The 115,343-nt window shown below is 71.4% G+C and carries 98 protein-coding genes and 2 pseudogenes (2 of these 100 only partly in view); 41 read left to right on the top strand and 59 right to left on the bottom strand.

From position 1 onward, the window contains the following. The 5 genes from CLT71_RS01585 to CLT71_RS01570 form a co-directional block, all read right to left on the bottom strand. Nucleotides 1-1,487, bottom strand: partial view of an aldehyde dehydrogenase (NADP(+)) gene (locus CLT71_RS01585; protein ID WP_486482980.1) — the 5' portion only. The gene continues 31 nt to the left of window position 1, outside the view; 1,487 of the gene's 1,518 nt are visible here — the first part of the coding sequence; it begins with the start codon at nucleotides 1,485-1,487; the stop codon falls past the left edge of the window. 26 nt (nucleotides 1,488-1,513) lie between these two features. Then, the gene (locus CLT71_RS36310) at nucleotides 1,514-2,176 is read right to left on the bottom strand and encodes a TlpA disulfide reductase family protein (RefSeq protein ID WP_143743329.1); all 663 of its coding nucleotides are present in this window, start codon (nucleotides 2,174-2,176) and stop codon (nucleotides 1,514-1,516) included. Further along, nucleotides 2,173-2,613, bottom strand: coding sequence for a hypothetical protein (locus CLT71_RS36305; protein WP_143743328.1), 441 nt, complete (start codon nucleotides 2,611-2,613; stop codon nucleotides 2,173-2,175). Before CLT71_RS36305 ends, CLT71_RS36310 begins: the two co-directional genes overlap by 4 nt. An 83-nt stretch (nucleotides 2,614-2,696) precedes the next feature. Next, nucleotides 2,697-4,727 (bottom strand): M6 family metalloprotease domain-containing protein, encoded by a 2,031-nt coding sequence (locus CLT71_RS01575; protein ID WP_101365511.1) that lies wholly within the window; start codon nucleotides 4,725-4,727, stop codon nucleotides 2,697-2,699. A gap of 270 nt (nucleotides 4,728-4,997) precedes the next feature. Beyond that, nucleotides 4,998-5,318 carry a proline racemase family protein gene (locus CLT71_RS01570; protein WP_101371045.1) on the bottom strand — a complete coding sequence of 107 codons (321 nt, stop codon included), beginning with the start codon at nucleotides 5,316-5,318 and terminating at the stop codon, nucleotides 4,998-5,000. A 3-nt stretch (nucleotides 5,319-5,321) separates the two neighbouring features. Between CLT71_RS01570 and CLT71_RS01565 the strand changes: the two genes are divergently transcribed. Continuing rightward, nucleotides 5,322-6,104: a helix-turn-helix domain-containing protein gene (locus tag CLT71_RS01565; RefSeq protein ID WP_143743327.1), complete on the top strand. Its 783-nt coding sequence runs from the start codon at nucleotides 5,322-5,324 to the stop codon at nucleotides 6,102-6,104. Here the strand turns inward: CLT71_RS01565 and CLT71_RS01560 are convergent. The 5 genes from CLT71_RS01560 to CLT71_RS01540 all read right to left on the bottom strand — a co-directional run bounded on the left by CLT71_RS01560 (nucleotide 6,076) and on the right by CLT71_RS01540 (nucleotide 10,764). Next, on the bottom strand, nucleotides 6,076-6,849 hold the full coding sequence (locus CLT71_RS01560) for a histone deacetylase (RefSeq protein WP_199187472.1): 774 nt from the start codon (nucleotides 6,847-6,849) through the stop codon (nucleotides 6,076-6,078). The two genes, CLT71_RS01565 and CLT71_RS01560, sit on opposite strands and share 29 nt — an antisense overlap. Before the next feature lie 65 nt (nucleotides 6,850-6,914). Then, the gene (locus CLT71_RS01555; RefSeq protein ID WP_101365509.1) at nucleotides 6,915-7,865 is read right to left on the bottom strand and encodes an iron-siderophore ABC transporter substrate-binding protein; all 951 of its coding nucleotides are present in this window, start codon (nucleotides 7,863-7,865) and stop codon (nucleotides 6,915-6,917) included. Beyond that, a complete protein-coding gene (locus CLT71_RS01550) occupies nucleotides 7,847-8,662 on the bottom strand; it encodes an ABC transporter ATP-binding protein (RefSeq protein WP_101365508.1) in 816 nt (271 codons plus the stop codon). Before CLT71_RS01550 ends, CLT71_RS01555 begins: the two co-directional genes overlap by 19 nt. After that, a complete protein-coding gene (locus tag CLT71_RS01545; protein WP_486482979.1) occupies nucleotides 8,663-9,721 on the bottom strand; it encodes a FecCD family ABC transporter permease in 1,059 nt (352 codons plus the stop codon). Further along, entirely contained in the window at nucleotides 9,718-10,764 is a 1,047-nt protein-coding gene (locus CLT71_RS01540) for an iron ABC transporter permease (protein WP_101371043.1), read from the bottom strand. Before CLT71_RS01540 ends, CLT71_RS01545 begins: the two co-directional genes overlap by 4 nt. Before the next feature lie 212 nt (nucleotides 10,765-10,976). Here CLT71_RS01540 and CLT71_RS01535 point away from each other — a divergent pair, with 212 nt between their 5' ends. The 3 genes from CLT71_RS01535 (at nucleotide 10,977) to CLT71_RS01525 (ending at nucleotide 13,952) form a co-directional block, all read left to right on the top strand. Next, entirely contained in the window at nucleotides 10,977-11,567 is a 591-nt protein-coding gene (locus tag CLT71_RS01535) for a TetR/AcrR family transcriptional regulator (RefSeq protein WP_101365507.1), read from the top strand. Between the two features lie 28 nt (nucleotides 11,568-11,595). Next, the gene (locus CLT71_RS01530) at nucleotides 11,596-12,747 is read left to right on the top strand and encodes an alpha/beta fold hydrolase (protein WP_101365506.1); all 1,152 of its coding nucleotides are present in this window, start codon (nucleotides 11,596-11,598) and stop codon (nucleotides 12,745-12,747) included. 77 nt (nucleotides 12,748-12,824) lie between these two features. Beyond that, nucleotides 12,825-13,952, top strand: a complete 1,128-nt coding sequence (locus tag CLT71_RS01525) for an esterase-like activity of phytase family protein (protein WP_486482978.1) — start codon at nucleotides 12,825-12,827, stop codon at nucleotides 13,950-13,952. A gap of 37 nt (nucleotides 13,953-13,989) precedes the next feature. On the opposite strand, the gene CLT71_RS01520 is transcribed toward CLT71_RS01525, so the two are convergent. The 3 genes from CLT71_RS01520 to CLT71_RS01510 all read right to left on the bottom strand — a co-directional run bounded on the left by CLT71_RS01520 (nucleotide 13,990) and on the right by CLT71_RS01510 (nucleotide 18,546). Continuing rightward, the gene (locus CLT71_RS01520) at nucleotides 13,990-14,961 is read right to left on the bottom strand and encodes a hypothetical protein (protein WP_143743326.1); all 972 of its coding nucleotides are present in this window, start codon (nucleotides 14,959-14,961) and stop codon (nucleotides 13,990-13,992) included. A gap of 105 nt (nucleotides 14,962-15,066) precedes the next feature. Continuing rightward, nucleotides 15,067-15,525 (bottom strand): peptide-methionine (R)-S-oxide reductase MsrB, encoded by a 459-nt coding sequence (msrB, locus tag CLT71_RS01515; protein ID WP_101365504.1) that lies wholly within the window; start codon nucleotides 15,523-15,525, stop codon nucleotides 15,067-15,069. A 99-nt stretch (nucleotides 15,526-15,624) separates the two neighbouring features. Next, nucleotides 15,625-18,546, bottom strand: coding sequence for an AfsR/SARP family transcriptional regulator (locus CLT71_RS01510; RefSeq protein WP_486482977.1), 2,922 nt, complete (start codon nucleotides 18,544-18,546; stop codon nucleotides 15,625-15,627). Between the two features lie 263 nt (nucleotides 18,547-18,809). Between CLT71_RS01510 and CLT71_RS01505 the strand changes: the two genes are divergently transcribed. After that, nucleotides 18,810-19,490 (top strand): TMEM175 family protein, encoded by a 681-nt coding sequence (locus CLT71_RS01505; RefSeq protein ID WP_199187470.1) that lies wholly within the window; start codon nucleotides 18,810-18,812, stop codon nucleotides 19,488-19,490. A gap of 77 nt (nucleotides 19,491-19,567) precedes the next feature. On the opposite strand, the gene CLT71_RS01500 is transcribed toward CLT71_RS01505, so the two are convergent. Next, a complete protein-coding gene (locus CLT71_RS01500; protein ID WP_101365502.1) occupies nucleotides 19,568-19,954 on the bottom strand; it encodes a VOC family protein in 387 nt (128 codons plus the stop codon). A gap of 206 nt (nucleotides 19,955-20,160) precedes the next feature. Between CLT71_RS01500 and CLT71_RS01495 the strand changes: the two genes are divergently transcribed. Beyond that, nucleotides 20,161-20,670 (top strand): hypothetical protein, encoded by a 510-nt coding sequence (locus tag CLT71_RS01495; protein WP_101365501.1) that lies wholly within the window; start codon nucleotides 20,161-20,163, stop codon nucleotides 20,668-20,670. Between the two features lie 49 nt (nucleotides 20,671-20,719). On the opposite strand, the gene CLT71_RS01490 is transcribed toward CLT71_RS01495, so the two are convergent. The 4 genes from CLT71_RS01490 to CLT71_RS01475 all read right to left on the bottom strand — a co-directional run bounded on the left by CLT71_RS01490 (nucleotide 20,720) and on the right by CLT71_RS01475 (nucleotide 26,799). Next, a complete protein-coding gene (locus tag CLT71_RS01490) occupies nucleotides 20,720-23,023 on the bottom strand; it encodes an ABC transporter ATP-binding protein (RefSeq protein WP_101365500.1) in 2,304 nt (767 codons plus the stop codon). A gap of 13 nt (nucleotides 23,024-23,036) precedes the next feature. After that, the gene (locus CLT71_RS01485) at nucleotides 23,037-23,960 is read right to left on the bottom strand and encodes an ABC transporter permease (protein WP_486482976.1); all 924 of its coding nucleotides are present in this window, start codon (nucleotides 23,958-23,960) and stop codon (nucleotides 23,037-23,039) included. Continuing rightward, the gene (locus CLT71_RS01480) at nucleotides 23,957-24,916 is read right to left on the bottom strand and encodes an ABC transporter permease (protein WP_101365499.1); all 960 of its coding nucleotides are present in this window, start codon (nucleotides 24,914-24,916) and stop codon (nucleotides 23,957-23,959) included. The genes CLT71_RS01485 and CLT71_RS01480 overlap by 4 nt, the downstream gene beginning before the upstream one ends. 80 nt (nucleotides 24,917-24,996) lie before the next feature. After that, nucleotides 24,997-26,799, bottom strand: coding sequence for a peptide ABC transporter substrate-binding protein (locus CLT71_RS01475; protein WP_101365498.1), 1,803 nt, complete (start codon nucleotides 26,797-26,799; stop codon nucleotides 24,997-24,999). 284 nt (nucleotides 26,800-27,083) lie between these two features. On the opposite strand from CLT71_RS01475, the gene CLT71_RS01470 reads away from it, so the two are divergent. The 13 genes and pseudogenes from CLT71_RS01470 (at nucleotide 27,084) to CLT71_RS01410 (ending at nucleotide 42,751) form a co-directional block, all read left to right on the top strand. Further along, nucleotides 27,084-28,232 carry an ROK family transcriptional regulator gene (locus CLT71_RS01470; protein WP_101365497.1) on the top strand — a complete coding sequence of 383 codons (1,149 nt, stop codon included), beginning with the start codon at nucleotides 27,084-27,086 and terminating at the stop codon, nucleotides 28,230-28,232. Nucleotides 28,233-28,244: 12 nt separating this feature from the next. Continuing rightward, nucleotides 28,245-29,714, top strand: a complete 1,470-nt coding sequence (locus CLT71_RS01465; protein ID WP_101365496.1) for a M81 family metallopeptidase — start codon at nucleotides 28,245-28,247, stop codon at nucleotides 29,712-29,714. Continuing rightward, nucleotides 29,714-30,721, top strand: coding sequence for an ROK family protein (locus CLT71_RS01460; RefSeq protein WP_486483642.1), 1,008 nt, complete (start codon nucleotides 29,714-29,716; stop codon nucleotides 30,719-30,721). Before CLT71_RS01465 ends, CLT71_RS01460 begins: the two co-directional genes overlap by 1 nt. A 193-nt stretch (nucleotides 30,722-30,914) precedes the next feature. Beyond that, on the top strand, nucleotides 30,915-31,730 hold the full coding sequence (locus tag CLT71_RS01455; RefSeq protein ID WP_486482975.1) for an SAM-dependent methyltransferase: 816 nt from the start codon (nucleotides 30,915-30,917) through the stop codon (nucleotides 31,728-31,730). A gap of 97 nt (nucleotides 31,731-31,827) precedes the next feature. Then, complete coding sequence (locus CLT71_RS01450) at nucleotides 31,828-33,033, top strand: hypothetical protein (RefSeq protein ID WP_101365495.1); 1,206 nt, start codon at nucleotides 31,828-31,830, stop codon at nucleotides 33,031-33,033. 207 nt (nucleotides 33,034-33,240) lie between these two features. Further along, nucleotides 33,241-34,485 (top strand): cupin domain-containing protein, encoded by a 1,245-nt coding sequence (locus tag CLT71_RS01445; RefSeq protein ID WP_101365494.1) that lies wholly within the window; start codon nucleotides 33,241-33,243, stop codon nucleotides 34,483-34,485. Between the two features lie 177 nt (nucleotides 34,486-34,662). Then, a complete protein-coding gene (locus tag CLT71_RS01440; RefSeq protein ID WP_101365493.1) occupies nucleotides 34,663-35,664 on the top strand; it encodes a 2-dehydropantoate 2-reductase in 1,002 nt (333 codons plus the stop codon). Nucleotides 35,665-35,956: 292 nt separating this feature from the next. Next, nucleotides 35,957-37,681 carry a glyoxylate carboligase gene (gcl, locus tag CLT71_RS01435; RefSeq protein ID WP_101365492.1) on the top strand — a complete coding sequence of 575 codons (1,725 nt, stop codon included), beginning with the start codon at nucleotides 35,957-35,959 and terminating at the stop codon, nucleotides 37,679-37,681. A 346-nt stretch (nucleotides 37,682-38,027) separates the two neighbouring features. Further along, on the top strand, nucleotides 38,028-38,789 hold the full coding sequence (locus tag CLT71_RS01430) for a GntR family transcriptional regulator (RefSeq protein ID WP_101365491.1): 762 nt from the start codon (nucleotides 38,028-38,030) through the stop codon (nucleotides 38,787-38,789). A gap of 398 nt (nucleotides 38,790-39,187) precedes the next feature. Further along, complete coding sequence (locus CLT71_RS01425; RefSeq protein WP_101365490.1) at nucleotides 39,188-40,486, top strand: protein NO VEIN domain-containing protein; 1,299 nt, start codon at nucleotides 39,188-39,190, stop codon at nucleotides 40,484-40,486. Between the two features lie 253 nt (nucleotides 40,487-40,739). Then, nucleotides 40,740-41,491: pseudogene (locus CLT71_RS01420) on the top strand (DddA-like double-stranded DNA deaminase toxin). Then, nucleotides 41,488-41,919 carry an Imm1 family immunity protein gene (locus tag CLT71_RS01415; protein ID WP_101365489.1) on the top strand — a complete coding sequence of 144 codons (432 nt, stop codon included), beginning with the start codon at nucleotides 41,488-41,490 and terminating at the stop codon, nucleotides 41,917-41,919. The pseudogene CLT71_RS01420 and the gene CLT71_RS01415 overlap by 4 nt, the downstream one beginning before the upstream one ends. 157 nt (nucleotides 41,920-42,076) lie before the next feature. Continuing rightward, entirely contained in the window at nucleotides 42,077-42,751 is a 675-nt protein-coding gene (locus tag CLT71_RS01410) for an SMI1/KNR4 family protein (protein WP_101365488.1), read from the top strand. 92 nt (nucleotides 42,752-42,843) lie between these two features. Here the strand turns inward: CLT71_RS01410 and CLT71_RS01405 are convergent, their stop codons facing one another. Beyond that, complete coding sequence (locus CLT71_RS01405; RefSeq protein ID WP_101365487.1) at nucleotides 42,844-44,205, bottom strand: NAD-dependent succinate-semialdehyde dehydrogenase; 1,362 nt, start codon at nucleotides 44,203-44,205, stop codon at nucleotides 42,844-42,846. Between the two features lie 271 nt (nucleotides 44,206-44,476). After that, nucleotides 44,477-46,210, bottom strand: coding sequence for an oxalyl-CoA decarboxylase (oxc, locus tag CLT71_RS01400; protein ID WP_101365486.1), 1,734 nt, complete (start codon nucleotides 46,208-46,210; stop codon nucleotides 44,477-44,479). Between the two features lie 642 nt (nucleotides 46,211-46,852). Between oxc and CLT71_RS01395 the strand changes: the two genes are divergently transcribed. After that, a complete protein-coding gene (locus CLT71_RS01395) occupies nucleotides 46,853-47,062 on the top strand; it encodes a hypothetical protein (protein WP_101365485.1) in 210 nt (69 codons plus the stop codon). A gap of 7 nt (nucleotides 47,063-47,069) precedes the next feature. Here CLT71_RS01395 and CLT71_RS01390 read toward each other — a convergent pair whose 3' ends face one another. From CLT71_RS01390 to frc, 5 genes are all read right to left on the bottom strand, one after another. Beyond that, nucleotides 47,070-48,092: a TerC family protein gene (locus tag CLT71_RS01390; RefSeq protein WP_101365484.1), complete on the bottom strand. Its 1,023-nt coding sequence runs from the start codon at nucleotides 48,090-48,092 to the stop codon at nucleotides 47,070-47,072. After that, nucleotides 48,089-48,667, bottom strand: a complete 579-nt coding sequence (locus CLT71_RS01385; RefSeq protein ID WP_101365483.1) for a hypothetical protein — start codon at nucleotides 48,665-48,667, stop codon at nucleotides 48,089-48,091. The genes CLT71_RS01390 and CLT71_RS01385 overlap by 4 nt, the downstream gene beginning before the upstream one ends. Before the next feature lie 40 nt (nucleotides 48,668-48,707). Then, a complete protein-coding gene (locus CLT71_RS01380) occupies nucleotides 48,708-50,261 on the bottom strand; it encodes an Nramp family divalent metal transporter (protein WP_199187469.1) in 1,554 nt (517 codons plus the stop codon). A 148-nt stretch (nucleotides 50,262-50,409) separates the two neighbouring features. After that, complete coding sequence (locus CLT71_RS01375; RefSeq protein ID WP_101365482.1) at nucleotides 50,410-52,575, bottom strand: acetate--CoA ligase family protein; 2,166 nt, start codon at nucleotides 52,573-52,575, stop codon at nucleotides 50,410-50,412. Nucleotides 52,576-52,701: 126 nt separating this feature from the next. Continuing rightward, a complete protein-coding gene (gene frc / locus CLT71_RS01370) occupies nucleotides 52,702-53,931 on the bottom strand; it encodes a formyl-CoA transferase (protein ID WP_101365481.1) in 1,230 nt (409 codons plus the stop codon). A gap of 386 nt (nucleotides 53,932-54,317) precedes the next feature. On the opposite strand from frc, the gene sucC reads away from it, so the two are divergent. After that, the gene (gene sucC, locus CLT71_RS01365; protein ID WP_101365480.1) at nucleotides 54,318-55,496 is read left to right on the top strand and encodes an ADP-forming succinate--CoA ligase subunit beta; all 1,179 of its coding nucleotides are present in this window, start codon (nucleotides 54,318-54,320) and stop codon (nucleotides 55,494-55,496) included. A gap of 5 nt (nucleotides 55,497-55,501) precedes the next feature. Continuing rightward, nucleotides 55,502-56,377 carry a succinate--CoA ligase subunit alpha gene (gene sucD / locus CLT71_RS01360; protein WP_101365479.1) on the top strand — a complete coding sequence of 292 codons (876 nt, stop codon included), beginning with the start codon at nucleotides 55,502-55,504 and terminating at the stop codon, nucleotides 56,375-56,377. 27 nt (nucleotides 56,378-56,404) lie between these two features. On the opposite strand, the gene fdhD is transcribed toward sucD, so the two are convergent. Further along, entirely contained in the window at nucleotides 56,405-57,271 is an 867-nt protein-coding gene (gene fdhD / locus CLT71_RS01355) for a formate dehydrogenase accessory sulfurtransferase FdhD (protein WP_101365478.1), read from the bottom strand. Between the two features lie 92 nt (nucleotides 57,272-57,363). Next, entirely contained in the window at nucleotides 57,364-58,737 is a 1,374-nt protein-coding gene (locus CLT71_RS01350; protein WP_101365477.1) for an OFA family MFS transporter, read from the bottom strand. A gap of 190 nt (nucleotides 58,738-58,927) precedes the next feature. Between CLT71_RS01350 and CLT71_RS01345 the strand changes: the two genes are divergently transcribed. Next, entirely contained in the window at nucleotides 58,928-60,151 is a 1,224-nt protein-coding gene (locus CLT71_RS01345; RefSeq protein WP_199187468.1) for a molybdopterin molybdotransferase MoeA, read from the top strand. A 148-nt stretch (nucleotides 60,152-60,299) separates the two neighbouring features. Next, entirely contained in the window at nucleotides 60,300-60,722 is a 423-nt protein-coding gene (locus CLT71_RS01340; RefSeq protein ID WP_199187467.1) for a VOC family protein, read from the top strand. A gap of 6 nt (nucleotides 60,723-60,728) precedes the next feature. Here the strand turns inward: CLT71_RS01340 and CLT71_RS01335 are convergent, their stop codons facing one another. The 3 genes from CLT71_RS01335 to CLT71_RS01325 are packed head-to-tail and all read right to left on the bottom strand — an operon-like array spanning nucleotide 60,729 to nucleotide 63,659. Next, nucleotides 60,729-61,898 (bottom strand): glycerate kinase family protein, encoded by a 1,170-nt coding sequence (locus CLT71_RS01335; protein ID WP_199187466.1) that lies wholly within the window; start codon nucleotides 61,896-61,898, stop codon nucleotides 60,729-60,731. A gap of 23 nt (nucleotides 61,899-61,921) precedes the next feature. Continuing rightward, the gene (locus CLT71_RS01330; RefSeq protein WP_101365475.1) at nucleotides 61,922-62,806 is read right to left on the bottom strand and encodes a 2-hydroxy-3-oxopropionate reductase; all 885 of its coding nucleotides are present in this window, start codon (nucleotides 62,804-62,806) and stop codon (nucleotides 61,922-61,924) included. Between the two features lies 1 nt (nucleotide 62,807). After that, nucleotides 62,808-63,659 (bottom strand): hydroxypyruvate isomerase family protein, encoded by an 852-nt coding sequence (locus CLT71_RS01325; RefSeq protein WP_486482974.1) that lies wholly within the window; start codon nucleotides 63,657-63,659, stop codon nucleotides 62,808-62,810. Nucleotides 63,660-63,868: 209 nt separating this feature from the next. Between CLT71_RS01325 and CLT71_RS01320 the strand changes: the two genes are divergently transcribed. Then, the gene (locus tag CLT71_RS01320) at nucleotides 63,869-64,702 is read left to right on the top strand and encodes a class I SAM-dependent methyltransferase (protein WP_486482973.1); all 834 of its coding nucleotides are present in this window, start codon (nucleotides 63,869-63,871) and stop codon (nucleotides 64,700-64,702) included. On the opposite strand, the gene CLT71_RS01315 is transcribed toward CLT71_RS01320, so the two are convergent. From CLT71_RS01315 to CLT71_RS01285, 7 genes are all read right to left on the bottom strand, one after another. Next, nucleotides 64,607-65,143 (bottom strand): hypothetical protein, encoded by a 537-nt coding sequence (locus tag CLT71_RS01315; protein ID WP_101365473.1) that lies wholly within the window; start codon nucleotides 65,141-65,143, stop codon nucleotides 64,607-64,609. The two genes, CLT71_RS01320 and CLT71_RS01315, sit on opposite strands and share 96 nt — an antisense overlap. Before the next feature lie 207 nt (nucleotides 65,144-65,350). Further along, the gene (locus CLT71_RS01310) at nucleotides 65,351-65,572 is read right to left on the bottom strand and encodes a formate dehydrogenase subunit delta (RefSeq protein WP_101365472.1); all 222 of its coding nucleotides are present in this window, start codon (nucleotides 65,570-65,572) and stop codon (nucleotides 65,351-65,353) included. A 1-nt stretch (nucleotide 65,573) separates the two neighbouring features. Then, nucleotides 65,574-68,387, bottom strand: coding sequence for a formate dehydrogenase subunit alpha (gene fdhF, locus CLT71_RS01305; RefSeq protein ID WP_101365471.1), 2,814 nt, complete (start codon nucleotides 68,385-68,387; stop codon nucleotides 65,574-65,576). Further along, nucleotides 68,384-69,967, bottom strand: a complete 1,584-nt coding sequence (locus CLT71_RS01300; RefSeq protein ID WP_101365470.1) for a formate dehydrogenase beta subunit — start codon at nucleotides 69,965-69,967, stop codon at nucleotides 68,384-68,386. The genes fdhF and CLT71_RS01300 overlap by 4 nt, the downstream gene beginning before the upstream one ends. Continuing rightward, nucleotides 69,964-70,440, bottom strand: a complete 477-nt coding sequence (locus CLT71_RS01295; protein ID WP_199187465.1) for a formate dehydrogenase subunit gamma — start codon at nucleotides 70,438-70,440, stop codon at nucleotides 69,964-69,966. The genes CLT71_RS01300 and CLT71_RS01295 overlap by 4 nt, the downstream gene beginning before the upstream one ends. A gap of 147 nt (nucleotides 70,441-70,587) precedes the next feature. Further along, nucleotides 70,588-71,547: a sensor histidine kinase gene (locus CLT71_RS01290; protein ID WP_101365469.1), complete on the bottom strand. Its 960-nt coding sequence runs from the start codon at nucleotides 71,545-71,547 to the stop codon at nucleotides 70,588-70,590. After that, on the bottom strand, nucleotides 71,544-72,383 hold the full coding sequence (locus tag CLT71_RS01285) for an MEDS domain-containing protein (RefSeq protein ID WP_199187464.1): 840 nt from the start codon (nucleotides 72,381-72,383) through the stop codon (nucleotides 71,544-71,546). Before CLT71_RS01285 ends, CLT71_RS01290 begins: the two co-directional genes overlap by 4 nt. 189 nt (nucleotides 72,384-72,572) lie before the next feature. On the opposite strand from CLT71_RS01285, the gene CLT71_RS01280 reads away from it, so the two are divergent. Then, entirely contained in the window at nucleotides 72,573-73,127 is a 555-nt protein-coding gene (locus CLT71_RS01280; protein ID WP_199187463.1) for a Dps family protein, read from the top strand. A 72-nt stretch (nucleotides 73,128-73,199) separates the two neighbouring features. Here the strand turns inward: CLT71_RS01280 and nhaA are convergent, their stop codons facing one another. Then, nucleotides 73,200-75,089: a Na+/H+ antiporter NhaA gene (gene nhaA, locus CLT71_RS01275; RefSeq protein ID WP_101365466.1), complete on the bottom strand. Its 1,890-nt coding sequence runs from the start codon at nucleotides 75,087-75,089 to the stop codon at nucleotides 73,200-73,202. Nucleotides 75,090-75,356: 267 nt separating this feature from the next. Here nhaA and CLT71_RS01270 point away from each other — a divergent pair, with 267 nt between their 5' ends. Further along, nucleotides 75,357-75,479, top strand: a complete 123-nt coding sequence (locus tag CLT71_RS01270; RefSeq protein WP_101365465.1) for a 50S ribosomal protein L36 — start codon at nucleotides 75,357-75,359, stop codon at nucleotides 75,477-75,479. A 149-nt stretch (nucleotides 75,480-75,628) separates the two neighbouring features. Beyond that, nucleotides 75,629-78,004 (top strand): helix-turn-helix domain-containing protein, encoded by a 2,376-nt coding sequence (locus CLT71_RS01265; RefSeq protein ID WP_101365464.1) that lies wholly within the window; start codon nucleotides 75,629-75,631, stop codon nucleotides 78,002-78,004. An 81-nt stretch (nucleotides 78,005-78,085) separates the two neighbouring features. On the opposite strand, the gene CLT71_RS01260 is transcribed toward CLT71_RS01265, so the two are convergent. Continuing rightward, entirely contained in the window at nucleotides 78,086-79,852 is a 1,767-nt protein-coding gene (locus CLT71_RS01260) for a thiamine pyrophosphate-dependent enzyme (protein ID WP_101365463.1), read from the bottom strand. 65 nt (nucleotides 79,853-79,917) lie between these two features. Between CLT71_RS01260 and CLT71_RS36875 the strand changes: the two genes are divergently transcribed. Next, nucleotides 79,918-80,064, top strand: coding sequence for a hypothetical protein (locus tag CLT71_RS36875; protein WP_158242145.1), 147 nt, complete (start codon nucleotides 79,918-79,920; stop codon nucleotides 80,062-80,064). Nucleotides 80,065-80,114: 50 nt separating this feature from the next. After that, a complete protein-coding gene (locus tag CLT71_RS01255) occupies nucleotides 80,115-80,846 on the top strand; it encodes a MerR family transcriptional regulator (RefSeq protein ID WP_199187462.1) in 732 nt (243 codons plus the stop codon). 13 nt (nucleotides 80,847-80,859) lie between these two features. On the opposite strand, the gene CLT71_RS01250 is transcribed toward CLT71_RS01255, so the two are convergent. Further along, a complete protein-coding gene (locus CLT71_RS01250) occupies nucleotides 80,860-81,675 on the bottom strand; it encodes an AraC family transcriptional regulator (protein ID WP_101365462.1) in 816 nt (271 codons plus the stop codon). Between the two features lie 103 nt (nucleotides 81,676-81,778). Between CLT71_RS01250 and CLT71_RS01245 the strand changes: the two genes are divergently transcribed. Next, complete coding sequence (locus CLT71_RS01245) at nucleotides 81,779-82,192, top strand: cupin domain-containing protein (protein WP_101365461.1); 414 nt, start codon at nucleotides 81,779-81,781, stop codon at nucleotides 82,190-82,192. Nucleotides 82,193-82,263: 71 nt separating this feature from the next. Here CLT71_RS01245 and CLT71_RS01240 read toward each other — a convergent pair whose 3' ends face one another. The 4 genes and pseudogenes from CLT71_RS01240 to CLT71_RS01235 all read right to left on the bottom strand — a co-directional run bounded on the left by CLT71_RS01240 (nucleotide 82,264) and on the right by CLT71_RS01235 (nucleotide 83,493). After that, entirely contained in the window at nucleotides 82,264-82,452 is a 189-nt protein-coding gene (locus CLT71_RS01240) for a DUF397 domain-containing protein (RefSeq protein ID WP_101365460.1), read from the bottom strand. Further along, nucleotides 82,442-82,684 (bottom strand): Scr1 family TA system antitoxin-like transcriptional regulator, encoded by a 243-nt coding sequence (locus CLT71_RS37730; RefSeq protein ID WP_486483641.1) that lies wholly within the window; start codon nucleotides 82,682-82,684, stop codon nucleotides 82,442-82,444. The genes CLT71_RS01240 and CLT71_RS37730 overlap by 11 nt, the downstream gene beginning before the upstream one ends. Before the next feature lie 25 nt (nucleotides 82,685-82,709). Beyond that, a pseudogene (locus tag CLT71_RS37725) lies at nucleotides 82,710-82,826 on the bottom strand (Scr1 family TA system antitoxin-like transcriptional regulator); the annotation flags it as partial. Between the two features lie 235 nt (nucleotides 82,827-83,061). Beyond that, on the bottom strand, nucleotides 83,062-83,493 hold the full coding sequence (locus tag CLT71_RS01235; RefSeq protein WP_101365459.1) for an NUDIX domain-containing protein: 432 nt from the start codon (nucleotides 83,491-83,493) through the stop codon (nucleotides 83,062-83,064). Nucleotides 83,494-83,558: 65 nt separating this feature from the next. On the opposite strand from CLT71_RS01235, the gene CLT71_RS01230 reads away from it, so the two are divergent. From CLT71_RS01230 to CLT71_RS01225, 3 genes are all read left to right on the top strand, one after another. Further along, nucleotides 83,559-84,320: a GntR family transcriptional regulator gene (locus CLT71_RS01230; protein WP_101371032.1), complete on the top strand. Its 762-nt coding sequence runs from the start codon at nucleotides 83,559-83,561 to the stop codon at nucleotides 84,318-84,320. Between the two features lie 167 nt (nucleotides 84,321-84,487). Then, on the top strand, nucleotides 84,488-84,637 hold the full coding sequence (locus CLT71_RS36870) for a hypothetical protein (RefSeq protein WP_158242144.1): 150 nt from the start codon (nucleotides 84,488-84,490) through the stop codon (nucleotides 84,635-84,637). After that, complete coding sequence (locus CLT71_RS01225; protein WP_101365458.1) at nucleotides 84,634-85,860, top strand: helix-turn-helix domain-containing protein; 1,227 nt, start codon at nucleotides 84,634-84,636, stop codon at nucleotides 85,858-85,860. Before CLT71_RS36870 ends, CLT71_RS01225 begins: the two co-directional genes overlap by 4 nt. 81 nt (nucleotides 85,861-85,941) lie before the next feature. On the opposite strand, the gene CLT71_RS01220 is transcribed toward CLT71_RS01225, so the two are convergent. The 11 genes from CLT71_RS01220 to CLT71_RS01170 all read right to left on the bottom strand — a co-directional run bounded on the left by CLT71_RS01220 (nucleotide 85,942) and on the right by CLT71_RS01170 (nucleotide 99,212). Then, a complete protein-coding gene (locus CLT71_RS01220) occupies nucleotides 85,942-88,596 on the bottom strand; it encodes a DUF4132 domain-containing protein (RefSeq protein WP_101365457.1) in 2,655 nt (884 codons plus the stop codon). Continuing rightward, nucleotides 88,597-88,908, bottom strand: a complete 312-nt coding sequence (locus tag CLT71_RS01215) for a hypothetical protein (protein ID WP_101371031.1) — start codon at nucleotides 88,906-88,908, stop codon at nucleotides 88,597-88,599. Nucleotides 88,909-89,031: 123 nt separating this feature from the next. After that, nucleotides 89,032-89,535, bottom strand: a complete 504-nt coding sequence (locus CLT71_RS01210) for a hypothetical protein (protein ID WP_143743324.1) — start codon at nucleotides 89,533-89,535, stop codon at nucleotides 89,032-89,034. Between the two features lie 27 nt (nucleotides 89,536-89,562). Beyond that, nucleotides 89,563-89,970 (bottom strand): hypothetical protein, encoded by a 408-nt coding sequence (locus CLT71_RS01205; protein ID WP_143743323.1) that lies wholly within the window; start codon nucleotides 89,968-89,970, stop codon nucleotides 89,563-89,565. Nucleotides 89,971-90,180: 210 nt separating this feature from the next. Beyond that, nucleotides 90,181-90,564 (bottom strand): hypothetical protein, encoded by a 384-nt coding sequence (locus CLT71_RS01200; protein ID WP_143743322.1) that lies wholly within the window; start codon nucleotides 90,562-90,564, stop codon nucleotides 90,181-90,183. A gap of 80 nt (nucleotides 90,565-90,644) precedes the next feature. Continuing rightward, on the bottom strand, nucleotides 90,645-92,039 hold the full coding sequence (locus CLT71_RS01195) for an alpha/beta hydrolase (protein ID WP_143743321.1): 1,395 nt from the start codon (nucleotides 92,037-92,039) through the stop codon (nucleotides 90,645-90,647). Then, nucleotides 92,032-92,886 carry a hypothetical protein gene (locus CLT71_RS01190; protein ID WP_101365452.1) on the bottom strand — a complete coding sequence of 285 codons (855 nt, stop codon included), beginning with the start codon at nucleotides 92,884-92,886 and terminating at the stop codon, nucleotides 92,032-92,034. Before CLT71_RS01190 ends, CLT71_RS01195 begins: the two co-directional genes overlap by 8 nt. After that, nucleotides 92,887-93,360 (bottom strand): hypothetical protein, encoded by a 474-nt coding sequence (locus tag CLT71_RS01185; RefSeq protein ID WP_143743320.1) that lies wholly within the window; start codon nucleotides 93,358-93,360, stop codon nucleotides 92,887-92,889. Between the two features lie 247 nt (nucleotides 93,361-93,607). Beyond that, nucleotides 93,608-96,592 (bottom strand): AAA family ATPase, encoded by a 2,985-nt coding sequence (locus CLT71_RS01180; protein WP_101365450.1) that lies wholly within the window; start codon nucleotides 96,590-96,592, stop codon nucleotides 93,608-93,610. A 359-nt stretch (nucleotides 96,593-96,951) separates the two neighbouring features. Continuing rightward, nucleotides 96,952-97,725, bottom strand: a complete 774-nt coding sequence (locus tag CLT71_RS01175; protein WP_486482972.1) for a hypothetical protein — start codon at nucleotides 97,723-97,725, stop codon at nucleotides 96,952-96,954. 410 nt (nucleotides 97,726-98,135) lie between these two features. Beyond that, nucleotides 98,136-99,212: a toll/interleukin-1 receptor domain-containing protein gene (locus tag CLT71_RS01170; RefSeq protein ID WP_101365449.1), complete on the bottom strand. Its 1,077-nt coding sequence runs from the start codon at nucleotides 99,210-99,212 to the stop codon at nucleotides 98,136-98,138. 255 nt (nucleotides 99,213-99,467) lie between these two features. Here CLT71_RS01170 and CLT71_RS01165 point away from each other — a divergent pair, with 255 nt between their 5' ends. From CLT71_RS01165 to CLT71_RS01140, 6 genes are all read left to right on the top strand, one after another. Further along, nucleotides 99,468-100,046 (top strand): LURP-one-related family protein, encoded by a 579-nt coding sequence (locus tag CLT71_RS01165; RefSeq protein WP_101365448.1) that lies wholly within the window; start codon nucleotides 99,468-99,470, stop codon nucleotides 100,044-100,046. Between the two features lie 248 nt (nucleotides 100,047-100,294). After that, on the top strand, nucleotides 100,295-101,560 hold the full coding sequence (locus CLT71_RS01160) for a fibronectin type III domain-containing protein (protein ID WP_486482971.1): 1,266 nt from the start codon (nucleotides 100,295-100,297) through the stop codon (nucleotides 101,558-101,560). A 330-nt stretch (nucleotides 101,561-101,890) separates the two neighbouring features. Beyond that, nucleotides 101,891-104,449: a fibronectin type III domain-containing protein gene (locus CLT71_RS01155; protein ID WP_486483640.1), complete on the top strand. Its 2,559-nt coding sequence runs from the start codon at nucleotides 101,891-101,893 to the stop codon at nucleotides 104,447-104,449. Between the two features lie 51 nt (nucleotides 104,450-104,500). Beyond that, nucleotides 104,501-105,496: an AAA family ATPase gene (locus CLT71_RS01150; protein ID WP_101365446.1), complete on the top strand. Its 996-nt coding sequence runs from the start codon at nucleotides 104,501-104,503 to the stop codon at nucleotides 105,494-105,496. A 10-nt stretch (nucleotides 105,497-105,506) separates the two neighbouring features. Continuing rightward, nucleotides 105,507-106,661 carry a DUF58 domain-containing protein gene (locus CLT71_RS01145; protein ID WP_101365445.1) on the top strand — a complete coding sequence of 385 codons (1,155 nt, stop codon included), beginning with the start codon at nucleotides 105,507-105,509 and terminating at the stop codon, nucleotides 106,659-106,661. Beyond that, nucleotides 106,637-109,141, top strand: a complete 2,505-nt coding sequence (locus CLT71_RS01140; protein WP_486482970.1) for a transglutaminase TgpA family protein — start codon at nucleotides 106,637-106,639, stop codon at nucleotides 109,139-109,141. Before CLT71_RS01145 ends, CLT71_RS01140 begins: the two co-directional genes overlap by 25 nt. 183 nt (nucleotides 109,142-109,324) lie before the next feature. Here the strand turns inward: CLT71_RS01140 and CLT71_RS01135 are convergent, their stop codons facing one another. Next, the gene (locus tag CLT71_RS01135) at nucleotides 109,325-110,305 is read right to left on the bottom strand and encodes an LLM class F420-dependent oxidoreductase (RefSeq protein WP_101365444.1); all 981 of its coding nucleotides are present in this window, start codon (nucleotides 110,303-110,305) and stop codon (nucleotides 109,325-109,327) included. An 85-nt stretch (nucleotides 110,306-110,390) separates the two neighbouring features. Between CLT71_RS01135 and CLT71_RS01130 the strand changes: the two genes are divergently transcribed. After that, nucleotides 110,391-111,224 (top strand): DUF1028 domain-containing protein, encoded by an 834-nt coding sequence (locus CLT71_RS01130; RefSeq protein WP_101365443.1) that lies wholly within the window; start codon nucleotides 110,391-110,393, stop codon nucleotides 111,222-111,224. A 63-nt stretch (nucleotides 111,225-111,287) separates the two neighbouring features. On the opposite strand, the gene CLT71_RS01125 is transcribed toward CLT71_RS01130, so the two are convergent. The 3 genes from CLT71_RS01125 to CLT71_RS01115 form a co-directional block, all read right to left on the bottom strand. Further along, nucleotides 111,288-111,968: a maleylpyruvate isomerase N-terminal domain-containing protein gene (locus CLT71_RS01125; RefSeq protein ID WP_101365442.1), complete on the bottom strand. Its 681-nt coding sequence runs from the start codon at nucleotides 111,966-111,968 to the stop codon at nucleotides 111,288-111,290. A 9-nt stretch (nucleotides 111,969-111,977) separates the two neighbouring features. Continuing rightward, nucleotides 111,978-112,883 carry a phosphatase PAP2 family protein gene (locus tag CLT71_RS01120; RefSeq protein ID WP_486482969.1) on the bottom strand — a complete coding sequence of 302 codons (906 nt, stop codon included), beginning with the start codon at nucleotides 112,881-112,883 and terminating at the stop codon, nucleotides 111,978-111,980. Nucleotides 112,884-113,345: 462 nt separating this feature from the next. Beyond that, nucleotides 113,346-115,343, bottom strand: the 3' portion of a protein-coding gene (locus CLT71_RS01115) for a glycoside hydrolase family 48 protein (RefSeq protein ID WP_486482968.1). Its footprint extends 900 nt past the window's final position; 1,998 of the gene's 2,898 nt are visible here — the last part of the coding sequence; its start codon lies off the right edge, out of view — the gene reads right to left on this strand; it ends in the stop codon at nucleotides 113,346-113,348.

Here is a 115,343-nt window from a genome sequence, read left to right as displayed (position 1 = left end):
GGAATGCCCAGCGGGTTGGCCGCCCGCAGCGCTGCCGGCAGCAGCTCGTCCGGCATCCCCTGGTAGGCGACGGGACGCAGGAAACGGCGCACCGCGGTGACCCCGACCGAGGTGTGCAGCGAGCCGGTGGTGGCCGGCCATGGGCCGCCGTGCTGCATCGCCCAGGTCACCGCGACTCCGGTCGGCCAGCCGTTCCAGATCACCCGGCCGGCCCGCCGGGCCGTGAGGTCGACCACTCGGGCCGCCACCAGATCGTCGGCGCCCTCGCCGTGCACGGTGGCGGTCAGCGCACCGGGTACGACGGCCAGCGCGGCCAGCAACTCCGCCTCGTCGGCGTACTCGACTAGCAGAGCGGCGGGGCCGAAGCACTCCTCCAGCAGCCGCTCGGCGTGCCGGACGAGGTCACCTGCCGAGACCGCGAGCAGTTGTGCCCCGGCCCGGTATCCGGGCTCGTCGACCGGGGCGGGCGGAACCACCGTCCGTACCCCGGGCACCCCGGCCAGGGCGGCGGCACCCTCCCGGTAGGCGTCGCGGATCCGGGAGTTCAGCAGCGGGCCGAGCGACGCCGCGCCGACCGCCTTGTCGAGTACCCCCTCCAGCTGGTGGCCGGCGGGCAGGAAGAGCAGGCCCGGCTTGGTGCAGAACTGCCCCGAACCGAGGGTGACCGAGCCGACGAACGCCTCCGCGATCGTGTTGCCCCGGGCGGCCAGCGCGGCCGGGGTGACCACTGTCGGGTTCAGCGAGCCGAGTTCGCCGTAGAACGGGATCGGGTCGGGACGGCCGGCGGCGAGGTCGGCCAGTGCCCGCCCACCGGCGGCGGAGCCGGTGAAGGCGCCGGCCGTGATCGCTGGATGGGTGATCAGGGCGCGACCCGCCTCCATTCCGCGGACCACCGCGAAGGTGCCGACCGGGGCACCTCCCTCGGCGAGCGCGTTGGCGACGAGTGCGCCACAGAGGTCGGAGAGTCCAGGGTGGCCTGGATGTGCCTTGACCACCACCGGACAGCCGGCGGCCAGCGCGCTTGCCGTGTCGCCGCCCGGCACCGAGAAGGCGAGTGGGAAGTTCGACGCCGCGTAGACGGCCACCGGGCCGACCGGGACCAGCATCCGGCGCAGGTCCGGTCGGGGCGCCGGCAACGCGTCCGGATCGGGCAGGTCGATCACCGCCTCCAGGAACGACCCTTCCGCCACGGCGTCGGCGAACATCTCCAACTGCACCCGGGTCCGGGTCAGCTCGGTGTGCAGCCGGGCCGTGCCGAGGCCGGTCTCGGCGTCGCCGAGCGCGACGATCTCGTCCCGGGAACCCTCCAGTGCGGTGCCGATCCGGCGCAGCAGGTCCGCGCGGGTGGTCAACGGCAGTGCCGCGTACGCCGGTGCGGCGGCTGCCGCCAGCCGGCAGACCGCGTCCAGTCCGTCGGTACCGGTGTGCGGCACCGGGTCACCGGTCGGCGCGCCGGTGTAGGGGTTCATCGGCTGGTCGGTGTCCATGCCAGTCTCCGTCGGTCCAGTGTGGTTCACGGGGCGAGAACCAGTTTCCGCAACATGCTGTCGAGGGCGGCGGCGTCCACTCCACCGGGCCAGCCCCGCAGCAGCGTGCCGCCTCTGGCGACGACCACCACCGCCGGTGGTTCGCGGACCGCGTACGCCCGCGCGATGCGCTGGTCACCGTCGACCAGTACCGGATATTCCACCCGGTGCCGGCGGAGGTACTCCTGGAGGGCGTCCGGTTCGTCCTCGCCGGCCACCCCGACGAAGACCACCCTGTCACGAAGGTCGCGGGCCAGCTCGCCGAGGGCGTCCTGCCGTTCGGCGCAGGTGTTGCACCAGGAGCTGAAGAAGGTCAGCACCACCGGACGGTCGGCCCACAGCTCCGCCACCTCGAGCGGACTCCCGTCGGTAAGCGTACCCGTGACCTTCGGCGCGCCCGGCAGCCCGGTCGGCGTCGGTCGCAGCGCCAGGTCGCCCGGCACCGGATCGGGCAGCACGGCGGCGCCGCCGGCCACCGGCGGGGCCGGTTCGGGTTTGTCACCGGTGCAGCCGGCGGCGAGCGCCGCGACCGTCACGGCGATCCCGGCCAGCGCGGCCAGGCGTCCCCGGCGCGGCGGAGCAGCTCGGTGCGGCGGAGCAGCTCTGTGCGGCACGGCCACCTCGGGCTCGGCAGGTGTCCGGGCGGTCACGACGGCACCACCGCGACCAGCGCCGGCCCTTCGCTGTCGTCCCTGGTCAGCGGGATCGGCCGGCGGTCGTCGACGATCAGCCGGTACGCGTCCCGGTCGGCCACCGAGACCGGGACGGCGAACTCGCAGAACGTCGGTACACGCTGCACCTCGAGGTCCTCGGGGAAGGTCCGGACCGAGGTGCCGGGCGGCAGTTCGCCCTCGGCCAGCGTCTTCCCGGCACCGTCCACCACCCGGTACACCGCCCTGTTGTGGAAGTGGGTGTACGGCCCGGTGCCGGCACACTCGACACCCTCGGGCCGGATGTTGATGTCCCGGACCAGTACCCGGACGGTCATCGCGGCACGTGGCTCCTCCTCGTCGCCGCAGCCGGCCAGCGGTGCGAGCAGCAGCAGCGGCAGTACCGCCAGCAGGTGACGGTGACGGACCCGCCGCATCGTCCCTCCTCGGATGGTTCCCTGGCGGGGTGCCCGGGAGGTGGCGGGGGGTGCGCCACCTCCCGGGCGTCGTGCCCAGCGGGTCAGGACTTCTGGACGCGGCACTGCTTGGTCACGGTCTTCGTCGGGTCGCTCTCCGAGGTGGCGGTGAGCCTGACCACGCCGGTCTGGGTGGCCGACGGAGTCGCCCCGACCGAGACCCGAACCGTGCTGGACCTGCCGAACCCGGCGGTGGCCAGGGCGTTCGGCAACTCCACCCGCCAGCCCTTGCCGCCCACCGAGGCGGAGAGCCGGTAGACGTCCGACTTGAGGTAGGCCGTCGCGTTCTCCGGGTGGGCCTGACCACCGGCCGCGTAGGCGCCGGTGTTGGTGAGGGTGAACGAGCAGGTGACGCCCCGGTTTGTGGGCCGGGTCGCGGTGGTCACCTCCCCGTTGGACAGCGCCACGCCGTGACTGCTCGGTCCGGCCCCGTCCAGCGACCGCACCGCCACCGTGTACGACAGCACGCCGTCGGCGTCGCGCTTCAGGTCGAGTACGTAGAAGTGCAGCCGGTTGGCCTCGTCGACGTACTCGTACTCGCTGCCCGACCGGGTGCCGGCGTGGAACAGCGCGTCGGAGAGCTGCCGGTAGTCCCCCATGGTGATCTTCTGGGGGGTGCCGTCCGGCTGGTAGAAGTCGATCATGTCGATGTCCTGCGGGTTGGCGTCGATCACCCAGACGAAGGGAGCGCTGTCGGCGTTCTTCGTCTTCGACACCAGCACGCCGCTGTCCGGGGTGAACGAGTCCGCACCCATCCGGTCCACGACCTCGACGGTGTAGTTGTTGAAGTTGCCGCCGTCGCAGAGCGGGTCGGTGCTGGTGTCGCAGGCCGGCGACCGGTCCCGGTTCAGTGCGATGTTGATCCCGGTGAGCCCCTTCGGACCGGCGTCCACCGCCCGGGCGGTCACCGTCGCCACCACCATGCCGGAGGTGGCCAGCGCCTCGCGGCTCAGCCGCAGCAGGTGCTCCTCACCGAGCAGACCGATCTTCATCTTGTCCCGCACGGTGTGCAGCGAACCCATCGAGCCGCCGTTCACAGGTGGGATCTGCCACCTGGTGTGCGGACCGCCGGGCCCGTTGAACGAGCCGCGCGACATCATGCTCCAGATGCCGGTGTACGCCCGCCGCAACGGCGTGCCGTACGGGTTGTTGTAGTTGTCGCCGATGCTCAGCAGGTGGCTCAGTTCGTGCGCGTACACGCCCATGCCGGAGCTCTCGGCCTGGGTCGAGGAGCCGCCACCGGCGTTCGGCCAGATGGTCGAGGCCGCCTTCCAGGAGGTCCACTCGACATACCGGGTACGCGCGTAGTTCGGCAGGTTCGGATCCGGCGGTCCCCAGGCGTCCGGCACGTCCTCCTTGGTCTGGAACATCATCTGGCCGAATTCCTGCCAGGTGGACGACTCGTCCTGCCCGGCGGAGAGGATGAAGACCAACTCGAACGAGTCGGCCACCTCGTCGCCGACCGCCGCCCGCCAGGCGCCCAGCCCGTCGGTGCGGATGTTCTTGGCACACTGCTCGCCGCTGGGGCAGGCGCCCGGGTTGAAGCCGTTGTCGATGCCGTACTGGTAGGACTTCGCCGGCATCTCGTACGGGCCGAAGCCGGTCAGGTCCACCCCGTACCGGCCGTTGGAGTCCTGCATCCAGTACTCGTGCAGGGTGTGGCCCCTGTTCAGCTCGGTCGGCCTGTTGAGGAAGTCGGTGTAGAAGGTCGCCACCTGGTCACGCGGGATGTTCGCCGCCGTCGACTGTGGGTTGCCGAAGACCGTCGACCGGGCCCGCTGGGTGACCACGAACGGCTGGTCCGGATAGTCGAGGGTGACCAGAGCGATCTTGAAGTTGCGGACCGAGCCCGCCACGGTCGGGTCGGCCCAGTTGGTGTTCGGCGGCGTGACGTAGTCGTCCCAGGTCATGCCGTCCGGGTTCTCCCAGGCCTGCGGGTCGAGTACGTCGAACGGGCCGGTACCGCCGGCCGGGTTGCCCGGCGCGGCCGAGGCCGGCGTCGTGGCGACCCCGGCGACAAGCGTCGCCACGAGCGTCGCGGCCAGTGCCGACCGCCAGCTGGACAGTAGCTGCATCCAGTCACCTCTCGTTCGTAAGGAAGGGCCCCTTCATATCGCATTTTGTAGATGCGGGGGCCCTTCCTAACACCTCCGGCGTGAGCTCATGATCATGCTGACGCGAATCTATGCGCCACGGTTCGTGGCGTCACCCTACAGATGTCGGCGGGTGCTCCGACATGTTGCGACACCTGCCGAATCCGGGCCGGGACAGGTGCGGGACGGCCGGTCAGATCCCGGAAGCCCCGGTCAGATCCCGGAAGCCGCAGTCAGATCCGGAAGCCGCAGTCAGATCCGGAAGCCCTCGGGGAACGGGTCCTCCGGGTCGAGCAGGTACTGCGCGGTACCGGTGATCCAGGCCCGGCCGGTCACCGTCGGTACCACCGCCGGCAACTCGCCGACTGTGGTGGTGCCGACCAGCCGGCCGGTGAACCGGGTCCCGATCACCGACTCGTTGACGAACGGCGTCTCCAGACCGAGCAGGCCGCGCGCGTGTCGCTGGGCCATCCGGGCCGAGGTGCCGGTGCCGCACGGTGACCTGTCCACCCAGCCGGGATGGATCACCACCGCGTTGCGGGCGTCGGCGCCGTCGGTGCCGTCCTGCACCACCTTGTGGACAGTCCGGAGATCCGGGCCGAGGCGGTCCGCTCACTGCTCGCCGAGGGCGTGGTCGCGGCCGACGGCCCGGCCAACGCTGTGGTGGCGCAGCTGGTGCCGGCCCGGGGGCAGGTGCTCGACGAGGTGGCCCGGATCGCCCTGGAACAGGTGCTTGTGGCCACCCGCCGCTGGCTCGGCGTACGCGAGGCGCTGCACCTGGTCCGGCACGACCAGGGCGTACTGCTGACCTGCGCTGGTCAGGGTGCCGGCCGCCCGTCCGCCGAGGCGACAGCCAGGCACCTGAGCGAGGCGCTGCACAAGGCGACCCGGAGCCTGCCCTCGGTGTCCCGGGTGGTGGTCGGGATCGGTGAACCCCGTCCCCGGCTGGCCGACGTGGTGCACGCCTACGAGGAGGCGCTCCAGTCGGCCCGGGTGGGTGGTCAGCTTCCCGCGCTGGGCCCGATCGTCTCCTGGTCGAACCTCGGCATCTACCGGATGCTGTCCCGGATGAACGGCCAGCACCTCGACGTCGCGGGCGTGCATCCAGGGCTGGAACGCCTGCTGCGCGACGAGTCCAACCAGGTGCTGCTGGAGACGCTGGAGGCCTACCTCGACCTGGCCGGGAACGCGCACGCCACGGCCGAGCAGCTCCGGCTGCACCGGACCACGCTCTACTACCGGCTGCACCGGGTGGAGCAGCTCGCCGAGACCGACCTCAAGGACGGCAACGAGCGGCTCTGCCTGCACCTGGCGCTGAAACTCGGCCGGCTCACCGGTCACTACCGACCGGCGAACTGAACCTACGGCTGTCGCCCCGGTTGACGTCCTGGCCGCCTCCCCGGGCAGCCGGGCCGCCGGACGGTTCGGTGCCGGAAAGCTTGACGCTGGGCGGCTTGACGCCGGAAAGCTTGACGCCACACGGGTTGGCGCCGGCCAGGTAGTCGGCGATCTGTGCGTCGGTCCAGCCGTGGCTGGCCCGCAGGCCACGGGCGATGGTGGCCAGGTACGCCGGGGCGGGCGGGTTCGGCGGCACGTCCCCGGCCCGCCAGGGTGCGGTGAGGGTGAGCACCGGGTGCCCGTCGAGGATGCCGGCGCAGACCACCGTCTCGTACCGGCCCGGACCGGTACTGGCCCGACCGGCGGCGACCGCGGCGGCGATCAGGTCCAGCGGACCGCTGGGCAGCCGGTGCATCTCCTGCGCAGCGACGTCCGCGAACTGGTCGGCGGTGAGCAGGTACGCCCGAGCGGCCACCACACCGGGCAGTCCCGGGTCGTAGAAGGCCATCCCGCCGGACCAGGTCCGTGATTCGAGGGCGAAGTAGAGGCCGCCGGGAAGCAGCACCGGTCGGTCGTCCCGGGGCGGACTGCCGTCCCGACACCCCGGATGGTCACGCTGACCGCCCACCGGTCGGCCACCACCGAGGTAGCAGCCGAACCGGTCGGCGTCCAGGTTCGACCCGTATGCGGCGTACCAGACCGGGTCGAGGCGGGCCGCCCGGTCGTCGGGACGGCGGACGATCGGCAACGGTTCGCGTCCGGCCATGAGCCATCATCCACCCTCCAACCCCGACCGACCGGCCGGCGGAGTCCCGTTACGCCGTACGCAGGTCAGGCGGCGGGGACGTACTTCTCCAGGTCGTCGAGGATCTTGCCGGCAGCGGTGACACCGATCCCGGTCATCCAGGTCTCGTCGGCAACCACGTACGCCTTGCCGGCCTTGACCGCCGGGAGGTTCTTCCAGAGGCTGCCACCTGTCACCCTCGCCTGCTCGGCGGCGGCCTTCTCGCCGAACGCGGTGACGAAGATGATGTCCCCGTCGACCTCGGAGATCCGTTCCGGGCTCACCTTGTCGAACCGCTTGTCCTCCTTGTTCGCCAGCAGTTGCCGCTCCGGCCGGCCCAGGCCGACGTCACCGAGGACGAGGCCGGAGAAGGACTCCGGGCCGTACACCCGGATCTCGGTGGGCCGGAAGCGGACGATCGAGATCTTCCGGGCGGCGGCGTCGCCGAGCCTGGCACCGAGGTCCCTGGCCCGCTTCTCGTACCCGGCCAGCAGGTCCTTGGCCTCCTGCTCCTTGCCGAGCGCCTTGCCGTCGAGGAGGAAGTTCTCCTTCCAGGTGATCCCGACCCGCTCGGTGAAGACGGTGGGGGCGATCGCGGAGAGCTCGTCGTAGAACTTCTCCTGCCGGAACTTGCTGCCGAGGATCAGGTCCGGCTGGAGCGCGGTGATCGCCTCCAGGTCCGGCTCGGTGAGCAACCCGACCTGCTTGATTCCGGCGACCTTCTCCGCACCGAAGTACGACGGCCAGCCGGCCACCTCGCCGGCCTGGGCGGCACCGACGGGCACCACACCGAGGGAGAGGGCGCTGTCGATCTTGTCGGAGTCGAGTACGACGACCCGCTTCGGCTGCGCCGGCACCTCTGTACTGCCCATCGCGTGGGTGATCGTCCGGGTTTCGGCCCCGGCCTCCTCGCCGACCACGGGATCGCTGCTGGTGCAGCCGGCCAGGCCGGCGCCGAGAGCGGCGACGGTGAGCAGGGTCAGGACTGTGCGGCGCATGTGGAACCTTTCTCCAGGGACAGTGTGCCCAGGGCCGGGACGACAAGTGGCGCCGCGGTCACCGGGCAGGGCACGACGACACAGTCGAGCCCGAAGACGTCGCGGACCAGGTCCGCGGTGAGAATCCGTCGGGGCGGTCCGGCGGCGACCACCGCGCCGTCCCGCATCGCGATCAGATGGTCGGCGTACCGGGCGGCCTGGTTGAGGTCGTGCAGGACGGCGACGACTGTCCGGCCGCGCTCGGTACGCAACCGGTGCAGCAGGTCCAGCACCTCCACCTGGTGGGCCAGGTCGAGGAAGGTGGTCGGCTCGTCGAGCAGCAGCGCCTCGGTGTCCTGGGCCAGCGTCATGGCGATCCAGACCCGCTGCCGCTGCCCGCCGGAGAGGGTGTCGACGGGCCGCTGCGCCAGCGCCTCGACGTCGGCCAGCACCATCGCCTCGCGGACCGCCTCCTCGTCCTCGGGCGACCACTGCCGCCACCACCGCTGGTACGGCTGACGCCCCCGGCCGACCAGGTCGACCACTGTCACCCCCTCCGGCACCAGCGGGCTCTGCGGCAGTACGCCCAGCCGGCGGGCGACCGCCCGGGTCGGCAGGTCCCGGATCGCCGCCCCGTCGAGCAGCACGGTGCCCCGACGCGGGGTGAGCAGCCGGGCCATGGTCCGCAGCAGGGTCGACTTGCCGCAGGCGTTCGGTCCGACGATCACGGTGAAGGCGTCGGAGGGCAGGTCCAGGTCGAGACCGTCGATGACTGTGCGGTCCTCGTAGCCGACCGTCAGATCACGGGTGGAGAGCATCTAGGAGACCTTCCGTCGACCACGGAGCAGCAGGTAGATCAGGTACGGCCCGCCGAGGGCGGCGGTGAGTACCCCGGCCGGAAGCTGGGTAGGGGCGAAGAGCCGCCGGCCGGCGAGGTCGGCGAGGACCACCAGCAGGGCCCCGACCAGGGCGGCGCAGAACAGCGGCGGCCGTTCGGCCCGGACCAGCCGCCGGGCCATCTGCGGTGCGGCCAGCGCCACGAAGTCCACCGCGCCGACCTGGGCGGTGACCATCGCGGCGGCCAGTACCCCGGTGGTGGCCAGGCCGATCCGGCGGGCGACCGGGCGCAGCCCGATCCCCCGGGCGGTGTCGTCGTCGAGTGCGCTGCCGTTGAGCGCCCAGCCGGCCCAGGCCAGCACCGGCAGCAGCACCAGCAGGGTCACCCCGAGGTACGCCGCCTCCTGCCAGCCCTTGCCGGCAAGCGTGCCGACCAGCCAGATCTGCGCCCGGATCCCGTCGATCGGGTCCGCCGAGAGCATCACCACCTCGGTCAGCGCCCGCAGCGCCACCGCGACGGCGACGCCGGCCAGCACGAACCGCTGCGCGGCGAGACCGTGCCGCAGGCCGAGCAGCAGCACCACGACCGCCGCCAGGAGCCCACCGGCGAGCGCGGCGGGGGCGATCAGCGCGGCACTCGCCCCGGTGGTCAGCGCCACGGTGGCGGCGAGTCCCGCCCCCTGGCTGACGCCGATGACGTCGGGACTGGCCAGCGGGTTGCGGGCGACTGTCTGGATCAGCGTGCCGGCGATGCCGAAGACCGCCCCGACCGCCACCGCCAGGACCACCCGGGGCAGCCGCAGTTCGAGGACGACGAGGTCGTAGCGGGTACCGGCGCCGAGCAGCGAGGCGAGCACGTCCTGCGGGGCGACGTACGGGGTGCCGAGGGAGAGCGCCAGCACCACGGCGGCGGCGAGCAGCACGACCAGTACCCCGCCGACGAGCAACGGCCGGTGCCGCACGACCAGCCGGGTGGGACCGAGCCGGAGCAGGGTACGCCCCAGCGGCACCGCCGTCATCGCCTCGCTCCGCCCGGTCACGCCGTCACCACCCGTGCCCGGCGGATCAGCAGGACCAGCAGCGGCGCGCCCAGCAGCGCGGTGACGATGCCGGCCGGCACCTCACCGGGTGGCGCGACGAGCCGACCGATGATGTCGGCGGCGAGCAGCAGTACCGGTCCGAGCAGCGCCGCCACCGCGAGGGTCCAGCGATGGTCGGCGCCGACCAGGGCGCGGGCCAGGTGCGGCACGGCGAGCCCGACGAAGGCGATCGGCCCGGCCGCGGCGACCGCCGCCCCGATCAGGAGTACCGCACCCGCTCCCCCGGTGAGCCGGATCAGCCCGATCCGGTGACCGAGCCCGCGGGCGACGTCGTCGCCGAGCGCGAGCGCGTCGAGGCCACGGGCGGCGTAGAGGGCCAGCAGGACGCCGGCGAGCACGAACGGCGCGACCTGGCCGGCGACGGCCGCGTCCCGGCCGGTAAGCCCTCCGACGACCCAGAAGCGGTACTCCTCGAAGGTGTGGGCGTCGACGGTGAGCAGGGCGATCACCATCGCACCGAGGCTGGCGTCCAGGGCGACACCGACCAGGGCCAGGGTCACCGGGCTGGCACCCTCGCGGGCCTGGTTGGCGATGGCGAAGACGAGCAGGCCGGCGAGGAGGGCGCCGACGACACCGAACCAGACGTACCCGGCCAGGCTGCCGACCCCGAACACCGCGATCGCGAGCACCACGCCGAGGGACGCACCGGCGCTGACCCCGAGGATCCGGGGCTCGGCCAACGGATTGCGGGTGAGTGCCTGGAGCAGCACCCCGGCCAGCGCGAGGGCGGGACCCACCACGAGGCCGAGCAGGGTACGCGGGACGCGCAGTTCCCGGACGATGGTGCTCGCCTCGCCGCCGTCCGGTGCGACAAGCGCGTGCCAGACCTGGGCGGGTGCGAGCGGCTTGCTGCCGAGCGCGAGGCTGGCCAGTACCGTCAGGGCCAGCAGCACGGCCACTGTGCCGGTGACCGCGACGCGCCGGCCGACCCGGCGGCTCGGCCGGGTTCCGGTCGTGCTGACCTCGGCCGCTACCGTCGTCACGATGGTTCTCCGCACCCCTCGAATTAGGTTCGGCTAACCTTACGATCCCCGTCCTGCCGCAGCTAACCGGGATGGCAGATCTCACCTTGGGAGGTCCGTGCGCCGGGTGCGAACCGGCGGACGCGTCGGCACCACCGTGCTGGCCGCCACCCGACCGCCGCCACCCGACCCCGCCCTTGGCAGGATGCGAACGATCGTGCTATCAATGCCCTGTGAGCAAGGGTGCGGCCACCCGACAGGCGGTGCTGGCGGAGGCGACCGAGGTCGCCAGCCGGCTCGGCCTCGGCGGCCTGACGATCGGCTCGCTCGCCGCCCGGCTCGACATGTCCAAGAGCGGTCTGTTCGCACACTTCCGCTCCAAGGAGGCGCTGCACCTGCAGGTCCTCGGCTACGCCCGGGACGTCTTCACCGCCGAGGTGGTCCGCCCCGCGCTGCGCGCCCCCCGGGGTGAGGCCCGGCTCCGCGCCCTCTTCGAGAACTGGCTGGCCGCCGTCAACCTCGCGGCCGGCTGCCTGTTCGTCTCCGCCACCACCGAGTTCGACGACCAGCCGGGCCCGGTCCGGGACCAACTGGTCGCCGACCACAAGGATCTCGCCGACGTCATCGCGCAGATCTTCCGTACCGGGATCGCCGAGGGTCAGTTCGACGAGGCCGCCGATCCGGAACGGTTCGCCCACGACCTGCACAGCGTCATGCTCGGCGCCTTCCACGCACGACGCCTGCTGGGTGACCCGCGCACCGAGACCTGGGCCCGGCAGGCCTTCGAGGCCCTGCTGGACGCCGCCCGACCGAAGTCCGGCTGAACGCACCACACAACCCCGAGGAGCCGTCATGACCAGCCCACACGTCCGCCGCAAAAAAAGCACGATCGTTCGTTCCTTTAGCCGCGCCGCCATAGTCGGCGGTTCGCGGGTCCTCTTCGGCGTCCTCGAACACCTGGCCCCGGCAGCCGGCGGCCGGCTCGCGCTGCGGCTCTGGTGCACCCCGCCCCGGCTGCGCGGCACCGCCCCCACCCTGCCGGCCGGGCCAGGCGGAGCCGCCACCTTCACCGGCCCGTACGACGGCGCACCGTTCACCGTCGAGGTCAACGGCGGTACGGTCACCGGCCGGGCCTGGGGCAGCGGCCCGTACGTCTACCTGGCGCACGGCTGGGGCGGCTCGGCCGGTCAGCTGCACGGCTTCGTACCCGCGCTGGTGGCGGCCGGATACCGGGTGGTCGCCTGGGACGCGCCAAGCCACGGCCGGTCCGGACCGGGCGCGCTCGGCCCGCACCGGAGCACGCTCCCCGAGTTGGCCGACGCGCTGGTGGCGGTCGTCCGGGCCCACGGGCCGGCGCACGCCGTGATCGCCCACTCGCTCGGTGCCACTGCGACAGGGCTCGCCGTTCTCGACGGGCTGCCGGTGGGCCGGCTGGTGATGATCGCGCCGATGGCCGATCCCCTCCCCTACATCCAGGTGTTCCGGCGGGCGCTCGGCATCGGCCCCAGGACCGGTGACGCACTCGTCGCCGGAATGGAGGCACTGGTCGGCCGGCCCGTCACCGACTACGACGTTGGCACCCGAGCCCGCGGGGCCGGTGTGCTGCCACCGTTGCTGATCGTGCACGACCGCAACGACCGCGAGGTGGACCCGGCCGACGCGGCCACCATGGCCACCGCCTGGCCGGGCCGGTTGCATCGCACCACCGGGCTCGGGCACGCACGCATCCTGGGCAACCCCGAGGTCGTACGCCGGGTGGTCGACTTCGTCGCCGAGACCGAGCCGGGGAGCCGGACCACGCCACCGCCGACCGGCCGGACCGGTGAGGCCGGGCGCCGGACCGAGAACGAAGGTGGAACCGAAAACGAAGGTAGGACCGAGAACGGAAGTGGGACCGGAAACGGAAGTGGGCCCCGGGCCGAGCGCCGGGCCGGGAACGAGCCTGGGATCGGCAACGGACGCGGAACCCACGAAACCCTTCCGGTACCGCAGGAGGTGGTGTGATCCGCGGCGGTCCCGCGATGGATTGACCACCGCCGGGTACCGACCCGAAACGTGAAACCCCGTGCCACACTTGCCGGGTGCGGCGCCTGGTGATCATCCTGACTGCGGCGGTACTGGCGCTTCCGGTGGCCGGCGCGGCGGGCGGGGCGGCCACCGCCGGGCAGCCGTCCCGGCAGGTGGCGGCCGGCGGTCACGCCGCCGCACCCGGCTCCGCGGTCTGCACCGTCGACGACGAGCGGCTGACCGAGGTCTCCGGGCTGGCCGCCACCGATGACGGTTACGTGGTGGTCAACGACGGCTCCGATGTGGAGAACCGACGGCGGATCTTCTTCCTCGACCGGGACTGTGCGGTCACCCGCACCGTCCGGTACCCGTCCCGGCCCAGGGACACCGAGGACCTCGTCCGGGCGCCGGACGGCACGATCTGGATCGGCGACATCGGCGACAACGACCGGGTACGCGAGACCGTGGCGCTCTGGAAACTGGCCCCCGGCGCCCGGTCACCGGTACTGCACCGGCTCAGCTATCCGGACGGCGCCCACGACGCGGAGGCGCTGCTGCTCTCCGGCGACGGTACCCCGATCATCGTCACCAAGGACTCCGGCACCCCGGGGCTCTACGCCCCGGCCCGGGACCTGCGGGCCGGGCAGACCACTCCGCTGCGCAGGGTCGGCCAGTTCACCCTGCCCAGGAGCACCACCAGCAACCCGTTCTCGATCTTCGGACGGCAGCTCGTCACCGGCGGCGCGGTCGCCCCGGACGGCAGTCGGGTGGTACTGCGCACCTACGCCGACGCACTGGAGTTCGACGTCACAGGTGGCGACGTGGTCCGCGCCGTCACCGAGGGAACACCCCGGGTCATCCCGCTGCCCGACGAACCGCAGGGCGAGACGGTCACGTACGCCCCGGACGGGACGGCACTGCTGACCCTCTCGGAGAAGGCGGAGGGCGAGTCCGCGGCCGATCCGGTGCTGCTGCGCTATCCACTGCCGGATCGGGAGCCGAAGCCCTCCCCGTCGCCGAGTGTCACCGCCGGGGCGGCCGGCGACGAGACGCGACTCGACCGGGACCGGGCGGCGCAGTCGGGTCAGGACGTGACCGGCCGGTTCGTCGGCGCGGTAGTGCTGACCCTGCTGCTCCTGGTGGCGGTCGGCGCGCTCGCAATCTGGCGGGCCCGCCGCCGGCCGTCCGGCCGAGGTCGATGACCGGCACCCGAGTACGTCGTGGCGGGCGGCGCGAGGGCTACCGGAGCCCCACCGACCGGCGCGCCTTCGTCAACGCCCCCTGCTGCTCGCCCGGGAAGTAGCCCCAGGGCCAGGACGAGGCCCGGTCGCCGCCCCGCTCCAGGTGGGTCCGAGCCCGGTCGCGTACTCCGGCCCTGCTGTAGTAGGCGCCGAACATCTGGTGCGCCACCATCAGCCACGGATGGTCGGCGTAGGCGGCGGCACCGGCGAGGAACCTGTCGGAGGCCGCGTCGACCTCGGTCCGCGCGGCGCGCTTCTTCAACGGGCCGCTCGTCATCACCCGGTACATCCGGGTCGCCACGTTGCCGACCATCCAGCCGTCGACCCAGACCTCGATGTACGCCTGGGGCGCGAGCGACCAGAGCGGGTGCCCGTCCGGCAGGGTGGTACAGCGCTCACGGGTGAACCCGAGCATCTGGTCGGTGCTGCCGTACCACTTGCGACACAGCACGCTCAGCCGCTGGTGGTTGCCGAGGAACGAGTCCGGGGCGAGCGCGAGCAGCCGGTTCCAGACCGCGTGCGGCTCGTCCGGGTGGATCGGGGCCGCCTTGGCGATGCTCTGCATGACGATCCACGGCACCGGATCCTCCGGCGCCAGTTTCGCCGCCAGTCGCAACATGTCGCGGGACTCGCGGGACAACTCCAGCAACCCGCGTACCTGCTGCTCCGACGTGTACCGCAGCTGGGCCGCGCCGCGAGCGGCCCACGCGGCGGCCCGGGTGGCGGACCCGGCCAGCAGCCACCAGTGCGGATCGTCGGCGGCCTGTTCCGCTTCGGCCCGCAGGGTGCGCAGCTGCGTGATCCCGGCGTCGCCGAGCACGTCGACGTAGAGTTCGCGGCGGTCCGGGCCGCCGGCACCCTCGGCCAGGGCCCGGTGTGCGGGGGCCGGGTCACCGGAGGCGAGGGCGTCGACCGCGTGCTGTAACACCGGGTCGGACCAGGCCAGGTTCATGTCGCTGGGCAGTGTCACGGCGGCGGACACTATCAGGTCGGGTCCGCACCCCGCTGGCCGTGACGACCCGCCGGTGCACCGACCCGCTGGTTCGCCGATCCGCCGGTGCACCGTCCCGCCGGGTCAGCCCCGGTCGGCGCCGTCGAAGAGCCGGCGGTACTCGCCGTAGCCCTCGCGTTCGAGGTCGGCCAGCGGCACGAAGCGCAACGAGGCGGAGTTCATGCAGTACCGCAGCCCGCCCCGGTCCCGTGGGCCGTCGTCGAAGAGGTGCCCGAGATGGCTGTCCCCGTGCGCCGACCGCACCTCGGTACGAACCATCCCGAGGCTCGCGTCGTCGATGTGCACCACGTTCGCCGGCTCGATCGGCGCGGTGAAACTCGGCCAGCCGGTACCGCTGTCGTACTTGTCGACGGAGGCGAACAGCGGCTCGCCGGAGACGACGTCGACGTAGATGCCGGGTTCCTTGCTGTCCCAGTAGGCGTTCCGGAACGGCGGTTCCGTTCCGCTCTCCTGGGTGACGTGGTACTGCTGCTCGGACAGCCGGGAAACGGCCTCCGGGTCCTTGCGGTACTCCTTCGACACCACAGATCCTCCTTGCCCGGATCCTGCCCGGACGGGTACGCCGGGCACTGCACCACCACGGAAAGGCGCTGGTCGCGCGGGCGGCGGAGCCGGAGTGTGCTACCCGGCCGTCGGCACCGGAAACACCGGCCGGGCCTGCTCACCACCGGGCCGCCCGTCGGTGCCGATCCCGGTGCCGGCCACCTCGCCCGGGTGGTCGAGCCCGGCGAGCTTGCGCCGCACCTCCCCCGCCTCGATGTGGTCGACCTCGACGAGCACCTCCAGCGCCTGCCGCCAGACGTCGGCTGCGGCGCGCAGGTCACCGAAGGCGTGGTGGGTGTCGCCGAGATGCGACAGGGTGATGCCCTCCAGGTGGCGGTCACCGAGTGCCCGGTAGAGCCGCAGCGCCTGGTCGTAGCAGTGCAGCGACTCGGCCCGGTGGCCCAGGTGGTGGTGTGCCCGGCCCAGGCTCCCCCAGGTGTTCGCCTGGCCGTTCCGGTCGTCGAAGTCCTGGAGCTGGACGAGGGCCTGCTCGCAGTAGGCCAGTGCCGAGGAGTGGTCCTCCAGCAGGGTGAGGTACCAGCCGACGGCGTTGCGCGCCCGCGCCTCCCCGTGCCGGTTGCCGGCCGCCTCGAACAGTGCGAGCCCTCGTCGGGAGTGGTCGAGCGCCTCCGGGAGCCGCCCTCGGCGTTCCCACATCAGCCCCAGGTTCAGGTGCGTGTGGCCCTGCCCGACCCGGTCACCGGCCCGACCGTACAGCTCCAGGGCGTGGCGGAGCTGGGCGTCCGCGTCGTCGAGGCGACCCAACCGGGTGTAGGCCCGGGCGAGGAACCGGTGCGCGACGGCCTCCGCCACCGGGTCGACCAGCCGACGTGCGGCGGTCACCGCGGCACGCTGGGTGGCGACCAGGTCGTACCAGTGGCTGCTGCGGTCCAGGTAGGTGGCGAGGATCCAGCCGAGCTGCCACGTCTGGGTGTCCCGTCCGGTGCCGGCGGCGTACTCGAGGAGGGCAAGCAGCACCGGGCGCTCGGCGGTGAGCCACTCCAGTGCCCGCTGGTGGTCCACCGGACGCTCGGGTGTGACCCCGAGGCGGATCCGGCGGAGCGGGATCGGAGCCGGTTCGGTCCGCAGCAGGGCGTCGGCGGCGTCCCCGCTGTGCAGGTAGTGGTCGAGCAGCCGGTCGACGGCAGCCCGGCGTCGCCGCTCCGAGTCGACCTGCTCGGCCACCTCTGCCGCGTACGCGCGCACCAGGTCGTGTGCGGCGTACCGGCCGTTGGACCGCTGTCCGACCAGGTTGGACCGGGTCAGTTCGGCAAGCGTCTCGCGGGTCTCGGCCGGCGGCCGGCCGGCCAGACTCGCCGAGGCGGCGGCCGAGATATCCGGCCCGGGATGCAGGCCGAGCAGCCGGAACAGTCGCGCGGCAGCGGGGCTCAGCGAACGGTACGACCAGGAGAAGACGGCCCGCAGGTCGGTGGTCGGGTCGCCGGTGCTCAGCGCGTCCAGCCGGCCGGCACCCCGGCGCAACTGGCCGGCCAGCTCGCCGAGGGCGAGGTTCGGGCTGGTGGCGACCCGGGCGGCGACGATCGCCAGCGCCAGCGGCAACCCGGCACACCTGGCCAGGATCTCGGTCACCGCCTGCGGTTCGTCGGCGGTCCGGGTCCCGCCGATCCGCCGCAGCAGCAGTTCCCGGGCCTCCCGGGCCGGCAGCGGGTCGACCGGGACCGGCCCGGCGCCCTCGATGGCTACCAGGTCCGCCAGCCGGGCCCGGCTGGTGACCACGGCCAGGCAGCCGGAACCTCCGGGCAGCAGCGGCCGGACCTGGGCGGCGTCCCGGGCGTTGTCCAGCAGCACGAGCATCCGCCGGTGGAACATCTGGCTGCGGTAGAGCGCGGCCTGGGCGTCCAGTTCGGTCGGAATCCGCTCGGCGGGCACGCCCAGCGCGTCGAGGAGCTGCCGTACCGCCTCGGCCGGACCGACCGCCGGACCGGCGGGGTCGAAACCGCGCAGGTTGACGTAGAGCTGGCCGTCCGGGAATCGGTGCGCCACCTGGTGTGCCCAGTGCACCGCCAGGCTCGTCTTGCCGACCCCGGCCGTGCCGGAGACCACGGCGATCACCGTCGCGACCGGTCCGGGCGGTCGGGTCGACCGGTCCAGCAGTCCGTCGAGCCGGGCCAGCTCGGCCGTCCGGCCGGTGAACTCGGTCAGGTCCGCCGGAAGCTGCGCCGGCCTGGGTGCGCTGCGGGCCGCCGTCAGGGTCACCGTCTCCGGCCGGGCCGGCCGGACGGCCGGCCCCTCGTCGTGCAGCAGCTCGGCGTGCGCCGCCGCCAGCGCCGGCCCGGGGGCCACGCCGAGGTCGTCGGCGAGCCGCTGGCGCACCTCGTGGTACGCGGCGAACGCCTGCCCCCGGCGCCCGGCCGCGTGGTACGCCCGGATCAGCCGCGCGTGCGCCGCCTCGTCCAGTGGCGCGGCGACCGCCGCCTCCGCGAGGATCGGCAGCCCTTCGGCGGCCCGACCGGCGGCGATCATCACCTCGCCGTACCTGCCGAGTGCCGCCTGCCGCTCCCCGGCGAGTGCGACCACCTTCGGATGGCTCGCCAGGGTGGGTACGTCGGCAAGCGGCGCACCGTGCCACAGCGCCAGTGCCTCGCCGAGCAGTTCCGCCGCCGTGTCGAGCTGCCCACGCCGCTGCGCTGCGGTGGCCGCCCCGATCCGCTGGCGGAACCGGGTGACGTCCAGCCCGCTGTCGGGCAGGTGCAGCGCGTAGCCGTCGCCGACGAGTCGCAACACGGTGCCCTGGTCCCGGGGTCGCCGCTCCGGTTCGAGCAGCCGGCGCAGGTGCTTGACGTGGGTCTGGATGACGTTCGCCGCGCTGGTCGGCGGTTCCCGGTCGTACCAGAGTCCGCTCATGAGCTCGGCCCGTTGCAGCGGTTTCCCGCCGGCCAGCGCCAGCAGGCCGAGCACCACACGTCGAGCTGCGGGCCCCAGGTCGAGCGGTTCGCCGTCGCGCCAGGCCCGCACCGGACCGAGCAGCTGAATCCGCACGAGCGCCCCCCGCCGTCCGTCCATCAGCCGCCGCGCACGGACGATCCGGTGCGGCGGCCACTGCCGTCGAACTTAGATCAGCGTCGGTTGATGTGCCTATCGGACCAACGGCCGTTTCCGGGCATGCTCGAAAATGTCGCCCGGGGTACCGGGTCCCGTCTCCGCCGGTTCGTCCGGAGCCGTCCCGTACCGGACCGGCTGCCCGGGGTGCACGGGGCGCGGCGGTGGCGATTACCGGTACCGCTGCCGGGTAGCCGGTCGCCGTGGGTGGGCCGACCAAGGAGATCGGGGAGCAGGAGGAGACCGACCGCGCCGAGGGCTTCAGTGACGGCGTACTCGCGATCGTCATCACCCTGCTGGTGCTCGACCTGCGGGTGCCGGAGGTCGAGCCGGGTGGGTTGCTTCCCGGGCTGTTGGACCAGTGGCCCAGCTACGCGGCGTACGTGGCGTCGTACCTGTACATCGCAGTCGTCTGGCTGAACCACAAGGCCACGTTCCGCCGGATCCGCCGGGCCGATCGCGGGCTGCACTGGATGAACCTGCTCGTCCTGTTCACCACCGCACTGCTGCCGTTCCCGACCGCCGTGCTCTCCCGGGCGCTACAGGAGCACAACGTCGCCGACCAGCGCGTCGCCGCAGCCCTGTACGCGCTTGTCGGTGCGCTGCTCTCCGCGAGCTGGCTGGCGTTCTACCACTATCTGGCCACCCACCGGTACCTGCTGGTCGACGGGGTCGACGAACGGTTCTTTCCCAGTGAACGGCTCCGGGCCCTGGTCGGGCTGGTGCTGTACGCCGTGGGCGGCCTGCTCGGCGTCCTGGTCACGCCGCTGGCCGGCCTGGTGATCTTCATCCTCCTGCCGCCGTTCTACGGCGTCACCAGTTCCGGCCTCTACAGCGCGCCGCTGATGTCGAGGCGGCGCTCCCGGGGCGGCGCCGGGAGCTGACCGGCGATCGAGCCGCCGAGGGTACGGGTGGTGGCTCGCCGACCGGGGTCGACGAGCCACCACCGGTTGGGCAATGGTTACTGTCCGGCGCCGTTCCAGTCGACGAGTTGCACGATCACCCCGTTGGGGTCGCGCACCTGGAAGGCCCGCTCACCCCACTCCTCGTCGGTGAGCGGCATGGTGATCGTCACGCCCTCGGCCTGGAGGCGGGCGAGTTCGCCCTCCAGGTCGTCGACGACGAAGGCCAGGATCAGCCCTCGGGCGTGGTCGTCACGCTGGTCGGCCGGCAGCGTCGGCAGGCCCTGGCGCAGGAAGATGACGTTCATCCCGGCGTCGTCCCTGGTCAGCGACGCGAAGCCGTCGGCGGCCATCGTCTCGTGGAACCCGAAGTGCTCGATGAGGAAACGGCTGGAGGCGACGACGTCCGCCACGTTCAGCGAGACGGCGGAGGAGGTGATTTTCACAAGCGGCTCCCTGAGGATCGATTAACTCCTTACATCGTACACTATACGGAGTACAGTTATTCCCCTCGAGCCGGGCGGGGCGGCCGACACACCCCGCCCCCAGGCGGGCGGTTCGCACACCTGTCGGGTAATTTCAGTTGCTGGCCGTCGCCCGCCGAGGAGCGCTGGCGCCAGGCGGCCCCGCCCGGACAGGAGATAGCGCAGGCATGGGTAAGCGGACGGTTCACGTCTCGGACTTCAGTGGCAAGGTGGTCTCCTCCGCCGACGAGGTGGTCCGGATCGTGGTGCTGGACCACCCCGACCTGGTCGCCGGGCCGGTGCAGCTGGAGGCCGAGCCGACCGAGGTCGAGAGCATCGACGACGCCGCACTCGACGTCGCGGTCGTGGAGATCCACGACGGCCGGCCGGGCGAGGCTCCCCGCCGGGTGGTGCTCACCGCCAGCGAGTTCGACGCGCTCGCCACCGACGTGCCGATGGCCCAGCTCCTGCGGACCGCCGAACGGGTACGCCCGGCCAAGGCGAGCCGGGAACGGGTCGACTACACCACCCTGGAGCACGCCGGCAGGCCGCACCGGGGCCGGGTCACCGAGGAAGAGGCGCGGTTGGTGCGCGAGCACCTCGACGAGGTGAACAAGCGGCTCGCCGACGAGGGGATCCGGCAGATCGACCCCGCCGACCCCGAGCACGCCGCCCGGTACGGCTTCCCCACCGACTGAGCGGACACCGACTGACCGGCTCCCGACCGGCCGGACTCCTCCGGTACGGCTATCCGGCCGCGCCGGCCCGGGTGGCGGCGGCACTCGACTCCGGGCGAAGCGGGAAGTGGCACGCCACCCGGTGTACGTCGCCGGCCAGCGGCGGCTCCGTCTGGCAGATCTCGGCCGCGATCGGGCAGCGGGTACGGAACCGGCAGCCGGTCGGCGGGTTCAACGCGCTCGGCAGCTCGCCCCGGATCGTCACGCTCTCCCGGTCCGCCGCGGCGGCATCGGGGCGGGCGGACGGGACCGCGTCGATCAGCGCCTGGGTGTACGGGTGCCGGGCGGACCGGACCACGTCGTGCGCCGGCCCCACCTCGACCAGCTTGCCCAGGTACATCACCCCGATCCGGTCCGACATGTAGTCGACGACGGAGAGGTCGTGGCTGATGAAGACGTACGCCAGGCCGAGTTCGCGTTGCAGGTCCCGCATCAGGTTGAGCACCTGCGCCTGGATCGACACGTCGAGCGCGCTGACCGGCTCGTCCCCGACGATCAGCCGGGGTTGCAGGGCCAGCGACCGGGCCAGCCCGATGCGCTGCAACTGACCGCCGGAGAACTCGTGCGGATAGCGTTCCAGTACCCGCCGGGAGAGCCCGACCTGGTCGAGCAGGGTGGCGATCCGGGCGCGCCGGGCCGCACCGTCGGCCACCTGTTGGATCTCCAGCGGCTCGGCCAGGATCGCGTCGACCCGCATCCGGGGGTTCATCGCCGCGTAGCTGTCCTGGAACATCAACTGGACCTGCCGGTGCATCCGGCGGCGTTCCCGGCGGTCCAGGCTCGCGATGTCGGTACCGTCAAGCACGATCTGCCCCGCGGTCGGCCGCTCCAGCCCGACCACCAGCCGACCCACGGTCGACTTGCCACACCCGGACTCGCCCACCAGGCCGAAGGTCTCGCCGGGATGGACCTCCAGCGACACCCCGGCGACCGCGCTCACCTGGCCGGCGGCCCGGCGCAGCAGCCCGCCGCCGTTCGCCGGATAGTCCTTGACCAGCTCGCGGACCGACAGGATCGGTTCCGCGCCGACCGGCCGGGCCGGCACCGCGACCCGTTCGGATCGGCTCGCGGACGCCGGCTCCACGACGACTGCGGCCTCCGGTCCGGCTGAAGCCGTGGCATCCGGTCCGGCTGGAGCCGAGGCGGCCGGTCCGGCTGGAGCCGAGGCGGCCGGTCCGGCTGGAGCCGTGGCGGCCGGTCCGGCTGGAGCCGTGGCGGCCGGTTCGGACACCGGCGGGGTGGGTGGCTCGGCCCGGTCCGGGTGCCGGTCGACCGCCGGTGCGGCGGTCGGGACGACTGTCGGCGTGGAGACCGGGTGCAGGCAGGCGTACTGGTGCCGGCCGGTGGTCAGGGCGACCTCGGTGTTCCGGCACTCCTGCGTGGCGTGCCGGCAACGGGGTGCGAACCGACAGCCCGCGAGCGGCCGGGACAGGTCCGGCGGCAGGCCGGGGATGCTGTAGAGCCGGGCGTCCGGCTCCCGGGTGGCCGACTCCGGCAGCGCCTCCATCAGCGCCTCGGTGTAGCGGTGCCGGGGTGACCGGAAGAGTTCGCCGGTGGAGGCGGTCTCGACCACCCGGCCGGCGTACATCACCGCGACCCGGTCGGCCCGACCCGCGATCACTCCCAGGTCGTGGGTGACCAGCACGACCGCCATCCCGAACTCTTCCCGCAGGTCGTCGATGAGTTCGAGGATCTGCCGCTGGGTGGTCACGTCGAGCGCGGTGGTCGGCTCGTCCGCGATGAGCAGCCGGGGCGAGCAGACCAGCGCCATCGCGATGGCCACCCGCTGGCGCATCCCGCCGGAGAGTTCGTGCGGATGGTTGTCGACCACCTTGTCCGGGCGGGGCATCCCGACCCGCCGCAGGATGTCGATCGCCTGCTCCCGGGCCTGCGCCCTGCCGACCCCCTGGTGCACCCGCAGCGGCTCGGCGACCTGGGCGCCGATCCGCATCGTCGGGTTGAGCGAGGTCAGCGGATCCTGGAAGACCATGCCCATCCGGACGCCACGGATCCGGCGTACCTCCTGGGGTGGCAGCGACCGCAGGTCGCGGCCCTCGAAGAGGATCTCCCCGCCGACGACCTCGCCACCGGCGGGCAGCAGGCCCATCACCGACAGCGCGGTCATCGTCTTGCCGCTGCCCGACTCGCCCACGATGCCGAGGGTCTCCCCCGGCCGGACCGCCAGGCTGACGTCGTCCAGCGCGTGCACGACGCCGCGCCGCAGCGCGATGTCGGTACGCAGGTGCCGCAGCTCCAGCAGCGGGCCGGACTCCCCGGACGCATCGGCCGGTACGGCGTGGATCGGTGTGCTCATTCCTCTACTCCCGCTAGCGTCGCCGGAGGCGGACCTCGAAGGCGTCCCTCAACCCGTCGCCCATGAAGTTGAAGGCGAGCACGATGAGGATGATGGCGATTCCGGGCGGATACAGCAGCCACCAGTGGCCGCTGTAGGTGTCCGCGAGCCCGTCGGAGAGCATCCCGCCCCAGTTCGCGGCCGGCGGTGGTACGCCGAGGCCGAGAAAGGAGAGGTAGGCGACGTAGAGGATCGCGTCGGCGACCTGGAAGGTGGCGTTCACGATCACCGTGCCGATGGCGTTCGGCACGATGTGCCGGCGTACCGCCCGGCCGCCGGTGCCGCCCATCGCCCGCATCGCCTGGACGTACTCCCGGGAGCGCAGGGTGAGTGCCTCGCCCCGGACCAGCCGGGCCGGGCCGAGCCAGGCGAAGGCGCCGATGATGACGATCAGCATCGGCACGCTCGGCGTGACGATCGCGGCCAGCAGCATGAAGAGGAAGAGCGACGGGATCGACATCATTGCGTCGACCACCCGCATCATCGCGGCGTCCACCCAGCCGCCGACGAAACCGGCGACGGCACCCCAGAGTGTGCCGAGGAAGGTGGCGAGGATCCCCGCCGCCAGCCCGACCACGATCGAGGTCTGCCCGCCGATCATCAGCCGGCCGAGCTGGTCGTAGCCGACCCCGTCGGTACCGAGCGGATGCCCGGCGCCGGGTGGCAGGTGCACCTGGGTGAGGTCGGTGTGCACCTGGTCGGTGTGGTAGAAGATCGGCCCGAGGAAACAGACCCCGGCGAGCAGCACGAAGAGGCCGAGGCCGACCAGGGCCAGCCGGTTCTCGCAGAAGACCGCGACGCCCTGCCGCCAGAGGCCGCGTACCGGGGCGTCGTCGTCGGCGGCCGGCTGCGGTACCCCCACCGGTGGGGTGGCGGCCAGTTCGGTGAGTGTGGTCACGAGGTGCTCCCCCGGAGTCGTACCCGCGGGTCGACCGCGGCGTAGAGCAGGTCGGCGATCAGTGCCCCGAACACCGTCGCCACCGAGATGATCAGGGTGACCCCGAGCAGGATCGGGAAGTCACGCTTGAGTGCCGCCTGCCAGAAGAGCTGTCCCATGCCCGGGAAGTTGAACAGCGACTCCACCACCAGGGCACCGCTGAACAGCGCCGGCAGGTACATCCCGAGCAGCGTGATGACCGGGAAGAGCCCGTTGCGCAGGGTGTGCCGGACCACCACCCGCCGTTCGGAGAGGCCCTTGCTGCGAGCCGTCCGGACGTAGTTCTCGTTGAGGTTGTCCACCATGGACGAGCGGACGTAGCGCGAGTAGACCGCGATGGTGACGATCGCCAGGGTGACGGTGGGCAGCACCAGCCCGGCCGGATCGGCCAGCACCTCGCCGACGGTGAAGCCCTGCGGCGCCTCCGGCGGCAGGACCGGCCAGACCTGCGAGAATCCGATGATCAGCATCAGGCCCATGAAGAAGATCGGGGTGGCGTACGCCAGCAGCGACAGCGAGGTGATGGCGTAGTCGGGCCAGCGGTTGCGGCGTACCGCCTGGATCACTCCGAGCGGGATCGCCACCACGATCGCCAGCAGGGTGGAGAGCAGCGACAGCACCATCGTCTTCGGCAGCCGCTGGGTGATCGCCTCGGTGACCGACTGGTTGAGCTGGAACGAGTAGCCGAGGTCGCCGTGCAGCAGGCGCTGGACGTACATGCCGTACTGCTGGATCCACGGCCGGTCGTAACCCATCTCGTGGTTGAACGCGGCCAACTGCTCCAGCGTCGCCTCCTTGCCCAGCGTCGCCCTGGCCGCACCGCCGGGCAGCAGGTGCAGGAGCAGGAACGCGATCACCGTGACGAGCACGACGACTATGAGAGCCTGGCCCAGGCGCGTGACGAGGTACCGGACCACCTGCGGATCCCTCCCCGGTCGGGGGCTCCGGCGGCACCCGCTGGTGGCACCGCCGGAGCCGGACGGTCAGTGACTGCCGACTACTTCCAGGACCAGTCCTGGAAGTACATGTTGTTCATCGGGTCCTGCGGCTCGACCCCCTGCAACCCGGACCGGTACGCCGAGATCTGGAACACCGGGTTCGGCATCCAGAGCACCGGCAGGTCCCTGGCGAGGAAGTCGTTGTACGCCTTCAGCGCGGTGTCGTCGCCGCTGAACTGGGTCGCCTCGATGAGCTGGTCGGCCTGCGGGTTGCTGTAGCTGCCCAGGTTGACCGGCGCGTCGGTGGCGAAGAGCCGCTCGCCGCTGGCGAAGGCCGGGTAGTACCAGCTGCCCTGGGAGCCGAAGAAGGACATGTCCCACGAGCAGGTCGCCTCGGTCGGCTTGCAGGCCGGGGTGACCGCGACCGAGTCCGGCACCTCCTTGATGGTCAGCTCGATGCCGAGCTTGGCCATCTGCGACTTGATCTCGGCGAACATCTTCGTGGTGGCGGCGAAGCCGCTCTGGCTGGTGACCGTGAAGGCCAGCGGCGTACCGGCGGCGATGCCCTGGCCGCACTGGTTCGCCCCGGCGCCCGGCGTCTGGCAGGTGGTCTGCCCGTCCGGGGTGACCTTCCAACCATGACTCTCCAGCAGTTCCTTCGCTTTGTTCGGGTCGAAGGAGTAGACGCAGCCGTTCTCGGCGGAGTCCGCGGTGCCCGGCTTGAGCGGCACCGGGCCGCAGGTCGGCTCGGCCATGCCGGACCAGATGACCTTGTTGATGGTCGGCTGGTCGATCAGCATCTGCATCGCCTGGCGCAGGTAGTCCTGCTTGAACAGCACGCCCGTCTTCGGGTTGTTGAAGTTGAGCTGGAGGTAGGTGATCGACCAGCCGTACCAGGGCGCGACCCGGTAGTCCCTGGACTCCAGGTACGACCGCTGGGAGAGGTTGGCCGCCGGCACGTAGCCGTAGTCGATCTCACCGGCCCGGAGCACGTTGAACTCGGCGTCGTCGCTGGTGAACGGCCGCAGCACGATCTTCGACAGCTTCGGGGAGTCGGTGCCGGAGTAGTTCGGCTGGGCGGCGAGCACGACCTCGCCGTTCGGGACGTACTTCTCCAGCTTCCAGGGGCCGCTGTTGACCTTCCAGAGGTCGTTCGTGGCGTACGTCTTGGGGTCCTTCGAGGCCGCGATCAGGAAGTCGAAGACCTTCCTGGCCCCCTCCGGGGTCTTGTCCAGGTCGCTCACGCTCGCGGTGGCGGAGTCCTTGTCCCAGACGTGCTGCGGCATCGGGATGATCCGGTTGAGCTGGTTCCCGACGAACCAGGCGGTGTTGTAGACCTCGGTCGTCGTCACCGAGAAGGTCTTGGCGTCCTTGATCGTCCAGGCGGCGATGTTGTCCGGGAAGCCGCCCTTGCGGTAGGACGCCCACTTGTCCTTGTTCGCCGTGACGACGTTCCACCAGAAGTCGATGTCCCGGGTGGTGATCGGCTTGCCGTCGGACCAGGTGTTGTCCTTCAGCGTGATCGTCAGGGTCCTGCCGCCGTCGCTCACCTCGGGCGGATTGGCCAGCGAACGCTCGGCGTCGATGTTGTACTTCGCCGACCCGTCGAGCCGGTACTGGTAGAGCGGCCGGTACTGGGCGTTGCCGAAGATGGCGTTCTCGCCCTGGGTGAAGCCGGGGGCCGAGATGGGCAGGATCCAGTTCGGGGTCCGGAAGGCGACCGTCGCGGTGTCCTTGCCCTGGCTTCCGCCCTTCCCCGACGAACTGCTGTCGCCGCCACAGGCGGCGAGGCCCAACCCGAGGGCGAGCGCACCGGCCACGGCCACGGTGCGGAGTGCGCCGCTATGGAATCTGCTCCTCATGAGTCTCCTCGATCAAAGTGCCCGTGGCCCGCGTCGCCGGGCGCGGTCGGCACCGCGTCCAGGCTGCGCTTCCCGAGCGATCAATGCGGAGAATGTATAGGCGATTAAGTTTCGCGTCAACGAAACTAACCCACTTCCTTCGGAGACTTTCATCAGGATAGGATCAAAGCCGCCGAAGCATCGTCCAGGACCGGTCGACCGCATACCCTTCGCGGTGATCCACGTCCCGTGCCTGGCGGTAGCCGCGAGGAAACCTGGACGTTCCGGCTGGAAGAAGGAGAGGTATGTCGGACCCGTCGATCTCCGCCAACCTGCGCGACCAGACGCTGAGCCTGCTGGCCAGCGGCGAGGCCACCTCCCGGGCCGACCTCGTCGAGGCGTTGCAGGTGGCCCCCTCGACAGTCACCGGGGTGGTACGCCGGCTGCTGGAGGAGGGCGCCATCCTGGAGGAGGGCGTCGGCCGGTCCACCGGCGGGCGACGGCCCCGGATCCTGCGCCTGCGCAATCCCGAGGGCGTCTTCGCGGTCGCCGAACTCGGGGCCCGGCACGCCCGGGTCGGCCTGAGCACACCCAACGGCCGGCTGCTCACCGCCGAGGAGATCGCCATCGACATCGCCGCCGGCCCCGGCGAGGTCTTCGAGGTGGTCGGCGCCGCCTTCACCCGACTGCGCGGCGCGACCGCACCCGGTCAGGCACTGCTCGGCATCGGCGCCGCCATGCCCGGCCCGGTCGAGTTCCCCCGGGGTCGCCTGGTCGGCCCCGCCCGGATGCCCGGCTGGAGCGGCGTCGACGCCCAGGCCGAACTCGGGGCACGCTTCGACGTACCGGTGGTGGTCGACAACGACGCCAAGGCGGCGGCGATCGGCGAGTACGTCACCAGGGGCCGCGACAGCGGCGACATGATCTACGTCAAGGCCGGTACCGGCATCGGCGGTTGCCTGGTCAGCGGCGGTCAGGTGTACCGGGGCGGCCGGGGACTCAGCGGCGACGTCACCCACGTACGGGTGGCCGACAGCGGCGAACGGCAGTGCTCCTGCGGCAGCCGGGGCTGCCTGGAGACCGTCGCCAGCGGCGCCGCGCTCGCCGCCCAACTCGCCGAGCAGGGCCAGCCGATCACCAGTACCCGGGACGTCATCGGGGCTGTCGTCGACGCCGAACCGGCGGCGGTGACGCTGGTACGCCGGGCCGGTGGGCTGCTCGGGGTGGCCCTCTCCGGCCTTGTCAACTTCCTCAACCCCGACGCCGTGGTCATCGGCGGCGCCCTCTCCAGCCTCGACGTCTACGTCGCGGCGGCCCGGGGCATGCTCTACGAGCGCTGCCTGCCGTCGATGACCCAGTCCCTTTCCATCGAGGCCAGCGTCGCCGGCCCGGATGCCGGCCTGGTCGGCCTCGGGCATCTGGTGCGCGCCGTGGCCGACGCCCGACCCGCCTGAGGAGCTCCACCCGTGCACCGTCCCCTGCGGATCGCCATCGGCGGCATCCACATCGAGTCCAGCACCTTCTCGCCGCACCTGAGCACCGCCGACGACTTCGAGGTCACCCGGGGCGACACGCTGCTGGCCCGCTACGCCTGGCTCTCCCCGGCCCAGCCGTGGGCCGCCGACGTCGAGTGGCTGCCGCTGGTGCACGCCCGTGCGCTGCCCGGCGGCGCGGTCGACGCCGCCAGCTACGACGCCTGGACGGCCGAGATCGTCGACGGGCTCGCCCAACTCGGCCCGGTCGACGGGGTACTGCTGGACATCCACGGCGCGATGAGCGTGGTCGGCCGGACCGACGCCGAGGGCGACCTGGTCACCGCCATCCGGTCGGTGATCGGGCCGGAACCGTACGTCTCGGCCGCCATGGACCTGCACGGCAACGTCTCGCCGGTGCTCTTCGCCGGCTGCGACCTGCTCACCTGCTATCGCACCGCGCCGCACGTCGACGTCTGGGAGACCCGGGAGCGGGCCGCCCGCAACCTGGTCGAGGCGCTGCGCCGGGGGCAGCGCCCGCACAAGGCCCTGGTGCACGTGCCGATCCTGCTGCCGGGCGAGATGACCAGCACCCGGGTCGAACCGGCGCGCGGGCTCTACGCCCGGATCCCCGAGATCGAGGCCCGGGACGGGATCGTGGACGCCGCGATCTGGATCGGCTTCGCCTGGGCCGACCAGCCGCGATGCCGGGGCGCGGTGGTGGTCACCGGCACCGACGCCGCCGCCGCGACCGGGGCGGCCCGGGAACTCGGCGAGCACTTCTGGGACGTCCGCGACGAGTTCGCCTTCGTCGCACCGACCGGCAGCATGGACGAGTGCCTCGACACGGCACTGGCCGCCGTCGCGGAGCCGGGGCGGCGCCCGTTCTTCGTCAGCGACTCCGGCGACAACCCCGGGGCCGGTGGCGCCGACGACGTCACCTACGCGCTGGCCCGGATGCTGGCCAGGCCGCAGATCCGGGACGGCGCGGTCCGCGCGGTGTACGCCTCGCTCGTCGACCCGGACGCCGTCGCAGAGCTCGCCGACAAGCCGACCGGCAGCCCGGTGAGCGTCCGGGTCGGCGGCCGGATCGACACCCGGGACCCCGGTCCGGTACGCCTCGACGGCGTACTCGAGGCGGTCGCCGAGGACCCGGACGGTGGGCGGTGCGTCAGCGTACGGGTGGGTGGGCTGAGCGTCTTCGTCACCTCGCGACGGATGCAGTACCGCCAACTCGCCTCGTACGCCCGGCTGGGCGTGCAGGTGCGCGACGTCGACCTGGTGGTGGTGAAGATCGGCTATCTCGAACCGGAGCTGTTCGAGGCGGCCGGGGACTGGCAGCTGGCACTGACGCCGGGCGGGGTCGACCAGGACATCGAGCGGCTGCCCTACCAGCACCTGCTCCGGCCCGTCTTCCCGCTGGACCGCGATTTCGTCGCGGACCTGACCGTGGCGACCCGGTGATCCCGCCAGTCGCCAGCGTCCGGTCCGGCACCTCGCCTCCCGCGCGATCGTCCGACGGTCGCTGCGTCCTCGCCGTCGACGTCGGTGGGACGACCATGAAGGGCGCGGTCTTCGGCGAGCAGGGCCAGCTCCGACACTCGGTGGTGCTGCCGTCCCGGGCCGACGACGATCCGGTCGGCGCGCTCCGGGAGCTGTGCCGACGGCTGCACGACAGCGCTCTCGCCGACGGCGTCGAGCCGGCCGGGATCGGGGTGGTCACCCCCGGCATCGTCGACGAGGCCGCCGGCCTGGTGCGGTACGCCGCCAACATCCGGTTCCGGGACGTGCCGCTGCGGGCGCTGGTCCACGACGACCTGCGGCTGCCGGTGGCGATCGGGCACGACGCGCGGGCGGCCGGCGTCGCCGAGGCGGTGGCCGGGGCCGGCCGGGGACTTGCCAACTTCGTACTGCTGCCGCTCGGCACCGGCATCGCCGCCACCGTGATGCTGCACGGCGAGCCGGTACCGGGTACCGCCTGGTCGGCCGGGGAGGTCGGGCACATGCCGGTACACCCCGGTGGCGAGCCGTGCGGCTGCGGCCAACGCGGTTGCCTGGAGGTGTACGCCTCGGCCGGCGGGCTGGCCCGGCGCTACGCCCGGCTGGGTGGCACCCCCGGGCTGGACAGCCGGGGCATCGCCGCTGCCGCCGCCACCGATCCGCTGGCCCGTTCGGTCTGGGACACCGCCACCCAGGCGTTGGGGATCGCGCTGGCCACCCTGACCCTGACCCTGGATCCGGCCCGGATCGTGCTCGGCGGCGGCCTGGCCGAGGCAGGTGCCCAGCTCTTCGACCCGGTACGCGACGCGCTGCGTTCGGCGCTGGCCTGGCGGACCGCGCCCGAGGTGGTGCCCTCCGCCTTCGGTGCCCAGGCCGCCCAGGTCGGCGCCGCCATCCTGGCTCGCCGGGCGGCCGGGCTGCCGGTGCCGGAGGGCTGGGGACTGCCGGTGCCGGCGACCAGCCCGGGTTGAGTACCGGTCCGACCACGAGGCGGTCGAGCGGACCGAGCAGCGGTGCCGGGGCCCCGTTGGTCGGTGACCCGGCGCCCGGGTCGGATGGTCCATAATCGATCCGGTGCCGGTACGGCGGCACCGCCATCCGCCCCCGGTCGACCACCTCAGCCGCTCCACCGATCCGACCGGTGCCCGACTCCTCGGAGGTGCCGTGAGCGACACGACCGGTCCGGCCGGCAAGCTGGACACGAACGTGGCGCACCCCGCCCGCCGCTACAACTACTGGCTGGGCGGCAAGGACAACTTCGCCGCCGACCGGCTCTCCGGTGACCAGGTGGCCGCCGTCTTCCCGACGGTGAAGCGGGCCGCCCAGGAGAACCGCGGGTTCCTGCGCCGCGCGGTCGGGTTCCTGGCCGGCGAGGCAGGCATCCGGCAGTTCCTCGACATCGGCACCGGGCTGCCGACCGCCGACAACACCCACGAGGTCGCCCAGCGGATCGCACCCGAGTCCCGGGTCGTCTACGTGGACAACGATCCGCTGGTGATGGCTCATGCCCGGGCCCTGCTGACCTCCTCGCCGGAGGGCAGGAGCGCCTACATCGAGCGGGACCTGCGGGAGCCACAGTCGATTCTGGACGCCCCGGAGCTGCGCGGCACCCTCGACCTGAGCCAGCCGGTCGGGCTGACGCTGGTGGCGATCCTGCACTTCGTACGCGACTTCGAGGACCCGTACGGCGTCGTCGCCCGGCTCGTCGCCGCGTTGCCCTCCGGCAGTTACCTGGTGATGTCGCACGGCACCTACGACGGGCTGCCGGTGGAGGCCGTCACGAGGCTGGAGGAGGCGAACGCCGCCACCGGTGGGCGCAGCCGCCCCCGCAGCCGGGAGGAGTTCACCCGGTTCTTCACCGGGCTGGAGCTGGTCGACCCGGGGGTCGTGCCGATCGGGAACTGGCGACCGGCCGCCGACAGCCAGCCGCCGGACCCGGTCGACATCTGCATGTACGGCGCGGTCGCCCGCATCTCCTGAGCACCTCCGGCACCCCACGGTCGCACCGGTCTGAAGAGTTCCTTAAGCCGACGGTCCTGACCCCGGTCGGCCGGGTGCCGGCACCTAGGATTCGGCGGTGCGTACCAGGATCGCCTCCGCGCTGATCACGACGGCGCTGCTGGCCACCGTCGGCCTGGCCGGCTGTGGCTCGGCGCCGGCCGACCAGCCGGCCGGCCCGCAGTGGGCTCCGGCGGCCGCCGGGACGGGTTCGGCGACCCCGCCACCGTCCGGTGCACCCACCGCGTCGGCGACCGCGCGGCCGACCGCCTCGGCCCGGCCGGTACCGGTGCTGCCCCGGCCGGGCAACCCGAAGGGTCGGGCCAGCGTCCCCGCCGAGGCGCGTGCGGAGAACACCGCGAAGCCGACCCGGGTGATCGGCACCGGTACCCCGGCCAGCTGCACCTCCGAGGCGGTGGTGGCGGCGGTCGCCAAGGGCGGCATCATCACCTTCTCCTGCGGCCCCGCCCCGGTGACCATCACGATGAAGGCGACCGCGAAGATCCGGAACTCGACCGGTCCCCGGATCGTGCTCGACGGCGGCGGCCGGGTCACCCTCAGCGGCGGCGGCAAGCGCCGGATCCTCTACATGAACACCTGTGACCAGGCCCAGGGCTGGACCACCTCGCACTGCGACGACCAGGACCACCCCCGGCTCACGGTGCAGAACCTCACCTTCGCCGACGGCAACTCGACAGGTGAGCGCACCGAGGGCGGCGGTGGCGGCGCGATCTTCGTCCGGGGCGGGCGGTTCAAGGTGGTCAACTCGCGGTTCGTCCGCAACCGCTGCGACCAGACCGGCCCGGATCTGGGCGGCGCGGCGATCCGGGTGCTCAGCCAGCACCGGGGCCTGCCGGTGTACGTCGTCAACAGCACCTTCGGCGGTGCCGCCGGACAGGGCGGCACCTGTGCCAACGGGGGTGCCCTGAGCAGCATCGGGGTCTCCTGGGTGGTGCTCAACAGCGTGCTGACGCACAACCGGGCCGTCGGCCGGGGCGCCAACCCGGCCCGGGGCGGTACCCCCGGCGGCGGCAGCGGTGGTGCCATCTACACCGACGGCAACCGGTTCACCGTGACGATCGCCGGCAGCGTGGTGACGGACAACCTCGCCAACGAGGGTGGCGGAGCCGTCTTCTTCGTCAGCAACGACCGGACCGGGACGATGCGGATCGAGAGTTCGACGCTGCGCCGCAATCCCAGCGCCGGATTCGAGACACCGGGGCTGCCCGGCATCTTCTTCCTCGGAGCCCGGAAGCCGACCGTCACCGGCTCCACGCTGCGCTGACGGCTGGCCGCTGGAAGCGACCAAAGTCGGCTCGCGGATTTCCTACCGAGGCTGATCCCCTCGGTTCTGCCCTGTTCTTCGCGAGGAATCGGACATCCTGGAAGCTGCCGACGGCCGGCTCGGTCGCCGGCGCCCTGCCCATGATCGTGACCTTCCGGGTGTTCCGACGCCGGTTCATCCAGGGCATGTCGACGAGCGGACCGAGAGATGACCGAGAACGGCAGCGGCCCGACCGGGGCGGACAGCGGCGCGACCAGGGCGCTGGTCGAGGAAGTGCTGATCGACGGCAACGGGGTGCTGCGGCTCGCACCCGCCTTCGTCGCCCGCGACCTGGTACCGCCCGGCCGGCGGCTCGGACTGGCCGAGGAGGCCTACGACCTCGGTGAGCGGGGTTTCGTCTGCGAGCGCTGGCTCGGCTCGACCACCCGGGCCGACAACCGGATCGGACCGCCCGACGAAGGACTCGGCCACGTGGTGGACCGGAACGGGCGGCCCCGGCTGACGCTGCGGGACGCCGTACGGGCCGCGCCGGCCGCGATCATGGGTACGGAGTACGCGGCGAGCCATCCGGAAGGGCTCGGCCGGCTCGCCAAGCTGCTCGACTACGGGGCGAGGATCCCGTACCACATCCATCCGCCGCGACGCTTCGCCGAGTTGGTCGGGCGGCGCTCGAAGGACGAGGCCTACTACTTTCCCGCCGGGGTGGAGACCGGCCCGCATCCGGAGACGTTCTTCGGGGTACATCCGTGGATCGTCCGGGAGCGGGCGTACGACGTGCTGCTGCCGTACCTGGTCGACTGGGACAGCGATCTGATCCTCCGGCACTCGCGGGCCTACCTCCAGGTCCCCGACGACGGTTTCGGGGTACCGTCCGGGGTGCTGCACGGCCCCGGCACCGCGCTGACCGTGGAGCTACAGGAGGACTCGGACGTCTTCGCGATGTTCCAGGCGCTCAACGCCGGCCGGATCATCTCGAAGGAGCTGCTCTTCAAGGACGTACGCCCACAGGACCGGCAGGCACAGGGCGAGCGGTTCCCGCTCGGGTTCGTCGAGTGGGAACTCAACGGTGATCCGTACTTCTACGAGCACAACCACGTGCCCCCGCGCCCGATCGAGCCGGTGGACGCCGCCGACGACGGCCGGGAGTGGTGGATCTTCTACAACACGTCGAAGTTCAGCGGCAAGAAGCTCGTGGTCCCCCCGGGCCGGACCCACCTGTCGACGGAGCGCGGGGTGTACTCGATCCTCGTCTGGTCGGGCGAGGGCCGGTACTGCGACCACGACGTACGCGGCGGGGACGCCGACCGCGACGAACTGCTCGTCTCGCACGACGTGGCGACCGCGCCGCACCCGGTGCGGAACACCGGCCGGGAGGACCTGGTGGTCTTCAAGTTCTTCGGTCCGGGCATCAACGACGACGCCCCGGTGATCCCCCGGGTCGCGCCGGCCTGACCCGCACGTCGAGGCTGGCGCTGCTCTCCGTCGGCCTCGTCGCGCATCTCGGCGGGGCCAGGCTTGTCAGCAGGAAGCTGGATTGCATACTGTAGTCAGCATAACGCATACGGAAAGGCACGCCGCTGCTGCGTCGCCTCGGCGCCACGCGGACGTCGTACGAGAAGGGAGCAGCCCGTGCGAGTTGCAGTGCTCGGAGCCGGCGCCATCGGCGCGTACGTCGGTGCGTCCCTGTGCCGGGCCGGGGTGGACGTTCAGTTGATCGCCCGCGGCGCACACCTGGCCGCGCTGCGGGCACACGGGGTACGGGTGCACAGCCCCCGGGGAGACTTCGCGGCGCACCCGCACGCCACCGACGACCCGCAGGAGGTCGGCCCGGTGGACTACGTGTTCCTCGGCCTCAAGGCGCATTCCTACGCCTCGGCCGGGCCGCTGCTCGAACCGCTGCTCGGCCCGGAGACCGCCCTCGTCGCAGGGCAGAACGGCATCCCCTGGTGGTATTTCCACAAGCTCGCGGGGCCGTACGAGGGCCAGCGGATCGAGGCCGTCGACCCCGGCGGGGCGACCTCGGCGGTGATGGCCCCGGAGCGGGCGATCGGTTGCGTGGTCTACCCGGCCACGGTGATCGAGTCACCCGGGGTGATCCGGCACCTCGAGGGGACCCGGTTCTCCATCGGGGAGCCGGACGGCACGATCTCGCAGCGGTGCCAGCGGTTCAGCGACGCGATGGTGGCCGGCGGGCTGAAGTGTCCGGTCGAGCCACGGTTGCGCGACGACATCTGGATCAAGTTGATGGGTAACGTGTCGCTGAACCCGATCAGCGCCCTGACCAGGGCAACCATGGCCGAGATCTGCGAGAGCCCGGGGACCCGCCGGGTGGTGGAGCAGATGATGGCGGAGACCCTCGACATCGCCAACCGGGTCGGCAGCAAGCCGGAGATCTCGATAAGCAAACGGGTCGAGGGCGCCCGGCGGGTCGGCCACCACAAGACCTCGATGTTGCAGGACCTCGAGGCGGGCAAGGAGATGGAACTCGACGCGGTCGTCGCCGCCGTGGTGGAGATCGCCGACATCACCGGTGCGCCGGCACCCACGCTGCGCACCATCTACGCCGCGACCGAGCTGCTGGCCAAGACCATCGCCCGGCCGGCGCCGACCCCCACCCCGACGGCGGCCTGACGGGTACGCCGCCCACGACCACCCGCCTACCGGCGAGGCGCTGGGCAGGTATTGCACTGGTTTTGCCGACAGAATACTGTATGCAGACCTCCTGGCGGTCCTTCCGGGCACCGGGATCCGGTGCCGGTCAGCGCAGGGACGCACGGATGCACAGGTCCCCCCGTCCCGACCCGGCGATCCTCCCCGTCCCCACCCGGCGATCTCGCCACCGCACAGGACACCCGACGCCCTGGAGGCTCCGTTGACCCTGATCCACACCCACACCCACGCCCACTTCCCGGAGGTCTGAACCATGGCCAAGATTCCCTGCATGGACGCGGTCGTGTCGGTGCTCGCCTCGGAGGGCGTCGACATCGCCTTCGGCTGCCCCGGCGCCGCGATCCTGCCGCTCTACGCGGCACTGCGGCGCAGCGACATCCGGCACCTGATCGTCCGGCACGAGGAGGGCGCCACCCACATGGCCGACGGCTGGGCCCGGACCAACGGCCGGGTCGGCGTCGCGATCGGCACCTCCGGACCGGCCGGCACCAACATGATCACCGGTCTCTACACCGCACAGGCGGACTCCATCCCGATGGTCTGCATCACCGGCCAGGCGCCGACCGGCAAGCTGCACCAGGAGGCGTTCCAGGCGGTCGACATCGTCGAGATCGCCAAGCCGGTGACGAAGTGGGCGGTGCAGGTCAAGGAGGCGGCCCAGGCGCCCTGGATCTTCCGGGAGGCGTTCCGGATCGCCCGCTCCGGCCGCCCCGGACCGGTACTAATCGACCTGCCGATCGACGTGGCACGGCAGGAAATCGAGTGGGACGCCTCGATCGACGCCCCGCTGCCGGTGGCCCGGGTCGAGCCGCACCCGCCCCGGGTCGAGCGGGCCCTGGACATGCTGCTCGCCGCCGAGCGGCCGCTGATCCTGGCCGGTGGTGGGGTGATCATCGGCGAGGCGAGCGACCTGCTCCGGGAGGTGGCCGAGACGCTGGACATCCCGGTCCAGGTCACCCTGATGGGCAAGGGCGCGATCCCGGAGGACCACGACCTCTTCGCCGGGATGACAGGCATCCAGACCACCCAGCGCTTCGGCAACGCGTCCTTCCTGGAATCCGACCTGGTGCTCGCGCTCGGCGCCCGGTTCGGCGACCGGCACACCGGGGACCTGCCGACCTACCGGGGCGACCGCAAGTTCATCCACGTCGACATCGAGCCGACCCAGCTCGGCAAGGTGTTCGGCCCGGACCTCGGGGTGGTCTCGGACACCGGTGCGTTCCTCGCCGCGCTGCTCGACGCCGTACGCCGCCGGGGGGAGCGACGCGCCCGCGGTGAATGGGTCTCACGGGTCCGCGGCCTGCGCGAGACGTTGCGCCGCCGGGACGACTTCGACGCCGTACCCGTCAAGGCGCCCCGGGTCTTCAAGGAGATCAACGAATTCTTCGGCCCGGACACCTACTTCGTCACCGCGATCGGGCTCTACCAGATCTGGTCAGGACAGTTCCAGCAGGTCTTCAAGCCCCGGCACTACCAGGTCTGCGGTCAGGCCGGCCCGCTGGGTTGGGAGATCCCGGCGGCGATCGGGGTGAAGTCCGCCAGACCCGACGCCGAGGTGGTCGGGGTGGTCGGGGACTACTCGTTCCAGTTCCTGGTCGAGGAGCTCGCCGTCGCCGCGCAGTACAACATCCCCTTCGTACTCGTGATGCTGAACAACGAGTATCTCGGGTTGATCCGGCAGGCGGAGATCGGCTACGACATGAACTACGAGGTCGACATCCACTACGACGAGTACGGCACGGACAACGTCAAAATCATGGAGGCGTACGGCTGCGCCGGCCGGCGGGTACTGCGACCCGACGAGATCGCCGACGCGCTCGCCTGGGCCAGCAAGGAGGCCCGACGGACCAGCCGCCCGGTACTGGTCGAGGTGATGATCGAGCGGGAGGCGAACACCGCACACGGACTCTCCATCGCGCAGGTGAACGAGTTCGAGCCGGTACCGGAGGTGGAGTACCGGGACGCGGTCTCGGGCTGACCGGCCGGATGGTCCGGGCTTCGGGCTCGGTGGTGAGGCGGAGTGGAGCAGGCGCGTCCCGGCCGGTGGTCGGGGCGCGCCTGTCGCAGGGAGAAGTCTGTCGGACGGAGAGACACGGGAAGCCTGCACTGCCGGCGATTCTGGAATCGGAATTCACCTCGGCCGATCCCGCCCGCTACCAGATAACGACGCCTGATTGGTAGTACATGCGGTGCGCCGAGGCGGTCGACACCGCGCGCCGGCACCCGTTGCGCTCCGCACAGTTAAGTGCATCTCGGCTACTGTATGCTATAGCCCACAACAGGGCACGAATGCTTGATCATTTTCTCGCAGCCGGAGGTAGTAAATGACCGAATGGGGGGGCTCGGCCTCACCTGCCGGCGGCAGTGGTGGTCGACGACGGCTCGCCTCGGCCCGTCGCGAGCCACGGGCCGTCCGGCAGCCCCTGGAACGGCCCGCGCCGCTGCGCCAGGCGGTCTACGACGTCATCGCCGAGATGATCATCAACCGTGAGCTGCGCCCCGGCGAGCACCTGGTCGAGAACGAACTCGCGGCACAACTCGGCGTCAGCCGGCAACCGGTCCGGGAGGCACTGCAACGGTTGCAGAGCGAGGGTTGGGTGGACCTGCGCCCGGCACTCGGCGCGTTCGTGCACGTGCCGACCGAGGAGGAGGCCGACCAGCTCCTCGCCACCCGTACCCTGCTGGAGTCGGAGTCGGCCCGGCTGGCGGCCCGGCAGGCAACGCCGGAGCAGATCGAGCGGCTGCGCGAGCTGCAGGCCGCAGGCGAGAAGGCGCTCCAGGACGACGACCAGGTGGAGTTGGTCGACGCGAACGCGGCCCTGCATGCGTACGTGGTGGAGATGTCCGGCAACAAGGTCCTCGCCGAACTGATCGCGATGGTCGACCGGCGGGTCCGGTGGTACTACTCCCCCATCGCCCGGTCCCGGGGCCGGGAGGCCTGGGATGAGCACGCGGAGCTGATCGAGGTGATCGCCAGTCGCAACGGCCGGCGGGCCGGCGAGCTGATGCGCAAGCACACCGAGCGCACCCGGGAGAGCTACCACCAGCGCCGCAAGGAGGCCGCCGAACGGGAAGCGCTGGGCTGACGCCTTCTGGCAGGTCCATCCGCAAACCGCCCGGCTGCCCGTCCGATCCGATCTGCTCCAGTTCGGCCAGTCGGGATCCGGGCGGTCGAACCGTCCATAGGACAGGCACATAGATGGGGCCGGCCTGCGGGCCGGCCCCATCCGCACGTCAGGCCGGCAGCGGTGACCGCCGGATCCTGGAGCGGCCGTGACTCCTGGCGGACTGTACGGGTTCGTGGGCGACGAACGGGTGCGGATGGCTGCCGAGTGATGCGAGGGCGCCCTCGGTCTGCTGCTGCGAGCGGCGCCGGGGCATCCTGATTCTGATAATCGGGAGATCGACTCCATTCCGGACGCCGCCCTGTCGGCTAGCTGACCGGTTCTGGCAGTGGTCGTGGACCGGGCGGCAGGATGCCCGGATGGCCGTGAACTTTCAGCTTTCCCGTGCCCGTGAACTGTCGGCCGGCGATCCGCTCGGGCGCACCTGGGTGGGCTGGCGGGAGACTTCGACGGACGACGAGTTGTGGGAACTCAACCGGGGCCGGTGGGCCCTTGCTGACCGCGTCGACAACGAGCGGTTCGCCACCCTGTCGTTCGACGGCCGTGTTCAGGTGGTCGCGGAGATCAACGGGCGGCATCGCTGCGACGATGACGGCAGAGTGAAGTGGAGGTTGTCCGGCACCGTGCTGCGCCCGGGTGACCCGGTGCACGACGCGTTGAAGGGCAGGCCAATCCCCCGACACCGCAATCCCGTCGGTTACTTCGACACCTCGGACCTGGACAGGCTGTCCGCGGCGCAGCGGGCCGGATTCGCGCGGCGGGAGCCTGTCACGATGGTGGTGACCTGGAACCCGGAGAAGTGGAACCCGGGCGGCACCTGGGCCGACCAGACGTACCCGCGGGAGGTCCGGGCCGTCGCCGACGGCGGCCTGCTGCGCCGGCAGTGGGCCACCGGCGGCCGGACCGGCGGGATCGAGCCGGGCGACCGGGTCTTCTTCCTGCGCCAAGGCGGGGTGTCGCGCGGCATCATCGGCAGTGGCACGACCACCAGCCGCATCTTCAGCGACGACCACTGGGACGACGACCGGGCCGACGGGATCGCCAACTACGTGCTGATCGACTGGGACACGCTCCTGCTGCCGGAGGACGCCTTGCCCCACGAGGTGCTGGTGGACCGCATCCCCGAGGGCGGCATCTGGCGGCCACAGGCCAGCGGCTGGGTGCTACCCCCGGCCGCCGCCGACAAGCTCGAAGCTCTGTGGGCCGAGCACCTGGGCCTCGCCACGCCCCCACCGCCGCGTGGCACGCCCCGACAGGGCTGGCAGATGGACCCGGCCCGCCGAAGGAAGGTAGAGGACGCCGCACAGGCAATGCTCATGGAGCATTTCCGCAAGGACGGCTGGACCGTGCAGGACGTCCGCTTCGGCAACCCCTACGACGCCGTCGCCACCAAGGACGGGCGGACACTCTGGCTGGAGGCCAAGGGCACAGAGACCAGCGGCACCTCCATCATCGTCACCCGCAACGAAGTCGAGTGGGCACAGGCACACCTCGGCGAATGTGTTCTCGGCATCCTCTCCGACGTCACCTTCCTCCCGGACGGCGAGGTCGACGCGTCGAGCGGGACCTTCCGCGTGTTCACCTGGAACCCGAATGGCGGTGCGCTGGCGCCTCGCGCCTACGACTTCACGCCGGACGCGGGTGACCGGTTCAACTGAACGGGCACGGCATGTTCGTGCCTGGTCGAAGACCAACGCTCTGAAACAGCTCAGTGCCGAGGGTCGCCCCGATCGGCATAAGTGGCCGATCCTCGGGCGCTGGCCCGGTAGGACCGGCCAGCGATCTGCGCCGAACGGCAAGAACCGTGGTGCGTCGATCTTCAGCTTGGTGACGGGGTGTTGCAGGGCGTGTTGCGGCATCGACCGGTTGGGTACGCTTCAGCTTCATGTGCTGGGGAGCCGGCCGGTGAGCCTGGCCGAGGTCGCCGCCGGGCTGCGCGCGGTCTTGGACGGCATCGCCCAGACACGGGCACGCACGGCGGCTGGCATCGAGGAGGCCATCCGGGCCCGCGACCAGCTCGCCACTGCGACCGCGTCCAGCCGACACCCGCTTGTCGAACAGGCAATGCAGCACCTCACGGCCACGATCGAGCGCCTGCGTGAGGCCGACCGAGACGCGGCCCTGGCAGCGGCGGCCCTTGCGGCGTACGGCCGCACCGTCGGCATCGGCCTCCCAGCCCCATCCGCACCACGCCCGGCACCTGGGCCGGCCCCGACGCGCCTCGCTGCCCCAGTGCCGTCCTGGATCCGGCAGGCCGGACGGGATCTGCCCAAACGACCGGACGATCAAGGCCCAACCCACGGCCAGGCGTTCGACTCGACCGGGACCCACTGTCGGCCGAGCCCTGGAGGAGCGGACGCAACATCGCATCCACCAGCGACCTGCGTCCGATTCGCGGGTTGAAAGGGTTTCCGTGGACGCTCACCGATCACGTGGAGTCACGAGTTGCCCAGGAGATGCGCCGGCCCGGCGCCCCACGGGAGGTCAGTCTGGTAGTCAACAAAGAGCCCTGCACGGACGACCCGTACGGTTGCGATCGGGTGTTGCGACACATCATCCCGGCGGGTTCGCGTCTCACGGTCTACGTGCGAGATCCGGACGCCCCGGATGGGGTGCGGTTGTTCGGCGAATACGAGGGAACCGGGAAAGGAATCGCGCAGTGAGCTACGTCGTCACGTGGGGTCGGGGTAACCGCCGGCCCGGCTCCACCGTCGCGGAGTTGGACGCCGCCCTCGACGAAGCCGCCGCGTCCGGCGTTCCGCAGGTCGTCGGGATCTACCCGCCGGAGCACCTGGCTGGCGACGCATCACCGTGGGACGAGCCGCTGCCGCCCGCTCTGCAGATCGGCGTCGGCCATCCCGACCGGTCATTTGTGCTCTGGCTCGGCCCCGAAGGCGGGATCGGGGTTGAGGCGGATGCTCCGTCGTGGCCCAGCGGGGCCCCGGACATCGCGTTCGACTACGGCGGCGACGCCGTCTTCGCCGGCCCGACACGAGCCCGGGTCACGCCGGCCACCGCCAGGCAGGCTGCTCGCGAGTTCGTCCGTACCGGCCAACGACCAACCTGCGTCCAGTGGGCAGGTGGACAGTAGATGACCGACGGGACGGTTGTGACGAGGAGCCGTCCTGGTGTGGTTGACGTCATCCCGACCAGGCAGTGCGTCATGAGTGACGTTCGAGTCGCCTGAGCCGGAGGTCGGTGAGCGGCCACGGCGAGGCGGCCGAGGGCGCGTGTGGTGTCATCACCTCGTGCGGTGGAACGAGGCAGCGTATGAGGTCATTGGCGACACCGAGGACCGGGTCGACGTACGTGAGGAGCTGGCCGCGCTCGAACGCTGGATCGGTGGCCCGCTACCGGAGGCCGTCCGTGAGTGGTACCTCCTCGGCGGTGATCAGCGGCTCGCCTCGATCAGCTCGAATCTGATCACCCGGACACGGGACTTCACCAGCCACACGCTCAGTCGCTTTCTGGACAACGGATACCTGTTGCTGGAGACCGACAGCCAGCACGGCTGCCGCTGGGTTGTGCCGGTCTCAGCCCCTTACGGCAATCCCCCGGTCTATCTGATCGACCCGGACGATGACGCCTGTGCGACGCGAAGTCGCTATGCCGTCACGTTCTCCGACTACGTTTTCACAGCCGCTTGGGACGCAACGCTCTGGGCGGGTGAACCGGTTGCCGATTTCGACCACCCCCTTCCGCCCGACGCACTGAGCGCGCTGAAGCTCCGTCTCTCCACGCTCCCGGCCACCGAAGGATGGGCGATGAACCAGAGCTGCGACGCGGTGTACCGGTTCGGAGGAACGGCGAAGGTGGCCGTCGCTGTCGAGGGGAGCACCACTCTGTGGAGCGCGATCGCGGCACAGTCCGCCGCGACACGGGACACCCTCGCCAGGCTGATCGGTGCCACGCCGGATGACTGAGCCCGCGTCGCATGCAACGGAGACTCACACGCCAGACCTGCACCGGCGCGGTCGAGCTGTTGCACGAGGTGCAACAGCGCCTGGTTCACGCCTCACAGCCGGATGGACTTCTTGTTCATGAACTCCTCGATGCCGGCCGCGCCGAGTTCCCGGCCCATCCCGGAGCGCTTGATCCCGCCGAACGGCAGGTCGGCCTGCGATCCACCCGCACTGTTCAGGTACACCATGCCGGACTCGATCTGCTCGGCGACCCGGCGCAACCGCTCGGGATCCGTACCCCAGACGCTGGCGCCGAGCCCGAACGGCGAGTCGTTCGCGATCGCGATCGCCTCCTCGTCGCTCTCCGCGCGGAAGACCAGCACCACCGGGCCGAAGATCTCCTCGTAGTAGGCGTCCATCTCGCGGGTCACGTCGGTGAGCACGGTGGCTTCGAGATAGGCACCGGGTCGGTCGATCCGGCGCCCGCCGGTGCGTAGCGTCGCGCCCTGCTGGACGGCCTTCTCGATCTGGCCCGCCACCTCGTCGGCCGCCGCGACCGACGCCAGCGGCGGCAACTTCGTCGCGGGATCGCCGGGATCGCCCGGTACGAAGGTCTCGGCGACGTGTGCGGTCAGCCGGTCGACGAACTCGTCGTAGATGTCGGCGAGCACGATCATCCGCTTCGGCGAGTTGCACGACTGGCCGCAGTTGCGCATCCGGGCGGTGGCGGTCGCCTTCACCGTCGCGTCCATGTCGGCGGTGTCCAGCAGGATCAACGGGTCGGAGCCGCCCAGCTCCAGGACCACCCGCTTCAGGTTCCTACCGGCCTCGGCGGCCACCGAGATGCCGGCCCGCTCGCTGCCGGTCAGGGAAACCCCCTGGATGCGGGGGTCCGCGAGGATCCGGGGGACCTGCGCGCTGGACGCGAAGATGTTCACGTACACGTCCTCGGGCACCCCGGCGTCGTGCAGGATCCGCTCGATCGCGACCGCCGACCGGGGACAGATCGAGGCGTGCTTCAGCAGGATCGTGTTGCCGAGGACCAGGTTCGGCGCCGCGAACCTGGCGATCTGGTAGCAGGGGAAGTTCCACGGCATGACGCCGAGCAGCGGCCCGATGGGGTTCTTGGTGATGACGGCCCTGCCGCCCCTGATCTGGAGTGGTTCGTCGGCCAGCAGCGCGGGAGCGTTGTCGGCGTAGTACCGGAAGATGTCGACGACGACGCCGATCTCACCGCGACCCTCGTTGATCCGCTTGCCCATCTCCAGCGTCATCGTCGCCGCCAACTCGTCGGCGCGTTCGGCGAACAGGTCCGCCGCCCGGGACACGATGCTGGCCCGCTCGGCGATGGGCCGGCGCCGCCACGACAGGTACCCGTGGTGGACGCGATCGATCGCCGCCAGCACCTCTGCCTCGGTCGCGTTCTCGATCTTCTCGACCAGTTCACCCGTCGCCGGGTCGGTGACTGTGTACATAGGAATCCGGGTCTCCGTTCTCTGCCATGCGGCCCCGAGTGCGCGAAGGCACCGGGCTGAACCGCCGTCACACGTCGAGCGCGGGGTGAGGATCGTCCTCCTCGCCCCGTACCCGCACCACCGCCGGGCCGCGCGACGGCGGCGCGGCGGCGGACGCCAGCCGGTCGGACGCGACCCCGACGGCGCCGGGCAGCGCCCGCGCCGTCGGGTCCGGATCGTCCGACCGGTCGCTGTCCGTCGGCCGCCCGACGGATGCGCCGGTGGCGCGTTCTCACCGCTGGACCGTGATGCCCTTGGGGTTGAGGTGGGCGATGTTGCCGCTCTCGGTGCCGTCGGTCGGGTCGATGACGCAGTCGATCAGCGCGGGCTTGCCCAGCGCCAGCGCCTCGCGCAGCGCGGCGGTGACCTCCGCCGGCGTCGTCGCCCGATAACCCTTTCCGCCGAACGCGGCGATCATGAGATCGTGCCGGGCCCGCAGGGCGGTCGGTGCAGGGTCCCCCGAGGGTGACGCGTCATCGCCCCGGTAGACGCCGCTGTTGTTCAGCACGACGGTGACGACGGGCAGGCCGTAGCGGCAGATCGTCTCCAGCTCCATGCCGCTGAACCCGAACGCGCTGTCCCCCTCGATGGCGACGACCGGGTCTCCGCTCTCGACCGCGGCGGCGATCGCGTACCCCATGCCGATGCCCATCACGCCCCAGGTGCCACTGTCCAGGCGGTGTCGGGGCACCCGCATTCCGATGGTGTTCCGCGCCAGGTCGAGCGCGTTGGCGCCCTCGTTGACGACGTACACCTGCGGGTTGTCCCGCAGGACGTCGCGGATGGCCTGGAGGGCGCCCAGGAACCTCATCGGGTGTGCCGTCTCGGCGGCCTTGAGGCGCTTGGCCATCTTGCCGACGTTCTCCGCGGAGCGGGCCGACAGCTCGTCCCGCCACTGGCTCGGCACGGTGATCCGGTCGGGTCCGGTCCGGTCGATCAGGGCCTGCATCACCGAGCCGACGTCACCGACCAGCGGTGCGGCGATGGGCTGGTTGCTGTCCAGCTCGGTGCTGGCGATGTCGACCTGGATGAACTTGGCGTCGGCGTTCCACTGCGGTGCGTCGCCGTGCCCGAGCAGCCAGTTTAGCCGCGCACCGACGAGCATCACCACGTCGGCCCGGCGGAGCGCCAGTGACCTGGTGCTGGCCACCGACTGCGGGTGGTCGTCCGGCAGCAGGCCCTTCGCCATCGACATCGGCAGGTACGGCACGCCGGTGAGTTCGACGAACTGGCGGATCTGCTCGTCCGCCTGCGCGTACGCCGCGCCCTTGCCGAGCACGACGAGCGGCCGCTCGGCGCTCGCGAGCAGTTCGATCGCGCGGTCCAGGGCGGCGGGTTCGGGCAGCTGACGCGGTGCCGGGTCGACGACCCGCCACAGTGATGCCGCGCCCAGGTCCGCGTCGATCACCTCACCGAGGACCGCGGCCGGGATGTCGAGATAGACCCCGCCCGGCCGTCCGGAGACGGCGGTGCGGATGGCGCGGGCCACGCCGCGGCCGATGTCTTCGGCCCGGTGTACCCGGTATGCCGCCTTGGCGAACTGTCGAGCCGCCGCCAACTGGTCCATCTCCTCGTAGTCGCCCCGTTGCAGGTCGACGAGGTGCCGCTCGCTGGAGCCGGAGATCTGCACCATCGGGAAGCAGTTGACCGTGGCGTTGGCCAGCGCCACCAGCCCGTTGAGGAATCCCGGGGCCGAGACGGTCAGGCAGATTCCCGGCTTCTTCGTCAGGAAGCCGGCCGCCGCCGCCGCGTGTCCGGCGGCGCTCTCGTGCCGGAACCCGATGAAGCGGATGCCGGAGGCCTGTGCCAGGCGGGCCAGGTCGGTGATCGGAATGCCGACGACGCCGTAGATGGCGTCGACCTCGTTCAGCTTGAGCGCGTCGACTACCAGATGGATCCCGTCGGTGAGCTTCTTCGCACTTACCAGGCCGTCGGCTTCTGACTCCCGGAGGGAAGCGATGGTCATGATCAGAGTCCTCCATCATCGTCGTGCGCACGGGAAGCGACGTCCTTCCCCTCGCTGTCCCTCGAAGTGCATACCGTATGGGGTAGGCAATAATCGTGGACCATCTGACAGCGGGGTGTCTAGGGGTGGCAGGTACGTTTTCCGGGCAGGCAGCCTCGTACCGGCGCCGAACTGGCGACCGGGGTACGGCCGGCGACGCGGTGGCTTTGGTCACTGGATCGGTTTTTTGTATACCGCAGCCGGTATCCTGGAACCGTCGAACAAGGACCTGTCGCCGGACAGGACGAGCACCAGAGTTGACGAGCACGAGGGTTTGTGGTGACACGGCACCGGGTAGCTCCACAGAGGAGACTACGACGTACCGTTCACACCACGGCCCGGGCCGCCAGGCTGCGGCCCCGCACGGCCGCCGCGGGCGACCCCCGCCGGTCAGCGATCCGGCGACAGACACATATCCGGCCGCCACGCGACGAGGCGCGGCGGCGAAGATCCGGCGACCCGGGGTGTGCCCGGCCCCACCAGGCACACCCGGGTGTCCTGCCGGACCACCGTCCCGGACGGTGTCAAGCCGCCCGGTCCGGCGCGCACGGTCCCGGGAAGCGTCGTTTCCCGGGAAGACCGACAACCAGGAGTGATGCTGTCATGACCACCTGGCGAACGTTCTCGCGTTCCCTGACCCGACTCTCCGACCGGCTGGCCCTGCCGAGCGGATTCCCGGCCGACGGCCGCTCCCTCGGGCTCGGCCTGGCGGCCGCGCTGGAGAACCAGCGTCGGGCCGCCCGGCCGAGCGACGAGGAGATCGAGCGCTTCCTCCGCGGCTCCGCCACGGACGAAGACCTGATCAAGGTCTGACCACCGGTCAGCCCGCGTCCCGGTCCGCCGTCACGGTGTCGTGGGTGGTGGCCTCGGCCTCCACCCCCTCCGTGGCGGCGGACGGCCGTCGCGCCTCGTCCCGCCGGGACTTCGCCAGGCTCGCCACCGTGGTGACCAGCAGCGTACCGACGATCACCCCGAGCGAGACGGCGATCGGCACCGACGGCGCCCAGGAGATCCCGTCGTGGTGCGCCGCCTCCAGCACCAGCTTGACGCCGATGAAGGCCAGGATGAACGCCAGGCCCTTGCTGAGGTAGACCAGCCGGTCGAGCAGGCCACCGAGCAGGAAGTAGAGCTGCCGCAGCCCCATCAGCGCGAACGTGTTAGCGGTGAAGACCAGGTACGGCTCCTGGGTCAGCCCGAAGATCGCCGGGATCGAGTCGAGCGCGAACAGCAGGTCGGTGGTGCCGATGGCGATCATGACGATCAACATCGGGGTCACCATCCGCCGGCCGTTCACCCGGACGAAGACCGACGCGCCCCGGTACGACTCCGTGGTCGGCAGGATCCGCTTCGCCGTACGGAGGGCGAGGTTCTCGGAGAACTCGTCCTCCTGCTGCGGACCGACCAGCTTGATCGCGGTGTAGATCAGGAACGCGCCGAACAGGTAGAAAAGCCAGTCGAACCGGGCCACCGCCTGGGCGCCCGCCGCGATGAAGGCGCCCCGCATCAGCAGCGCCAGCACGATGCCGATCAGCAGCACCTTCTGCCGGTACTGCACCGGCACCGCGAACCGGCTCATGATGATGATGAAGACGAACAGGTTGTCGACGCTCAGCGAGTACTCGGTGAGCCAGCCGGCGAAGAACTGCCCGCCGTAGCTGACCCCGGCCGTCGCCATCACCAGGAAGCCGAAGGCGATGGCGGCCAGCACGTAGAAGCTCACCCAGGCCACGCACTCCCGGAAGGCCGGCTCACGCGGATTGCGGGCGACCAGGTAGAAGTCGAAGGCGATCATCGCGAGGAAGCCGACGATCGTCACGGCCCATACCCAGACCGGCAGGTTCATAACTCTCCCTTGGCTCGGAACACGTGCGGCCGGACGGCGCTCCGACCGGCGGAGCGGGCCCGCCGACGGCTCTCCCGGGCCCTCCACTGCGCCTCGGCGTGCCGCAGGTAGAAGGCGTACAACCGGTCGGCGGCCGGGTTGCGGTGCCTGATCCGGCGCAGCCAGCCCGGCGCGATCCGCTCGTGCAGCCAACTGAAGCCGATCGCGAAGCCGAGACTGACGATCGCCTGGTAGGCGAGGAAGCCGAGCAGGTCCGGCGGGAGCGCCGGCCGGCCGACGAGCATCAGCCCGACCAGCATCTCGTGCAGCACCCGGGCGACCGGGAACCCGATGAACCAGTAGAGCGCCGCCGGGGCGAAGACGCCCGGTGTGGCGACGCCGGAGCCCAGCAGCAGCCCGAAGCCGCCGCCGAGCAGCACCAACGGCAGGCCGAGGCCGAGGCCGGTGGCCAGGGCCCAGCCGACCGGCTGGCCGGCGAGCAGCGCGAGCCCGGCGGCCGCCACCCCGGCGGTCGCCCCGATGCCGGCTCCCGGCAGGGCGAGCTCACCGAGGTGGCGTACTTTGTCGCCGGTCATGCCCTCTCCCCGTTCCGACCGATCACAGCGCTTCGCCGGCTCATATGACCACACCGAACCGGATCAGACTGTAGATCAACATTCCGAGATAGAACACCGCGCCGAAGCCGATCACGGCGTTCTGCACGATGCCCGGCCGGATCGGCTTGGGCAGCATCCGGTTGTTGACCAGCAGCAGGACGACGCAGTACGCGCCCATCGCGAAGGTGGAGAGGAAGGCCAGTACGTCGAGGATCGCCCCCGGGCCGTCCGCCGGACCGAAGTTCAGGATCAGGATGCCGAACGCGATGACGCCCCAGAGGAACCCGGCGTAGAGCTTCGACACGCTGAACCGCTTCGCCCCGGGTACGAAGTGGTAGGTCATGTCCGCCTGGCCCCGGGAGAACGAGTCGAAGAGGCCGAGCGTGGCGTTGAGACCGATCAGCGCGATGAACCCGAGGAAGACCCCGTGCAGCACCGGCGCACCGGCCGAGGCGAACGCGTCGGCCATCGCGGTCAGCGCCGCCTCCCGCTCACCGTCGCGGATCACGTCCCCGACGCCCGGGTTCTCCCGGACGGCGGTCTGGGCCAGCACCGTGAACGAGATGGTGACGAGCATCGTGACGCCCCAGAAGAGCAGCAGGGCGTCGAAGGTGACCCAGCGCCGCCAGCCCTTCCACTTCTTCATCTCCTCCGGGTTGTCCGTGTCGAACATGAAGCCGCGGGACGGCATCTCCTCCTGCTCGCCCGCGTGCCGCAGGCCACGGATCTTCGGGATGTGCGCGCCCATGCCGGCTCCGGAGTCCCGCAGGTGCAGCGTGTACCACATCTGCTGCATGCCGGACGGGCCGGCGAAGGCGATCGCACCGACGATCACCGGGAACCAGGCCGCCGACATCGCCTCGCTGGGCAGGTATCCGAAGTGGAACATCCCGGCGAGGGTCGTGGTGACGTCGCTCCACTGGCCGACGATCGAGGCGACCACCGAGGTGCCGACCACGAGTACGCCGATCAGGATCCCGAGCAGGCTCTCCAGCAGCGGGTAGATCACCTTTGCCAGGCTGAACACCACACCGACCAGGATCAGCCCGACACAGGCGCTGACGGTCCAGGGTATCCCGGTCACCTCCTCGAAGGCGGCGGCGCCGGTGGAGAGGTGTCCGGGCCAGATGTAGACCAGGATCGCCACGCTGAAGAAGAACCACATCAGTGGTTTGAAGACCCGGGCGGCCCCGAAGAAGATGCTCTCCCCGGTGGCCATCGCGTACCGGGCCATCTCCAGCATCACGAAGGCCTGCAGGGTGACACCGATCAGGAAGAGCCACCGGATCTCCGGCCCGAAGATCAGGACCAGCCGGGGCCACATGTACGACTCGCCCATGCCCACGCCGAGCGCGACGAGGAACACGGTCGGGCCGAGCAGGTGGATCGAGGGCGGAGCCTTCGGCAGTTCCCGGATCGGCATCGGTTCGAGCCGTCCGGCCCGCCACACGCGCTCCTCGGCGGGGGGTGCTGGTGGGGCGGTACCGCCGCGCTGCTCGGGCAACGCGGCGGTACCGGCCGCCGGGGTGGTACTTGTCGGCTGAGTTGGGTAAGGGCTGTTCGAAGCGTCCACGCTGGACCTCCTGGGGACTGTGACGTCGTACGGAGCCGGAGGACGGGCCGGTTCCGACGCTTGTGTCCGTTGACCCTTGGCCGCGGAGCGGGTCGCCGTGTCGCTAGTGGCCCCTCCAACTGCCTGGTCGGGTGGAACTGTGCATTGCTCAGCTGCCGCCCGGTTGGCTGCCGAGCAGACCGGCGGAACGTGCCCACCGGTACTTGGCGCCGAGCACCGCGACCGGCTTCTCCGTGGTGTACGGATAGGCGACGATCCCGTGCCGGTACAGGTGCTCGCTGGCCTCCTCGACCTCGACGTCGCCGGCGAGGGAGGCGACCACCGGCTTGTGGATGCCCTTGGCCCGGAACTCCTCGACCACGTCGACGACCAGCTCGGCGAAGACCATCGGCGGGGTGACGATGGTGTGCCAGTAGCCGAGGATCAGCGAGTGGATCCGGGGGTCGGACAGGCCCAGGGCGATGGTGTTGCGGTAGGTGGCGGGCGGCTCGCCGCCGGTGATGTCCACCGGGTTGCCGGCCGCGCCGAACGGCGGGATGAACCTGCGGAACGCCTCGTCGAGGTCCGGCGGGATCTCCATCAGGGTGAGCTTGTTGTCCACGCAGGCGTCCGAGAGGAGTACCCCGGAACCGCCGGCGCCGGTGATGATGACGACGTTCTCGCCCTGCGGGGTGGGCAGCAGCGGGATGCCCCGGGCGTACTCCAGCAGGTCGTTCAGGCCGGGGGCCCGGATCACACCGTTGGAGCGCAGGATGTCGTCGTAGACCTTGTCGTTGCCGGCCAGCGCGCCGGTGTGCGAGCTGGCCGCCCTGGCGCCCTGGTCGGTGCGGCCCGCCTTGAGCACCACCACCGGCTTGGTCTTCGAGACCCGGCGGGCGGTGTCGGCGAACGAGCGGCCGTCCTTGAGGTCCTCCAGGTGCATGGCGATGAGCTGGGTGTTCGGGTCGGTCTCGAAGAAGGTGAGCAGGTCGTCCTCGTCGATGTCGGCCTTGTTGCCGACCCCGACGATCGCGGAGACGCCCATCCGGGCGGCCCGGCTGAAGCCGAGGATCGCCATCCCGATGCCGCCGCTCTGCGAGGAGAGCGCCACCCCGCCCTTGACGTCGTACGGGGTGCAGAACGTCGCCGAGAGGTTCTCCGGGGTGTAGTAGTAGCCGTAGATGTTCGGCCCGAGGATGCGTACGCCGTGCTCGCGGGCGACCCGGACGACCTCGGCCTGCAACTCGTGGTTGCCGGTCTCACCGAAGCCGGACGGGATGAGGATCGCCCCGGCGACGCCCTTGGCGCCCACCTCGGCCAGCGCCTGCGGCACGAACTTGGCCGGGATGGCGAAGACCGCCACGTCGACCGGCCCGGGCACCTCGGAGATGCTCCGGAACGCCTTGCGATCCAGGATCTCGCTGGCCTTCGGGTTGATCGGGTAGATCTCGCCCTGGTAGCCGCCGTTGACCAGGTTCTTCATCACCGAGTTGCCGATCTTGCCGGCCTCGGCGGAGGCGCCGATCACCGCGACCGAGGCGGGCCGCATGATCCGGTTCATGCTGGCCAGGATCTCCTCGTCGGTGAACCGCTCCGGCTGGGTCGCGGCGGCCGGGTCGACCAGGATCCGCACGTCGACGGCGGTCGCGCCGGAGGCGGTGGCGAGCACCGGGTTGAGGTCCACCTCGGCCAGCTCGGGGAAGTCGGTGACCAGGTGCGACAGTCGTACCACCAGGTCGGCCAGCACCTCCCGGTTGGCCGGCTCGGCGCCGCGTACGCCACGCAGGATCTCGGCGGCGGCGATCCCGTCGATCATCGACAGCGCGGTGTCGGTGTCGGTCGGGGCGAGCCGGAACTGCACGTCCTTGAGCACCTCGACGAGTACGCCGCCGAGGCCGAAGGCGACCACCTTGCCGAAGGTCGGGTCGGTGACCGTACCGACGATGACCTCGTGGCCGGAGTCGAGCTGCTGCTGCACCTGCACTCCGATGATCTTGGCATCCGCCTGGTACGACCGCGCGTTGCCGATGATCGTGTCGTACCCCGAAGCCACCTCCTCGGCGGTGCGCAGCCCCACCAGCACGCCACCGGCCTCGGTCTTGTGCAGGATGTCCGGCGAGACGATCTTCAGCACCACCGGCAGTCCGATCTGTTCGGCAAGCACCACCGCCTCCTCGGCGCTGCCGGCCAGCCCTTCACCCGGCGTGGCGATCCCGTACGCCTCGACCACCAGCCGCCCCTCGGGGGCGGTCAGCGAACTGCGGCCCTCCGTGGCGGCCTGGTCCAGCACCCGCCGCACTGCCTCGCGGTCGTAGCTGCTGTCGTTGGTTGGCATTACGTCGTCTCCTTCAACAACGCCGGTGCCGGCGGGGCCGGCGGGCCGGGGAACGTGCGGGTTCTGGTCGGACGGAACCGCCTGCGGCGGTGTGGTGCCGGACGCCGTCACCGGCGCCCGGCGACCTCAGACGGCGCCGGCGGCGCGCAACTCGCCGACCTGCTCCTCGGTGTAGCCCAGCTCGCCGAGGACCTGGACGGTGTGCTCGCCGAGCAGCGGCGAGCGCTCCACCTCGACGTACGAGTCGGAGAGCTTGATCGGGTTGCCGACGGTCTTGTACGCGCCCCGCGCGGGATGTTCGACCTCGACCACCGAGCCGAGCTGGGCGAGGGTCTCGTCCTCGATCAGCTCCTTCGTCGACAGGATCGGCCCGCACGGGATGTTGTACGCGTTGAGCTTCTCCATGACCTCCTGCTTGGTGTGCCGCTCGGTCCACTCCTCGATCAGCGCGAACGCCTTGTCGAGTTTGGAAAGCCGCACCTGCGGGGTGTTCCAGGCGGGGTCGTCGGCCAGTTCGGGCTTGCCGATCAGCTCGCAGAGCGGCTTCCAGCCCACCGGTTGGATGATCACGTAGATGTAGTCGTTCGGCCCGCCGGGGGCGCAGCGCACCGCCCAGCCGGGCTGGCCGCCGCCGGAGGCGTTGCCGGAGCGCGGCACCTCGTCACCGAAGTTCTCGTTCGGGTACTCCCCCAGCGGGCCGTGCGCCAGCCGTTGCTGGTCACGCAGCTTGACCCGGCAGAGGTTGAGCACCGCGTCCTGCATGGCGACCTGCACCCGCTGGCCCCGCCCGGTGCGGGTCCGCTGGTAGAGTGCGGCGAGGATCCCGGCGACCAGGTGGATGCCGGTGCCGGAGTCGCCGATCTGCGCCCCGGTGGCGGTCGGCGGCCCGTCCTCGAAACCGGTGGTGCTCATCGCCCCGCCCATCGCTTGGGCGATCACCTCGTACGCCTTGAAGTTGGCGTAGCGGCCCGGCCCGAAGCCCTTGATCGAGGCGTAGACCAGACCGGGGTTGATCTCCTGTAGCCGCTCCCACGGGAAGCCGAACCGCTCCACCACGCCGGGGCCGAAGTTCTCCACCAGGATGTCCACTCCGGAGACCAACCGGGTGAAGACCTCCTTGCCCTGCTCGTTCTTCATGTTCAACGTGATGCTGCGCTTGTTGCCGTTGAGCATTGTGAAGTAGAGGCTGTCGACGTCCGGGATGTCGCGCAGCTGGGTGCGGGTGATGTCACCCTGTCCCGGTGCCTCCAACTTGATCACGTCCGCGCCCAGCCACGCCAGGATCTGCGTGGACGAGGGGCCGGACTGCACGTGCGTCATGTCGAGGACCCGTACGCCCTCCAGCGCCTTACCCATACCAACCTCCTGTGCGCGCCCCGCCCGGCAATGCCGGCCGTGGAGCTGATGCCTCGGTTGCCCTGCCGTCGCGGTTGCCGACCGGTGACCCGGTCCTTCCTTGGGATTGCATACCGTATGAGGTAGGCAATATCGTGGCCCATGTAACAGCGGGGTGTCTAGGGGGTAGCGGGACGTTTTCCGCCGAAGTCAGCGAGGCCCAGGCGGTGCGACCCCCGTTCGTCAGCGCGGGCCAGAGCCCGATCCGCTCCCCGGCACCCCGACCCCGGTCCGATCCGCACATCCGGTCCGGTCACCACTCCCCCGTCTCTCCGCCCGCCCGTCCGGCAACCGTCCGGCGGGCCGTCGGAGGCAACCCACCGAAGGTCGAGAAGAAGGGAGGCCCGGTGGACCTGTTGGAGCACCAGGCACAGGAACTCTTCGCCACGCACGGCGTACCGGTCAGCCGGAACAGGGTGGCCAGCACCCCCGACGAGGCGCACGCCGCCGCCAGCGAGATCGGCGGACGCGTGGTGGTCAAGGCACAGGTCAAGACCGGCGGCCGGGGCAAGGCCGGCGGGGTCAGACTGGCCGACGGACCGGACGCGGCCCGGGATGTCGCCGGCCGGATCCTCGGCATGGACATCAAGGGCCACACCGTGCACCGGGTACTGGTCACCGAGGCCAGCGAGATCGCCGACGAGTACTACGTGTCGTTCCTGCTCGACCGGTCCAACCGGTCGTTCCTGGCCCTCGCCTCCGCACAGGGTGGCGTCGAGATCGAGCAGGTGGCGGCGGAGAACCCGGAGGCGCTGGCCCGGGCCCAGGTGGACCCGGGCGACGGCTTCGACCTGGACAGCGCCCGCCGGCTGGCCGCCGCGGCCGGCCTGCCCGACGAGGTACGCGAGGACGTGGCCCGGGTGCTCGTCCGGCTCTGGCACGTCTTCCGGGCGGAGGACGCCACCCTGGTCGAGATCAACCCGCTGGCCCGGCTGGCCGACGGCAGCGTACGCGCCCTGGACGGCAAGGTGACGCTTGACGGGAACGCCCGGTTCCGCCAGCCCGGGCATGCTCGGTACGTCGACATCGGCGCCACCGACCCGTTGGAGGTCAGGGCGGCCGAGAAGGGACTCAACTACGTCAAGTTGGACGGCTCCGTCGGAGTGATCGGAAACGGCGCCGGTCTGGTGATGAGCACCCTCGACGTGGTCGCCTACGCCGGTGAGCGGTACGGCGGCGTCAAGCCGGCCAACTTCCTCGACATCGGCGGCGGCGCCTCGGCCGAGGTGATGGCGAACGGACTGGAGATCATCCTCGGCGATCCCGACGTACGCAGCGTCTTCGTCAACGTCTTCGGCGGGATCACCGCCTGCGACGCGGTCGCCGACGGCATCGTCGCGGCGGTCGGGCTGCTCACCGGCCGGGGCGAGACGATCAGCAAGCCGCTTGTCGTCCGGCTCGACGGCAACAACGCCGCACAGGGGCGGCAGATCCTCACCGAGGCGGCGCTACCGGGCGTACGGCTGGTGGACACGATGGACGGAGCGGCGCGGCTCGCCGCCGAACTCGCCGGCAAGGGGGCGTGACAGCCATGGCAATCTTCCTCACCGAGAAGAGCAGGGTGCTGGTGCAGGGAATCACCGGCACCGAGGGGACCCGGCACACCCGCCGGATGGTCGCGGCCGGCACCAACATCGTCGCCGGGGTCACCCCGGGCAAGGGCGGCCGGGACGTCGACGGCATCCCGGTCTTCGACAACTGCGCCGAGGCGGTCCGGGCGACCGGGGCCGACGTGACAGTGGTCTTCGTCCCGCCCCGGTTCGCCAAGGCGGCCGTACTGGAGGCGGTCGACGCTCGCCTCGACCTGGCCGTGGTGCTCACCGAGGGGATCCCGGTGCACGACACCGCCGAGTTCTGGGCGTACGCGCAGAGCACCGGCAACCGGACCCGGATCATCGGTCCGAACTGCCCGGGGCTGATCAGTCCCGGACAGTCCAACGCCGGGATCATCCCGGCCGACATCACCAAGCGGGGCCGGATCGGCCTGGTCAGCAAGAGCGGCACCCTGACCTACCAGATGATGTACGAGCTGCGCGACTTCGGCTTCTCCACCTGCGTCGGCATCGGCGGCGACCCGATCGTCGGCACCACGCACATCGACTGCCTCCAGGCGTTCGAGGACGATCCCGAGACCGAGGCGATCGTGATGATCGGCGAGATCGGCGGGGACGCGGAGGAGCGTGCGGCGGCGTACATCGCCGAGCACGTCAGCAAGCCGGTTGTCGGCTACGTCGCCGGGTTCACCGCGCCGGAGGGCAAGACGATGGGGCACGCCGGGGCGATCGTCTCCGGCTCGTCGGGTACCGCACTGGCCAAACAGGAGGCGCTGGAGGCGGTCGGCGTACGGGTCGGCCGGACCCCGTCCGAGACCGCCGCCCTGATGCGCGAGACGTTGCTCGCGCGCTGATCCGCGAGCCGGTAAGGAAGGGCCCCTTCATATCGCATTCTGTATATGCGGGGGCCCTTCCTTACACGCTCGGGGGGTCAGGCGGTGGGCGCCGGCGTAGACGTTCATGGAGTTGCCGCGGAGGAAGCCGACCAGGGTGAGGCCGGCGTCATCGGCCAGCTCGGCGGCGAGCGAGGATGGCGCGGAGACCGCGGTCAGCGCCGGGATGCCGGCCATCACCGCCTTCTGCACCAGCTCGAACGAGGCCCGCCCGCTGACCATCAGCACCGTGCCGCGCAGCGGCACCCGGCCGTTGCGCAGTGCCCAGCCGACCACCTTGTCCACCGCGTTGTGCCGGCCGACGTCCTCGCGCAGGCAGTGCAGCCGCCCGTCGGCGGAGAAGAGTGCCGCCGCGTGCAGCCCGCCGGTCCGGTCGAAGACCCGTTGCGCGGCCCGCAGGGTCTGCGGCAGCGCGCTGACCACGTCGGGGTCGAGCCGCAGCGGATCGTCGGCCACCGACCAGGCCGCGACGGTACGCACCGCCTCGAGGCTGGCCTTGCCGCAGAGCCCGCAGGAGGAGGTGGTGTAGAAGTTGCGCTCCAGCGACGGATCCGGCACTGCCACCCCGGCCGCCAGCACCACGTCGACCACGTTGTAGGTGTTCACCCCGTCGGCGGTGGCACCCGCGCAGTAGCGGATCCCGGCGATCTCACCTGTGGCGCGTACCACGCCCTCGCTGACCAGGAAGCCGGCCGCCAGGTCGAAGTCGTCGCCGGGGGTACGCATCGTCACCACCAGGGACCGCCCGTTGACCCGGATCTCCAGTGGCTCCTCGGCCGCCAGCGTGTCCATCGGCTCGCTGACCTCGCCGTCGACGATCCGGACCACCCGACGTCGACTCGTCACCCGTCCCATTTCGCCACCGTCCCATTTCGCCATCCCACCGCTGTCGCAGCCGCCCGGTCGGCCCCGATCCTCGGTGCGGGCCGACCGGACTTTCGTCGGAACTAGAGCTGGTCGGCGCGAAGCGGTGACGGCAGCCGGACCATCGCCAGTCCGGGCTGGCGCATCCAGCGGGTGAGCGCCGCGCCGAACAGCCCCAGCGAACCGGCCACCAGGAACGGCAGTACCGAGTCCGGAGTGGTCACCACCAGCCCGGCGAGCACGATTCCGAGCAGCCCGCCGACCGCCTTGCCGGTGTAGACGATGCCGTAGTTCGGCACCGTGGCGGCGTCGCCGAACCAGTCCCGCACCAGGCTGACCAGCAGCGAGTAGCCGGCTCCGGTACCCGCGCCGGCCAGCGTGGCGAAGCCCACCACGGCGGCCGGGTGGTTGTCGTTGGCCGCCGCGGCGAGCAGGCCGAACTGGGCGATCCCGCCAACCAGCAGGGAGAGGCCCAGGGTGCCGCGTCGGCCGATCCGGGCGGAGAGCGAGCTGGTCACCGCCCGCCCGATCCCGTTCGACGCGGCCAGCGCGCCGATCCCGGCCACCAGGGTCAACACCGGCAACCCCTGGGTGTACGCGGCACCGGCCAGATACGCGATGTCGAACAGCGCCATCGTCGCGGTGAGTACCACCACCACGAACATCAACGGCAGCATGCCGCTGCGTACCGCCGCGCGGGGCGGGTAGGGGCGGGCGGCGGGACGGTTGTGCGGGATGCTGCGGTTGAGCCGCCGGTCGACAGCCCAGCGCTGCGGGTCGATGTGCGCCGGCCACCAGTTGCGGGGCGGCTTGCGCATCAGCACGCCGCAGCCGGCCACCACCACGGAGACGGCGACGGCGGTGCCGGTCAGCACAGTGCCCCGGTTGCCGGTCTCCAGGCCGTAGCCGGCGAGCACGACGAACGGGATGGAGCCGTAGCCGAAGGCCGCACCGACCACCGCCACCCGGCCGGCGACCCGCTCCGGGAACCACTCGGTGACGCAGGCGATGCAGGTCATGTAGACGAGTCCGGCGCCGGCACCGCCGAGCACGGAGTAGCCGAGCAGCACGGTGCCGAGGTCGCTGCGGTGCGCCAGGGTGAGCAGTGCGCCGAGGCAGCAGGCGGCGCCGACCAGCATCGGCACGGCCAGCCGGCCGCCCAGCCGTTGGTACCACCAGCCGGCCAGCGGTGAGCTGGCCGCCTGGCAGGCCACCCAGACCGCGAGTACGGCGAACGCCTGCCACAGGCTCCAGCCGTTCGCCTCGACCAGGGTGGGCAGGGCTGCGCCGTAGCCGTACTGGAACAGGCTGATCGCCAGCATCGCGGCCCAGGGCAGCAGCAGCATCCACGCCCGGGACCGGCCCAGCAGGGCGCGGTCGGTCTCGCCGACCCGGTAACGGCGGCCGTAGAGGTCGCTGACCTCGCGCACCGCCGTGTCGTTGCTGGAGTCCGTCATCTGGTGCCTCCAACTGGCCACTGTATACTGTATGTTGAGTGCACTATTCTCTACCACGGACGTGGAACTGTCCAGGTCGATCCCGCGGACGAGGAGACGGCATGAGCGCGCTTGACGATCCCGAGGCGGCTGACCGACCGACCCGGTCCGCGCGGCGGTGTTCACGGCCGGACGCCGGACGATGAGCCCGGTGGCCTGGCCCGAGGCCCGGCGGTACGCCCGGGGCGCCGCCCGACCCCTCTGCGCCGAGCAACGGCCGCTCCCCGAGTCTGTCGGAGCCGCCCTGGCGGTGCCGCTCGTCGCCCTCTCCCCACTGCCCGGCTACGACTGCGCCGCAATGGACGGGTACGCGGTGGCCGGAGCCGGCCCGTGGCGGCTCACCGGGCGGGTACTCGCCGGAGATCCGGGCATGCCGACCCCGCTGGCCGCCGGAGACGCCGTCGAGATCGGCACCGGTGCCCTGGTCCCGCGCGGCACCGACGCGGTGCTGCCGTACGAGCGGGCCACCCGGACGGGCCGGACGGTGCACGGCGAGATCGAGCCCGGCCGGCACGTACGCCGCCGGGGCGAGGACTGTCCGGTCGGTCAACAGGTGCTGCCCGCCGGTACCGTCGTCAACCCGGTCGTGCTCGGGCTGGCCGCAAGTCTCGGGCACGACACGCTTACCGTGCACCGGCAGCCCCGGGTCGGCATGGTGGTCACCGGAGCCGAGCTGCGTACCGCCGGAATCCCGACCGCCGGGCAGGTCCGGGACGCGATCGGGCCGATGCTGCCGGGGCTGGTCCGGGCAGCCGGAGCCGAGCTGGCCTGGTCCACCCGGATCGCCGACGACGCCTCCGCGCTGGTCGCCGCGTTGCTGCGCTCCGACGCCGACGTGCTGGTGGTCTGCGGAGCCACCTCGGCCGGCGCCGCCGACCACCTGCGCCGGGCCCTGGACACGCTCGCCGCCGAGGTCCCGGTACGCGGCGTCGCCTGCCGACCGGGACATCCGCAACTCCTGGCCAGCCTGCCGGACGGCCGGTTCGTGGTCGGGCTGCCCGGCAATCCCTTCGCGGCCCTGGTCGCCGCGCTGACCCTGCTCTCCCCGTTGCTCGGCCGACTGGCCGGGCGTACCGAACCGGCACCCCTGACCGCGACGCTGGCCGGGCCGGTGGCACCACACGACCGGGACACCAGGCTGGTGCCGGTGGCCCGGGTCGGGTCGGCGGCGCTGCCGGTCGGGCACGACCGTCCCGGCTCGCTCTGGGGGGCCGCCGGGGCGGACGCGCTCGCGGTCGTCCCGCCGCGCTGGGCCGGTACCGAGGTCGAACTGCTTCCGCTGCCCACTGCGGAGAGCGCACCGACCTCGCCGCCGGCACCTGTCACGTGCCGTCCGGTCGTCGCCGCCACCGGGTCCGCACCGGCTACCTCCTGACGCGTCGGCCAAGGAGAAGATCACCGCTGCCGGCGGCTCGTCGAGGCGCCCCGGCCGTCTGTTTCAGGGTCCCGGCCCAGCGGCGGGCGGTTGGTCGAGTCGCTGACGAGGCTCGGCTGCCGGGCGGGGCGTCGGATAGCCTGTCGCGATGACTGCCCGGCCCGCCCGCTTCGGTGGCCGCGCCGACGTGGTCCTGGCGGTGGTGCTGGACTGTGCCGACCTGGCTCGTGCGGCGACGTTCTGGTGCGGCGCACTCGGATACGTCGCCGCACCTCTCACACCCGGCCGTTACCGGCGGCTGCTGCCGGCGAACGGCGACGGCGTGGAGCTGCTCTTGCAGCGGGTTCCGGAGCCCAAGCGGGACAAGAACCGGATGCATCTGGACCTGCGGGTCCCCGACCTGGAGGCAGAGGTGGCCAGGCTGCTCGCGCTCGGCGCCCGCTGCCTGACGGAACGTCCCGTCGAGGAGGACGGCTGGGTCTGGCACGTGCTCGCCGACCCCGACGGCAACGAGTTCTGCGTGCTGCGGCCACCGGCACCCACCAGCGGGCAGCCAGCCACCCCGGAGTGACCCGGCTCAGCGCCGCCGGGCCGGCCCGGACGGGTCCAGCCAGTCGGCGGCCAGCAGCTCCGCGACCTTCTCGACCAGTTCGGCGGCGCGGTGCAAGCAGGCCGCCGGATCCGGTTCGACAGCGGTGAGCGGATAGGCCGCCCGGATGCCGGCGTCCCGCAACTGCTCCGGGCCGACACCGAGCTGACCGGCGACGGCCACGGTGGGCACACCGGCCCGGGCGGCCGCACCGGCCACCCCGACCGGCGCCTTGCCACGCAGGCTTTGGGCGTCAAGCGACCCCTCACCGGTGACCACCAGGTCGGCGCCGGCCACCGCCTCGGGAAAGCCCAGCAGGTCGAGCAGGAGTGCGATGCCGGGCCGGAACCGCGCACCGAGGAAGCCGAGCGCGGCGAACCCGACCCCGCCGGCCGCACCGGCACCGGGCCAGCCGCTCACCCGCCCCGCCGGCCCACCGGACCGAGTCGGGTCGGCCTCCCCGATCGCCCGCTCGGCCAGGTCGGCCCAGCGGGTCAGCGCCGCCGCCAACACCTCGACGTCATCGGCGGTGGCACCCTTCTGCGGGGCGTACACGGCGGCGGCGCCGGACGGGCCGAGCAGCGGGTTGTCCACGTCTGCGGCCACCACGAAGCGGGTACGCCGGACCGCCGGATGCAACCCGGTCAGGTCGACCCGGTGCAGGTGGCGCAGGGCCGCACCACCAGGTGGCAGCTCCGCGCCCCGCTCGTCGAGCAGGCGTACCCCGAGCGCGCCGACCAGCCCCGCCCCGCCGTCGGTACTGGCGCTGCCGCCGAGCCCGAGCACCACCTCCGAGCAGCCGTACTCCAGCGCAGCCCGGATCACCTCACCGGCGCCTCGGCTGCTCGCGTGCAGCGGATCGGGTACCCCGGCCGGCAGCCGGCGCAGCCCACAGGCGTCGGCCAGCTCGACCACGGCGACGCCGTCGGCGTACCCGAAGGCGGTTTGCAGCACGGCGCCGGTCGGGCCGGCGACGGAGACCGGGATCCGGCGGAAGCCGGCCGAGACCGCCGCGTCGAGGGTGCCGTCGCCGCCGTCGGCGACCGGGAAGCCGCGTACCTCGATGCCGGGTGCGGCCCGGCGCAGCCCGACGGTCAGGTGCCGGACGACCTCGGCGGCGGTCAGGGAGCCCTTGAACTTGTCAGGTGCCAGCAGCACGTGCCCCATCGGCCTGGCCGGTGCTAGCCGGAGGCGCGCCCGGAGAGCTGCTCGACCAGTTTGAGCAGCGCACTGTGGTCGAGGCCGCCGTCGCCCTGTGCCTTGAGCGCGGCGATGAGCTGGGCGACCGCCGCACCGAGCGGGATCACCACCCCCGCCTCCCGGGCCGCCGAGGTGACTATGCCCATGTCCTTGTGGTGCAGGTCGATCCGGAAGCCGGGCTGGAACTGCCGGGCCAGCATCCCGGCCGCCTTGCGGTCCAGGATCCGGTTGCCGGCCAGGCCGCCGGCCAGCACCCGGACCGCCGCCTCGGTGTCCACCTGGTACGCCTCGAGGAAGACGATCGCCTCGGCGACCAGCTCGATGGTGCCGGCCACGATGAGCTGGTTGGCCGCCTTCACGGTCTGGCCGGCGCCGGCCGGGCCGACGTGCACGACGGTGCCGCCCAGCACCTCCAGGATCGGCAGCGCGGCGGCGAAGTCCACCGGCTCGCCACCGACCATGATGGAGAGGCTGCCCTCGATCGCGCCCACCTCGCCGCCGCTGACCGGAGCGTCCAGCGCCCGCACCGAGCGGGTCCGGGCGGCCTCGGCGACCTGCCGGGAGGTGCCCGGCGAGATGCTGCTCATGTCGACGTAGAGCTGCCCGGGTCGGGCGTTGGCCAGCACGCCGTCCTCGCCGAGGGTGACCGCCTCGACATCGGCGGAGTCGCGGACCATGGTGATCACCACGTCGACCTGGCGCACCAGCTCACCGATGCCGGCGGCGACCTTGCCACCGGCCTGTTCCAGCGCGGTGTTGCGGGCCGGGCTGACGTCGTGGCCGACGACGTCGTGACCGGCCTTGACCAGGTTGGCCGCCATCGGGCCGCCCATGATGCCGAGGCCGATGAATCCGATGCTTGCCATCTCAGCGCTCCCCTTCGTCGATCTGGTCGGCACCGCCACCCCGGTGATGCCGGGGCAGCCACTCGAAGCTCTCCGCGCTCGGCCCGCTGGGCAGGTACTCCAGGCCGACCCAGCCTCGGTAACCGGCCCGGGCGAGCTGGTCGAGGTGGCCGTCGAGGTCGATCTCGCCGGTGCCCGGCTCGTGCCGTCCGGGTGCGTCGGCGATCTGCACGTGCCCGATCCGGTCGGCGTGCTCGGCGAGTACCTTCGGCACGTCGTCGCCGTTGACGGTGAGGTGGTAGAGGTCGGCGAGCAGCGCCAGGTTGCGGATGTCGCGTTCGACGAGCAACTGGTCGAGCACCGCGACCGCGTCGGCGGCGGTACGCAGCGGGTAGGGCTGGGGGCCGCTGACCGGCTCGACGAGTACCGTGCCGCCGATCCGGGCCACCGCGGAGGCGGCGAAGGCGAGGTTGGCCACCGCCGTCTCCTCCTGGAGGGTCGGGTGCAGGTCGGCGATCCGGTTGCCGTAGAGGGCGTTGAACGACCGGCAACCGGTGGCGGCGCCGATGATCGCGACCAGCTCGACGTTCTCCCGGAACTCGGCGGAGCGGCCCGGCCAGGAGACCACTCCCCGGTCGCCGCCGGGCATGTCCCCGGCGAAGAAGTTCAGCCCGACGAGTTGGACGTCGGCGTCGTGCAGCGCGGCGAGGAACGCCTCCACCTGGGAGGCCCGGGGCACCGCCTCGGGAAACGGCCACCAGAACTCGACGGCGTCGAATCCGGCCGCCTTCGCCGCCGCCGGCCGCTCCAGCAGCGGCAGCTCGGTGAAGAGGATCGAGCAGTTCACGTCGTAGCGGAGCTGGTGTGCGGGCACGGACCCTCCCGGCTGGCTGGACGACATCTGGCATTACCTACAGGATTCTGTATGCAGTATGGAAGAGTGTACACGAGTTGCCGTTTGCACAACCGTCATCCGTGCGGCAAGCTGGCCGCCGTATCCCCGGACTCGTCCCCGCCGGCGCGGGCCTCGGCCAGGCGATACGATTCCGGCACCAGCGAACGAGATGGCGGGGTGGCCCCGGGTTGAGCACGCGCTTTGAGGAGATCGACCGGCGCGACACGCCCATCGGCACCATCAGTCTTCGGCGGCGACTGGAGCCCTCTCTGCGGATCGACGTCTACGAGGTCAAACTCGGCGATGAGTTCCTCATGTCCAGCCTGTTCCCGGTGGCCGAGATCGAACTCGCCCGGCTCGGCCTGGCGCGGCTCTCCGGCACCGGACTCGACGTGGTGGTCGGCGGGCTCGGGCTGGGTTACACCGCGCGCACGGCGCTGGCCGATACTCGGGTGCGCTCGCTGACCGTGGTGGAGAGGCTCGATGCGGTGATCGAGTGGCACCGGGACGAGCTGCTGCCGCACGCCGCCGAGTTGGTTGCCGAGCCGCGCACCCGGCTGGTCCACGGCGACTTCTTCGCCATGGCAGACGGGACCGGATTTGATCCCGACGCACCGGGCCGGCGGTTCGACGCCGTCCTGCTGGACATCGACCACACGCCACGACAGGTTCTGCACCCGAGCCACGCGACGTTCTACCGCCGCGAGGGCCTGCACCGGCTCACCGACCACCTGCGGCCGGGCGGCGTCTTCGCGCTCTGGTCGAACGACCCGCCGGACGAGGAGTTCACCCGCACCCTTGCCGAGGTCTTCGCGAGGCCGGTCGCGCAGGTGGTGCGTTTCCACAACCACCTACAGGACCGCGAGGCGACCAACACGGTCTACGTCGCGGAATGGGAAGGACCATCCGGCTCCGACCTACCCGGGTCAGGGCCAGAGCAGGACCGCGGCCAGGGAGATCAGCGCACTGGCCAGCAGGGCGGCACCGGACCCGACGCCGGTCAGGGCACTCACCGGCAGTGACCGGCTCCGCGCCACCGGTACGGCGGCCAGCGCCACCACGGTCACCAGTGCCGCCGGCAGGTGGATGAGGGGATAGTTCAGCAGCACCGCCACCGGAAAAAGGTGCACCCCGACGACGAAGGCGACCCAGGCGGGGATCAGATCCCGGTACCGGGCCAGAGTCAGGGCCAGGGCACCGAGACCGGCGACGCCGAACTCGATGGCCACGACCACGCCGAACGCCTTGCTGGTGTCAGCATCGAAGACGGTGCCGTCGGTCCAGTGCCGCCAGGCGAGCAAGCCGCCGGCGGCCGTGGTCAGCAGCGACACCCCGGACGCGATGCCGAGCCACTTCGACCAGCGAGGCGGCGGCTCCTCCTGTGCCCACCCGAACCAGGCGGAGGCGAAGAAACCCAGGATGACGGCGGTCATCGCCGCGTCCCGGACGAACTCTGCGTCCATCGATCGCGTCCCCTCCGCCCGGAAGGCGGACCCGGACCCGGACCACCGTACGCGAGACGCTCCCCATGGGCGTAGGCAGCTGGGCGGACGGGATCGCGGCAGGCGCGGGCCACCCTCGCCCCCGCACCAACCACCGGGTGCCGCGCCGACCGTCCGCGTCGCGGCCCGGAAACGCGTGGCACCGCGACGAGGCGCTCGGATAGGGGGTCAGCCGGTAAGCAGCCAGACTGCGGCCAGGGCGAGCGGGTCGAGCGCGTCCGGCTCGGTCTCGGCCTGGACCAGCAACTCGGCCCGCATCCGCGGATCCCAGAACAGCCGGATATGCTCGGCGATCGCCGCCGCCGCCTGCTCCGGAGGCTGGTGGTGGAAGTGCACGGCGATCTCGTTGGCGAGCCTGACCTGCGGAGACATCCCGGTGTGCGTCGCCATCTCAGTCCGCCATCGCCGGAAGCCGGGTCTCCGCCCCGGCCGACCCGACAGGTGCCGGCGGATTCTTCAGGCCGACCTGCACCGCCGTCACCTTGTATTCGGGACAGTTTGTCGCCCAGTCGGAGTTCTCCGTGGTGACCACGTTGGCCCCGGTGACCGGGTGGTGGAAGGTCGTGTAGACCACGCCGACCGGCATCCGGTCGGAGAGGACCGCGCGCAGCGAGGTGGCCCCGACCCGGCTGGCCAGGGTGACCTCGTCACCGTCGCCGATGCCCCGGACCTCCGCGTCGTGCGGATGGATCTCGAGTACGTCCTCCGGGTGCCACGCCACGTTGCTGGTCCGCCGGGTCTGCGCCCCCACGTTGTACTGGCTGAGGATCCGGCCGGTGGTCAGGATCAGCGGGAACTTCCTGGTGCTCCGCTCCCGGGTCGGCACGAACGGCGTCTGCACGAACCGGCCCCGCCCTCGGACGAAGCCGTCCATGTGCATGATCGGAGTGCCCTCGGGCGCGTTGTCGTTGCAGGGCCACTGCACGCTGCCCAGCTTGTCGAGCTTGTCGAAGGAAACCCCGGCGAAGGTCGGGGTGAGCGCGGCGATCTCGTCCATGATCTGGCTCGGGTGGTCGTACCGCATCGGGTAGCCCATCGCCTGGGCGATCTCGGCGACGATCTCCCACTCGTGCTTGCCGGTCTTCGGCGGCATCACCGGGCGTACCCGGTTGATCCGGCGCTCGGCGTTGGTGAACGTACCGTCCTTCTCCAGGAAGGAGGTGCCGGGCAGGAAGACGTGGGCGAACTTTGCCGTCTCGTTGATGAACAGGTCCTGCACCACGAGCAGCTCCAACGCCGCCAGCGCGGCGGTGACGTGCCTGGTGTTCGGGTCGGACTGGGCGATGTCCTCGCCCTGCACGAAGAGCGCCCGGAAGCTGCCGTCGATGGCCGCGTCGAACATGTTCGGGATCCGCAGCCCCGGCTCGGCCAGCAGCTCGCGTCCCCACATGTTCTCGAAGACCCCGCGTACGACGTCGTCGGAGATGTGCCGGTAGCCGGGCAGCTCGTGCGGGAACGACCCCATGTCGCAGGAGCCCTGCACGTTGTTCTGCCCGCGCAGCGGGTTGACCCCGACACCGTCCCGGCCGATGTTGCCGGTCGCCATCGCCAGGTTCGCCATCCCCATCACCATGGTCGAGCCCTGGCTGTGCTCGGTGACGCCGAGTCCGTAGTAGATCGCCGCGTTGCCGCCGGTCGCGTAGAGCCGGGCCGCCGCGCGCAGCTCCTCGGCCGGTACCCCGGTCAGTTCCTCGACCGCCTCCGGGCTGTTCTCCGACCGGGCGATGAACTCGGCCCAGGCGTCGAAGTCCTCGCAGCGCTCCTCGACGAAACTCCGGTCGATCAGCCCCTCGGTGAGCACCACGTGCGCCATCGCGTTCACCACCGCCACGTTGGTGCCGGGGGCGAGCTGGAGGTGGTGCGCCGCCTCGACGTACGGCGAGCGGACCAGGTCGATCCGGCGCGGGTCGACCACGATCACCTTGGCGCCCTCGCGGATCCGGCGCTTCATCCGGGAGGCGAAGACCGGGTGCGCGTCGGTCGGGTTCGCGCCGATCACCATGATCACGTCGGACCTGGCCACCGAGCGGAAGTCCTGGGTACCGGCGGAGGTGCCGAAGGTCTGCTTCAGGCCGTACCCGGTCGGCGAGTGGCAGACCCGGGCGCAGGTGTCGACGTTGTTGTTGCCGAACGCCGCCCGGATCATCTTCTGCACCACGTAGACCTCCTCGTTCGTGGTACGCGAGGAGGTGATGCCGCCGATCGCCCCGACCCCGTGCCGGGCCTGGATCTCCAGCAGCTTGGCGGCGGTGTAGGAGATCGCGGTCTGCCAGTCGACCGGGCGCCAGTCGTCGGTGATGCGTTCCCGGAGCATCGGGGTGAGCACCCGGTCCGGGTGGGTGGCGTAACCGAACGCGAACCGCCCCTTGACGCAGGAGTGCCCCTCGTTCGCCCCGCCGTCCTTGTAGGGCACCATCCGGACCAGCTCGGCACCACGCAACTCCGCCTTGAACGAGCAGCCGACACCGCAGTAGGCGCAGGTGGTGACGACGCTGCGGGTCGGCATGCCGAGCTGCACCACCGTCTTCTCCTGGAGGGTGGCGGTCGGGCAGGCCTGCACGCAGGCACCACAGGAGACACACTCGGAACTCATGAAGTCTGTGCCGCCGGGCGACACCTTCGATTCGAAACCGCGCCCCTCGATGGTCAACGCGAACGTCCCCTGCACCTCACCACAGGCCCGTACGCAGCGGGAGCAGGCGATGCACTTGGACGCCTCGAAGTCGAAGTACGGGTTGCTGGAGTCGGTCTTCTCGTCGAGGTGGTTGGCGCCGTCGTAGCCGTACCGCACCTGGCGCAGCCCCACCACGCCGGACATGTCCTGCAACTCGCAGTCGCCGTTGGCGGAACAGGTGAGGCAGTCCAGCGGGTGGTCGGAGATGTAGAGCTCCATCACGCCCTGGCGGAGCTTCTCCAGCTTCGGCGACTGGGTGGTCACCCGCATCCCCTCGGTCACCGGGGTGGTGCAGGAGGCCGGGGTGCCGCGCCGGCCGTCGATCTCCACCAGGCAGAGTCGGCAGGAGCCGAACGCCTCCAGGCTGTCGGTGGCGCAGAGCTTCGGGATGTCGATTCCGCTAAGTGCCGCCGCCCGCATCACCGAGGTGCCCTCGGGGACCGCGACGGGATGCCCGTCCACCTCGACGGTGACGGTCGCCGGGCCGGGCCTGGCCGGGGTACCGAGATCCGGTTCCTTCAACAGGCTCATGACGATCTGGCCTCCTCGTATCGGCCGGCGGACTGCTCACCCCTCGCGGTGAAGTCGTCCGGGAAGTGCAGCAGTGCGCTGCGTACCGGCATCGGTGTCAGGCCGCCCATCGCGCAGAGCGACCCCTCGGTCATCAGCTCGCAGAGATCACCCAGCAGGGCCAGGTTGCCGTCCGGGTCCTGGCCGGCGGTGATCTTGTCGATCACCTCGACACCCCGGACCGCACCCACCCGGCAGGGGGTGCACTTGCCGCAGGACTCCTCGGCGCAGAACTCCATTGCGAACCTCGCCATCGCCGCCATGTCGACCGTGTCGTCGAAGACCACGATGCCACCGTGCCCGAGCATCGCGCCGGCCGAGGCGAACGCCTCGTACTCCATCGGCAGCTCCAGACCGTCCGCCGGCAGGTACGCCCCGAGCGGGCCGCCGACCTGGACCGCGCGGACCGGCCGGCCGGTGCGGGTACCGCCGCCGTAGGTGTGGATCAGCTCGCCCAGCGTCATGCCGAAGGCGGTCTCGAAGATGCCGCCCCGGGCGACGTTGCCGGCGAGTTGGAAGACCTGGGTGCCCCGGGACCGCTCCACCCCGAGCGCCTGGTACGCCGCCGCCCCGTCGGCCAGGATCGTCGGCACCGAGGCCAGGGTGAGCACGTTGTTCACCACGGTCGGCTTGCCGAACAGGCCGGTGATCGCCGGGATCGGCGGCTTGGCCCGGACCATGCCGCGCTTGCCCTCCAGGCTCTCCAGCATCGCGGTCTCCTCGCCGCAGATGTAGGCACCCGCGCCGACCCGCACGTGCAGGTCGAAGCGGAGCCCGGAGCCGAGGACATCGCCGCCGAGCCAGCCCTGCTCCCGGGCCACCACGATGGCCTGGCGCATCGTCTTGACCGCGTCCGGATATTCCGAGCGGATGTAGACGTAGCCCTCGGTGGCACCGACCGCGTGGGCGGCGATTGTCATCCCCTCGATAAGGGTGAACGGGTCGCCCTCCATCAGCATCCGGTCGGCGAAGGTGCCGCTGTCGCCCTCGTCGGCGTTGCAGCAGACGAACTTCAACTCACCTGGGGTGTCCAGCACGGTCTTCCACTTGATTCCGGCCGGGAAACCCGCACCGCCCCGGCCGCGCAACCCCGAGCCGGTGACCTCGGCGACCACCTCGGCCGGGGTGAGTTCCAGGGCGCGCCGCAGCCCGGCCAGGCCACCGTGCGCGAGGTAGTCGGCCGGCGAGAGCGGGTCGGTGACGCCCACCCGGGCGAAGCAGAGCCGGGTCTGGTCGCGCAGCCAGGGCAGTTCGGCCACGACACCCTGGCACAACTCGTGGTCGGCGCCGTCGAGCAGCCCGGCGGCGACGAGGTCGGCCACCGCCTCCGGCTCGACCGGCCCGTACCCGATCCGGCCGCGCTCGGTGACCACCTCGACCAGCGGTTCCAGCCAGAGCATGCCGTGCGAGCCGTTGCGGACCAGCCGGACCGGCCGGCCGGCCTCGGCGGCGACTCGCTCGATCTCGGCGGCGACCAGGTCCGCGCCGACCGAGAGCGCCGCCGAGTCGCGGGGTACGTAGACCGTCACCGGGGCCGTCATGCGTCCACCGCCTTCGTCACCAGGGCGTCCAGCCGGGCGGGGGTGAGCCGCCCGTGCACCCGTTCGTCGATCTGACCGGCCGGGCCGAGCGCGCAGTTGCCCAGGCAGAACACCTGCTCCAGGGTGACCGAACCGTCCGATGTGGTCTGTCCAACTTTGACGCCGAGGGTGCGCTCCGCGTACGCGACGAGCTGTTCGGCGCCGACCGACTGGCAGGCCTCGGCCCGGCAGAGCCTGACCACCGTCCGCCCGGCGGGCTCGGCCCGGAAGTCGGTGTAGAACGTGATCACGCCGTGCACGTCGGCGCGGGAGATGTTCAGCTCACTGGCCAGCACCGGCACCACGTCGGAGTCGACGTAGCCGAACTCGGCCTGGATGCGGTGCAGGATCGGCAACAGCGCACCTCGGTCGCCACGATGCGCCGCGACCAGCGCGCGCACCCGATCCGCCACCGAGGGGTCCGGACTGGCCACGGGGATCCCACCTCCACTCGCGCCGACTGGACCTCCACCATACGTCGCCTTGGATACCGTATGCAATATCGCCGGACGACGTCCCGGAGGTCCAGTTGATCAATCAGACGGTGACGGTGGACGGCGCGTCAGGCGGTGGACGGCGCGTCAGGCGGTGAAGTGTGGATTTCCGGCGGTGAGCCGGAGGGTGAAGGCACCCGAGCTCCGGTTGATCGACACGTGGTTGCACGACTGGTAGGTGATCCACAGGCCGAGCCCGCCCGCGCCACCGTCGGTCGCCGGCAGTAGCCCGGCGAACGGGTCCGTCGGCCCGCCCCCCTCGTCGCTGACCGCGACGACGATCCGGTCGACGCCGACCCAGAGCCGGAACCGGACCGGCGGACGGCCGTGCCGCAACGCGTTCGTCACCGTCTCGCTGACCGCGACGACCAGGTCCTCGACATCCTCGGTCGGGAGCACCCCGGCATCGGCCTGGTAGACCGCCTGCCGGGCCCGGCTCGGCGACGGATCGACGAGTTCGACGAGCGGCGGCGTCCGCTGGATCGGATCGGGCAGCGCCAGCCGATCCTCCGTCAGGTACGCCTTCGGCTCGGTGTACGTCTCGCTCGGCCGGCAGCCGTCCGCGCTGACCACCCGGGGATGGGTACGCAGCACGTCGTCGAGCACCGGCGCCGGGGTGATCCGGGTGTCGTAGGCGCACATGCTCCAGAGCGGGAAGTTGTCGTACGCGTGGTTGATGGCCGACTCGTAGCGGGCCCACCAGTCCCAGGTCGCGCCCAGCGCGATCCGGGGCACCTCCCCGATGATCCGGATCTGCTTGGCACCCCCGGCGACGTACCCGGCCAACATCTGCTGGTAGGAACGGATCGCGACGGCGGGGCGGGCGTAGAGGTCACCGCCGGGCAGGAAGGTGACGCCGGAGCCGGTCGGCAGCGCGGCCCGGACCAGCGAACCCGTCTGCTCGCCGAGGGAGACCACAGTCGGCTCCCCGGCCGAGACGCCGCCGAGCAGGAACGGCAGCACGACCGAGAGGAGTTCCTCGTCGGAGTGGTATGTCACGGCCTCGTGGTAATAGCCCTCGTGGCCGGCGGCGGCACCTGTCCTCATCGCGCCGCCTCGACCCGTATCCCGGACAGCCCGAGCATCTCGACGAGGCGGGCGGCGGCGGTCCACGGGGTACGCAGTACGGCGGTGGCGTCCCGACCACCTGCGTAGTCGTGCAGCCGGGCGAGGCAGTTGTGGTCGATGAACCGCAGCTCGCCGGCGCGCACCACCAGCTCGCCGTCGACCGGGTTCAGGTCGGCGTGCTCCAGCGCGGTCGCGAACATCTCGTGGTTGAACGTGTCCAGCTCCCCCGCCAGCGCCGCGGCGCCGTCGCCGGGGTGGCAGGCGTAGAGCCGGAACAGGACATCCGGGACGTTGCTCACCGGATGCAGACAGGCCAGGTCGGCGACCGTCCGGTCACCCAGCTCGGGCCGGTGGTAGGCGCACATCGCCGAGAGCGGTCGCACCCGCATGTAACGGTCGATCACATGCTCGTAGCGAGCGAACGCCGCGAGCTGGGCCGGAGTCCGCACCAACGAGGTCGCCTCCGCCACGACCCGCAGCCCGGTGTAGCCGGCGGCCAGGGCAGCCTCGGTCGCGGCCGTGTAACGGCGCACCTGCTCCTCGGGATCGATGACGTCGCCCGGATAGGTCACGTCGAGCCCCACCACCTGGGCTGCGCCCCGCCGCAGCGCGTCGGAGAACTCGACGAGCCCGGCGAGCCGCTCGACGACCGGTTCCGGCCTGCCGGGCACGACATACCAGACCCGCTCACCGGCGGCCAGACCCTCGGCGAGAAACCGCCGGGCGCGGTGGTCGAACTCCGCCGGATCGTCGTAGGACCAGCAGACATGACCGTACGGAGAGTCCGCACGACTGTCGATCACGCTGGCGCCCACACCCGAGAGTGTAGGCCGCGCAGGCCCGATGGTCATCCGCCGGGTAACTGGCAGGTCGCCCTGCGGTCGCTTCATGAGCTGGCAGTTCGACGGGGTTCGGGTTTGCCGGCGCGGCGCCAGGGTAGGCGCCTGGCTCCTAGCACCGTCGCCGGTCGAAAGGGGCGTGCGATGAGCGGTCCGGGACAAACCGTGGGAAGTCAGCCGTGGCTGCACCAACACGACGGGCGGATCCAGGAGTTCGGCACCGTACGGCAGTTTCCGCTCGGGCTCTCCTCGAACGCCCGGATGTACTCCTGCCAGCGGCTCAACCAGGTGCTGGCGGACACCCAGATCCTCTACGCCCTGTACAAGAAGCACCACTGGTTGATGCGCGGGCCCACCTTCTACCAGCTCCACCTGCTGCTGGACAAGCACGCGGGCGAACAACTGGCGCTCGTCGACATGCTCGCCGAGCGGGTGCAGACGCTCGGCGGGGTGGCGGTCGGCGATCCCCGGCACGTCGCCGAGATCACCCGGATCCCCCGACCGCCGGACGGCGCCGAACAGGTACCGGTGATGCTCTCCCGGCTGCTGGACGCGCACGAGATGATCCTGATCGACGTGCGCGACGCCGCCGGGCGGGTGGCCGAGGCGGGTGACGACGGCAGCAACGACCTGCTGGTGTCGAACGTGCTGCGCACGGGCGAACTCCAGACGTGGTTCCTCGCCGAACACCTGGTCGACGTGCCGCTGGCCCGGAGCTGAGCGGGGCTCGGTGACGGCCTCGACGGCGACCTGACCTGACCATCTGGTCGAGGTGCCACCGGCGCTCGTCGCTCAGGTTCGGCTCCGGCCGGAGCGCCCGCGCCGCCGGGGCTCGATCCGGGCCCGCGCCCGGGCGATCCTGACCGCCCGGCTCAGGGTCTCGATGTCGTACGCCCCGTAGTGCCGGCGGTCGTTGATGAAGAAGGTCGGGGTGCCGGAGACCCCGCTGAGGTCGGCCGAGTCCACGTCCTTGGCGACCCGGGCGGCGTGCTCGTTGCCCATCAGGTCCGCCTGGAACTGCTCCCGGTCCAGGCCGAGGTCACCCGCGTAGCCGACCAGATCCTCGACGCGCAGCCGCTCCTGGTGGTCCAGCAGCAGGTCGTGCATCTCCCAGAAGGCGCCCTGGGCGGCAGCCGCCTCGGCCGCCTCCGCCGCGAGCTGCGCCTGCGGATGGACGTCGGTCAGCGGCAGGTGCCGCCAGACGTAGCGCAGGTCGGCATCGGCCAGCAGTTCGCGTACCGCCGGTTCGGCCTGACCGCAGTACGGGCACTGGAAGTCGCCGTACTCGACCACTGTGACCGAGGCGTCCGCCGGACCCCGGACATGATCACGGCGCGGGTCGACCGGCGGGACGAGGTCGACGAGCTGGTCGGCGTCGCCGAGCAGCGCACGGGTCCGCCGAGGCTTCGGCAGGGTCGCGGTGACCCGGAAGACGATCCAGGTGAGCAGGGCGGCCACCAGTGAGGCGGCCAGCACCCCGACCTTGGCCTCGGCGAGCTGCTCGTCCCGGAAGGCGAGGGTGGCGATCAGCAGCGACAGGGTGAAGCCGATGCCGGAGATGGTGCCGCTGGCGAGTACCCCGGCCCAGCCGACCGCCGGGCGGATCCGGCCACCGGTGAGCCGGTCGACGAGCCAGGAGACCCCGACCACGGCGACCGGCTTGCCGACGACGTACCCGAGGAAGACGCCGACGGTCACCGGCGCGGTGACGGCCCGGACGAGGAAGCCCGCGTCGAGCACGATGCCGGCGTTGGCCAGGCCGAAGACCGGGACGATGAGGAAGCCCGACCACGGGTGGTAGATCCGCTGGAGCCGGTCGTTCGGCGAAAGCGTGCGGGCCAGCCCCAGCGTGGCGCCGCGGGCCAGCTCGGCGGTGGGCTGCTCCCGGAAGAGCTTGAACAGCCCGCTGGCGTGCTCCAGGGCACTGCGGGCCGGCGGGTACGCGGTCGCGGTGAGGCCGATGACGAGCCCGGCCACCACCGGCTCCACGCCGCTGGCCAGCAGCGCCGCCCAGAGCGCGACACAGAACGGCAGGTAGACCAGGCCGCGCCGCACCCCGAGCGCCCGCAGCCCGAGCAGCGCCGCGAAGACTCCGATCGCCACCACCAGCGGCGCCACGGCGACGTGCTCGGTGTAGACCACCGCGATGACCACCAGCGCCACCAGGTCGTCGACCACGAAGACGGTCAGCAGGAAGATCCGCACCTGGTCGGGTACGCCGCGCCCGAGCAGCGAGATCAGCCCGAGTGCGAGCGCGGTGTCGGTGGACATCGCCACACCCCAGCCGTGCGCGCCGGGACCGCCCCGGTTGACCAGCAGGTAGATCCCGACCGGGATCACCATGCCGATCACGCCCGCAGCGAGCGGGAGTACGAACCGTCGCCGGTCCCGCAGGTCGCCGAGATCGAACTCCCGGCGCGCCTCCAGACCCACCACCAGGAAGAACAGGGTCATCAAGCCGCTGTTCACCCAGGTACGCAGGTCGTAGGCGACACCGACCCCGCCGAGCCGGATCGACAGCTCGGTGCCCCACACCGCCTCGTACGACGAGTTGTCGACGTTCGCCCAGACCAGCGCCGCAGCGACCGCCGCCACCAGCACGGCGGAGCTGGCCGACTCGGTACGCGTGAACCGGCGCAATGGCGCGGCGATCTCCCGAGCCCACGCCGTCCGACCGGACATCCGGGACGATCGCCGCTCGGTCACCCGGTATCCCCCGTCCGGTCAGCCGTCCCTACCACCGGGCACGAACCCGACACACGGGCGGACTCGCCTTCAATTCGTGCAGCCCGCCGCGAGGCGGTCGACCTGTCGAGATTTACCACGTTCGGGTCGGTCGGCCGGGCCGCTCCGCCGGAATGCCCGGCGGGAATCCGCACCTCGTGCCGGTCGTTGTGTCGGACGGAAACCGGTGGAGACGCCGCCGGTACGAGGCGGAGGAGAGCAGTCATGAAGGTCCGCAACTCGCTCCGGGCACTGAAGCAGAAGCCGGGCTCGGTGGTCGTACGCCGGCGCGGCCGGGTGGTCGTGCTCAACCGCGCGAACCCGCAGTGGAAGAGCCGGCAGGGCTGACCGTGGGCGTCCGGACACGTCCCGGAGCGTCCCGGACCGGGTAGGTGTGCGCGTCGCTGACGCGGTGGCGATGTCAGTGACGCGGGTGGATATATTGTCACCGTTCCACCACACTGCGCAGGTCGATGACCGCGAGCCATGGAGGACGGGTGACCGACCGGTCGGGCGAACGATCGCCGGGGCTGTCGCACCCGGAGGTGGCCCGGGTGGAGACCGTCGCCGAACTGGCCGCGCTGCTGCGGCAGCTCCGGCGCCGGGAGGCCCGGCTGGAGGGGGCGAGCCCGCTCACCTACCGCGAGCTGGCCGCCAAGACCGGCTGGTCGCGAGGGATTCTCGGCGAATACTTCGCCGGCCGGGTGCTGCCACCCACCGACCGGTTCGACATCCTGATCCGGCTGCTCGGCGCCACCCCCGGCGAGCAGGGCGCGCTGGCCACCGCCCGGGACCGGGTCGAGGAACGACGCCGGACCGTCAGCATCCCGGCGGCCGACCAGGCGGTCCCGTCCTCGCGCCAGCTTCCGCCGGCCGTGCCCGGCTTCGCCGGCCGGGCCAGCCAGCTCGCCGCACTCGACCGGCTGCTTGAAGCGGATCCGGCGGCGCCGGTGGCACTGATCACCGCCGTCTCCGGCACGGCCGGGGTCGGCAAGACCGCGCTGGCCCTGCACTGGGCACACCGGGTCGCGGACCGGTTCGCCGACGGGCAGCTCTATCTCAACCTGCGCGGCTTCGACCCGACCGGGACGCCGGTCGGCCCGGCCGAGGCGATCCGTACCCTGCTGGACGCCCTCGGCGTGCCGCCGCAGCGCATCCCGGCGACCCTGGACGCACAGGCTGCCCTCTACCGGGGACTGCTCGCCGAACGGCACGTGCTGGTGCTGCTCGACAACGCCCGGGACGCCGACCAGGTACGCCCGCTGCTGCCCGGTGGCCCCGCGTGCCGGGTCCTGGTCACCAGCCGCAACCAGCTCGCCGGTCTGGTCAGCACCGGAGGAGCCCGGCCGATCACCCTGGACCTGCTGACCCGTACCGAGGCCCGGCAGTTGCTGACCGCCCGGATCGGGCCGGCCCGGGTGGCGGCCGAACCGCAGGCCGTCGACGACATCATCACCGCCTGCACCCGGCTGCCGCTGGGGTTGGCGATCGTGGCCGCCCGGGCCGCACTGAATCCCGGGTTCCCGCTCAGCGCGCTGGCGGCGGAACTGCGCGACGCCACCGGCGGACTGGCGGCCTTCGCCGGCAGTGATCCCGCCTCCGACGTACGCGCGGTCTTCTCGTGGTCGTACCGGGCACTCGGCCCGGGTGCCGCGCGGCTGTTCCGGCTGCTCGCCCTGCACCCCGGGCCCAGTGTCGGCGCACCGGCGGTGGCCAGCCTCGCCGGCCTGCCACCATCGCGGGTACGGCCGCTGCTGGCCGAGCTGACCGACGCCAACCTGGTCGCCGAACACGGCCCCGGGCGGTACGCCTGTCACGACCTGCTGGTCGCGTACGCTGCCGAACTGACCGAGGGGGCCGACCCGGAGCCGGAACGGCGAGCCGCCACCCGGCGGGTACTCGACCACTACCTGCACACGGCACACGCCGCGGATCGCCGGCTGGACCCGCACCGCGACCCGATCCCGCTGCTGACGGCATCGCCCGGGGTCACACCGGGGCAGATCGCCGACCACGGCGCCGCGCTGGACTGGTTCGACGTCGAGCTTCCGGTGCTGCTGGCGATCGCGGAGGAGGCCGCCACTGCCGGGCTCGACCGGCACCTGTGCCGGCTGACCCGCACCATGGCACACGTCATGGAGCGGCGGGGGCACTGGCACCGGTGGGCGGCCGTGCAGGATCTCGCGGTGGCGGCGGCCCGACGGCTGAGCGATCCGGCCGAGGAGGCGCACGCCCGGCGCAGTCTCGGTCGGGCCCAGGTGCACCTCGGACGGGTCGACCCGGCACTCGACCACCTCGACACGGCACGCCGGCTCTACCGGCTGGCCGCCGACCGGCTCGGCCAGGGCCGGATCCAGTTCGACCTGAGCTGGATAGCGGTCCGGCAGAACCGCTTTCCCGACGCGCTACGGCACAGCCGGGAGGCGCTGGCGCTGTTCACCGCCGCCGGCAGCCGTTCCGGGCAGGGGCGGGCACTCAACAACATCGGTTGGTGCCTGAGCGGGCTCGGACAGCACGAGGAAGCCGTCGAGTACTGCCGACGTGCCCTCGACGTACTGCTCGAACTCGACGACCGGTTCGGCGCCGCCGACGGCTGGGACAGCCTCGGGCACGCCCAACACCAGCTCGGCCGGTACCGGGAGGCGGCCGAGTCCTACCAGCACTCGTACGCGCTCTGGCGGGAACTCGGGCACCGCTACCAGGAGGCGGACCTGCTGACCCGGCTCGGCGAGACCCAGTCGGCGATCGGTGACCTCGACGCCGCCTCGGACACCTGGCATCGGGCGCTCGACATCCTGGACGGCCTCGAACATCCGGACGCCGAGCAGGTGAAGGCCCGCCTCGACCGGGTCGGCCGGGCACCGAGCCGCTGACCGGGGCCTGGTTGCGCTGCGGGGGGCCGGGCGCCGGTGCCGGGGAGCCGTGACCGCGGACGCCGGTCGCGGAGGCGCCGGTCAGGACCGGAGTTGTCGGATCTTGTCGCGGGCCACGGTGGCCAGGGTGGCGATCCGGTGCGGCTGCCCGCGCAGGAACGCCTCGGTGAACTCCTTGGCCTGCTCGTAACGGACCCGGCCGGGCATCGGCGGCTCGTTCGGGTTGACGGTGCAGTCGACCAGCGCCGGGCCCGGATGCGCCAGCGCCGCCCGTACCGCCTCGGAGACCTGCCCCGGCTCGGTCACCTTGACGCCGTACCCGCCGCAACTGCGCGCCCAGGCGGAGAAGTCGGCCGCCGGCTCCCGGTGCCGGACGGCGTACTCGGGATAGCCGAGCAGGATCTGCTCCCAGAGAATCTGCCCGTACGAGTTGTTGTTGTTCACGATCACCTTCACCGGCAGGTCGTGCCGGACGGCGGTGAGGAACTCGGCCATCAGCATCGCGAAGCCGCCGTCCCCGACGTACGCGATCACCTGCCGGCCGGGGAAGGCGAGCTGCATCGCAATGGCGTAGGGCAGGCCGCACGCCATCGTCGCCAGGTTGCCGGAGAGGTGGTATTCGCGGCCGTCCCGGATCGTCCAGTACCGGGCCGACCAGGTGGCGACGGTGCCCGAGTCGCAGGTCAGGATCGCGTCGTCGGCGGCCAGCTCGTCGACGCACCCGATCAGGAACTGCGGGGCCACCGGCCGGCGCCCCGGGTCGCGCAGCGCCCTCATCTCGGCCCGCCACCGCGTCGCCGCGTCCTGGTACTTCTCCAGGAACGCCCGGTCGGCGGCCCGGTCGAGCAGCGGGAGCAACTGGCGCAGCGCGGTCCCGGCATCGGCGGTGATCGCCACCTCGACCGGCAGCCGCATGCCGATCTGGCTGGCGTCCCGGTCGATCTGCACCACCCGGACCCGGTCGGCTTCCGGCAGGTACCTGCGGTACGGGAAGCAGGTGCCGACCATCAGCAGGGTGTCGCACTCCTCCATCAGTTCCTCGCTGGGCCGGGTGCCGAGCAGGCCGAGGCCGCCGGTGGTGAGCGGATGCTCGTCCGGCACCACCTGCTTGCCGGGCAGCGTCTTGACGATCGGCGCGGCGAGACGGTCGGCGACGGCCAGCACCTCGTCACGGGCGTCCCGGGCGCCGATCCCGACCAGCATCGCGATCTTCCGGCCCTCGCCGAGTACCCGGGCGGCCCGGTCGAGTTCGTCGGGCGCGGCCGGCACCGGCGGGTACGACAGCACCGGACTGCTCACCGGCGGTGCCCCCGGGCTGACGTGCCGGTACGGGTCGGTGCCGGCCTCGGCCACCGAGATGTCGTTGGGGAAGGTCAGGTGCGCCACACAGCGTCCGGCCAGCGCGCTGCGGATGGCGATGTCGACGACTCCCGGCACCTGCTGCGGGTTCGTCACCATCAGGTTGTACCCGGCGACGTCGGCGTACAGCTGGGTGGTGTGCACCTCCTGCTGGTACTGCGAGCCGAGCACCGAGGTCTCCTGCATCCCGGTGATCGCCAGTACCGGTACGTGGTCGAGCTTCGCGTCGTAGAGGCCGTTGAGCAGGTGGATCGCGCCGGGACCGGAGGTGGCGACGCAGACTCCGAGCCGGCCGGTCGCCTTGGCGTAGCCGGTGGCCATGAAGGCGGCCGCCTCCTCGTGCTGCACCAGCACGAAACGCAACCGGTCGCGGAGCCGACGGAAGCCCTCCATCAGGCCGTTGATGCCGTCGCCGGGCAGGCCGAAGACGGTGTCGACCCCCCAGTCGCACAACCGGGCGGCCAGCGCCTCTCCGACTATCTTCCGCATCGCCGATCCTCCCGTTGCCGTCCCCGGCGCCAGCCCGATTATTCCGGCAAACCAGGAAGGTCGTCATGAAACTGGGTAAGTGCCGCCGGCATCACGAGGGCCGCGTCCAGGTGCGCCACCGGGCGGCAGGCGCCTCCATCGACGACGGCAGTAATTTCACCAATACCCGCACGCCGGGTCGCATCGGTAGCTTCGAATCGATCCCAGGATGACGTGACGACGATCCCAGGACGACGATCCCAGGACGAGGTGAGGAGAGGCCGTGACGGTTACTGTGTCCCAGCTCGGCGACCGCGTCGGCTCGGCACCGGCGACCCCGCGGTACACCATCGACAACCTCGCCCGGCTGGTCGGAATGTCGCCGCGCAACATCCGGGCACACCAGGCCCGCGGTCTGCTCGCGCCACCCGCCCGGTACGGCCGGACCGCCTACTACGGCGCCAGCCACGTACGCCGGTTGGAGAGCATCAAGTCGCTGCAACGGCAGGGCTTCAACCTCGTCGCCATCGAGGCGATGCTCGGGGTACGCCACCCAGCGCCGGCACCGGCCGAACCACTGACGACAGCGCTGAACCGGCTGGCCGCCGAGCACCCCGCCCTGCTGGACAGTCTCGCCCGGCACGGCGTGCTGGTACGCGCCCAGGACGGCTCGGTCACCGCGGCCCGCCCCCGGGCCGTGCAGCCCGCGCTCGACCTGCACCAGGCCGGCGTACCGGTGCTGGCCGCGCTGCGCCTGCTCGGCGAGGTACTCGAACGACTCCGCCCGGTCACCGACGAACTGGCGCCGGCCGCCGCCACCCGGTTGGCACAGCTACGCCGGGCCGGTACCCCGGTCGCCGGACGGCGGCCCGACGACGAGACGGCGGCGCTGGTCCCGGGCCTGGCCCGGTTGCTCAGCGAGGCGTTCCGGGTCGTCGCGGAGAACGCCTGCACGGCGGCCGGCGGCTCGACGGCGGGCGTAGCGGGCGATGGGGTGGCGCCCGGCGGCCGCTGACTGCCGTCGGCCGTCAGCCGGTGGCCCGGCGGCGGGCGTAGCGGGCCGGGGTGGTGCCGAGGTGCCGGACGAAGTGCCGGTGCAGGTGTGCCTGGTCGTGGAAGCCGACCGCCACCGCGACGCTCGCCGGTCGCTGTCCGGCCAGCAGCAGCCGGCGGGCCCGGTCCACCCGCCGGCCGGTCAGGTAAGCGTGCGGGGGCAGGCCGAAGCTGCGGGTGAAGCACCGGATCAGATGGCTCGGATGGGCGTCCAGGATCGTCGCCGCCTCCCGCAGGGACATCCCGACCGAGATCCTGGCGTCCAGCAACTCCCGCAGCCGGGCGGCCAGCCGGTCCGACCGGCCACCCGGTGCGACGGGTCCGAGCGTGTCAAGGTGCTCGTGCAGCCGCTCCCGGATCAGGGCGAGCCGGGACTCCGCCTCGAACGCGTCGCCGGGATGGCCGAGCGCGTCGTGCAACTGGTGGATCCGGTACCGCAGCAGCCCGTCGTCCAGGACCGGCCCGTCCACCGCGGGACCGACCAGGCGCTGCGGCAGAACGGTCGTGTCGAGATAGAGGACCCGTTTGCGGAAGCCGGCCGGGGTGACGGTCCGGCCGTCGTGGGTGACGCCGGGCGGGAGCAGCAGCACTGTGCTGCCGGCGGTCACCCCGTGCCGGTGCCGGTCGAGGGCGAAGTCGACCGACCCACCGTCGAGAATCATCAGATCCCAGGTGTCGTGGGTGTGCGCCGGGTAGGCGTGCTCGGTGAAGTGCGCGTGGAAGACCTCGGTGATCCCGGGCACCGTCGGCCGCCAGGCGCTGATCGTCGTACCGGGGCGCTCGCCTGCCATGTCAGGAACGTACAAGACGCGCGCCGCGCAGCGCCGCACACTCGGTGGCGGGTCCGGTGGCCGCTGCCGCCGGACCGACCGGAACTTCCGAAAGGCGTAACGCGTGTCCGAGTTTGCCGCCGTACCCGTCAACCTGGCCGAACGACTCGGCCGGTTCACCGAGCTGTGGGCACAGCGGAAGGTGGCCGTCCTCAACGACTACGAGATCAAGGTCGCCAAGGTGAAGGGCGAGTTCGTCTGGCACAACCATCCGGAGACCGACGAGTTGTTCCTGGTGATAAGCGGCCGACTCACCATCCGGCTGCCCGGCACGGAAGTGGTGCTCGGCCCCGGTGAGCTGTACGTGGTGCCCCGGGGCGTCGAGCACTGCCCGGTGGCGGACGAGGAGACCGCGATCCTGCTCGTCGAACCGGCCGGCACCGTCAACACGGGTACGGCGGGCGGACCGATGACCCGGGCCGCCGAGACCCTCGACGCGACGGACGAGGGCGTCACCGCCGGGCCTACATTCCGCTGAGCAATGGCGGACGGAGCCGGCCATCTCGCAGCAGCCCCGATCACCAGGTCCCCAGTGCACATCACCTCTGTTCAGGGATGGCTGAGATCCGTCTTGATGCCGCCGATGAACGCATCCCAGGCGGCCGCTTCGAAGCTCAGCACTGCCACGGTAGGCGCCTTGGAGTCGCGTACGTCGACTTGGGTGCCTCGGTCGCGTACCTCGACGCACTGGCCGTTGTTGCCGGATCGGCTCGACTTGCGCCAGACGTTACGGACCATGCTTGCTCAGCTCCTTGATGAACTTGACAGACTCGGCGGGCGACCTTGCCAACGTCTTCAGATTGTCGTACGCGGCCGAGAGTCGCGCCAGATCACGGCTGGATTCGAGGAACAGCTCGCCGGCCAACGTCTCGATGTAGCCCAGTGGCGGATCGTCCTGTTCGAAGGTGAGCAGGGCGAACCCGCTGCTGATCGCCAGGTGCGCTCCTGCCTCGAATCGCAGGACCTGGATCGTGACGTTTGGACAGCCCGCTCAACATGACCAGGTGGTCAAGCTGCTCGCGCAGCACCTCCTGGCCGCCGACCTCGGTCGGTAGGGACGCCTCGGAGAGGATGGCGTTCAACGGCAGCGGCGTCGGCCCCCGGCGTAGCACCTCATATCAAGTTGCTTTCCCAACGCCGTCCACTCTTTCTCAAATTGTCGAATCACATCCAGTGCAGATTTTGATTTATTCAACGATCTACCGGTCACATCATTCGAGCAACATCGGCGACTAATTGAGATGTTGTGAAGCGCTAGTCATCACTCGAGTCTCTTCCGTTCTCCTCTTTGCCCGACGCCAGACACAGAGACCGATTACGTAACGCGAGCGGAGCGCATTCGGAAGCCTACTCGCGCTGAATGCGTACACCATCGTGGACTCGTACGGCAGGCTTGGCTTCGTTCAATGCGTCGAGCACCCGAATGGCGTACACCTCACCCATCTGGCTAGCGACACGATCGCGTCCCCACCATTCGGCCCGCGTGGTCTCGTCGCTCATTCGCAGCCGCCCGCCGGCCACGCGTGCACGGAAGACGAGGGCGACGATTCCCCGCTGCATGTTCTTGTAGACGCCGGTCAGCCGGTCGGGCTGGATCTCCAGGCCGGTTTCTTCGCGGACCTCGCGACGCAGCCCCTCGAGGATCGATTCGCCCAGCTCGAGGACGCCGCCCGGGGGCTCCCAGTGGCCATTGTCCCGGCGTTCGGTCACGAGCACCTCTCCCTCATCGTTCACAATGACGGCCGCGACGCTGACGGAATGCTGCGAACTGGCTGCCATCGCCTACTCCCGAGTCGGTAGGGTTCTCCAAAACGACTCGTGTATACCACCTGATGGGGCCCGCGATGAGGGATCGGATCGACCCAGCGAGCGATCGCGCCGTGTATCGGCAGATTGCGGACAACCTCCGGGCGGCGGTCGAGCGTGGAGACTTGGAGCCTGGGGCGCAGCTGCCGTCCGAGACACAGCTTGTCGGAGAGTACGGGGTCAGCCGCGTCACGGCTCGGCGTGCGCTGAGCGTACTCGTGGCTGATGGGCTGGTGGTCTCGGAGCACGGACGCGGTTGGTTCGTTCGCCGACGGCCACCGGTCAAGCGGCTCGGCTCCGACCGCTTCACGCGGCGCCCTGAGGGCAAGGCGGCCTTCACGGTGGACATGGAGGCCAACGATCGAGAGTTCCGAGTCGAGGTGCTGTATGTCGGGCGAGGCCCGATACCGCACGAAGCGGCTGCCCGCCTTCGAGTCGAAGCTGGCTCCGAAGTGGTCATTCGGAGACGCCGGTACTTCACTGACGAGCAGCCCGTCGAGACGGCAACCTCCTACATCCCGGTGCGTGTCGCGGCAGGGACCCCGATCGAGGAAGCAAACCCGGGACCAGGCGGTATCTACGCCCGGATGGAAGACCGGGGTATGACCTTCGAGCGGTACGACGAAGAAATCCTGGCCCGCATGCCGAACAGTGAGGAGTGCCGGCTGCTGCAGCTCCCTCCAGGTTCGCCAGTCCTACATCTGGTCCGAACGGCAATCGCCGACGGTCGGCCGGTCGAGGTGTGCGACTCCGTGATGGATGCGGCGGCGTTCGTGCTGCACTACCGTCTCCCGGCCTAGGCAGTTTCGTCGCTTTCTGCAGCTTCTGAAGCCGTCTGTCCAGGACTGAACCGATCCGTAGACTCGTGTACACAAGTACTCCTGTTAGACCTCTCCTCGATAGGGGTGGAACGGCCGGAGGCTCGGGCGCGGCAACGCCCGGCCTCCGGCCTCGCCAGAAGGTGAGAGTGATCGTGGTTCTCCGGATGTCGTTGATCGCGCTCGGCGGCCTGCTCCCCGGCTTCGTACTCGGCCTCTTCGCGTTCCGGGTCAAGTCCCGCTGGTGTCCGCGCTGCGGCGAGTCCACAGACGCCATCCACCGGACCCACGCCCGATGACCACGCCGGACTCGCCCGACCGCGCCGACCTCCCGATCGGACGCCGGGTCGCCCAACTCCGTACCCGACTCGGCATGACTCAACAGGTCTTCGCCGACCGACTCGGCAGATCGAAGAGCTGGGTCGACAAGGTCGAGCGCGGGGTGCGTACCCTCGACCGGCTCTCCGTCATCGGAGCCGTCGCCGCCGCCCTCGGGGTCGACCCGGAGGTCCTGCTCCCCCACCCCGCCCGCCGCGCACCCGCCACCGGTCTCGCCGCCGCCGTCGAACGCGTACGCACCGCCCTCGCCTGCTACCCCACCACCGCCGGCACTCCATCCCAGCCACCGCCATCACCGGCACACCTCGACCGCCGACTACGGCACGCCTGGGCCGCCTACCGGCACGCCCACCACCCACAGGTGATGCGGCTACTACCCGACCTGCTCACCGACATCCGGCACGCCGGGACAACCGTCGGCACCGAACACACCGCAGATCTTCTGGTACGCGTCTACCGGCTCGCCGCCCAAACGCTTGTCAAACTCGACGCCGCCGACCTGGCCTGGCTCGCCGCCGACCGGGCGATGGCCGCCACCGGGGGTGACCCACGGCGTGCCGCAGTCGCCGCGATCCCCCTGGCCCAGGCACTACGCGCCCTGCACCGGGGACGGCTCGCGATGGCCGCCACCATCACCGCCGCGTACCGTCTCCTCCCGGCACCGTCCCGCGCCTCCGCGCCGAACGACCTCGCCCTGGCCGGCAGCCTGCTCACCGAGGCCGCCATCGCCGCCGCGACCTGCGCCGATGCCATCGCCGCCCGCGACCTCGCCAACCGCGCCGCCCGACTCGCCACCATCCACTGCGAGCATCCCCGTCCCGACAGCGGCGACCTCGGATTCGGGCCGATCACCGTCGATCTCGCCCGCGCCCTCATCGCCACCGAACTCGGTGACAGCCACCGGGCAATCACCATCCACCAGCACACCACCGCCAGCACCGCCTGGCCCCGAATACCCGCCGAACACCGGGCAGCCCACCTGATCGACATCGTCCGCGCCCACCTCGATGCCGGCGACCCGCAGGCCGCCGGACGCGCCCTCGTCATCGCCGACCGCACCGCCCCGGCCGAGACCCGCATCCGGCCCGGCGCCCGTGCCGCACTGACCGCCGTACTCCGCAGCGGCCCCACCTCCGCCGACGTCACCCGGCTCGCCGCCACCGTCGGTCTGACCCGACAGTGACCGCAGCGGAGCAGGACCATCTCGGCGGCCGAGACGTCCGCGGCGGGTCACCGCGGATCCGGTTGCTCTGTCGGGAACGCCTCAGAGCTGGCGCAGGATCACCGGGTCCTTGATCTTCTTGTCGGCGGCCAGCAGCAGCGCCTTGCTGATGATCTCGCCGAGCCGGCTGTCGCCCTCGAAGGGCAGGAACATCTCAGGCTCCTTCGCCTTGGCCGAGTCCGGGACGATGCACAGGTACCGGTCGTCCGGGGCGATCAGGATGTTGCCCGAGCCGCAGTGGATGCGGTACGTGTGCAGGTCACCCCGCACTTCGAGGAACCTGTCGGTGACGGTGCAGCGGTCGGCGATCGCCAGCCGTGGGACGAGCTGCGCCAGCACGTCCCGGCGCGTCACACCGCTCTCGGTGAGGTCGCCAAAGCTGGTTTGCGACCAGTAGGCGCGATGGCGACCGGCGGGGCCACCGTCGTACCAGTTCGGGTCGGCACCTACCCCGGCCGCGGCCACGAACAGGTCGACGTCGCGCATCACCTCACTGAGCACCACCGCCGGGACCTCCACCAGCGGCACCGGCATACGATCTCCCCGGATGAACCGCAACTGATCGGTGCCCATCGTGTCGAACACCGCGTCGTCGTCCCGGTCCGCGATTCCGTCGATACCGAACTCGGCGTGCAGCCCCCAGTCTGGCAGGGCCAGCCGGGGCAGATCGTAGGAAGCGCCGTCGTCGCGGTGCTGGACGTACGACCAGCCGCGCTTGGACAGCAACGCGTTGAGGCGGTGCTGACGGACGATGTGCGCGGCGAACCGGTTGGAGTACGTGCCGGTGGCCCGCTCCGCGTCGGTGAGCAGATACTGCTCGCGATGCGCCTGCTTGAACGGCTGGGTGATCGCGTGCCGGGTCAGGAAGTCCCGCCACTGCAAAACTCCGGCCGGGTCGTGCACCGGGTGCCACAGCCGGACCGTGGCGTCGGCGGCCGGCTCGCAGCCGGTGTCGTCCACCGTGCGCAGAGCCTGACCACCCCAGCAGCAGGCCACGCCGTCGACGGTCCAGATGAGTCGTCGGGCCAGGGTACGGGCGAGCGGGTGGTCCAGGAACCGCTCGCGCCACTGCTCGACGGTCCACGAGCGGTCACGCCGCAGCAGCCCCTCCAGGCGGTCACGGGTGGCGACCAGCGTCGCGGCGACGTCCGTGACAGTCGCCTTCAGCTCCTTGACCTCGTCGCCGTGATCGTGACGCACCTGCGCCGGAGGGGTCTTGACCACCTTGCCGTCCGCGTTGCGCCACACCAGTACGGCGTCGACGCCGCGCACCTCCAACTCGTAGGAGCACTCGCCGAGCTTGTCGGCCAGCGGCAACCCGAAACCGGGCAGGGCCATCTCCTCGACGTCGTCGCGGCCGACGCCGAGCGCCTCGGCGTGCTTGGTCAGGCCCTTCTCGACGAGGTGCAGCGTGCTCTTGTACGTCAGCCGGGACGACAGCCGCGCCAGTTGCGCGAGGGCGGCGGGATGCTCCGTGTCGACGAGCGCCGCTACGGCGACGTTCGCCAGTTTCGGGCTCGCCGGCCCGTGGCCGCGGATCTTGCGGGCAGCCCGTTCCGCGATCTGGCCGAGGCTGCGCAGGGTCTCCTCCGACGGCGGGCACATCACCCGCATCCAGATCAGTCCCCACAGCAGTCCGACGTTGTAGCGGTCGAGCATCCGCGGAGGGACGTCGGCGAGGTGCGCGGGACAGCAGGTGGTCATGCGCAGCGGAAGGCTGCGTGCCTGACCCACCAGCGGGAGCCACTCGTCGAGCCGCGCAGTGAACTCGTCACCGCCGACCGCGTCAAGTAGCGACCGAGCCTGCTTCCGCCAGGCGACCGTCGGCTTTGCCTTGTCCGCACCGACGGCGCAGTGCACCAACAGCGCCTCCCAAGCGGACCGACCCTCCGCCGGCATGGACTCGATGTCCGCGATGGCGCGGTCGGCCCACTGTTCGCCGACGTTGGGGATCGGCCACATCCGGTCGGACTCGGCGCCCAGGTCGTCCACGGAACGCTCGATCCGCGTGCGGCGCCAGGCCGCCAGCGCCGCCGGGTTCGTCCGACCGGTAGCCTCCGCCGCCTGGATGGACTCCCAGGTGAAGTCCGTGAGCCACGAACTCCAGCGACCGAATCCCAGCCATGCCTGACCCCCCAGGCGATCCAGCCAGGCGGTGCCGTCCAGCCCGCCGCCGGAGAGCGTCGCCTGGACCAGCTTGGCCCGCCCGTCGCTGTCCTGCCCCGGTACCGTCAACGCGTCGAACACGGCTTGCCGCGTCGGCACCGGCTGCGCTGCCAGAAGTTGTTCCACCCGCTCCCACGCCTCGCCGCAGGCACGGTTCCACGGGCTCTCCTGCCGGTACGGGAGCCGGGGCAGATGCTCGACCACGGTCAGCGCTGCGGCGGAACGACGGTCGTGATCGGCGCCGTCACCCTCCAGGTCGGCCACGGCGGCGGCGACCAGCTCAGCCTGTCGGGTGGCCGCCGGCAGCAGCTCGACCTGGAGTGGAGCGAGATCGTATGGCCCCTGCGGATCATTGAGCGCGGCGAGCAGCGCCGCACCCGTACCGGCCGGCGCCCAGCCACACACCGTGGCCACCCCGTTGACGAAGTCCCGCTGGTTACCGTCGTTGAGCGCGTTGCCGCTTCGCACGCACCAGCCTCTGACGGTGCTGACCACGTCGTCCAGTGCCAGTTCCGGGTCGTAGGCGTCCATTCAGGCACCCACCAGCGGGACGGGCTTGAGGAACGTGAGCCGGGACTCCGCGTGCAGGCGGACCCTCTCGCCCAGGGCCGTCACCTGACGGTCGTCGACCGACACCACGGAACCGTTGCGTCGGAACGAGTCGAGGGTCATCCGCGTCCGATCCTCTGGATCGACGTCCGCGCCGGACCCGGCCACCCCGAGGGAGGCCCGCAGGTGGATCAACTCGTCGAGACGGACCATCTCTTCGGCAACTTCCATGGCCCACGCCGGCCCGCTCGGCGCCCCGGTGACATCATCGACGACTGTGCTGATCAACGGCATGGCGGAGACGGTAGCGCAGTCCTCCGACACGTCGTGCCGGCGCGGGCCCGGGGATCACCGAAGATGGATCCCCTCACTCATCGTCTCCTGGATGCTCACGCGGCGGCCAGCGGTACACCAGGACTATCCCGGCGGACGAGGCCCGTACTTCTGCTCCAGCTCGGCCTTGTCCTCGTCGGCCGGGGCCACGTACCGCGTGGTACCACGATAGATGTCGGCATCGTCCGAGACCGAGATACTGATTCCGTAAAGCGGACTGAGTTTGCTCAGCCAAAGCAGCCGGACAGCCTCTTCGATGAAAGGCTCGAAGTCGGTTCCGGGTTTCAGGAACGCGGTGACCGAGGCACTTGCGGAATTGCTTATGTTGTTCTGATATCCGACCTTCACCCTGACCACGTCCGTGCGTTGCGCCAGAGTTTCCTGTACGCCGGCAGCGACCGCGTCCGACTCTGTCCGCTCCTGCTCCGAGTCCCCCAATATGGAGCAGGAGGCGACAGCAACCAACACGACCATTGCTAGGCCGACGTGCCGGCCGACGCGGTCCAACGCCCGGCGACCCCTCGACCACCACACCCCGGACTCTCTCCCTTCGACGCACATCAGCGGACTCCCGCGCAGTTCGTACACCTAGGCCTATGGCGACAACGCACCCGACTATCTCGGCGGCCGGGGGCCGTACTTGCGATCCAACTCCGCCTTGTCATCAGAAGTCAGGTGACGGGTAACGCTGCGCCGTTTGTCTTCGTCGTCCATCGCGGAGGCCCTGATTGAACTGAGCGGATCAAGCTTGCTCAACCAGACCAGACGGACAGCCTCATCGAGGAACGGATCGAAATCAGCCCCGGCCTGCAACGTCGCGGTCACGGAGGCACTCTCGGCATTGCTGATGTTGTTCTGGTACCCGACATCCACCCTGACCACCTCGGGCCGTGCCGCCAGCACCTCCTGAATCTCGGCGGCGATCGCATCCGACTCCGCCCGCTCCTCCGGAGAATCCGCCAACCCACCACACGCGGCGACAGCGAGAAGCACGATCGTCGCCAGCCCAGGCAGCGCACCCACACGAACCGCCTGGAACCCCCTCGACCACCGCATCTTCCGCGCCCTCCTGTCCACTCGCATCAGTGCACCCTGAAATTCACAGGCCTTCGACTCCACGGCCTTCCCGTTCCGAAACGCAGCAGCACTGTCCGGTACTGCGCCAAATCCCACGGCTGGTCGGCGCTTTCGGTCGGGCTGCGCTCTGACCCGACTGCCTCCAGCACTTGACGACTATCCCCGCGGTCGAGGACCGTACTTGCGTTCCAGTTCGGCCATGTCGTCAGGAGTGAGATGGCGGGTGGTGTTGCGCTGTTTGTCTTCGTTGTCGATCGCGGAGGCTCTGATCGAGCTGAGCGGGTCGAGCTTGCTCAACCAGACCAGCCGGACGGCCTCATCGAGGAACGGATCGAAATCAGCCCCGGCCTGCAGCGTCGCGGTCACGGAGGCACTCTCGGCATTGCTGATGTTGTTCTGGTACCCGACCTCCACCCTGACCACCTCGGGCCGTGCCGCCAGCACCTCCTGAATCTCGGCAGCGATCGCATCCGACTCCGCCCGCTCCTCCGGCGAGTCCCCCAGTACGGAACAGGAAACAACCGCCAGCAGTACGCTCACCGCCAACCCCACCAGCCCGCCAGCGCGGACCGGCCGGTGCTCCCTCAATCGTCGCATCGTCGCTCTCCCGTCGACCCCTATCAGTGCACCCTGTGCAGTTCATAAACCTTCGACTCGACGGTCTCGCCGTTCAGGAACGCGCCAGCGCTGTCCCGGTACGCCTGCACCGACGGATCCGCGCTCCGGTCCAGCGCCTGCGCGGCGGGAAGGTACGCGGAACCAGCGCCGTGATTCCTGCCGACGGAGCCGTTCTGGGCGTCGAAGGTGACCGTCGTGTGGTTGGGCCGGTCAGGGTTGTCGGTGGCGTCGAGGTGCGGCACGACGTCGCGCGCATTTTCCAGTGCCAGCACCTGCACGCCGGTCGGAACCTCGGTGTTGCCGATCGGCGAGCCGGCCGTGACGACGTGGGTGACGTTGTACGGGAAGCCGCCGCTGGCGGAGTCCTGCGCGGCCTGGGCAGCGACCATCCCGCCCTGGCTGTGCCCGACCAGCATCACCGGGTCGTCGGCGCCCGCCCCGGCCATCCGCAGCGCCTCGGCGATGGCGTGCTGCCGGGAGGTGGTGTCGCCGCCGAGGACGTGCACGTTGGTACCCATGTCGTTGAGGAACGGGCTGTCCGCACTCCACGGCATGTTCATCTCCTTGGTGCCGGGAATGTCGACGACGTACGCCGTGCTGCCGTCCGGATGCGTGATCACCCGCACGTCGATCTGATCCGGACTTCTGGCGTTGGCCGCCTCGTTGCGGTAATCGAGGCCATCGATCAGGTCACCGAAGCCTCGCGGCGGGTCGCTCATCGACCCGTCCGAGGTGTCGATATTGGTGCCGGTCCCGTTCACGTCCGGCACTGTGACCGAGTAGGTGCCGTCGTCGTAGAACTCGCCGAGCAGGTCCGCAGCGCCCGGCACGTCACCGACCATCGGAGCGCCCGGAAGGCTGCTGATCAGCCCCGGCCCCAAACCGACGAGGGTGTCGACGATCCCGGGATGGTCAATGACCAGCTGCTCCCAGTCGACGTCGTCGGCCAGCAGCGCCCCGGCACCGACCAGCGGCGCCAACGGCAGCAGCGTCGCCGGCCCCAGCACGCCGGCCTTGATCCCGGTGCCAAGCCCGTAGCCGAGAGCCCAACGCAACGTCTCGATCGTCCGGGCCCGCTCCTCATCGACAGCCTGGTAGGAGGCGACGACCGTCCGCAACGCGATCGCCCGCTGCCCGAACCCCAACGACAACGCGGTCAACCCCTGCGGACCGTCCAGCGCCCGAAGCAGACCAGCCTCGATCCTCGCGAACCCGCCCGGGTTGAGCACCGCCGAAGCCACCAGGTCCGGATCGGCCAGCATGCCGTGCCCCTGCACGCTGATCCCGGCCAGGTCCCGGGCCAGGTCATCGCTGTGCCGGGCCAGCAGACCGATGTCCTCGTACCGAGCACCCGTGCCGCCGGCGCCGCCGCTGACCTGGAACTCCGGATCACCCATCGCCACCCTCCACAAGCTGTCCCAGATACGGCGCCAGCCACACCCCGATCTCCTCCCGGGCCACCGGCCGCACCGACACCATCCGCCGACCCGAACCGTCCGGCTCTGGACGCAATCCGAGCCAGCCGTCTTCGGTGGCCAACCAGACCACCTGCGCCACCCCCACCCCGACGCCGCTGCGGCCACTCACCAACACCCGCAACACCCCGGTCGTACGCGCCTGCACCTGCTCGACCAGCCGCACCTGCGCCGCCGTCAAGCCCAACGCCGCCACCGCCTCGGCACGCCCGGCCGTCCCGGCCAGCTCAGCAGAACGGGTGTACTCAGCCAGCGCCGCCAACGGCAGCCGCCCCGACACCCGCGAATCGCCGTCACCGCCGAGCGCCTGGCCGAGCGGTCCCGTCGCCCCCGCCAGGTCCCGTTCCGCCGGTACGACCCGGACCAGCTCACGCCCGAGCACCACCGCCTCGAACATCGACAACTCGACAGCACCGTCGGCGAGCCCGACCAGGGCCGCCCCCACCGGCCCCGCCACCGCCAGAACTGCCCGTGCCGACCGCCCCTCGACCGACGCCTCGACCCGGATCACCGCCCGCGCTGCCACGAACGTCGCCAGGTTCGCCAGCACCGACTCCGCCGGCCGACACTCCACCGGATCACCGTCGACGGTCACCACGCCCCGGGCCGCCAGCGCCTGCCCGGCGGCGCGCAGGAGATCCGACCCCGGCTCGTCCGGTACGTCGAACCCGGGCGGCGGAGCCAACCCCGTGCGACGGACCAGCAATGTCCACTCCGCAGCGCTCAGCACCAGCCGGCGTGCCGGCAGCACGTCACTGGCGGCGCCCACCTAGAGCACTCCCCTGCCCCGGAGGAACTCGCCGACCTCCAGCCAGCGCCGGTCCCCAGAGACCGGCAGGTTACCCGGCTGCACCGGCCAGCCCGCCCACGGCGCCTCCATCGCAGCCTTCATCAACGGCCCGCCGACCAGCGGCGCCAGATCCCTCATCCGCTCCGCGGTCGCGGTGAACCACGCCTTGGCCTGCTCCTCGATCCGAGCGATCAACGCGATCAGTTCCCGTACCTCCTGAGCGTGCGCCACCGTCGCGTCGGCCGCCGCGTCCAACTCGTCCGCGACCCGGTCCGCCTGCCCCCGGTCCCGGCCCGCCTGATCGCGGTACGCCTGCGCCGACACCGACACCCACCGCGCCGCCTGCCCCCGCCGCTCGTGGTCGGCCGCCTGTTCCCGGATCTCGGCGGCCCGCTGCCGCAACCGGCCGGCCAGCCGATCCAACTCGTCCGGATCCCCGTACACCCGAAGCACGCCCCATCCCTCCACGCCAGACCCGCAGCGAGGCAGTCATCAGACGCACAGAGCACCCGATTCATCGCCATCCGTCAACATGCCACGCTCAGCGTGTCCCATCCGGTCAACCCGGGAGTTCGCAGAGCGGGCGTCGAGCGGGCAGCGGCCGAACTCGTTCCGCCGCACGACGATCTCCTCGTGACGCACCGGATGCCCACAACGGCCATCAGAAGCGACGAGGTCGGAGCGCTTGCCGACCGCCGCCTCACCCCCGGGCCAACAGGCTGACCAGGGCGGTACGGGAGGTCACCCCGAGCTTGCGGTAGATCCGCATCAGGTGCGCGTCCACCGTACGCGGGCTGATCTGAAGCTGCCGGGCGATGGCCCGGGAGGTGGCACCGGTGACCGTCAACTCGGCGACCTCCCGTTCCCGCCCGGTCAGCAGCGCCAGCGGGTGCGTCGGGTCCGACACCTCACCGTCCTGCTCCGCCGACACGGCACGCCGGGACAGCCGGGCGGCCAGCCGGCGTTGTGCCCGATCCGCCTGCCCGGCCAGCCAGCGCGCGCCACTGGCCGTGAAGAGTCGCTTGGCCTGGCCGAGCTGTTCGCGGGCCGACCGTGGATCCCCGGTCGCCGCGCACGCCTCGGCGAGCACCATCCGGGCCTGCCCCTCGGGCACCGGCATCCCGACCGCAGCCAACTGGTCAATTGCCGGTAACGCCTCCGTCACGGCGTCGCCGGGTGCGTCGTACGCCAGGGCCAGGGTCGCACCCGCCATCCCGACCAGCCCGAGCCGTCCGGGCAGGTCACCGGCGGCCTCGGCGGCCCGGACCAGCCAACGCCGGGCCTGCGGTGGCAGCCCTGCCGGCCTATCCGGTCCCGCCGATGCCTCCTGTCCAGAGGAAAGCACCCCGGCCCGACCGCCGCCGGCCGCGGCTGCACCTCCACCTCCGGCCGCGGATGCGATGGCTCCGGATGCGGATGCGGAGAGTGCCCGGACCACCAGGACGCCCGCCTCGGCCGGCCCGAGGCAGCGGTAGGTCTCCGCGTCGGCCAGCAACTCCTGGCAGCCGGCGTCGTCGCCGACCGCCGCGCTCGCCTCGGCCAGGTGCATCCGGACCACCGCCCGGTACAGGGTGGAGCGTGGCGCGGCACTGCTCCGCAACCGTTCCAGGGCCGGGCGTACGGCGTCCGGCCCGGCTAGCCAGAGCAGCGGCCGGAGGCGTACCGCCGCAGCCAGCGTTGCCGCCTCGGCACCCCCCTGCCACCTGGCGATCTCCTCGGCCTCCTCGGCGTCCCGCAGCGCGTCGTCGACCCGGCCGATCGTGCCGTAGAGCACGGACCGGGCCGCGTAGAGCAGTGGGTGCACGTGGATCCTGCCGTACCGCAGTCCCACCTCGATGCCCCGCTCGGCGTGTGCCAGCCCGTCGGCGACCCGGTCCAGCATCGCCTCGATCCAGGCGAGCAGGGCGATCGCACCCAGCTCGTCCCGGAGCGCGACGTCACCGAGAGCGTCGATCATCCGGGCGGCGTACGAGACCCGCAGCCGGGCGGTGGCCAACGGCTCCCGGGCGACCGCACAGGTGGCCAGTACGGTGCCGGCGGCGGCCTCGATCCCCCGGTACCCGCCCTGGCGTGCCCGGTCCATCGTCTTGCCGGCGTGTCTGGCACCGGCGCGCCACCGGCCGGCGAGCATCTCCGTCACCGCGAGTTCCAGCCGCAGCATCGCCTGCGGCGTGCCGGTGGCGCCCAGCCTTTCCAGCTCGGTGCTGAGCAGCGCGCTGGCCACGTCGAGCCGGCCGGCCAGCCGTTCCAGCACCGCGAGCTGTTCGACCGCGGCGTGCCGGTGCGGGCCGGCGAGTACGACCAGATCGTTCAACACCGTGCGCGCCTCGTCGAACTGGCCGGTCACCGCGAGCGCCTTGGCGAAGAGCAACCGCAGCTCGTTCCGGCGTTCCGATCGACCCGAGCCGTCCGGCAGTGCCGACAACGCGACGCGCAGCCAGCCGGCGCTGGTGCTCGGCGCCGTACCCATGGTGGTCATCGCGGCCGTGACCAGCACCTCGGCGGCGGCCTCGTCGCCCGGCTGGATCGCCTTGGCCAGATGATGCGCCCGGAGCGTCAGCGGGGCGCCGGCACGTTCCAGGTGGGCGGCGGCGCGGCGGTGGGCGGCCAGCCGCCAGGCCGGACCGGCCAGCCAGTACGCCACCGCGCGCACCAGCGAGTGCCGGAAGTCCAGTTCCGCGCCGACCTGGCGGATCAGGTCACGGGCGACCAGCGCGTCGAGCGCGGCGGTGGTGCGTCGCGGGTCGATCCCGGCCGCAGCCGCGACGGTGCCGATGTCGAGGCCCGGGCCGACCACGGCGGTGGCCTGGAGCACCAGGCGTTCGGTCGGTCCGAGCCCGCGGATCTCGGTCGCCATCGCACCGTGCAGCGCACTGGTCACCGGCTCCTCGGGGAAGTCGCCCCGGCGCAGCGCGCCGAGGACCTGCGTCGAGGTGCCGGCAAGCAGTTCCAGATAGAGCGGGTTACCGCCACTGACCTGGTGCAGCAGCCTGCGTCGCGGTGCCGGTTCGGCCGGCAGTAACCGGTCGACGTCGGCAGCGCCCAGCGGGCCGAGGCAGAGCCATTCGGGCAGCGGCGCCAGGTGGGCGAGTTCCTCGGCGAGTCTCGGCGGGCACTGTTCGGACCGGAACGCCAGCACGACCGTCAGCCGGGCGTCCGGCGGATGCCGCAGCAGATAGCCGAGGAACTCGACCGAGGCGTCGTCGGCCCACTGCACGTCGTCGAAGACCAGCAGCGCCCCGGTCGGCCGGGCGGCGGCGGTGACCAGGCTGCGCAACCGCCGGTGCCGCCGGTGCCGCTCGACCGCGGCAGTGGCCGGCCCCGGCCCGCCGGGGTCGGGCACCGCGAGGGTGTCCAGCGACGCGTGCAGCTCGGCCAGATGATCGGGTACGCCGGCCAGCGCGTCCAGCAGCACAGCGTACGGCAGGGAGCGTTCGAACTCGGTCGCCCGACCGAGCAGTACCCGGCGACCCCGCTCGCGGGCCACCTTCGCCAGCTCGGCGACGAGGCGACTCTTGCCGATCCCCGGTTCACCGTGCAGCACCAGGAACCGGGGTCGTGACCTGTCCTCGTCGAGCAGCGCGATCGTCCGGGCCAGTTCGGCATCCCGCCCGACCAGGGCGACGGCGGGTGCCGCCACCGGTCGCGGTACGGCCGTCGGCTCGGACGGCGATGTGACCGGCACCTGCGTACCTCCAGGACATGGGCTGATCCTGTCCGAGGTAACCGCGTAGACGGTCGTCCATGCCAGAGCGAACGGGCCGAACTATAAGCAGTCATCAGTCCATTGACACCGCAGCGCCGGAGAACCTATGGCCGGCGGCTCGGGGCCGATCCTGACGACGGTACCGTTTTCGCAGCTCGGAGAGGCCGCGCGGGTTGCCGCCGAGACCACCTGCCGGCCGCGTGGCGGCGAGCGACGGCGCCAGGTCCGGGTGGGTGCTGTCGCGGATCGTGCCCACCACCGGACATCCACTTCCCGCACTACGGGACGGCGGGGTCCCGCAGGTAGGACCGGCCGCCACGACAGAACGACGAGGTGGGTCAGTGACGGAGCTTCGCCACCGCGCCCCGGACCATCCGCATCCCGGCCATCCCGGGCAGCGCCCTGGTCGCCATCCCCCGTGCGCCCTTGCCGGCCATCGCGGGCATGCGCCTGCCGAGCACGTCCCGCACGCCCTTGCCCATCATCCCGTTCATGCCCATTCCGGCCATCCCGCGCATGGGTCGGGTGGCCATCCCGCGCATGCCCTTGGCCCGGCGTTCGATCCCGTTCATCCGGTTCAGGATGCCCTGGAGCACCTGGCCCGGCTTCTGCTGCTCGCCGGCGAGCGCGGTGACCACGATCAGTCCGCCGGTCAGGGCCGGAATCACCCACTGCAACACCCGCAACTGCCGCTGCCGGGCCGCGACGCTCGCGGGCGTACCGTTCGCTGGCGCCGTCGTCGCCACCACCGGCGCCTCGCTGCTCTTCTCCAACTGCATGCCGAGCATCCGGCTGTAGCCGGTCGCCGCCAGTGCCGCCACCGTCAGCCCGGTCTTGACGGCGCTCATCCTGCCCACCCCGGCCTGGACGAGCATCCGCGGACTCTCGGTGATCAGCTCACCGGCGGCACCGGCCACATGCGTGCCGATCGCCGCCGCGTTCACCGGCGTCCACTTGGCCCAGCCGGCCGAAGCCACCCCGAGCCGCTGGGTCGAGTCGCTCACCTTCGCCGCCGCGCCGTTGACCCCGATCGCCCCCATCAGGGAGCCGCCGAACCAGGCAGCCAGGCCGAGATCGTGCATCGAGCGCAGTACGGTATGCCGCTCCGACATGTGCCAACCTCCGTCGTAGGAGATGCGCCGGGTACCCGTGCCAATGCCTTCCAATCCTCTGAGCCGGCGGTCTGACGTCTCGTCGGCTGCGGGGTGGGGATGTTCGCCGACGAGACTGTCGAGCTGCCCCGCTTGTGCGCCCACCCTCCCGGGCTGCCCGAGCCCAGGTCCCGAACCCCCCGGCCCCGAACCCCGATCCGCCCGCCGGTCCCGCCCCGGCCGGTCGACCCGGACCGTGCACGCCGTCCTCGGCATCACCGCAATCCCCGGACGACCCGGCGTCGGCAACCCCGGCATCCGTGCCCCGCGTGTGCACCCAGCTCGACAGTCTCCGCACCGACCACCCCCGGCTCCGCCGCCGGTCGCTCATGCGAATGCCGGCCGTCCCGGTGATCCGCGATGACGAAGCGCTAGTCCAGTGCGACACCATCGTCGGGTACGCCCAGATCCTGGATCCGGTAGTCGATGCTGTGCAGTGGCAGGTTCCGGACGAAGAAGACCCGGGACGGCAGCCCGCTGGACCGGCGTGCCCCCTGGGTGAGCCCGGTACCGGTGAAGCAGAGCCAGCTGATTCCGAGCACCTCCCGGATGAAGTAGTCCGGACCCCACGGGGTGTACCTGCGTTCCCGGGTGGTGCAGCTCGAATACCACGCCTGCTGGTCGTCGGAGTAGTAGTTGCGGGGCGGTAGGCCGAGCAGGGTGCGCTCCTCGTCGGTCGCCTCGAAGCACCCCGCCCGGCTCGGATCGGAGAGGATCAGGAACGCCGACTTCCAGGTCGCCGGCAGCAGGTCCAGCTTGCGGCGGTTCAGCTCGTTCAACTCGAAGGTGAGGGCCAGCCACGGGCCGTTGGAGTTGGCCACCTGCTCGAGGGCGTCCCCGATCCAGAGGTTGGCGAGGATCTCCCGCAGGGTACGGTGCCGCTGCTCGTCGTGGTCGCCGACGAAGACATACCTGCGGGTGTCCAGGCCGAGTCGTCCGGCCGGATCGAAGCCGTCCCGGGGTACCAGCCTGACGACCCGCTCGACCACCGCCCGCTGCTCGTACCGGCGCAGCAGTTCGTCGGCAGGCAGCGCCAGCCGGAGCCGCAGCGTGCTCCGGAGCCGTTCGGCCACCTGCCGCAGGCCGCCGCTGGCGGTGACCGCCTGCTCCAGCCGATCCTGGGGCAGCTGCGGGACCGCCGCTGTCTCGTCCAGCAGGATCGGCACCACCACGGGCCGGCCGCCCTCCCGGCCGCACGGGTCGATCGCCCGAGCCGGCTCCGCCAGGTGGTGGGCGCGGTCGGTGCCGCCCGAGACCAGCATCAGGACGACCGCCGCGCGACACCAGGCCGCCGACAGCCGGCCCTCCCGGTCGTCGCCGGGCGGCAGACTCCGACTGTCGAGGAAGACCCGAAACGGTGGGATGAGCAGGTCGTACAGTTCCTCTGCGACGGCGCGGTCCGCGGGCGCGTACGCGATGAAGAAGTCCCAACGGTCCTCTTGGGTCATTCCCCTGCTCCCTCTTCTCGGCCTCGTCGCCGATCGGGATCGCACCGACGCCTCATCCAAGCAGTCCGACCGGTCTGCGTCGATGTGCACCACCGGCACGTCGGTCACCGGTCTGTCGGCGGCACGGTAGCCTCCTGACCGGGCGGCGCACGCCGCCCCGCTGTGCCACACTCCGGGGCTGCGCCTGCACAGTAGGTGGCGAGCATGCCGGCCTACCACGCCGGAGAAACCTCCACAGACGAAGGAAACCTGCCCATGCAGCACGATGTGCTCCAGTCCCAGCGCCAGTTCCACATCCGGCAGCGGCTCCGGTTCATGGTCAACCAGTACGAGGTGCACGCGGTCAACCCGGACGGCTCCGAGGGCGGACTGCTGGCCTTCGCCCAACAAAAGCGGCTCGCCTTCAAGGAGCAGGTGACGCTCTACACCGACGACTCGAAGCAGCAGCCGGTGCTCGGCTTCAAGGCCCGTCAGGTGATGGACCTCGGCGCCACGTACGACGTGACCGACGCCGTCGGTACGCCGATCGGGCTGTTCCGCAAGGACTTCAAGTCGTCGCTGCTCCGCTCCACCTGGCACGTCGAGCAGCCCGGTCTCGGCCAGGCCGTCGGTCAGGAGCGCAGCCTGCCTGTCGCGCTGCTGCGCCGGTTCGTCGACTCGCTCTCCTGGCTGCCGTACCACTTCGACTTCACCATCGACGGCCAGCCCGCCTTCTCGGTGGTGAAGAAGTGGGGCCTGCGCGACCGGTACGTGGTCGACGTCCACCTGCCGCAGCTCGACCGTCGGCTGGTCATCGCGATGGCGGTCGGCCTGGACGCGTTGCAGAGCCGCTGACCCGGGGAGCCGGCAGGGCGCGGTCCGGGGCACCTTCGCACAGGACCGTCACCTGCTGCCCGGACCGGATCGCGGGATACTCCGAACGGAATTGCTCGATGCTCCGACCACCCCGGTCAGCGGCGTACGCACATCCCCTGGTCAGCGGCGTACGCAACGCGTGGCGGCGTCCCGCACCGCGTCGGAACGGCATTGTCGGGCCGTACCCGGCTGGCGCGGTACCCGGTCCAGGGGGCAGCATGGCGGGCGTGTCTCAGCCTCCACAACTTGCCGCCGTGCAGGGCCGCGCCCGAGCGCTTCGCGACGGCGGTGACGATCCGGGTGCCCGTCGACTCCTCGCGCAGGCGCTCGACGCGGCCCGGCCGGCGTACGGCAAGGACCATCCGGAGGTGCTCGGCACCGTCGGACTGTTGGCGCAGTGGCACCGCGAAGCCGACGACCCGGCGGCGGCCCGGCGGCTGCTCGAAGAGGCGATCGTCGACGGTCAGCGCCGGTGGGGCGACGCCGATCCGCTGATGCTGTCGCTCAGCTTCGAACTCGGCGCCGTCGCCGAGGAACTGGGCAACCGGCACGAGGCGCGGCGCAACTTCGGCCGGGTCGCCTCGCTCGGCCCGGGTGTGCTCGGAGAGGACCACTGGCAGGTCCGGGCCGCCCAGGACTACCTGGGTGAGGCGCCCGGCGCCGCCACCCCGGCTCCGGCCATGCCACTCTCCGCGCCACCCGCACCACTGTCCGCACCACCCGCACCACTCTCGGCACCGCCCGCCGCGCCGCCGATGTCCGCACCACCGATGTCCGCACCACCGGCCGCACCGCCGATGTCCGCACCGCCGGCCCGGCCGGGCGGGGACGGGCTGTTCCGGTCGGCCACCGCACCGGGGTACGTCCCGGCCACCGATCCGGTACCGGCCCGACCTGCCGAGGCGCAGCCGTCGGCGTACGCACCGAATTCCGTCGAGCAGGCGCCGTCGACGTACCCGCCGTACTCGGCGCAGTCGATCGGCCAGCTCGAGTCGTACCCGGTGATCACCCCGACCCCGACCTCCGCGGTGCCGGCACCGGCCCCCGAGCCGAACCGGGGCCGTGGCTCGACGGTGGCCGCCGCGATCGCCGCCGCGGCGGCGGTGGTCGCCGCGATCGTGGTGGTGGTCGCGGTGGTGGTGGACAAGAGCGGGTCGGCGGAGCAGGGGCCGACCGACGAGCGCGGCGAGCCGGTCGTCGCCGGTGAACCGCCGACCGACGTGAAGCTGATCGACGAGGGCTCGGCGATCACCATCAGCTGGACCGATCCGAGTGGCGGGACGGTGCCGTTCGTCGTCGCTGGCGGCCGGGCGGGCCAGCAGACCAAGCCGATGACTACGCTCGGTGCCGGGGAGACCACGTTCAAGGTGAACGCGTTGAACCCCAAGCTCGATTACTGCTTCTCGGTGCTCGCCGTCTATTCGACCAACGAATTCGCCCCGTCGGATCTTGCCTGCACGAAGCGGGACGGCGCCGGGGCGACGCCACGCTGATCACAATTCGACAACCGTCCCTACCGGGTTCTACCTGCGGAGACGGTGGTGGACACCGGAGGTTATCCACAATTCGCGCTCTGTCTGTCCACAACGGCACGTCGCGGGTACCCGCGACCAATGCCGCGGGCCCTATGATGGCACGCGGTTTCGGGAAAGATTCGCTGACAACGGCGGTCGGACACGACCGCTCACGGGGTGGGGAGGCGGCCGGCTGTGGTCACCACAGACAACGGCTTGACAGGCAGTAACGGGACCGGCGGGGCCGACCCCACCGGTGCGGCGCCGGGCGCGCCCCCGGCGCGTCGCCGGTCCCGGCTCCGGGGTGGACTGGTCACCATCGCCACCGTGGCGGCGCTGGCCGCCGCGATGGGTCTGACCGTGCTCGGCCTGGGCGCTGCCGACAACGCCGTGGCCAGCTACGATGCCAGCTCCTGGCTGTGGAGCATGACCAAGAGCGAGATGGCCCGGGTCAACGGGGTGACCGGGCGGGTCGACACCCGGGTGCAGATCCCGCAGGGCCGCAACCACCAGATGCAGGTCGTGCAGACCGATCGGCTGCTGATCCTGCGCGACCTGAACACCGGTCAGATCAGCTCGCTCGACCTCGCCACGCTACAGATCATGGCGACCACCAAGACCACCGCCGGGCTCGGGGTCAACGTGGCCCTGCACGAGGACGCGGCGTTCGTCGTCGACGCCGTGCAGGGAATCGTGCGCCAACTCGACCCCCGGACCCTGACCCCGGTGGGGCAGCAGATCAACTATCCGCCGGGCATCACCGGTGGCCAGTTCGACGGGACCGGGCGGCTCTGGATCGCCGTGCCCAGCGAGGGGACGGTCTCCGCCATCACCGCCGCCAAGCAGCCGGAATCCGACGGCGGCGGCACGGGCGGCAGCGTCAACCCGGAGCAGATCTTCAGCGAGGCGGTCGCCGATCCGAGCCACGAACTAAAGCTCTCCACCCTGGACGACGGCGTGGCGGTGCTCGACCGGACCACCAGCACGCTCACCACGCTGCGTGGCAAGGACAAGCGGCCGGTCAAGCTGCCGCTCACCGGCCCTGGTGACCTGCCGCCCCGGACCACCGGCCTCCGGGTGCCGGTGACGGTGCTCGACGACCGCAACATCGTGGTGGCCGACAACGGCGCCGTCGGGCAGCAGTTCAAGGTGCCCGGCGGCGGCACCCGGCTCAGCCCCGCCGTCGCCTGGGCGGACCGGTTCTACTGCGCCGACGAGGACACCGGCACGGTCTACTCGTTCGACTCCGCCGGAAAGCTGCTGGAGAAGATCGAGATCCCGGGCGCCAACGGCCCGCTGGAGCTGGAGGTCCGGGAGAACCACCTCTTCATCAACGCCCCGAACTCGGCCATCGCCCGGGTCATCGACGACAAGCACCGGGTCAAGGAGGTCAACAAGTACGCCAACGACATCCTCGGTGGCGACCCGCCGCCGAACCCGCCGCCGCCCCCGCCGCCGCCGAAGCCGGTGATCAACAAGCCGAGCGCCCCGAAGTCGGTGACCGCCGCGGCCGGCAACGCCCGGGCCCGGGTGAGCTGGCGACCGGCCGCCGCCAACGGTGCCGCCATCACCCGCTACGTGGTGCAGGGCGCCGGCCGGACCTTCGAGGTGGGCGCCAACCAGCGCTCGCTTGAGGTGACCGGCCTGACCAACGGCGAGACCTACCAGTTCGCGGTGCACGCGGTGAACGCCAAGGGCGCCGGCCCGGCCAAGAAGAGCAACCCGGTGGTGCCGACCTCCGAGGTGCCGGATCCGCCGGCCAGCGTCACCGCCGAGGAACGGCCGGACGGAACCGTACTGGTCAGGTGGCCGGCCGCCAACGGCCAGGGCTACGGCATCAAGAAGTACGCCGTGACCGCGATCTCGGCCGGCGCCAACGCACCTGTCGGCGAGTCGACCAAGACGGAGCTGGTGATCCCGGCCGGCGAACTCGACTACGGCAACCAGTACGCCTTCACCGTCGTCTCGATCAACGAGAAGGGTGCCGGTTCGGCCGCCTCCCCGGCCAGTAACAGCGTCGTGCCGTTCACCACCCCGGCGGCGCCGGTCAACCTCCAGGCGAAGACGGTCGCCGGATCGCGTGGCACCATCTCGATGACCTGGAGCCCGCCGGCCGACAACGGCCGTCCCATCACGAAGTACGTCGTCGAGGCGGGCGGCAAGCGGAGCGAGGTGACCGACACCCAGGCCACCGTGGGAGGGCTGGGTGACGGGGCGAGTGTCACCGTCCGGGTGCAGGCGGTGAACGAGGCAGGTCCGGGTGCCGCCGCCACCGACACCGCCCGGACTGTCGCGGCGCCCCGGGTCACCATCACCGGCACCAGCGCGGACGCCACCTCGGTCACCGTCAACTTCAGCGTTGACGCCGGCGGCGGCCAGGCGAGCTGTTCGGTGACCCCGGACGGCCGAGCCAAGGTCAACGGCAACTGCTCCAGCATCCGGGTCACCGGGCTCACCCCCGGCACCAACTACGGTTTCACCGTCACCGCGACCAACGCGGCCGGCAACGGCAGCGACAAGGTCAGCAAGGCGACCGCCGCCGTCTACGGCATCGCGACCTGCAAGAATGGCTCCTCCGGCGACCAGCGGACCTACTGCAACTCGGACGGCCCGGGCCGCAACGGCAACGAGATATTCTCGGTGACCCGGCAGGACGACGACCGCCAGGTCGGCTGGGCCAAGCCGGGCACCCGGATCAAGGCGCTCTGCAAGGCGTCGGGTGAAGAGGTCTACGCCTACGTCTACAACGACGACAAGCGCAGCACCTGGTGGGTCCGGATCGAGTGGGACGGCGGCAAGCCGTACATCCCGTTCGCCTGGCTCAACCTCGAAGGGGGCGACAATATCAACGTCCTGCCGACCTGCTGACCGCGTCGCCCGGTAACAGGGAGCACCCCGGTAACAAGGAGCACCACGACCGTGAACAACCACGAGCCGCTTACCCCGCACCACGTGCAGGGCTTCGCCAACCTGGCCGCCCGGATCGCCGACAACATCAGCTCGGTGGTGCTGGGTAAGCCGCACGTGGTCCGACTGGCGCTCACCGCGCTCTTCGCCCAGGGGCACGTCCTGCTGGAGGACGTGCCCGGGGTGGGCAAGACCACCCTGGCCCGGGCGATCGCGGCGACCGTGCACGGCAAGTGGCGACGCATCCAGTTCACCCCGGACCTGCTCCCCGCCGACGTCTCCGGGGTGACCATCTTCAACCAGGCGAGCCGGGGCTTCGAGTTCCACCCCGGCCCGGTCTTCGCCAACATCGTCATCGCCGACGAGATCAACCGGGCCTCCCCGAAGACCCAGTCGGCGCTGCTCGAGGTGATGGAGGAGCGCAACGTCACAGTGGACGGGGTACGGCACCCGGTCCCCCGGCCGTTCCTGGTGGTCGCCACCCAGAACCCGGTCGAGATGGACGGCACCTACCGGCTGCCCGAGGCACAACTCGACCGGTTCCTGGTGAAGTTGTCGGTCGGCTATCCCGACGAGGCGGTCGAGATCGAGGTGCTCCGGGGTGCGCCGATGCGCTCGCCGGAGGCGCTGGAGCCGGTCACCGACACCACCACCGTCGGGGAGATGGTCCGGATGGCCCAGCGGGTGCACATCGCCGACCCGCTCTACGCGTACGCGGTGCGGCTCGCCGCAGCCACCCGCAGCCATCCGCAGGTACGGGTCGGGGTCAGCCCCCGGGGCGTGATCGCGCTGACCCGGGCCGCCTGCGCGTACGCCCTGATCGACGGGCGCGGCTGGATCCTCCCCGAGGACCTCAAGACCCTCACCGAGCCGGTCTTCGCGCACCGGATCCTGCTCTCCCCCGACGCCCAGGTCCGGGGCGTCACCGCGACCGAGGTCCTGCACGAGGCGGTCGCGTCGGTGCCGGTGCCGCTGCCCTCGGGGCAGCTGGCCTCGGCAGGCACCTGATCCCGGCGCCATGACCATCACCTCTCGCGGCATCGGCCTGCTCGTCGGCGCCGCCGCCCTCCTCGTCGCCGGTTTCCGGTTCGGCTATCCCGAACTCGCCCTGCTCGGCACCACCGCCGCCATCGCGGTCGGCTGCGCCGCCGGCAACGCCGCCTGGCGACCCCGGCTCGACGTCACCCGGGTCGCCGACCCGGACCGGGTGGGCCGGGGTGAGCCGGCCACGATGACCCTGACGGTGCGCAACGGCGCCCGGCTCCGCTCGGCCAACCTGATCGCCGAGGACCGCTGCGGCAACCGGGCGGTGCCGGTGCCGCTGCTCCGGCTGCGTCCCGGCCGGGACACCACGGTCAGCTATCCGGTGCCGACCATCCGGCGCGGGGTGATCAACGTCGGTCCGCTGCGGGTCACCGGGCGGGACGCGCTCGGGCTGATCACCGTCGCCCGCTCGCACGGCGCTACCGCACAGGTCTGGGTGTATCCCCGGATCCATCCGCTGGCGGCGGTGCCGGCCGGGATCGCCCGGAGCATGGACGGGCGGATCGACAAGGTACCGCACGGGTCGATCACCTTCGACTCGCTCCGGGAGTACGTCGTCGGCGACGAACTGCGCCGGGTGCACTGGCGCAGCAGTGCCAAGGTCGGCGAGCTGATGGTCAAGGAGCAGTTGGACACCAGCCTGCCCCGGATCGTCGTACTGCTGGACAACCGGGCCGGTGCCCACCCGGAGCGGGTCGACGGGATCGCCGAGACCTTCGAGTCGGCCTGCGAGGCCGCCGCCTCGGTGGTGGTCGCCGCCCGCCGGGAGGACCTGCCGGTGACGCTGCTGCTGGTGGCCGACTCCGACGGCTCCGGGGAGTTCCTGGACCGGCTCGCCGCCGCCGACCTGGTGCCCGGGCCACAGGGCGTCGACGGCGATCCGCTGCGCACCACCACCCTGCGGCTGCGGCAGGAACGGCTCGGCGACACCCTGGTCTTCCTCACCGGTCCCGGTGCCGCCGCCGACCTCGGCTACGTCGGCGCGCTCCGCCCCGGGTACCCGTCGGTGGTGGCCGGGGTGTTCGGAGCCGGCGGGCAGACCCCGTCCGGCACCACCGGACTGGTAGTGATCGACGCGGCCGACGGGGCGGAGTTCGCGGCCGAGTGGGACGGGGTCCGCAGGTGGTGAAGTTCCTCCGCACGCTGCCGGTGCCGCTGGCCCTGGTGGCGATGATCGGCCTGGCCGGTGCCGTCCTCGGCGGGGTGTACGCCGACTCGCTGCTGCGGCTGCTCGTCCTCGGCGCGGCGGTCGGCTCGGTCGGGGTCAGCCTGGCCGCCCGCCGCCTGCCGTCCTGGCTGGTCGCCCCGCTCTCGGTGCTGGTGCTGCTCGGCTACACCGCCGCCGCGCTCCGGTTCACCGCGCAGCGGGCCGACCTGCCCGGCTCGCTCGGCGAGGTGTCGGCCGATGCCGCCCGCAACGGCATCCCCCGGCTGCTCACCGCGCTGATCCCGGTCGAGCCGATGCCGGACACCGTGATCGTGCCGCTGGTCGCGGCCTGGCTGGCCGGGCTGGCCGGTGCCGAGGTCGGGATCCGGGCCGACCGGGTGCTGCTCGGCCTGACCGCCCCCGCCGCCCTGTTCGCGGGCGCGCTCTACGTCGTCGGCCCGAATGCCGAGTCGACACCGTGGCTGACTGTCGCGTTCGCCGCCGCCGGCGCGGTGGCGCTGGCCACCGGCGGACGGCCGGCGCCGCCGGAGCACGGCCACGGCGCGGATCCGGCCGACAATCTGGGTCCGGGGGTACGGGCCGCACTGCGCGCCCGCACCCTGGCGAGTACCGCACTGGGCCTGGTGCTGGTGCTCGGCTTGACCGTGCTGGTGGCGCCGGTGGTGGCCCGGCAGGTCGATGCCACCCCGGTCGACCCGCGCCGGTACGTGCAACCGCCCCAGGTGGACAGCCTCGACGAGAATCCGTTGATCCGGATCTCCGGCTGGGCGCTGAACCCCGACCAGAAGCTGCTCGACGTGTCCACGGTCGGATCGGGCGGCCCACCGGCCGCCGGGCAGCCGACCGGCACCGCCGCGCCGCCCCGGGGCGGTGACGACTCGGAGCCGCCTACCGATGAGGAGGAAGGTCCGGCGCCCGGTCAGCGGATCCGGCTCGCCGTACTGGGCGACTACGACGGGGTGACCTGGCGGGTCGGCGCGACGTACCGGAACGCGGGGCGGGTACTGCCGGAGCCGGAGCCGCTGCCCGACGCCCGGGTGCAGCAGGTGGTGCAGCAGATCACCGTCGACAGCCTCACCGGGAAGCTGCTGCCGGCGGTACCCACCCCGCGTGAGGTCACCGGCGCCCGGGTGGCGTACGACCAGGAGAGCGGGACGCTGATCCGGCCGGAAGGGCTGACGACGGGGCTGACCTATTCGGTCACCTCCCGGCAGGAGCGGCCTGACTACAGCCTGCTGCCCTCGGCGAGCGTGCCGGCCGGCGACGAGGTGGCCCGGTTCCTGCGGGTCGAGCCGGGCGCACCGGAGCAGATGCAGCAGCTCGCCGCCCAGCTCGCCGAGGAGAACGGGGCGCCGTTCGCCCGAGCCGACGCGATCGAGACGTTCCTCGCCGAGCACTACCGGATGGTGGCCGACGCGCCCAGTGGGCATGCCTATCCGAACCTCAACTTCTTCCTCTTCGGCCCGAGCAACGGTGGCGGGCAGCGGGGCACGTCTGAGCAGTTCGCGGCCGCGTTCGCCGTACTCGGTCGGATGACCGGGCTGCCCACCCGGGTGGTGGTCGGCTTCCAGCCGCCGGCCGGCACCGGGCCGGTACGCGGTGCGGACGCGCTCGCCTGGCCGGAGGTGCTCTTCGAGGGGCTCGGCTGGGTGGCGTTCGATCCGCTGCCGAAGCCGAACACCCGGCCCAAGCCGGTCGAGCAGGACTTCAAACCGGAGCCGGAGGATCCGACCCCGCCCCCGGAGGAGGCGTCGCAGAGCCCGGCGGCGACCCCGAGTGCCACCCCGGGCCCGCAGGCCGGCCCGGGTCGGGGCGGCGGCCTCGGCACTCCCGTCCTGGTCGGCGGCGGCGCCGGTGGGCTGCTGCTCCTGCTCGCCGGGCTGGCCACCCTGATCGTCGGCCTGCGCCGGGGCCTGCGTCGCCGCCGGCTCGCCGAAGGGCTGCCCGCGCAACGGATCGCCGGAGCCTGGCGGGAGGTGACCGACGCGCTGCGCCTGGCCGGGCGGCCGGTGCCGGAGCACCTGGCGGCGACCGAGGTCGCCGAGCACGCCCGGTCCAGCCTGTCCGGCGCGACGGATCCGACGCCGGCCCCCGGCAGCGGATCCGCCCCTGGCAGCGGTGTAGACCCCCGGCGCGGATCGGACGGCCGGCAGGGCTCGGACGGCCGGCCCGGATCGGAGCCCTGGCCCGGATCGGAGCCCGGCCTCGACTCGGAACGGCCGGGTCGAGCGGGAGGGCTCCGTCCGGCCACGCCCCCGGTCGACGACCTGGCCGCACTGGTCAACCTGGCCGCGTTCGCGCCCGGCCACGCCACCGACGAGCAGGCCCGGCGGGCCGGGGAGCTGGCGGTGGCGTACGCGGCCGAACTCCGCGCCGGCCGGCCGTGGTGGCGCCGGGTGCTCTGGTCGCTGCATCCCGGCCCGCTGCGCTGGCGGCGCTGACCAGACCTCGCCGACATCCCGGCAGCACCTTGGCAGCACCTTGCAACACCTTGGCGATGAGGCTGAACCAGTCCGAGGCCGGGCCGAAGCCGCCTGAGGCCGGGCCGAACCCACCCGGGGCCGGGCCGAAGCCGCCTGAGGCCGGGCCGAACCGGTCCGAAGCCGTGCCGAAGCCGCCTGCGGTCAGGCCGAGGGCAGGGAGGCTGGGCCGAGCTGGGCGATCAGCGTGGTCAGCGCGGCGGCGCCGCCGGCCGTCACCTCCGGGGTGGGCAGCAGGGCGAGCACCGGAACGTCCACTCCGGCCGCCGCGTACCGCTCGATCCGCGCCCGGCACACCTCGGGGCTGCCGTGCACTACCAGCGCGTCGACCAGCTCGTCCGGGACCAGTTCGGTGGCACCCCGACGGTCACCGGCCGCCCAGGCCCGCCACATCGGCGCGAGCACCGACTCCCGGCCGAGCCAGCGGTGGAACTCCGCGTACGCGGGAACTGTCAGGTAGGTGGTGATCAGCCGGCGGGCGGCCGTCCGGACGTACCCGAGGTCCTCGGTCGGACAGACGAAGAGCCGGGCAGCCACCTCGAAGCCGGGGCGGCGCTCCCCCAACGCCGCGAGTACCTTCGGCACGTCGTCGTCGGCCAGCCAGTTGAGGATCGTCCCGTCCGCCTCGGCGCCGGCCAGCCGCAGCATCCGGGGGCGCAGCGCCGCCAACAGGATCGGTGGCGGTACGGCTGGCGGACGTTCCAACCGGAACCGCCGTACGGTGAAGGTGTCGTAGACCTCGTCGACCGTCTCGCCCCGCAGTGCCGCCCGCAGGAAACGCAGTACGTCGCGGCTGCGCCGGTACGGGTCGGCGAACCGGGTCGCGTTCCAGTCCTGCACCAACACCGGTGACGACGCCCCGATGCCGAGCGAGAACCGCCCGGGGGCAGCCTCGGCCAGCGCCGCCGCGCTCATCGCCAGCAGCCCGGGTCCCCGGGTGAATACCGGGGCTACGGCGGTGCCCAACCGCAGCGACGGTTGCCAGGCGGCGGCGAGCGCCAGCGGGGTGAACGCGTCGCTGCCGGCCACCTCGGCGGACCACAGGTCGGTGAAACCCGCCTCGGCGAGCGCGGCGTAGATCGCGTCGTGCCCGTCGAGCGGCACGCCGCCCAGTGGCACCGTCATTCCCCAGCGTGTGGTCATCGGTCGATGGTGCCCCCTCCCCCGGGCGTGGGCAACCGAGCGGACCGGTTCTTGTAGCCTCTGCCGGGTGACCTTCTCGATCGTGGCGCGATCCGACGACGGCCGGCTGCACGGGGTCGCGGTCGCCAGCAAGTTCCTTGCGGTCGGTGCCGTGGTGCCGGCCGCCGAGGCCCAGGTGGGTGCACTGGCCACCCAGGCGTACGCCAACCTGGCGTACCGGCCACAGGGGTTGGCGTTCCTGCGTACCGGTCTGGCCGCGGCAGACGTACTGGCCGGGCTGGTCGCCGCCGACTCGGGGCGTCCCCAGCGACAGCTCGGCATCGTCGACGCCGACGGTGGGTCCGCCACCTACACCGGTACCGGCTGCAGCGACTGGGCCGGTGGACAGGCCGGTGACGGCTGGGCGGTACAGGGCAACATTCTGGTCGGGCCGCAGGTGATCGACGAGATGCGGGACGCCTGGCTGGGTGGCGCCGACCAGCGCTTCCCGGAACGGCTGCTCGGCGCGCTCCGGGCCGGTGACCTGGCCGGTGGTGACCGGCGCGGCAGGCAGAGCGCGGCCCTGCTGGTCGTCGGTCGCGGCGAGGGGTACGGCGGCGGCAGCGACGTCGCGGTGGACCTGCGGGTGGACGACCATCCCGATCCGGTAACCGAGCTGGCGCGGCTGCTGGAGGTGCACCGGATGCTCTTCGAGCGCCCGGATCCGGAGACGCTGCTCGACCTGACCGGTGACCTTGCCGAGGAGGTGTCGCGGCTGCTCGCCGGGGTGGGCCATCCGGGCGACGGTGCGACGCTTGAGGATCGGCTCGCCGCCTGGGCCGGCGTGGAGAACCTGGAGGAACGGCTGGTGCCGGCCAGGATCGACCCGGTGGTGCTGGCCCACCTGCGCGCCCAGGCCTGACCGAAGCCGCCGCAGACCGGTCCGCCGGCCGATGCTTGCGGCAGTCGGCGAGCCCCTTCCGCGTCAGCTGAAGGCGAGCCAGCGCACCCCGCGCCTGTCGAGTTCGGCCCGCTCCGGATCCGTCAGCGGTTGCCGGCCACTGGCTTTGGCGATCAGGGTCAACCGGTCCCAGTGCAGCTCCTCGGCGAGCCCGTCGGCCGCCGGTCCGGCCGCCCGGGTCAGCAGCCCGGCGATCAGCTCGGCGGCCGGTCCGGTCAGCCACGGCTCCCGGTCCAGGGCGTCGGCCAGGTCCAGTCCGTGCACTCCCAGCTCCACCACCCTGGTCACCAGGAACTCGTCCAGGCTCATCGGGTCGCCGTGTCTGGTTCGGACCACCCGGCCGGGCGGTGCCGCGCGGCTGGCGTCGTATCCGGCCCGCCAGGCGCGGGCGAAGTCCTTGGCGAGTTCCCGGCCGCTGCCGAACTCGGCACCCTCCCGCCGGGCCATGTCGACCCGGTCCGCGTCCGTCCCGGCGGTGAACTTCGCCGGGCCGAAGTACGCCGCCGCGTCGACCTCGGCGCGCGGCGGCGCCGGCTCGGCGAGCATCCCGACCACCCGGCCGGCACCGGTACGTACGTGCGCGGTCAACTCCCGCACGTTCCACGGTGCACAGCGGGTGGGTCGGGCAAACTCCGGCTCGGTGAGCCCGGACAGTACGTCGGCGAGTCGGGCGGCCTCGCCCCGGAACACCTCGAGCACATTCACTTGATCAGATTAGTCGGCGGGTGCGGTGGCGCCCCGTCCGGTGTGCCGGGGCACCACCCGGTGCAGGGTGACGAGTACCAGTGCTGTCACCAGGGCGGCGGTGCCGGCGATTCCGGCCGCGCTGCCGCCGTACGCGATCAGGAGCTGGCGTCGGTCGAACTCGGGGATCGGCGTCGACCGCTCGCCGTCGGTCCAGCCGAGGGCGACCGCGGCGACCACCAGCAGAGCCAGGCCGACGACGGCGAGTACCGCGGTGACCCGCCGGTTGCCGTCGGCGGCCGAGACCTGCGCGGTCTCGCGCTGGGTCAGCAGCAGTACCAGGCTGGCCGCCGACGCCCAGGCGCCGACCACCAGTAGTGCGGTTACCGCGTCGCTGGGCCGGTGCCAGCCGGCCGAGAGGGTGGCGACCCCGGCGGCGGCGGCGTAGACGGCGCCGGCCAGCGCGCCCCAGCCACGGACCCGGGGCGGCAGCACCATGACCAGCGCGATGGCGACCGAGGCGGCGACCGTCGTGTGTCCACTCGGCAGGCTGTTGCCGGCCGCCTCCCGTGCCTCGTCGACACCGAAGTCGGGGCGCTCGATGAAATGCTTCAGGGCCTGGGTGGTGACGTTGGCGCCCACGATCAGCACGACCGTCATCACCGCCAGGGTGATCCGGACCCGGATCAGCGCGATGAAGCCGATGACCGCCGTGGCAACCAGCAGGGAGACCAGGGAGACCGCGTTCAGCACGCCGCCGACGATGCCCTCGATCCGCTGTTGCCCGATCGTGTTGCCGGTCAACGCGATCGTGTCCAGCAGCTGGCCGTGCTCGGTGCCGACGGCGAACCGCCAGACCAGCACGAACGCGAGTATCTGTAGTGCGGTCAACAGGACGAGCCAGGACGCTGTCAGGATGCCGCTTCGGCCACGCACGCCCGACACCGTATCGGACGCTCCCGGCATAGCCGACACCGCACTCGATCGACGGGTGGCGAAGGGCGGGAAAGAAGAAGCGGGAGGGGCCGCCACGGGGGAAGCGGCCCCTCCCACTGAGGCCAGGATACTCCCTCTTGCCGCACTGAGCACCCCGGACTGACTGGAAACTCAGTGCCGTTGCCGCACCGGACCTCGAAAATCTTCGCCAGGAGGCGCGAACGGGCGTAGTTCGGCCGGGCGCCCCTCTTCGCGGTCGAAGCGGCGGTCCCCGGAGACAGCGACAGGGCGGACGGCACCTGCCGGTGCCGCCCGCCCTGTCGGGGCGGTGGTGGACGCCCCTGTGCTGTCCGTGGTGTCGAACGGGAGTGGCGGGCCGGCCGGATCGCTGCGTTGGCCAATCCGGCCGGGCCCGCCACGGTTGGCCTGACCGTGGGAATCAGGCCCGTCTGGTGACCGGGATCAGCCGATCAGCCGGTCGTAGTCGTGCAGCGCCATCGCCACGTCGATCTGCGCCCAGAAGCGGTGGTACGTGAAGGTCGGCACCGGGCCACCGTTCAGGTAGGACTCCACCTTGGGCCAGTCCGGGTCGTCCTCGAGGAACGAGCGGATGCTCAGGAACGTGGAGTCCTGGTTGATCGGGTCGCCGTTCGGCATGGTGCCGGTGAAGCCCGGCGGGATGTAGAGACCCTGACCGGTGCTGGAGTTGTACTGGTCGTCGAAGCGGTTGTAGTCCGCCTTGGTCTCGGTCACCGCGACGCCCTTGTCGGTCTTGTGTTGCAGGACGGCGTCGAGCAGGGCCTTGGCGGTGGTCTTGGCCGCCGTGTGGTTGGCCTTGGCACCGTAGTAGATCAGCGTACGGGCGTAGGCACCCGCGACACCGACGTCCTGGGTGTGGTCGACCACCGAGACCCGCAGGTTGCTGTTGTTCACCGAGGTGGTGCCGGAGGTCCAGTTGCCACCGGGCTGACCGCTCCAGCTCAGCGTCGACGGGATCTGGTAGTTGGCACCGCTCACCGTGGTGTTGGCGATCGCCCAGTTGACCCACTTGTCGAGCAGCGCCTTGGCCCGCGCGTCACCACTCTCGTGGTAGTACTCCGCGACCCGCTCCATGCTCCACGCCTGGAAGCCGAACCACTGGTTCGACGGCGGGTCGTGGTAGACCGGCTTGGCGTCGTACACCATGCCGTAGAAGGTCGGCACGCCGGCCGGGCGGGCGCTGTAGTCGCCGTTCCAGCTGTTGGTCGCGCCACCGGCGATGGCACCGTCAGCCGACTGGAGCCAGGTGTAGAAGTCGATCTGCCGGGTGAGGCTGGTCGCCCAGTCGGTCCGCGCGGTCGGCGACCGCGGGGTCAGCTCGGAGACCGTGGAGAGGGCGTACGCGGCGAACGGGTTCTGGTAGCCACCGTGGTTGTGGCTGGAGCCGATTCGCCACGACCAGCTGCTGCTGCCACCCTGCGAGCCGCCCCAGGCGTAGTACCAGGAGAGCAGGTAGGCGGCGCTGTTCTTGCCGGTACCGGCCGCGCAGGACGGCGAGGCGCACCCGGGCTGCTTGAAGTACTTGTCGTACATCGAGTAGCGCAGGTAGTCACCCATCTTGGCGGCGTTGGCGATGGTCGCCGAGATCTGACCCTCGGCACCCTGCTCCTTGGCCCACTTCAGCGCCCAGTACGCGGCCTGGACGGCGCGCGCGTCGGCGTCGGGAGCGTTTGTGTAGCGCCACTGCTGGGCGTAGGACGAGTCACCGATGAAGACCGGCAGGTAACCGTTCGGCCCGCCGTGCGCGAACGTCTCGCAGGAGGGGTGCGGAACGGTCTCGAAAACCGACTCCTGCGGGCCGCGCTGGTAGGTGTTGATGTAGGCCGGCTTGGTGGTGCCGTCGCCGCACTTGCCGAAGCCGTAGACGTTGTCCACGTCGAGCAGCCAGTGCATGCCGTAGACCCGGCCACTGTTGTAGGTGGACTGGAGTTCGGCGGCCAGCGGGTCCTGACCCACCTTGACGCTGGAGTCGAGCTTGCCACCCTGCTGCGGGTAGAGGTCCGGCCGGACCGCCTCGGGGGCGTAGTCCGCCGGGTCGCTGGCGTTGTAGTTCGACTGGGTCTCGGACGGGATGATGTACCGGTCCATGATCTGCCAGGCGTTGTTGAACGGTCCCCACTCACCCGTGGTACGGCCGTACATGGCCTCCAGGAAGAGCCAGTAGCTGAACGCCTCGGAGGTGGTCTCGTGACCGTGGTCCGGGGCCTCGACAAGCAGCGTCTCCACGGAGTGGTACGGCACGCCCTCGGGGCTGAAGTAGCCGTTCGCCGGCGCCTTGATCTTGTTGTACAGCTCCAGGAACTCCTCGCCGTACTCGCCGGCCGGTCCGCCGCCCTCGTCGTCGGTGACGGTCACCTGGGTGGTGCCGGGGGTACGCCCGCTGGCGCTGGCGGTGATCGTCGCCGTGTCGTTGACGTCGTC

This window comes from Plantactinospora sp. CNZ320 (genome assembly GCF_002846275.1).
Note: the sequence above shows the minus strand (reverse complement) of the source record. Positions and strands in the feature narration are given on the sequence as shown.

Excerpts from the sequence above, each read along its gene's own strand:
- CLT71_RS36305 (WP_143743328.1), bottom strand. The coding sequence starts at position 2,613 with ATGCGGCGGGTCCGTCACCGTCACCTGCTGGCGGTACTGCCGCTGCTG.
- CLT71_RS01575 (WP_101365511.1), bottom strand. The coding sequence starts at position 4,727 with ATGCAGCTACTGTCCAGCTGGCGGTCGGCACTGGCCGCGACGCTCGTG.
- CLT71_RS01560 (WP_199187472.1), bottom strand. The coding sequence starts at position 6,849 with ATGGCCGGACGCGAACCGTTGCCGATCGTCCGCCGTCCCGACGACCGG.
- CLT71_RS01555 (WP_101365509.1), bottom strand. The coding sequence starts at position 7,865 with ATGCGCCGCACAGTCCTGACCCTGCTCACCGTCGCCGCTCTCGGCGCC.
- CLT71_RS01550 (WP_101365508.1), bottom strand. The coding sequence starts at position 8,662 with ATGCTCTCCACCCGTGATCTGACGGTCGGCTACGAGGACCGCACAGTC.
- CLT71_RS01530 (WP_101365506.1), top strand. The coding sequence starts at position 11,596 with ATGACCAGCCCACACGTCCGCCGCAAAAAAAGCACGATCGTTCGTTCC.
- CLT71_RS01495 (WP_101365501.1), top strand. The coding sequence starts at position 20,161 with ATGGGTAAGCGGACGGTTCACGTCTCGGACTTCAGTGGCAAGGTGGTC.
- CLT71_RS01490 (WP_101365500.1), bottom strand. The coding sequence starts at position 23,023 with ATGAGCACACCGATCCACGCCGTACCGGCCGATGCGTCCGGGGAGTCC.
- CLT71_RS01475 (WP_101365498.1), bottom strand. The coding sequence starts at position 26,799 with ATGAGGAGCAGATTCCATAGCGGCGCACTCCGCACCGTGGCCGTGGCC.
- CLT71_RS01470 (WP_101365497.1), top strand. The coding sequence starts at position 27,084 with ATGTCGGACCCGTCGATCTCCGCCAACCTGCGCGACCAGACGCTGAGC.
- CLT71_RS01445 (WP_101365494.1), top strand. The coding sequence starts at position 33,241 with ATGACCGAGAACGGCAGCGGCCCGACCGGGGCGGACAGCGGCGCGACC.
- gcl (WP_101365492.1), top strand. The coding sequence starts at position 35,957 with ATGGCCAAGATTCCCTGCATGGACGCGGTCGTGTCGGTGCTCGCCTCG.
- CLT71_RS01430 (WP_101365491.1), top strand. The coding sequence starts at position 38,028 with ATGACCGAATGGGGGGGCTCGGCCTCACCTGCCGGCGGCAGTGGTGGT.
- CLT71_RS01425 (WP_101365490.1), top strand. The coding sequence starts at position 39,188 with ATGGCCGTGAACTTTCAGCTTTCCCGTGCCCGTGAACTGTCGGCCGGC.
- CLT71_RS01405 (WP_101365487.1), bottom strand. The coding sequence starts at position 44,205 with ATGTACACAGTCACCGACCCGGCGACGGGTGAACTGGTCGAGAAGATC.
- oxc (WP_101365486.1), bottom strand. The coding sequence starts at position 46,210 with ATGACCATCGCTTCCCTCCGGGAGTCAGAAGCCGACGGCCTGGTAAGT.
- CLT71_RS01395 (WP_101365485.1), top strand. The coding sequence starts at position 46,853 with ATGACCACCTGGCGAACGTTCTCGCGTTCCCTGACCCGACTCTCCGAC.
- CLT71_RS01390 (WP_101365484.1), bottom strand. The coding sequence starts at position 48,092 with ATGAACCTGCCGGTCTGGGTATGGGCCGTGACGATCGTCGGCTTCCTC.
- CLT71_RS01385 (WP_101365483.1), bottom strand. The coding sequence starts at position 48,667 with ATGACCGGCGACAAAGTACGCCACCTCGGTGAGCTCGCCCTGCCGGGA.
- CLT71_RS01375 (WP_101365482.1), bottom strand. The coding sequence starts at position 52,575 with ATGCCAACCAACGACAGCAGCTACGACCGCGAGGCAGTGCGGCGGGTG.
- frc (WP_101365481.1), bottom strand. The coding sequence starts at position 53,931 with ATGGGTAAGGCGCTGGAGGGCGTACGGGTCCTCGACATGACGCACGTG.
- sucD (WP_101365479.1), top strand. The coding sequence starts at position 55,502 with ATGGCAATCTTCCTCACCGAGAAGAGCAGGGTGCTGGTGCAGGGAATC.
- fdhD (WP_101365478.1), bottom strand. The coding sequence starts at position 57,271 with ATGGGACGGGTGACGAGTCGACGTCGGGTGGTCCGGATCGTCGACGGC.
- CLT71_RS01350 (WP_101365477.1), bottom strand. The coding sequence starts at position 58,737 with ATGACGGACTCCAGCAACGACACGGCGGTGCGCGAGGTCAGCGACCTC.
- CLT71_RS01340 (WP_199187467.1), top strand. The coding sequence starts at position 60,300 with ATGACTGCCCGGCCCGCCCGCTTCGGTGGCCGCGCCGACGTGGTCCTG.
- CLT71_RS01330 (WP_101365475.1), bottom strand. The coding sequence starts at position 62,806 with ATGGCAAGCATCGGATTCATCGGCCTCGGCATCATGGGCGGCCCGATG.
- CLT71_RS01315 (WP_101365473.1), bottom strand. The coding sequence starts at position 65,143 with ATGGACGCAGAGTTCGTCCGGGACGCGGCGATGACCGCCGTCATCCTG.
- CLT71_RS01310 (WP_101365472.1), bottom strand. The coding sequence starts at position 65,572 with ATGGCGACGCACACCGGGATGTCTCCGCAGGTCAGGCTCGCCAACGAG.
- fdhF (WP_101365471.1), bottom strand. The coding sequence starts at position 68,387 with ATGAGCCTGTTGAAGGAACCGGATCTCGGTACCCCGGCCAGGCCCGGC.
- CLT71_RS01300 (WP_101365470.1), bottom strand. The coding sequence starts at position 69,967 with ATGACGGCCCCGGTGACGGTCTACGTACCCCGCGACTCGGCGGCGCTC.
- CLT71_RS01290 (WP_101365469.1), bottom strand. The coding sequence starts at position 71,547 with ATGAGGACAGGTGCCGCCGCCGGCCACGAGGGCTATTACCACGAGGCC.
- nhaA (WP_101365466.1), bottom strand. The coding sequence starts at position 75,089 with ATGTCCGGTCGGACGGCGTGGGCTCGGGAGATCGCCGCGCCATTGCGC.
- CLT71_RS01270 (WP_101365465.1), top strand. The coding sequence starts at position 75,357 with ATGAAGGTCCGCAACTCGCTCCGGGCACTGAAGCAGAAGCCGGGCTCG.
- CLT71_RS01260 (WP_101365463.1), bottom strand. The coding sequence starts at position 79,852 with ATGCGGAAGATAGTCGGAGAGGCGCTGGCCGCCCGGTTGTGCGACTGG.
- CLT71_RS36875 (WP_158242145.1), top strand. The coding sequence starts at position 79,918 with ATGAAACTGGGTAAGTGCCGCCGGCATCACGAGGGCCGCGTCCAGGTG.
- CLT71_RS01250 (WP_101365462.1), bottom strand. The coding sequence starts at position 81,675 with ATGGCAGGCGAGCGCCCCGGTACGACGATCAGCGCCTGGCGGCCGACG.
- CLT71_RS01240 (WP_101365460.1), bottom strand. The coding sequence starts at position 82,452 with ATGGTCCGTAACGTCTGGCGCAAGTCGAGCCGATCCGGCAACAACGGC.
- CLT71_RS01235 (WP_101365459.1), bottom strand. The coding sequence starts at position 83,493 with ATGGCAGCCAGTTCGCAGCATTCCGTCAGCGTCGCGGCCGTCATTGTG.
- CLT71_RS01230 (WP_101371032.1), top strand. The coding sequence starts at position 83,559 with ATGAGGGATCGGATCGACCCAGCGAGCGATCGCGCCGTGTATCGGCAG.
- CLT71_RS01225 (WP_101365458.1), top strand. The coding sequence starts at position 84,634 with ATGACCACGCCGGACTCGCCCGACCGCGCCGACCTCCCGATCGGACGC.
- CLT71_RS01220 (WP_101365457.1), bottom strand. The coding sequence starts at position 88,596 with ATGGACGCCTACGACCCGGAACTGGCACTGGACGACGTGGTCAGCACC.
- CLT71_RS01215 (WP_101371031.1), bottom strand. The coding sequence starts at position 88,908 with ATGCCGTTGATCAGCACAGTCGTCGATGATGTCACCGGGGCGCCGAGC.
- CLT71_RS01195 (WP_143743321.1), bottom strand. The coding sequence starts at position 92,039 with ATGGGTGATCCGGAGTTCCAGGTCAGCGGCGGCGCCGGCGGCACGGGT.
- CLT71_RS01175 (WP_486482972.1), bottom strand. The coding sequence starts at position 97,725 with ATGTCGGAGCGGCATACCGTACTGCGCTCGATGCACGATCTCGGCCTG.
- CLT71_RS01170 (WP_101365449.1), bottom strand. The coding sequence starts at position 99,212 with ATGACCCAAGAGGACCGTTGGGACTTCTTCATCGCGTACGCGCCCGCG.
- CLT71_RS01165 (WP_101365448.1), top strand. The coding sequence starts at position 99,468 with ATGCAGCACGATGTGCTCCAGTCCCAGCGCCAGTTCCACATCCGGCAG.
- CLT71_RS01145 (WP_101365445.1), top strand. The coding sequence starts at position 105,507 with ATGACCATCACCTCTCGCGGCATCGGCCTGCTCGTCGGCGCCGCCGCC.
- CLT71_RS01135 (WP_101365444.1), bottom strand. The coding sequence starts at position 110,305 with ATGACGGTGCCACTGGGCGGCGTGCCGCTCGACGGGCACGACGCGATC.